This is a genomic window from Streptomyces sp. URMC 127 (genome assembly GCF_051386535.1).
In the GTDB taxonomy this organism is placed as follows: Bacteria; Actinomycetota; Actinomycetes; order Streptomycetales; family Streptomycetaceae; genus Streptomyces.
On record NZ_JBPQTW010000005.1, the window covers coordinates 1 to 110,599 of the forward strand.

96 protein-coding genes, 1 tRNA gene and 2 pseudogenes are annotated in these 110,599 nt (G+C 72.9%); 70 read left to right on the forward strand and 29 right to left on the reverse strand.

From position 1 onward, the window contains the following. Nucleotides 1-240: 240 nt before the first annotated feature. Nucleotides 241-852 (forward strand): hypothetical protein, encoded by a 612-nt coding sequence (locus tag ACSNOH_RS02555; RefSeq protein WP_436719497.1) that lies wholly within the window; start codon nt 241-243, stop codon nt 850-852. A 117-nt stretch (nt 853-969) separates the two neighbouring features. Continuing rightward, nucleotides 970-2,412, forward strand: coding sequence for an amidase (locus tag ACSNOH_RS02560; RefSeq protein ID WP_436719579.1), 1,443 nt, complete (start codon nt 970-972; stop codon nt 2,410-2,412). A 28-nt stretch (nt 2,413-2,440) separates the two neighbouring features. Here the strand turns inward: ACSNOH_RS02560 and soxR are convergent, their stop codons facing one another. Then, the gene (soxR, locus tag ACSNOH_RS02565) at nt 2,441-2,896 is read right to left on the reverse strand and encodes a redox-sensitive transcriptional activator SoxR (protein WP_436719498.1); all 456 of its coding nucleotides are present in this window, start codon (nt 2,894-2,896) and stop codon (nt 2,441-2,443) included. Nucleotides 2,897-3,124: 228 nt separating this feature from the next. Here soxR and ACSNOH_RS02570 point away from each other — a divergent pair, with 228 nt between their 5' ends. Both ACSNOH_RS02570 and ACSNOH_RS02575 read left to right on the forward strand, forming a co-directional pair. Then, complete coding sequence (locus tag ACSNOH_RS02570; protein WP_436719499.1) at nt 3,125-4,543, forward strand: aldehyde dehydrogenase family protein; 1,419 nt, start codon at nt 3,125-3,127, stop codon at nt 4,541-4,543. Nucleotides 4,544-4,622: 79 nt separating this feature from the next. Further along, the gene (locus ACSNOH_RS02575) at nt 4,623-5,720 is read left to right on the forward strand and encodes a zinc-binding dehydrogenase (protein WP_436719500.1); all 1,098 of its coding nucleotides are present in this window, start codon (nt 4,623-4,625) and stop codon (nt 5,718-5,720) included. A gap of 113 nt (nt 5,721-5,833) precedes the next feature. Here ACSNOH_RS02575 and ACSNOH_RS02580 read toward each other — a convergent pair whose 3' ends face one another. The 5 genes from ACSNOH_RS02580 to ACSNOH_RS02600 all read right to left on the reverse strand — a co-directional run bounded on the left by ACSNOH_RS02580 (nt 5,834) and on the right by ACSNOH_RS02600 (nt 10,345). Beyond that, nucleotides 5,834-6,382 (reverse strand): DUF2165 domain-containing protein, encoded by a 549-nt coding sequence (locus ACSNOH_RS02580; protein ID WP_436719501.1) that lies wholly within the window; start codon nt 6,380-6,382, stop codon nt 5,834-5,836. 143 nt (nt 6,383-6,525) lie between these two features. Then, nucleotides 6,526-7,737 carry an acyl-CoA dehydrogenase family protein gene (locus ACSNOH_RS02585; protein ID WP_436719502.1) on the reverse strand — a complete coding sequence of 404 codons (1,212 nt, stop codon included), beginning with the start codon at nt 7,735-7,737 and terminating at the stop codon, nt 6,526-6,528. Nucleotides 7,738-7,741: 4 nt separating this feature from the next. Then, nucleotides 7,742-8,764, reverse strand: coding sequence for a phosphotransferase family protein (locus ACSNOH_RS02590; RefSeq protein WP_436719503.1), 1,023 nt, complete (start codon nt 8,762-8,764; stop codon nt 7,742-7,744). A gap of 111 nt (nt 8,765-8,875) precedes the next feature. Further along, nucleotides 8,876-9,817, reverse strand: coding sequence for an MBL fold metallo-hydrolase (locus ACSNOH_RS02595; protein ID WP_436719504.1), 942 nt, complete (start codon nt 9,815-9,817; stop codon nt 8,876-8,878). Nucleotides 9,818-9,904: 87 nt separating this feature from the next. Next, complete coding sequence (locus ACSNOH_RS02600) at nt 9,905-10,345, reverse strand: MarR family winged helix-turn-helix transcriptional regulator (RefSeq protein WP_436719505.1); 441 nt, start codon at nt 10,343-10,345, stop codon at nt 9,905-9,907. 137 nt (nt 10,346-10,482) lie between these two features. Here ACSNOH_RS02600 and ACSNOH_RS02605 point away from each other — a divergent pair, with 137 nt between their 5' ends. Next, a complete protein-coding gene (locus ACSNOH_RS02605; RefSeq protein WP_436719506.1) occupies nt 10,483-11,964 on the forward strand; it encodes an MFS transporter in 1,482 nt (493 codons plus the stop codon). A 34-nt stretch (nt 11,965-11,998) separates the two neighbouring features. Further along, a complete protein-coding gene (locus ACSNOH_RS02610; RefSeq protein ID WP_436719507.1) occupies nt 11,999-12,925 on the forward strand; it encodes an NADP-dependent oxidoreductase in 927 nt (308 codons plus the stop codon). Between the two features lie 543 nt (nt 12,926-13,468). Here the strand turns inward: ACSNOH_RS02610 and ACSNOH_RS02615 are convergent. Both ACSNOH_RS02615 and ACSNOH_RS02620 read right to left on the reverse strand, forming a co-directional pair. Beyond that, on the reverse strand, nt 13,469-13,996 hold the full coding sequence (locus tag ACSNOH_RS02615) for an NUDIX domain-containing protein (RefSeq protein ID WP_436719508.1): 528 nt from the start codon (nt 13,994-13,996) through the stop codon (nt 13,469-13,471). A 34-nt stretch (nt 13,997-14,030) separates the two neighbouring features. Next, nucleotides 14,031-14,915 carry a DMT family transporter gene (locus ACSNOH_RS02620; protein WP_436719580.1) on the reverse strand — a complete coding sequence of 295 codons (885 nt, stop codon included), beginning with the start codon at nt 14,913-14,915 and terminating at the stop codon, nt 14,031-14,033. A 387-nt stretch (nt 14,916-15,302) separates the two neighbouring features. On the opposite strand from ACSNOH_RS02620, the gene ACSNOH_RS02625 reads away from it, so the two are divergent. Both ACSNOH_RS02625 and ACSNOH_RS02630 read left to right on the forward strand, forming a co-directional pair. Next, a complete protein-coding gene (locus ACSNOH_RS02625; RefSeq protein ID WP_436719509.1) occupies nt 15,303-16,322 on the forward strand; it encodes a hypothetical protein in 1,020 nt (339 codons plus the stop codon). A gap of 85 nt (nt 16,323-16,407) precedes the next feature. Then, nucleotides 16,408-17,961: an APC family permease gene (locus tag ACSNOH_RS02630; protein ID WP_436719510.1), complete on the forward strand. Its 1,554-nt coding sequence runs from the start codon at nt 16,408-16,410 to the stop codon at nt 17,959-17,961. Here the strand turns inward: ACSNOH_RS02630 and ACSNOH_RS02635 are convergent. Next, entirely contained in the window at nt 17,958-18,368 is a 411-nt protein-coding gene (locus tag ACSNOH_RS02635; protein WP_436719511.1) for a (2Fe-2S) ferredoxin domain-containing protein, read from the reverse strand. The two genes, ACSNOH_RS02630 and ACSNOH_RS02635, sit on opposite strands and share 4 nt — an antisense overlap. A gap of 112 nt (nt 18,369-18,480) precedes the next feature. Next, nucleotides 18,481-18,565: transfer RNA gene (locus ACSNOH_RS02640), tRNA-Leu, on the reverse strand. 233 nt (nt 18,566-18,798) lie between these two features. On the opposite strand from ACSNOH_RS02640, the gene ACSNOH_RS02645 reads away from it, so the two are divergent. The 3 genes from ACSNOH_RS02645 to ACSNOH_RS02655 all read left to right on the forward strand — a co-directional run bounded on the left by ACSNOH_RS02645 (nt 18,799) and on the right by ACSNOH_RS02655 (nt 21,609). Further along, nucleotides 18,799-20,142, forward strand: coding sequence for a M20/M25/M40 family metallo-hydrolase (locus tag ACSNOH_RS02645; protein ID WP_436719512.1), 1,344 nt, complete (start codon nt 18,799-18,801; stop codon nt 20,140-20,142). Between the two features lie 141 nt (nt 20,143-20,283). After that, a complete protein-coding gene (locus tag ACSNOH_RS02650; RefSeq protein ID WP_436719513.1) occupies nt 20,284-20,517 on the forward strand; it encodes a chaplin in 234 nt (77 codons plus the stop codon). A gap of 156 nt (nt 20,518-20,673) precedes the next feature. Beyond that, entirely contained in the window at nt 20,674-21,609 is a 936-nt protein-coding gene (locus ACSNOH_RS02655; protein ID WP_436719514.1) for a chaplin, read from the forward strand. 72 nt (nt 21,610-21,681) lie between these two features. Here the strand turns inward: ACSNOH_RS02655 and ACSNOH_RS02660 are convergent, their stop codons facing one another. Continuing rightward, nucleotides 21,682-21,870 (reverse strand): DUF5703 family protein, encoded by a 189-nt coding sequence (locus ACSNOH_RS02660; protein ID WP_106678739.1) that lies wholly within the window; start codon nt 21,868-21,870, stop codon nt 21,682-21,684. A gap of 47 nt (nt 21,871-21,917) precedes the next feature. Here ACSNOH_RS02660 and ACSNOH_RS02665 point away from each other — a divergent pair, with 47 nt between their 5' ends. Continuing rightward, a complete protein-coding gene (locus ACSNOH_RS02665; RefSeq protein ID WP_436719515.1) occupies nt 21,918-22,733 on the forward strand; it encodes a hypothetical protein in 816 nt (271 codons plus the stop codon). 40 nt (nt 22,734-22,773) lie between these two features. On the opposite strand, the gene ACSNOH_RS02670 is transcribed toward ACSNOH_RS02665, so the two are convergent. Both ACSNOH_RS02670 and ACSNOH_RS02675 read right to left on the reverse strand, forming a co-directional pair. Further along, nucleotides 22,774-25,026: a helix-hairpin-helix domain-containing protein gene (locus ACSNOH_RS02670; RefSeq protein ID WP_436719516.1), complete on the reverse strand. Its 2,253-nt coding sequence runs from the start codon at nt 25,024-25,026 to the stop codon at nt 22,774-22,776. Next, on the reverse strand, nt 25,023-26,006 hold the full coding sequence (locus ACSNOH_RS02675; RefSeq protein ID WP_436719517.1) for an aldo/keto reductase: 984 nt from the start codon (nt 26,004-26,006) through the stop codon (nt 25,023-25,025). The genes ACSNOH_RS02670 and ACSNOH_RS02675 overlap by 4 nt, the downstream gene beginning before the upstream one ends. Nucleotides 26,007-26,163: 157 nt before the next feature. Here ACSNOH_RS02675 and ACSNOH_RS02680 point away from each other — a divergent pair, with 157 nt between their 5' ends. Then, a complete protein-coding gene (locus ACSNOH_RS02680; protein ID WP_436719581.1) occupies nt 26,164-27,213 on the forward strand; it encodes an LLM class F420-dependent oxidoreductase in 1,050 nt (349 codons plus the stop codon). A gap of 241 nt (nt 27,214-27,454) precedes the next feature. Continuing rightward, nucleotides 27,455-28,243, forward strand: a complete 789-nt coding sequence (locus ACSNOH_RS02685; RefSeq protein ID WP_436719518.1) for a ferritin-like domain-containing protein — start codon at nt 27,455-27,457, stop codon at nt 28,241-28,243. A 27-nt stretch (nt 28,244-28,270) separates the two neighbouring features. Here ACSNOH_RS02685 and ACSNOH_RS02690 read toward each other — a convergent pair whose 3' ends face one another. Continuing rightward, entirely contained in the window at nt 28,271-29,263 is a 993-nt protein-coding gene (locus ACSNOH_RS02690) for a magnesium and cobalt transport protein CorA (RefSeq protein WP_436719519.1), read from the reverse strand. A gap of 142 nt (nt 29,264-29,405) precedes the next feature. On the opposite strand from ACSNOH_RS02690, the gene ACSNOH_RS02695 reads away from it, so the two are divergent. The 4 genes from ACSNOH_RS02695 (at nt 29,406) to mshC (ending at nt 33,134) form a co-directional block, all read left to right on the forward strand. Next, a complete protein-coding gene (locus ACSNOH_RS02695; protein WP_436719520.1) occupies nt 29,406-30,110 on the forward strand; it encodes a histidine phosphatase family protein in 705 nt (234 codons plus the stop codon). Nucleotides 30,111-30,240: 130 nt separating this feature from the next. After that, nucleotides 30,241-30,831: a DUF3090 domain-containing protein gene (locus ACSNOH_RS02700; protein WP_436719521.1), complete on the forward strand. Its 591-nt coding sequence runs from the start codon at nt 30,241-30,243 to the stop codon at nt 30,829-30,831. After that, nucleotides 30,795-31,616 carry an SCO1664 family protein gene (locus ACSNOH_RS02705; RefSeq protein WP_436719522.1) on the forward strand — a complete coding sequence of 274 codons (822 nt, stop codon included), beginning with the start codon at nt 30,795-30,797 and terminating at the stop codon, nt 31,614-31,616. The genes ACSNOH_RS02700 and ACSNOH_RS02705 overlap by 37 nt, the downstream gene beginning before the upstream one ends. Before the next feature lie 288 nt (nt 31,617-31,904). Beyond that, nucleotides 31,905-33,134 carry a cysteine--1-D-myo-inosityl 2-amino-2-deoxy-alpha-D-glucopyranoside ligase gene (gene mshC, locus ACSNOH_RS02710; RefSeq protein ID WP_436719523.1) on the forward strand — a complete coding sequence of 410 codons (1,230 nt, stop codon included), beginning with the start codon at nt 31,905-31,907 and terminating at the stop codon, nt 33,132-33,134. A 79-nt stretch (nt 33,135-33,213) separates the two neighbouring features. Here mshC and metH read toward each other — a convergent pair whose 3' ends face one another. Further along, entirely contained in the window at nt 33,214-36,723 is a 3,510-nt protein-coding gene (gene metH / locus ACSNOH_RS02715) for a methionine synthase (RefSeq protein ID WP_436719524.1), read from the reverse strand. A 296-nt stretch (nt 36,724-37,019) separates the two neighbouring features. On the opposite strand from metH, the gene ACSNOH_RS02720 reads away from it, so the two are divergent. The 9 genes and pseudogenes from ACSNOH_RS02720 (at nt 37,020) to ACSNOH_RS02760 (ending at nt 48,802) form a co-directional block, all read left to right on the forward strand. Beyond that, entirely contained in the window at nt 37,020-37,784 is a 765-nt protein-coding gene (locus ACSNOH_RS02720) for an IclR family transcriptional regulator (protein WP_436719525.1), read from the forward strand. 301 nt (nt 37,785-38,085) lie between these two features. Then, complete coding sequence (locus ACSNOH_RS02725) at nt 38,086-38,868, forward strand: MIP/aquaporin family protein (RefSeq protein WP_436719526.1); 783 nt, start codon at nt 38,086-38,088, stop codon at nt 38,866-38,868. A 43-nt stretch (nt 38,869-38,911) separates the two neighbouring features. After that, on the forward strand, nt 38,912-40,438 hold the full coding sequence (glpK, locus tag ACSNOH_RS02730; protein WP_436719527.1) for a glycerol kinase GlpK: 1,527 nt from the start codon (nt 38,912-38,914) through the stop codon (nt 40,436-40,438). A gap of 2 nt (nt 40,439-40,440) precedes the next feature. After that, nucleotides 40,441-42,048: an FAD-dependent oxidoreductase gene (locus ACSNOH_RS02735; RefSeq protein WP_436719528.1), complete on the forward strand. Its 1,608-nt coding sequence runs from the start codon at nt 40,441-40,443 to the stop codon at nt 42,046-42,048. A 134-nt stretch (nt 42,049-42,182) separates the two neighbouring features. Further along, entirely contained in the window at nt 42,183-43,247 is a 1,065-nt protein-coding gene (locus ACSNOH_RS02740; protein ID WP_436719529.1) for a hypothetical protein, read from the forward strand. A 137-nt stretch (nt 43,248-43,384) separates the two neighbouring features. After that, nucleotides 43,385-44,326: pseudogene (locus ACSNOH_RS02745) on the forward strand (PAC2 family protein); the annotation flags it as partial. Between the two features lie 147 nt (nt 44,327-44,473). Beyond that, nucleotides 44,474-45,115 carry an HAD family hydrolase gene (locus ACSNOH_RS02750; protein ID WP_436719582.1) on the forward strand — a complete coding sequence of 214 codons (642 nt, stop codon included), beginning with the start codon at nt 44,474-44,476 and terminating at the stop codon, nt 45,113-45,115. Between the two features lie 413 nt (nt 45,116-45,528). Continuing rightward, entirely contained in the window at nt 45,529-47,127 is a 1,599-nt protein-coding gene (locus tag ACSNOH_RS02755) for an ABC transporter substrate-binding protein (RefSeq protein WP_436719530.1), read from the forward strand. Nucleotides 47,128-47,212: 85 nt separating this feature from the next. Further along, nucleotides 47,213-48,802: an ABC transporter substrate-binding protein gene (locus ACSNOH_RS02760; RefSeq protein WP_436719531.1), complete on the forward strand. Its 1,590-nt coding sequence runs from the start codon at nt 47,213-47,215 to the stop codon at nt 48,800-48,802. A 97-nt stretch (nt 48,803-48,899) separates the two neighbouring features. Here ACSNOH_RS02760 and ACSNOH_RS02765 read toward each other — a convergent pair whose 3' ends face one another. Together ACSNOH_RS02765 and ACSNOH_RS02770 are read right to left on the reverse strand one after the other, a co-directional pair. Further along, nucleotides 48,900-49,571 carry a response regulator gene (locus ACSNOH_RS02765; protein ID WP_391835365.1) on the reverse strand — a complete coding sequence of 224 codons (672 nt, stop codon included), beginning with the start codon at nt 49,569-49,571 and terminating at the stop codon, nt 48,900-48,902. Between the two features lie 13 nt (nt 49,572-49,584). After that, a complete protein-coding gene (locus tag ACSNOH_RS02770; RefSeq protein ID WP_436719532.1) occupies nt 49,585-50,532 on the reverse strand; it encodes a RecB family exonuclease in 948 nt (315 codons plus the stop codon). Here ACSNOH_RS02770 and ACSNOH_RS02775 point away from each other — a divergent pair. The 3 genes from ACSNOH_RS02775 to ACSNOH_RS02785 all read left to right on the forward strand — a co-directional run bounded on the left by ACSNOH_RS02775 (nt 50,414) and on the right by ACSNOH_RS02785 (nt 53,744). Beyond that, on the forward strand, nt 50,414-51,901 hold the full coding sequence (locus tag ACSNOH_RS02775) for a site-2 protease family protein (RefSeq protein WP_436719533.1): 1,488 nt from the start codon (nt 50,414-50,416) through the stop codon (nt 51,899-51,901). The two genes, ACSNOH_RS02770 and ACSNOH_RS02775, sit on opposite strands and share 119 nt — an antisense overlap. An 83-nt stretch (nt 51,902-51,984) precedes the next feature. Then, a complete protein-coding gene (locus tag ACSNOH_RS02780) occupies nt 51,985-52,872 on the forward strand; it encodes a tRNA (adenine-N1)-methyltransferase (protein WP_106677765.1) in 888 nt (295 codons plus the stop codon). A 347-nt stretch (nt 52,873-53,219) separates the two neighbouring features. Then, a complete protein-coding gene (locus tag ACSNOH_RS02785) occupies nt 53,220-53,744 on the forward strand; it encodes a hypothetical protein (protein ID WP_436719534.1) in 525 nt (174 codons plus the stop codon). 4 nt (nt 53,745-53,748) lie between these two features. Here the strand turns inward: ACSNOH_RS02785 and ACSNOH_RS02790 are convergent, their stop codons facing one another. Beyond that, nucleotides 53,749-54,105, reverse strand: coding sequence for a ferredoxin (locus ACSNOH_RS02790; protein ID WP_436719535.1), 357 nt, complete (start codon nt 54,103-54,105; stop codon nt 53,749-53,751). Between the two features lie 243 nt (nt 54,106-54,348). On the opposite strand from ACSNOH_RS02790, the gene arc reads away from it, so the two are divergent. The 5 genes from arc (at nt 54,349) to prcA (ending at nt 60,241) form a co-directional block, all read left to right on the forward strand. Then, a complete protein-coding gene (arc, locus tag ACSNOH_RS02795; RefSeq protein WP_436719536.1) occupies nt 54,349-56,115 on the forward strand; it encodes a proteasome ATPase in 1,767 nt (588 codons plus the stop codon). 406 nt (nt 56,116-56,521) lie between these two features. Continuing rightward, a complete protein-coding gene (gene dop / locus ACSNOH_RS02800; RefSeq protein WP_436719537.1) occupies nt 56,522-58,033 on the forward strand; it encodes a depupylase/deamidase Dop in 1,512 nt (503 codons plus the stop codon). Between the two features lie 174 nt (nt 58,034-58,207). Next, on the forward strand, nt 58,208-58,426 hold the full coding sequence (locus ACSNOH_RS02805) for a ubiquitin-like protein Pup (RefSeq protein ID WP_058045164.1): 219 nt from the start codon (nt 58,208-58,210) through the stop codon (nt 58,424-58,426). 141 nt (nt 58,427-58,567) lie between these two features. Next, on the forward strand, nt 58,568-59,413 hold the full coding sequence (gene prcB / locus ACSNOH_RS02810) for a proteasome subunit beta (protein WP_436719538.1): 846 nt from the start codon (nt 58,568-58,570) through the stop codon (nt 59,411-59,413). 48 nt (nt 59,414-59,461) lie between these two features. Next, complete coding sequence (gene prcA / locus ACSNOH_RS02815) at nt 59,462-60,241, forward strand: proteasome subunit alpha (RefSeq protein WP_436719539.1); 780 nt, start codon at nt 59,462-59,464, stop codon at nt 60,239-60,241. Between the two features lie 104 nt (nt 60,242-60,345). Here prcA and ACSNOH_RS02820 read toward each other — a convergent pair whose 3' ends face one another. Continuing rightward, complete coding sequence (locus tag ACSNOH_RS02820) at nt 60,346-61,416, reverse strand: LacI family DNA-binding transcriptional regulator (protein WP_436719540.1); 1,071 nt, start codon at nt 61,414-61,416, stop codon at nt 60,346-60,348. A gap of 122 nt (nt 61,417-61,538) precedes the next feature. Here ACSNOH_RS02820 and ACSNOH_RS02825 point away from each other — a divergent pair, with 122 nt between their 5' ends. The 12 genes from ACSNOH_RS02825 to ACSNOH_RS02880 all read left to right on the forward strand — a co-directional run bounded on the left by ACSNOH_RS02825 (nt 61,539) and on the right by ACSNOH_RS02880 (nt 73,943). Continuing rightward, nucleotides 61,539-62,852, forward strand: coding sequence for an MFS transporter (locus ACSNOH_RS02825; RefSeq protein WP_436719541.1), 1,314 nt, complete (start codon nt 61,539-61,541; stop codon nt 62,850-62,852). A 9-nt stretch (nt 62,853-62,861) separates the two neighbouring features. Continuing rightward, complete coding sequence (gene pafA, locus ACSNOH_RS02830) at nt 62,862-64,223, forward strand: Pup--protein ligase (protein WP_436719542.1); 1,362 nt, start codon at nt 62,862-62,864, stop codon at nt 64,221-64,223. A 137-nt stretch (nt 64,224-64,360) separates the two neighbouring features. Continuing rightward, nucleotides 64,361-65,344 (forward strand): FKBP-type peptidyl-prolyl cis-trans isomerase, encoded by a 984-nt coding sequence (locus tag ACSNOH_RS02835; protein WP_436719543.1) that lies wholly within the window; start codon nt 64,361-64,363, stop codon nt 65,342-65,344. A 64-nt stretch (nt 65,345-65,408) separates the two neighbouring features. Beyond that, on the forward strand, nt 65,409-65,783 hold the full coding sequence (locus ACSNOH_RS02840; protein WP_436719544.1) for an FKBP-type peptidyl-prolyl cis-trans isomerase: 375 nt from the start codon (nt 65,409-65,411) through the stop codon (nt 65,781-65,783). A gap of 118 nt (nt 65,784-65,901) precedes the next feature. Next, complete coding sequence (locus ACSNOH_RS02845; protein ID WP_436719545.1) at nt 65,902-66,915, forward strand: helix-turn-helix transcriptional regulator; 1,014 nt, start codon at nt 65,902-65,904, stop codon at nt 66,913-66,915. 121 nt (nt 66,916-67,036) lie between these two features. Next, a complete protein-coding gene (locus ACSNOH_RS02850) occupies nt 67,037-67,999 on the forward strand; it encodes a helix-turn-helix transcriptional regulator (RefSeq protein ID WP_436719546.1) in 963 nt (320 codons plus the stop codon). 11 nt (nt 68,000-68,010) lie between these two features. Next, nucleotides 68,011-68,250: a hypothetical protein gene (locus tag ACSNOH_RS02855; RefSeq protein WP_436719547.1), complete on the forward strand. Its 240-nt coding sequence runs from the start codon at nt 68,011-68,013 to the stop codon at nt 68,248-68,250. Between the two features lie 74 nt (nt 68,251-68,324). Then, nucleotides 68,325-68,540 carry a hypothetical protein gene (locus ACSNOH_RS02860; protein ID WP_436719548.1) on the forward strand — a complete coding sequence of 72 codons (216 nt, stop codon included), beginning with the start codon at nt 68,325-68,327 and terminating at the stop codon, nt 68,538-68,540. A gap of 230 nt (nt 68,541-68,770) precedes the next feature. Next, nucleotides 68,771-69,052 (forward strand): Sec-independent protein translocase subunit TatA, encoded by a 282-nt coding sequence (gene tatA / locus ACSNOH_RS02865; RefSeq protein WP_436719549.1) that lies wholly within the window; start codon nt 68,771-68,773, stop codon nt 69,050-69,052. Between the two features lie 155 nt (nt 69,053-69,207). Beyond that, a complete protein-coding gene (gene tatC / locus ACSNOH_RS02870) occupies nt 69,208-70,098 on the forward strand; it encodes a twin-arginine translocase subunit TatC (RefSeq protein ID WP_436719583.1) in 891 nt (296 codons plus the stop codon). An 81-nt stretch (nt 70,099-70,179) separates the two neighbouring features. Next, nucleotides 70,180-71,070: a diacylglycerol kinase gene (locus ACSNOH_RS02875; protein WP_436719550.1), complete on the forward strand. Its 891-nt coding sequence runs from the start codon at nt 70,180-70,182 to the stop codon at nt 71,068-71,070. Between the two features lie 44 nt (nt 71,071-71,114). Next, nucleotides 71,115-73,943 (forward strand): DEAD/DEAH box helicase, encoded by a 2,829-nt coding sequence (locus ACSNOH_RS02880; RefSeq protein WP_436719551.1) that lies wholly within the window; start codon nt 71,115-71,117, stop codon nt 73,941-73,943. 99 nt (nt 73,944-74,042) lie between these two features. Here the strand turns inward: ACSNOH_RS02880 and ACSNOH_RS02885 are convergent, their stop codons facing one another. Both ACSNOH_RS02885 and ACSNOH_RS02890 read right to left on the reverse strand, forming a co-directional pair. Beyond that, the gene (locus tag ACSNOH_RS02885; protein WP_436719552.1) at nt 74,043-74,891 is read right to left on the reverse strand and encodes a siderophore-interacting protein; all 849 of its coding nucleotides are present in this window, start codon (nt 74,889-74,891) and stop codon (nt 74,043-74,045) included. A gap of 80 nt (nt 74,892-74,971) precedes the next feature. Beyond that, entirely contained in the window at nt 74,972-75,877 is a 906-nt protein-coding gene (locus tag ACSNOH_RS02890; RefSeq protein ID WP_436719584.1) for a 5'-3' exonuclease, read from the reverse strand. 249 nt (nt 75,878-76,126) lie between these two features. On the opposite strand from ACSNOH_RS02890, the gene ACSNOH_RS02895 reads away from it, so the two are divergent. The 3 genes and pseudogenes from ACSNOH_RS02895 to ACSNOH_RS02905 all read left to right on the forward strand — a co-directional run bounded on the left by ACSNOH_RS02895 (nt 76,127) and on the right by ACSNOH_RS02905 (nt 79,872). Next, complete coding sequence (locus tag ACSNOH_RS02895; RefSeq protein ID WP_436719553.1) at nt 76,127-77,299, forward strand: quaternary amine ABC transporter ATP-binding protein; 1,173 nt, start codon at nt 76,127-76,129, stop codon at nt 77,297-77,299. Then, nucleotides 77,292-79,088 (forward strand): annotated as a pseudogene (locus ACSNOH_RS02900) (ABC transporter permease/substrate binding protein); the annotation flags it as partial. The gene ACSNOH_RS02895 and the pseudogene ACSNOH_RS02900, both read left to right, overlap by 8 nt. A 31-nt stretch (nt 79,089-79,119) precedes the next feature. Next, nucleotides 79,120-79,872, forward strand: coding sequence for a helical backbone metal receptor (locus tag ACSNOH_RS02905; RefSeq protein WP_436719554.1), 753 nt, complete (start codon nt 79,120-79,122; stop codon nt 79,870-79,872). On the opposite strand, the gene ACSNOH_RS02910 is transcribed toward ACSNOH_RS02905, so the two are convergent. After that, nucleotides 79,799-80,923: a TDT family transporter gene (locus ACSNOH_RS02910; RefSeq protein ID WP_436719555.1), complete on the reverse strand. Its 1,125-nt coding sequence runs from the start codon at nt 80,921-80,923 to the stop codon at nt 79,799-79,801. The two genes, ACSNOH_RS02905 and ACSNOH_RS02910, sit on opposite strands and share 74 nt — an antisense overlap. A 71-nt stretch (nt 80,924-80,994) precedes the next feature. Between ACSNOH_RS02910 and ACSNOH_RS02915 the strand changes: the two genes are divergently transcribed. Continuing rightward, complete coding sequence (locus ACSNOH_RS02915; RefSeq protein WP_436719556.1) at nt 80,995-81,906, forward strand: LysR family transcriptional regulator; 912 nt, start codon at nt 80,995-80,997, stop codon at nt 81,904-81,906. A 466-nt stretch (nt 81,907-82,372) separates the two neighbouring features. Here ACSNOH_RS02915 and ACSNOH_RS02920 read toward each other — a convergent pair whose 3' ends face one another. The 3 genes from ACSNOH_RS02920 to ACSNOH_RS02930 all read right to left on the reverse strand — a co-directional run bounded on the left by ACSNOH_RS02920 (nt 82,373) and on the right by ACSNOH_RS02930 (nt 85,513). After that, nucleotides 82,373-83,083, reverse strand: a complete 711-nt coding sequence (locus ACSNOH_RS02920) for a gamma-glutamyl-gamma-aminobutyrate hydrolase family protein (protein ID WP_436719557.1) — start codon at nt 83,081-83,083, stop codon at nt 82,373-82,375. Between the two features lie 79 nt (nt 83,084-83,162). After that, the gene (gene eat, locus ACSNOH_RS02925; protein ID WP_436719558.1) at nt 83,163-84,638 is read right to left on the reverse strand and encodes an ethanolamine permease; all 1,476 of its coding nucleotides are present in this window, start codon (nt 84,636-84,638) and stop codon (nt 83,163-83,165) included. Between the two features lie 143 nt (nt 84,639-84,781). Continuing rightward, nucleotides 84,782-85,513, reverse strand: a complete 732-nt coding sequence (locus ACSNOH_RS02930; protein ID WP_436719559.1) for a FadR/GntR family transcriptional regulator — start codon at nt 85,511-85,513, stop codon at nt 84,782-84,784. 71 nt (nt 85,514-85,584) lie between these two features. Here ACSNOH_RS02930 and ACSNOH_RS02935 point away from each other — a divergent pair, with 71 nt between their 5' ends. From ACSNOH_RS02935 to ACSNOH_RS02950, 4 genes are all read left to right on the forward strand, one after another. Then, a complete protein-coding gene (locus ACSNOH_RS02935) occupies nt 85,585-86,952 on the forward strand; it encodes a glutamine synthetase family protein (RefSeq protein WP_436719560.1) in 1,368 nt (455 codons plus the stop codon). A 108-nt stretch (nt 86,953-87,060) separates the two neighbouring features. Beyond that, the gene (locus ACSNOH_RS02940; protein ID WP_436719561.1) at nt 87,061-88,437 is read left to right on the forward strand and encodes an aldehyde dehydrogenase family protein; all 1,377 of its coding nucleotides are present in this window, start codon (nt 87,061-87,063) and stop codon (nt 88,435-88,437) included. Nucleotides 88,438-88,506: 69 nt separating this feature from the next. Further along, a complete protein-coding gene (locus ACSNOH_RS02945; protein ID WP_436719562.1) occupies nt 88,507-89,292 on the forward strand; it encodes a 3-oxoacyl-ACP reductase in 786 nt (261 codons plus the stop codon). A gap of 128 nt (nt 89,293-89,420) precedes the next feature. Continuing rightward, nucleotides 89,421-90,689, forward strand: coding sequence for a haloacid dehalogenase-like hydrolase (locus ACSNOH_RS02950; protein ID WP_436719563.1), 1,269 nt, complete (start codon nt 89,421-89,423; stop codon nt 90,687-90,689). Between the two features lie 38 nt (nt 90,690-90,727). Here ACSNOH_RS02950 and ACSNOH_RS02955 read toward each other — a convergent pair whose 3' ends face one another. Next, nucleotides 90,728-91,933 carry an amino acid deaminase/aldolase gene (locus tag ACSNOH_RS02955; RefSeq protein WP_436719585.1) on the reverse strand — a complete coding sequence of 402 codons (1,206 nt, stop codon included), beginning with the start codon at nt 91,931-91,933 and terminating at the stop codon, nt 90,728-90,730. A 231-nt stretch (nt 91,934-92,164) separates the two neighbouring features. On the opposite strand from ACSNOH_RS02955, the gene ACSNOH_RS02960 reads away from it, so the two are divergent. From ACSNOH_RS02960 to ACSNOH_RS02975, 4 genes are all read left to right on the forward strand, one after another. Beyond that, nucleotides 92,165-92,971: a hypothetical protein gene (locus tag ACSNOH_RS02960; RefSeq protein ID WP_436719564.1), complete on the forward strand. Its 807-nt coding sequence runs from the start codon at nt 92,165-92,167 to the stop codon at nt 92,969-92,971. Further along, nucleotides 92,968-94,155 carry a type VII secretion-associated serine protease mycosin gene (gene mycP, locus ACSNOH_RS02965; RefSeq protein ID WP_436719565.1) on the forward strand — a complete coding sequence of 396 codons (1,188 nt, stop codon included), beginning with the start codon at nt 92,968-92,970 and terminating at the stop codon, nt 94,153-94,155. The genes ACSNOH_RS02960 and mycP overlap by 4 nt, the downstream gene beginning before the upstream one ends. A gap of 106 nt (nt 94,156-94,261) precedes the next feature. Next, nucleotides 94,262-95,020, forward strand: a complete 759-nt coding sequence (locus ACSNOH_RS02970) for an SseB family protein (RefSeq protein WP_436719566.1) — start codon at nt 94,262-94,264, stop codon at nt 95,018-95,020. 129 nt (nt 95,021-95,149) lie between these two features. Further along, nucleotides 95,150-95,992, forward strand: coding sequence for an MIP family channel protein (locus ACSNOH_RS02975; RefSeq protein WP_436719586.1), 843 nt, complete (start codon nt 95,150-95,152; stop codon nt 95,990-95,992). Between the two features lie 71 nt (nt 95,993-96,063). Here the strand turns inward: ACSNOH_RS02975 and ACSNOH_RS02980 are convergent, their stop codons facing one another. Further along, nucleotides 96,064-96,429, reverse strand: coding sequence for a DUF1844 domain-containing protein (locus ACSNOH_RS02980; protein WP_436719567.1), 366 nt, complete (start codon nt 96,427-96,429; stop codon nt 96,064-96,066). 366 nt (nt 96,430-96,795) lie between these two features. On the opposite strand from ACSNOH_RS02980, the gene infC reads away from it, so the two are divergent. The 10 genes from infC to ACSNOH_RS03030 all read left to right on the forward strand — a co-directional run bounded on the left by infC (nt 96,796) and on the right by ACSNOH_RS03030 (nt 107,691). Continuing rightward, entirely contained in the window at nt 96,796-97,410 is a 615-nt protein-coding gene (infC, locus tag ACSNOH_RS02985) for a translation initiation factor IF-3 (RefSeq protein WP_436719587.1), read from the forward strand. A gap of 125 nt (nt 97,411-97,535) precedes the next feature. Then, on the forward strand, nt 97,536-97,730 hold the full coding sequence (gene rpmI / locus ACSNOH_RS02990; protein ID WP_099202169.1) for a 50S ribosomal protein L35: 195 nt from the start codon (nt 97,536-97,538) through the stop codon (nt 97,728-97,730). Between the two features lie 92 nt (nt 97,731-97,822). Continuing rightward, nucleotides 97,823-98,209, forward strand: a complete 387-nt coding sequence (gene rplT / locus ACSNOH_RS02995; RefSeq protein ID WP_030369869.1) for a 50S ribosomal protein L20 — start codon at nt 97,823-97,825, stop codon at nt 98,207-98,209. A 152-nt stretch (nt 98,210-98,361) separates the two neighbouring features. After that, nucleotides 98,362-99,195, forward strand: a complete 834-nt coding sequence (locus ACSNOH_RS03000; protein ID WP_436719568.1) for a TrmH family RNA methyltransferase — start codon at nt 98,362-98,364, stop codon at nt 99,193-99,195. Between the two features lie 36 nt (nt 99,196-99,231). Continuing rightward, nucleotides 99,232-100,416: an ATP-binding protein gene (locus tag ACSNOH_RS03005; RefSeq protein ID WP_436719569.1), complete on the forward strand. Its 1,185-nt coding sequence runs from the start codon at nt 99,232-99,234 to the stop codon at nt 100,414-100,416. 141 nt (nt 100,417-100,557) lie between these two features. Beyond that, complete coding sequence (gene pheS, locus ACSNOH_RS03010; RefSeq protein WP_436719570.1) at nt 100,558-101,685, forward strand: phenylalanine--tRNA ligase subunit alpha; 1,128 nt, start codon at nt 100,558-100,560, stop codon at nt 101,683-101,685. Next, on the forward strand, nt 101,685-104,195 hold the full coding sequence (gene pheT / locus ACSNOH_RS03015; protein ID WP_436719572.1) for a phenylalanine--tRNA ligase subunit beta: 2,511 nt from the start codon (nt 101,685-101,687) through the stop codon (nt 104,193-104,195). Before pheS ends, pheT begins: the two co-directional genes overlap by 1 nt. Nucleotides 104,196-104,462: 267 nt before the next feature. Then, nucleotides 104,463-105,665, forward strand: coding sequence for a PP2C family protein-serine/threonine phosphatase (locus ACSNOH_RS03020; RefSeq protein WP_436719573.1), 1,203 nt, complete (start codon nt 104,463-104,465; stop codon nt 105,663-105,665). A 111-nt stretch (nt 105,666-105,776) separates the two neighbouring features. Beyond that, on the forward strand, nt 105,777-107,114 hold the full coding sequence (locus tag ACSNOH_RS03025; RefSeq protein ID WP_436719574.1) for a tetratricopeptide repeat protein: 1,338 nt from the start codon (nt 105,777-105,779) through the stop codon (nt 107,112-107,114). 46 nt (nt 107,115-107,160) lie between these two features. Beyond that, nucleotides 107,161-107,691 carry an NUDIX domain-containing protein gene (locus ACSNOH_RS03030; protein WP_436719575.1) on the forward strand — a complete coding sequence of 177 codons (531 nt, stop codon included), beginning with the start codon at nt 107,161-107,163 and terminating at the stop codon, nt 107,689-107,691. Nucleotides 107,692-107,743: 52 nt separating this feature from the next. Here the strand turns inward: ACSNOH_RS03030 and ACSNOH_RS03035 are convergent, their stop codons facing one another. Then, the gene (locus ACSNOH_RS03035; RefSeq protein ID WP_436719576.1) at nt 107,744-108,001 is read right to left on the reverse strand and encodes a hypothetical protein; all 258 of its coding nucleotides are present in this window, start codon (nt 107,999-108,001) and stop codon (nt 107,744-107,746) included. A gap of 194 nt (nt 108,002-108,195) precedes the next feature. Then, nucleotides 108,196-109,053, reverse strand: a complete 858-nt coding sequence (locus ACSNOH_RS03040; protein WP_436719577.1) for a 3-hydroxybutyryl-CoA dehydrogenase — start codon at nt 109,051-109,053, stop codon at nt 108,196-108,198. Between the two features lie 185 nt (nt 109,054-109,238). Between ACSNOH_RS03040 and ACSNOH_RS03045 the strand changes: the two genes are divergently transcribed. Beyond that, a complete protein-coding gene (locus tag ACSNOH_RS03045; RefSeq protein ID WP_436719578.1) occupies nt 109,239-110,516 on the forward strand; it encodes a glycoside hydrolase family 10 protein in 1,278 nt (425 codons plus the stop codon). Nucleotides 110,517-110,599: the final 83 nt, after the last annotated feature.

The following is a 110,599-nucleotide window of genomic DNA, read 5'->3' on the forward strand; positions in this document are numbered from 1 at the left end:
CTGCGGCGGCCCGCCCCGCCCCCGGCCCGGCCGCGCCTCCCGCGAACAGCGGCGCATCCCGGCCGGTCGCGCGCCCGCGCGCCGAACGAACCGCGCCGAATGAACCGGGTTCCACATCCCGGCGCGACTTCGGGGTAGCAGAGCGGAGTCGGCCGCACACCGCGGCCGATGGATCCGAATGGCGATGAGTTACGTCCCTTCCATGTCGATCCGAGTCCGCGCTGTCGGAGGTGGGATGCAGTGGCAGGTTTCAGAGCACTCGCACGAGAGGTGCGCAATCCACGGAACACCATCGCCTTGCGGCGGACCTCCCTGCGCAAGTGTCTTGAGCGCTTCGCCCCGTACGGGCACCGGGCGACCTGGCACCACCTGTGCGACCTGGCGGGCATCGCCCCGGCCGACCGGGCCCCCGACCCGGCCGGGCTGCTCGTCGCGCTCGCCGAGCTGGAGGAGGCCCGCGCGGTCTGGCTGGCCTACGAGGCGTCCTTCGCCGACCGCCGCAAGCGCGAGAAGCACGACGGCATCCGGCAGCCCGCCGCCGTCGACGCCTGGCACCGCAACACCTGGGGCGGCTGCGACATCGTGCCCTGCGTGAGCCCCGGCGTCTACCCGGCCGCGCGCCTCTCCGACGTGCTGCGCCGGGTGATCACCGCGATGGAGTCCGAGCCCGGGGACGTCTGCCCCGTCTGCGCCCAGGACCGCCTGGAGTGGCGCCCCGACCTGGACCGCTGCCCCGCGCAGGGCCCCGTCTGCGCGGACTGCGGCATCGTGGTGCCCGCGCCCGTGCTCACCCCGGGGGCGCTGGCCGCGGCCCGCCGCCGGGTGCTGGAGGACCGTTACGCGGCGGTGTGAGGGAGGCCGCGGTGCGGGGAGGAGATGCCGAGGAGGCCGGGAAGGGGGTGTCCGCCGTCCGCCGGTGGTGCGAGGATGCAGCACGGACCCACCGGTGCGCGAGAAGAGGCGGACGGCATGGCGCAGTTGCACGACCTGACCGCGTTGGAACAGGGGGCGGCGGTGCGGGCGGGCGAGGTCTCGCCCGTCGAGCTGACCGAGCACTACCTGGAGCGCATCGGACGGCTGGACGCCACCGTCGGGGCGTTCGTCACCGTCACCCCCGAGACGGCGCGCAAGCAGGCGGCCGACGCCGAGAGCGCGGCCGCGGCGGCCCGGCGCGAGGGCCGCGCGCTGCCCCCGCTGCACGGCGTGCCCGTGCCGGTCAAGGACCTCACCCAGGTCGCCGGCGTGCGCTGGACGATGGGCTCGGCCGCGTACGCCGGCAACGTGGCGACGGCGGACGATCACGTCGTGACGCGGCTGCGCGCAGCCGGAACGATCCTGCTGGGCAAGACCAACACCCCCGAGTTCGGCCTGCCCGCGCACACCGAGAACGACCTCGTGCCGCCCGCGCGCACCCCCTGGGACCTTAGCCGCTCGGCCGGCGGATCGAGCGGCGGGGCGGCGGCCGCGGTCGCCGCCGGGCTCGCGCCCCTCGCGCACGCCAGCGACGGCGGCGGCTCCATCCGCATCCCGGCCTCGGCGTGCGGCCTGTTCGGCATCAAGCCCAGCCGCGGCCGGGTCAGCCCCGGCCCCGTCCTGCACGACGTGACGGGCCTGATGACGCACGGGCCCCTCGCCCGTACGGTCGCCGACGCCGCCGCGCTCCTCGACGTGCTCGCGGGGCCGATGCCCGGCGACCCGTACACCGCGCCCGCGCTGCCGCCCGGCGAGACCTTCGCCGGGCACGCGCGCCGCGCCCCGGGCCGCCTGCGCGTCGCCCACCTCACGGAGGCGCCCGTTCCCGGCGTGGAACTCGACCCCGAGTGCCGGCGCGCCGCGCAGGAGACGGCGGACCTGCTGCGCGAGCTCGGCCACGAGGTGGAGGAGCTGACGCTCCCGCAGGACAAGAGCCTGGCCCGCGCCTTCACCACCGTCTGGGACGTGGTGGCGGCGGTGCTGCCCGTGCCGCCGGAGGGCGAGAAGCTGCTGCTGCCCCTCACCCGCCACCTGCGCGAGCGCGGCGCGCGCGTCACCGGCACGGAGTTCGCCGGGGCCCTGCAGCGGATGCGCGGTATCGCCCAGCTCGTCGAGGACACTCTTCAGGCCCCCGGCACCGGCTACGACGTGCTGCTGTCGCCCACCCTCGCCCGGCTCCCGGTGCCCGTCGGCGCGCTGCGCAACGACGACGACCCGGAGCGGGAGTTCGCGGACATCGCCGCCTTCACGCCCTTCTGCCCGCTGTACAACGCGACCGGCCGGCCCGCCGTGAGCGTGCCGCTGCACTGGACCGCGGAAGGCCTGCCCGTAGGGATCATGCTCGGCGGCCGCTACGGCGACGAGGCCGGGCTCATCTCGCTCGCCGCCCAGCTGGAGGAGGCCCGCCCGTGGGCCGGGCGGAGGCCCGCCCTGTGGTGAGGCCCCGGGGGCCGGGGAGCGGCCCGCCTCAGCGCTCGACCAGCAGGCGCGAACCCGCTCCCCGCAGGCCGCTGCGGTCATCCGGGTTGGACAGCGCGCAGGTCTCCAGCGACAGGCAGCCGCAGCCGATGCAGTCGTCCAGGTGATCCCGCAGCCGCGTCAGCTGCTTGATGCGCTGCTCCAGCTCGCCCCGCCAGGCCTCGGACAGCCGGGCCCAGTCCTCCCGGTTCGGGGTGCGCTCGTCGGGCAGCTCCGAGAGCGCCTCGCGGATCGTGGCCAGCGGGATGCCGACCCGCTGCGCGGCCCGGATGAAGGCCACGCGGCGCAGGGCGTCACGGTCGTAGCGGCGCTGGTTGCCGGAGGTCCGGCGGCTGCTGATCAGGCCCTTGGTCTCGTAGAAGTGCAGCGCCGAGACCGCCGCGCCGCTGCGCGCGGACAGCTGGCCGACGGTCAGTTCCTGGAGCGTGTACGAAATCTGCGGCACGGCTAGACCTTACGTGACCGGCGGCTGCGGGCATTGAGACGACGGCCACACCGGCACGGGGGGCGCGCTCTGGCAGGGCCGGTGGGGGCGGCGCTAGCGTGGGCCTTTCCGCAGCTGCCCGAGTCATTCGAGCTGTACGAGTGGTACGAGATGTTCGAGTGGTACGAGCTGTTCCGAGCTGTTCGCAGCTCTTCCGATCCGGTTCCGCTTTTGGCGAGGAGAAGACCCGTGAGCGCGCACGACGGCATGTACATCGACGGAGCCTGGCGACCCGCCGCGGGCACCGGCACGATCGAGGTCGTGAACCCGGCCGACGAGCAGGTCATCGCCACCGTCCCGGCCGGGGACGCCCGGGACGTGGACGCGGCCGTCCGGGCGGCACGCGCGGCCCTGCCGGGCTGGGCCGCCACCCCGCCCGCGCGGCGCGGCGAACACCTCGCCGCCCTGCGCGACGCGCTCGCCGCACGGCAGGAGGAGATCGCCGCCACGGTCACGGCCGAGCTCGGTTCGCCGAAGGGCTTCGCCCAGCGGGTGCACACCGGGCTGCCGATCGCCGTCGCCGGTTCGTACGCCGAGCTCGCCGCGAGCCACCCCTTCGAGGAGCGGATCGGCAATTCGACCGTGCTCCACGAGCCCGTGGGCGTCGTCGCTGCGATCACGCCCTGGAACTACCCCCTCCACCAGGTCGTGTCCAAGGTCGCCCCGGCGCTGGCCGCCGGGTGCACGATCGTCCTCAAGCCCGCCGAGGACACTCCGCTGACCGCGCAGCTCTTCGCCGAGTGCGTGGACGCGGCCGGGATTCCCGCGGGCGTCTTCAACCTCGTGACCGGGCTCGGGCCGGTGGCCGGGCAGGCGCTCGCCGAGCACCCCGGCGTCGACCTCGTCTCCTTCACCGGCTCCACGGCCGTGGGCAAGCGGATCGGCGCGGTGGCCGGCGCGGCCGTCAAGCGGGTCGCCCTGGAGCTGGGCGGCAAGTCCGCCAACGTCATCCTGCCCGGCGCCGACCTCGCCAAGGCGATCGCCGCGAACGTCGCCGACGTGTGCCGCAACACCGGCCAGTCCTGCAACGCCCTCACCCGCACGCTCGTGCACGCCGACGCGTACGAGGAGGCCGTCTCCCTGGCCGCCGCCGCGGTCGCGGACTTCGTGCCCGGCGACCCCACGAAGGACGGGGTCCGCGTCGGCCCGCTCGTCAACGCCGAGCAGCACGCGCGCGTGCGCGGCTACATCGACAAGGGCGTGGAGGAGGGCGCGCGCCTCGTCGCCGGCGGCGCGACGCCCCCCGAGGGCCTCGACAAGGGCTACTTCGTCAGCCCGACCGTCTTCGCCGACGTCACGCCGGAGATGACCATCGCCCAGGAGGAGATCTTCGGGCCCGTGCTCTCCTTCATCAAGTACGAGGACGAGGACGAGGCCGTACGGATCGCCAACGGCACGGTCTACGGCCTGGCCGCCGCGGTCTGGGCCGCCGGTGCGGAGGAGGCCGCCGCCTTCGCGCGGCGCCTGGACGCCGGGCAGGTGGAGATCAACGGCGGCGGGTTCAACATCCTCGCGCCCTTCGGCGGCTACAAGGAGTCGGGCGTCGGACGCGAGCTGGGCGTCCACGGGCTGGGGGAGTACCTCCAGACCAAGTCGCTGCAGTTCTGACGCCCGGAGCCGCCGCCCCGCACCCCCCCCGCCCGCGCTCCCCTCACGCCCGCCGTCACCGCCCGTCGAGAGGAATGGCATGGTCCGCGCCGCCGTACTGCCCGCCGTGGGTGCTCCCCTGCAGATAGCCGAGATCGTCCTGCCCGCGCCCGGCCCCGGGCAGGTGCGCATCCGCCTCGCCGCCGCCGGCGTGTGCCACTCCGACCTCTCCCTGTCCAACGGGACGCTGCGCCAGCCCGTGCCCGCCGTCCTCGGGCACGAGGGCGCGGGCCGGGTCACCGCGGTCGGCGAGGGGGTGACCCACGTGGCGCCGGGCGACCTGGTCGTCCTCAACTGGGCGCCCTCCTGCGGCGGCTGCCACTTCTGCGGGATCGGCGAGCCCTGGCTGTGCGCGGGCTCCGCCGCGGCCGCCGCCGTCCCGTACGCGACCCTCGCGGCCGACGGCCGGTCGCTCTACCCGGGCCTCGGCACGGCCGTGTTCGCCGAGGAGACCGTCGTCCGGGCGGATGCGGCCATTCCGCTTCCTCTCGGGATCCCGCCGGTCGAAGCGGCCCTGCTGGGCTGCGCCGTGCTCACCGGCTACGGCGCCGTGCACCACTCCGCGAAGGTGCGCGCCGGCGAGTCCGTCGCGGTCTACGGCGTGGGCGGCGTCGGGCTCGCCACCCTGCAGTCCGCGCGGATCGCCGGCGCGGGCACGATCGTGGCCGTGGACGTCTCCCCGGCGAAGGAGGGGCTGGCCCGGGCCGCCGGCGCCACCCACTTCGTCGTCGCGGGCGCCGACACGGCCAAGACCGTCCGCAGGCTCACCGGAGGGTGGGGCGCGGACGTCGCCATCGAATGCGCGGGGCGGGCGGACGCGATCCGTACGGCCTGGTCGTCGACGCGCAAGGGCGGGCGGACGACGGTCGTCGGCATCGGCGGCATGGACCAGCAGGTGACGTTCTCCGCGCTGGAGCTCTTCCACTTCGGGCGCACGCTCTCGGGCTGCGTCTACGGCAACAGCGACCCGGCGAAGGACCTGCCGGTGATCGCCGGGCACGTGCGCGCGGGCCGCTTCGACCTCTCCGCGCTGGTGACGGCGCGGATCGGTCTCGACGGCATAGCGGGTGCGTTCGAGGCGATGCTCGCGGGGCGCGGCGGGCGGTCGCTGGTGGTGTTCTCCGGAGCGGGGGCGTAGGGGGCGGGCGTCGGGCCGGTCCGGGCGGGTCGGCCGGTCGTCCCGGCGGGTCGGCCCGTACGGGTCGGTCGGCTCGGTTGGTCGGCCCTGGGCGGTCGGTCCTGGCCGGGGTGTCAGCCTTCGGGGGAGTGCCACTGCGGAGACGGCAGGTGGATCAGCACGAGCACGAACCCCGCCAGCAGGAAGTTCCGCCCGGCGGCCTGCAGGCCGTTCCACTTCTGCGACTGCCACATGGCGAACCACTCGCCGCCGATCGCGATGAAGCCCGCGCCGAACAGCAGCAGGACCATCACCAGACCCAGCGTGCTCAGCCGCCGCGCCCGCCGGAAGCCCCCGCCGCGCGCCGTGAGGCCGCGCACCCACAGCACTGTCGCCGCCACGAGCACGACCGCCGCCAGTGACTCCCAGATGATGATCGCCACGTAGGCGATGTCCTGCAGCGTGCGGTCGGTGACGGCCCGCCACATCAGGTCGTCGTCCTGGAAGGTGGTGTCCATCGACAGGACGTGCCGGACGAACTCCCGGTTCGTGCCGAAGTCGGTGATGTTGCCGAAGGCGACGAGCGCGATGTAGAGCGCGGCGGTGGCGGTCAGGGCGGCCGCCGCGAACGGCAGCCCTCCCAGCCGCACGGCGTCTTTGCGTCCCTTCCACCCGGTGGCCATGATGACCTCCCTCCCTGCCCCGTACCGGATCTCTTCCCGCAGGGCAGGGCGGGTACGCGGCGCCTGCACGATGCTGTGCCCGCACCCGCGGCGGCGGGCGCGCGCGTCGCGCTCGTACGGCCGGGGCGTACGGCCGGGTCGTACTAGTACCGTCGCAGCTCGCGCCGCGCCAGCGACCGCTGGTGCACCTCGTCCGGCCCGTCGGCCAGGCGCAGGGTCCGTGCCGCGGCCCACAGCTCCGCCAGCGGGAAGTCCTGGCTCACACCCGCCGCCCCGTGCAGCTGGACGGCCTTGTCGAGGATGTCCACGACCGTCCGCGGAGTGGCGATCTTGATGGCCTGGATCTCGGTGTGCGCGCCCCGGTTGCCCACGGTGTCCATCAGCCACGCCGTCTTCAGCACCAGCAGCCTCAGCTGCTCCACCGCCACCCGCGAGTCGGCGATCCACTGCTGGACCACGCCCTGCCCGGCCAGCGGCTTGCCGAAGGCCGTGCGGTCCAGGGCGCGCCGGCACATGAGCTCGATCGCCCGCTCGGCCATCCCGATCAGCCGCATGCAGTGGTGGATGCGGCCGGGGCCGAGGCGCGCCTGGGCGATCGCGAAGCCGCCGCCCTCCTCGCCGACGAGGTTCGCCACCGGCACCCGTACGCGGTCGAGGACGATCTCCGCGTGGCCGCCGTGGTAGTGGTCCTCGTAGCCGTAGACCCTCATCGCACGCCGGACCTCCAGGCCGGGCGTGTCGCGCGGGACGAGCACCATGGACTGCTGGCGCCGCGGGTCGGCCCCGTCCGGGTCGGTCTTCCCCATCACGACGAAGATCTCGCAAGCGGGGTTCATGGCACCGGAGATGTACCACTTGCGGCCGGTGATGACGTAGGCGTCGCCGTCGCGCTCGATGCGGGTCCCGATGTTCGTCGCGTCGGAGGAGGCGGCGTCGGGCTCCGTCATCGCGAACGCCGACCGGATCCGGCCGTCGAGCAGCGGCTCGAGCCAGCGCTTGCGCTGCTCCTTCGTGCCGAACTGGGCGAGCAGTTCCATGTTCCCGGTGTCGGGGGCGGCGCAGTTGAGGGCGGTGGGGGCCAGCTGCGGGCTGCGGCCGGTGATCTCGGCGAGCGGGGCGTACTGCAGGTTGGTCAGCCCGGCGCCGTACTCGCGGTCCGGCAGGAAGAGGTTCCACAGCCCCCGGCGCCGCGCTTCCGCCTGGAGCTCGGCGACGACCGGGGGCGCGGTCCACGGGTCGGCCAGGGCGGCCCGCTGCTCCTCGGCGACGGCCTCCGCCGGGTGGACGTGCTCGTCCATGAAGGCGAGCAGCCGGCCGCGCAGTTCCTCGGTGCGGGCGTCGAAGGCGAAGTCCATGGCGTCAGCCCTTCCGCAGGGTGGTGAGTCCGTTGTCGATGAAGCGCGGGACGAGCTGCCCGATGCGGTCGAAGCCCGCGCCGACGGTCTGCCCGAGGGTGTAGCGGTAGTGGATGCCTTCCAGGATCACGGCGAGCTTGAAGTACGCGAAGGCCGTGTACCAGGGCAGTGCGGAGACGTCGCGCCCGGACGCGGCGGCGTAGCGCTCGACGAGCTCGGCGGGCTCCGGGTGCCCGGGGGCTTCGCGCGTCGTGCTGATGGGGGAGCCGGGGACGGGCTCCTGCTCGCTGTACATCACCAGCAGGCCGAGGTCGGTGAGCGGGTCGCCGAGCGTGGACATCTCCCAGTCGAGGACGGCGGCGACCGTGTCGTCCGCGCCGATGAGGACGTTGTCGAGCCGGTAGTCGCCGTGCACGACCGTGGCGGCGGGGGAGGCGGGCAGCGCCGCGGCCAGGCCGGAGTGCAGGGCGTCGATGCCGGGCAGCTCGCGGTTGCGCGACGCCTCCAGCTGCTTGCCCCAGCGCCGCAGCTGCCGCTCCAGGAAGCCGTCCGGCCGCCCGAAACCGGCCAGGCCGACGGCGACCGGGTCCACGGCGTGCAGGCCGACCAGCGTGTCGGCCAGCCCGAGCACCACGTTGCGCGTGCGCTCGGGCCCGATCGCGGCGAGCTGCCGGGCCGTCCGGTACGGCGTGCCGTCCACGAACTCCATCACGTAGAACGGCGCCCCGAGCACGCTCTCGTCCTCGCACAGCAGCACCGCCCCGGGCACGGGCACCGGCGTCCGGTGCAGCGCGCTGATCACCCGGTGCTCGCGCCGCATGTCGTGCGCGGTGGCCAGCACGTGCCCGAGCGGCGGACGGCGCACCACCCACCGGCCCACGCCGTCGGTCACGGCGTACGTGAGGTTGGACCGTCCCCCCTCGATCAGCTCGGCCGCCAGCGGCCCCCGCACGAGCCCGGGCCGCTCCCGCTCCAGATGCTCCCGCAGCCGCTCCGGATCGAGTCCGGGAGGATTACCGTTGCTCATCGCACGCTCCTCGTCAGGGCAGTAGCCCACCAAGTCCGCGGGCCATCATGCCGACCGGTCGGTATGCCGTCCAGAGGGCACCGCCGCCTCGTTCCCGTGCGCGCTGCGTCCCTACGCGTGACAGGTCATCAGGCGGCCGCCGTTCATCGTCATCATGTCGGCGACGACGGCCGCCAGGTCGAGCGGTTCCCCCAGCGGGCGTCCCTCCAGTTCGGCGTAGGCGCGGTGCAGGTTGGCGACCAGGCGTTCGCTCTCGCGGAGGCCGGCGAACTCGCCGAGGTCGGCGGCGCGGGCGGCCTCCAGAGGGGTGCGGCCGGCGGCGTGTTCGGTGCGGGCCAGGTCCTGGAGCCAGCGGAAGTAGCGTTCGAGGACGTCGTACGCGCCGGGGTCGGTGACGGGGCCGTGGCCGGGTACGACGGTCTCGGCGTCCAGTTCGCGCAGGACCTCCAGGGAGCGCAGCGAGCCCGCGAGGGAGCCCATCAGGAGGAAGGGCGTGCCGCCGTTGAAGACGAGGTCGCCGGTGAAGACGACGCGCTGCTCCGGCAGCCAGGCGATGGTGTCGCCGGTGGTGTGCGCCGGGCCCGGGTGGATCAGCCGGACCTCGGTGTCGCCCACGTGCAGGGAGAGCGTGTCGGTGTAGGTGACCTCGGCGGGCGTGATCCGCACGTCGCCGTACTCGACCCCGGGCCAGATGCCGTGCAGTTGCAGACCCGCGGCGAGGGTCTGGCGGCGGCACTCCTCGTGGCCCACGACGGTCGCCTCGGGGAAGACGCAGTTGCCGTAGGTGTGGTCGCCGTGGTGGTGGGTGTTGACGATCGTGGTGGGCAGGGGCGCGCCGGCGTCCGTCACGGCGTCGCGCAGCAGCTGCGCCCGGCGGACGGTGGCCGTGGTGTCGATCAGCGCCGTCCGGCCGCCGCCGGTCACGATCCCCGCGTTGTTCAGGCACCAGCCGCCGTCGGGCTGGACGAAGGCCGTGACCCCGGGGGCGAGGCGGACGGTGTAGGGCTCGGCCGGCTCCGTACCGACGGACGCGACCGGGCTCGTGCTGCACATGGAAGACCTCCCCTTGCCTCCGCGCGGGCCGCGCGGAACGGACTGCCCGTCAGAATACGGGCGCGGGGGCCGGTGGCGGGCAGGGCGTCAGCCGCGGTGCTCCATGCCCGGGCGCAGCCGCTCCAGCAGGCCGTACAGCGTGGTGCGCTCCTGCTCGTCGAGGGTGTCGAGCGCGCTGTGGGTGGCCTGCATCTCGGCGCGGACGCGGCGGATGGTCTCGTGGCCCTCGTCGGTGGCGACGACGTTCTTCACGCGGCGGTCGGCGGGGTCGGGCTCGCGGCGCACCAGGCCGCGGGCCTCCAGGCGGTCCACGATGCCCGTGACGTTGGAGGCGTCGCACACCAGCAGCGTGGCGAGCTTGCGCATGGGCACGGGGCCCTTGAGCTGGGCGAGGAGCTTGGCCTGGACGGACGTGAGGCCGTGCCGGGCAGCGGCGGCGGCGAAGTCCTGCCACTGGGCGGTGCCGAGCGCCGCGACGAGCTCCAGGAGCTGGGCCTTGGTCGGGGCCGGGGATGCGGTGGCGGTCATGGCTCGAGTGTACTCAAGAGGTTGAGGTAATAAAACATTAACTTGACTACCTGAAGTATCCCGGCCTACGGTGGGCCGAGTTGCTTGACGATCTCAAGCATCAACGTCGTGAAGTAACCAGAAGGATCCGATTCCCCTTGAGCTCGTCACAGGCTTCTCCGCGCAACGAGACAGTCATCGTCTTCGCCCTGAGCCTCGCCGCCATGGTCGTGTCGATGATGCAGACCCTGGTCGTCCCGATCCTCGGCCTGATCCAGAACGACCTGGAGACCACCCCCGCCAACGTCAGCTGGGTCACCACCGCGACCCTGCTCTCCGCCGCCGTCTTCACCCCGCTCCTCGGCCGCTTCGGCGACCAGCACGGCAAGAAGAAGACCCTGGTCGGCGTGCTGGTCGTGATGGTCGCCGGCTCCGTGCTCGCCGCCGTCACGCACTCCCTGCTCTGGCTGATCGTCGGCCGCGTGCTCCAGGGCGCCGCCACCGCGATCTTCCCGCTCGCGCTCTCCGTGCTGCGCGAGGAGATCCGCCCCGCGAAGCTGCCCGGCGCCATGGCCATGGTCAGCGGCACGCTCGCCTTCGGCAGCGGCCTCGCCCTCGTCGCCACCGGCCTGCTCACCTCCGGCGACGACCCCGACTACCGCAGCGCGTTCTGGCTGGCCACCGGCCTCGCCGCGCTCGCGCTCCTCGCCGTCGTCCTCCTCGTCCCCGCCACCCGCGAGACCACCGGCGGCCGCACCGACGTCCTCGGCGCGCTCAGCCTGGCCGCCACCCTCGTCCTGCTCCTGCTGCCCATCACCCAGGGCCACGAGTGGGGCTGGTCCTCCGGCCGCACCCTCGGCTGCTTCGCCGGCGCCGTCGTGATGGCCGCCGTCTGGACGCTGGTCGAGCGCACGGTGCGCGAGCCGCTGGTCGACATGAAGATGTTCGCCCACCGCCCGGTGCTCTTCGCCAACATCGCGGGCCTCCTCGTCGGCTTCGGCTCCTTCGCCCTCTTCATCGGCGTGTCCTACCTCGTCCAGATGCCGGAGAAGATCGCCGGCTACGGGTTCTCCGCCGGCGTCCTGCGCGCCTCCGTCGAGTACCTGCTGCCCAGCACCATCGTGTCGCTGCTCGCCGCCCCCGTCGGCGGCCAGCTCGTCCGCCACAAGGGCCCCCGCCTCGTCCTGCTGCTCGCCTCCCTCATCGGCACCGCCGGCTTCGTGTGGATCGCGCTCGACCACGAGCACACGGTCTCCGTCGTCGCCGCCGGCATGTTCGTCGGCGCCGCCATCAGCTTCGGCTACGCGGCCATGCCCGCCGTGATCGTCGCCAGCGTCCCGCCCCGGCAGACCGGCATCGCCAACGGCATCAACTCCATCTCCCGCTCCACGGGCAGCGCCATCGGCAGCGCCATGATCACCACGGTGCTCGCCTCCAAGAGCCTTGAGCACCTGCCGCCGGGCGCGCCGAAGCTGCCCGCCGAGAGCCAGTTCACACTCACGTTCGTGATCGCCGGCGCGGCGTTCCTGCTGGTCGCCTTCGTCGCCGGGCTCGGCCTGCGGAAGATCCACGCCCGGCGCGCCGAAGTGGCGGCCCACGCCGCCGCGGCGGACGCTGAGACCGCACCCGCCGGCGCCTGACGCGCCCCACCCGTCCTCGCGAGGAGCACCACCCATGAAGGCCATCAGCTACCGGACCTACGGAGGGCCCGAGGTCCTCGAATACGGCGAGCGGCCGAACCCCAAGGTCGGCCCCGACTCCGTCCTGGTCAAGGTCCGGGCCGCCGCGGTCAACCCCGTCGACTGGAAGGCCCGCGCCGGCTACCTCGACCCCGCCCTCGACGCGGTCTTCCCCGTCATCCCCGGCTGGGACGTCTCGGGCGTCGTGGTCCGGTCCGGCGCCGACGCCACCGAGTTCGCCGAGGGCGACGAGGTCATCGGCTACGTCCGCGAGGACTTCCTCTCCCGCGGCACGTTCGCCGAATACGTCGCGGCCCCCGTACGGACGCTCGCGCACAAGCCGAAGACCCTCACCTTCGAGCAGGCCGCGGGCCTGCCGCTGGCCGGGCTCACCGCGTACCAGGCCCTGGTCAAGGCGCTCCGGCTGTGGGAGGGCGAGACCGTGCTGATCCACGCCGCGTCCGGCGGCGTCGGCACCATGGCCGTCCAGATTGCCCGCCACTTCGGCGCGCGCGTCATCGGCACGGCCAGCGAGCGCAACCACGACTACCTGCGCTCCCTCGGCGCGGAGCCCGTCCCGTACGGGGAGGGGCTCGCCGAACGGGTGCGGGCGCTCGCCCCGGAGGGCGCCGACTGCGTGCTCGACCTCGTCGGCGGGGAGGCGCTGCGGGTCTCGCCCGGGCTGCTCCGCCACGGCGGCCGGCTCGCCTCCGTCGCCGACCCGGCCGTCACCGGCCTCGGCGGGCGCTACGTCTTCGTCCGCCCGGACCGGTCCGACCTCACGGCCCTCGCCGACCTGGCCGACAACGGCAAGCTCACGGTCGAGGTGGCGAAGGTCTTCCCCCTGGAACGCACGGCGGACGCGCACCGCCTCAGCGAGGAGGGCCACACGCGCGGCAAGATCGTAGTAACGGTGGACTGACCAGAGCGGGGGGCCACGTTTCTACTTCTGCCGAGCGCACTTTCCCTCCCGCCGCGGCGGTGATCGACCACGACGGTGGTGTCCGGCGGTGCCGTGCCGGGCCGCGGCTGGGTTCGGCACCGCCGGTCCGGTCGCGTGGTGGTTGCTCGCCGCGGCGGCGGAGCGAATGTGCCGGCCGGCGGCCGATGCCTGTGGTCGGTGGTGCGGGTTCCGCACTCTTTCTCCGCCGCGGTGGTGATCGACCACGACGGTGGTGTCCGGCGGTGCCGTCCCGGGCGGGGGCTGGTTTCGGCACCGCCGGTCCGGTCGCGTAGTGGTTGCTCGCCGCGGCGGCGGGGTGAATGTGCCGGCGGTGCGGGCTCCGCACTCTTTCTCCGCCGCGGCGGTGATCGACCACGACGGTGGTGTCCGGCGGTGCCGTCCCGGGCCGCGGCTGGTTCCGGCACCGCCGGTCCGGTCGCGTGGTGGTTGCTCGCCGCGGCGGCGGGGCGAATGTGCCGGCCCCGTCAGGGGCCCCTCCGCCCGGTAGGGCACCCCGTCCCCTCAGCGGGAGCGGAGCCGGCGGTACGCCTCTCGGCCGTCCGGGACCCAGTCCCAGTCGCCGAGCCGTTCCTCCAGTTCCTCCTCGGAGAGGAACCCGTGCCAGGCGACCTCCGACACCTGCGGGCTGACCGCCAGGTCACACCGCACCTCGTACACCGCCGACCACCACGATCCCCCCGGCCCCTCGTAGAGGAACCGGAACAGCGGCGTCGGCGCGGGCAGCCCCGAGACGCCCAGCTCCTCCTCCGCCTCCCGCAGCGCGGCCTCGTCGTACGACTCGCCCGCCCCGACGACCCCGCCCACGAACATGTCGTGGCACGAGGGGAAGACCAGCTTCCCGGGGGTGCGCCGGTGGACGAAGATCTTCCCCTCGCCGTCCCGGGCGAGAACGAAGACGCAGCGGTGCCGCAGCCCGCGGGCGTACGCCTCCCCGCGCGGGGCCTGCCCCACCACCCGGTCCTGCTCGTCGACGATGTCCAGCACTTCGTCCTCGGGCCGCGGCGCCCTCCGCGGTGTCTGATCGCTCATGCGCCCATCCAAGCAGCGCGGGCGGCGCAACCGCTCAGTGCGGCTGCAGATCGCGCACCCGGTCCACCTCCGCCGTCCCCGACGGCATCGCCGGATGCCGCCCGATCAGGACGATGCCGATCACGATGGCCACCAGACCGGCCGCCTCCCAGGCCAGCGCCCCGGGCGAGGTGTCCAGCCGGTCGCCGAGGAAGCCCACCCCGCAGGCGATCCCGGCCAGCGGCTGCGCCGCGGTCAGGGCGGGCAGGGACATCCGCAGCGGGGCCGTCTCGAAGGCGCTCTGCACGAAGACCAGCGCCGTCAGACCGAGCACGAGCACCCCGTACGGCTGCCAGCTCAGGAAGAAGGCCGTCCAGCCGTCCTCGGACAGCCGTTTGCCGCTGACGCGCGTCAGGGCGTCCTGCACGCCGTAGAGCAGCCCGGCGGCCACCGCGAGCAGCGGCGCCTCGACGCTCATCCGCGCCCGCTTGGACGCCGCAGCCAGCGCGAGCGCGCCGCCCACCATGACGCCGATGAGCAGCCAGTGCCGCAGCGGGTCGGTGACGGTGGCGCCGCCGTGCGGGCGGCCCGCGACGATGAAGGCCGCGACGCCGCAGGCCAGCAGCCACAGCCCGCCCCAGCCCGAACGGCCCAGCGGCTGGCGGGTCTGCCAGCGGGAGAGGGCCATCGCGAACAGCAGGTTCGTCGCGAGCAGGGGCTCGACCAGCGACACCTCGCCCTGCCCCAGCGCGATCGCGCCGAGCACCATGCCGCACACCATCATCCCGATGCCGGCCAGCCAGCGCGGCATCCGGACGAGGTCGAGCAGCAGCCGGACGGAGAGAAAGTCGCTCATCGGTGCCCGCTGTGCGGCGTTCTGCTGGAGGACGAAGCCGATGCCCAGGCAGCACGCCGCGCTCACGGCGAAGGCGAAGACCATCACGTCGCGCACCTCAAGACCACTAGGTCGTCAGGGGACTTGACAGAAAAACGATAGCCGCCTTGTGGACGGTGTGACGGGCGAGTACCCCTCTTTCGGGCGGCCATCCCCTCCAACGGTCGACAGCGTCCGCGAGTGCCCCGCCGCACATCGAACTGTTGTCCGTAGGGCGGGCGTGCGAGTGACGTGCACAGGTCCGGCGGTGCGGGGGAGTGAACCACGGTAACCCGGAACTGACTCCTGGTGAGTTGATGAGCTGTCAGCCCCAAGATCGGGTCTTGACTCGGAGTAGTGACTACCGCTTTGCTGTGCGTGACTGACGTGGATGCATGCGGACGCCCCGACCAGGCGGCCGGAGGGGACGTACGCCGTGGAGGAAGCCCGCAGATGACGCCCCCGCGCCCCCTGGGGAAGGCTGCCCGGGCCTCCCGCTCCCGCACCAAGGACGGAGTGACCTTCGACCCCGCCCTCGACGACCACGCGCTGGCCACCGTCCGTGACGCCCTCGCCCGCGGCCGCTGGACCGAGGCCCGCCAGCTGCTCGCCCGGACGGGTGACGACTGGGACCGCCGCGGCCACCGCCTCGTCGTCCTCGCCGAAGGCCCCTCCAGCCTCGCCTGGGCCCGCGAGTGGCAGCTCGCCGAGCCCGACAGCCCCGACGCCGCGGCCCTCCTCGCCTGCGCCACCGTCTTCCGCGCCGTGGGCGGCAAGGAGAGCCCCGACGCCGCCCGCGCCGCGTGCCTGGTGGCCGCCAGGATGGCCCCCACGGACCCCTCCCCCTGGCTCGCCGTCCTCATCCTCGCCCGCCGCACGGGCACCGACGACGAGCGCGTGCGCGCCTTCGACCAGGTCCGCGCCCGGCACCGCGACCACCACCACGCCCACCACCTCATGGCCGCCTGCCTCGCCGAGCACCAGGACGGCGACCGCGACGACCCCCTGCACGAGGTCTACGACTTCGCCTCCTGGGCCGCCGAACAGGCCCCCGCCGACTCGCCGTTGGCCGTCCTGCCCGTCGTCGCCCACGCCGAGCGCTACCGCGTCCTCGCCCGCGCCGGCCTCGAACCCCGCGACCCCGCCCGCTCCGGCCACTGGACCAGCCGCCGCGCCCGCCAGGTGATGAAGGCCGCCTTCGACTGGTGGCTCGAATGGGACACCGACGAGAGCGGCGAGAGCGGCGAGCCCGGCGAGAGCGGCGACGCCGCCCCCGGCAGCGCCCACCCCCGGCGCAAGGTCGACCTCAACTACCTCGCCCACGCCAAGCTCCACGAGGGCCGGCTCGCCGAGGCGGCGGCCCTCCTCACACGCATAGGACCGCACGCCACCCGCGAGCCCTGGTCCTACCCCGACCGGGACGCCGGCCCCGCCTTCCAGGACGCGCGCCGCGCTGCCCTCGGCTCCGCCTGACCCGCCGGCGGCCCGCCCCCGCCCGGCATCCGCCGGTCCCCGCACCCACTGTCCCCGCTCTCCCCACGGGAAGGACCACCCCGCCATGACGACGGGCACGACGAGCGAGATCAGCACGTTCAAGGGCCAGGAGAGACGCCTGCGCGCCGACCGCATAGGACTCGCCGGCCTGCTCCTGTCGGTGGTCGCCGCCAGCGCGCCGCTCATGGTGACGGCCGGCGTCATGCCCACCACGTACGGCACGATGGCCATCGTCGGACAGCCCCTGCTCTTCGTCATCCTCGGCGTGGTGCTGACCCTCTTCAGCTTCGGCTACGCCGAGATGAGCCGTCACGTCCACAACGCCGGCGCCTTCTACGCCTACATCGCCCGCGGCCTCGGCGGCACCGCCGGAGCGGCCGCCTCCGTCGTCGCCCTCGCCGCCTACAGCCCCATGCAGTTCGGCATCTACGGCATCTTCGGCTACGAGCTCTCCGGCCTGCTCGGCAAGCACCTCGGCATCGCCGTCGGCTGGTGGGTCCCCGCCCTGGCCGCCGTCCTCGTCGTCGGCGTCCTCGGCTGGCTGAAGATAGACCTCAGCGCCAAGGTCCTCGGCGTGCTGCTGCTCATCGAGTGCGTGATGGTCGTCGCGTTCGACGTCGCGGGCATCGCGAGCCCCGGCCCCGAGGGCGTCTCCTTCCACGCCTTCGACCCCGCCACCCTCGCCGGCGGCGGCCTCGGCACCGCCCTCTGCTTCACCATCGCCGCCTTCGTCGGCTTCGAGCAGGCCGCCGTCTACGCCGAGGAGACCAGCCGCCCCCACGTCGTCGTCGCCCGCGTCACCTTCCTCGCCGTCGGCTTCGTCGCCCTCTTCTTCGCCCTCAGCTCGTGGGCGCTCAGCGTCGCCGCCGGGCCCGGGCACATCGTCGGCCTCGCCCAGGAACAGGGCCCGGACCTCCTCTTCGGCCTCACCGAGGACCGGCTCGGCGGCACCTTCACCGACGTCATGCACCTCTTCTACGTGACCGGCATGTTCGCCGCCATGCTCAGCTTCCACAACGTCGTCGCCCGCTACGCCTTCGCCATGGGCCGCGAGGGCCTGCTGCCCGCCGCCGTCGGCCGCACCGCCCGCGCCAGCGGCGCCCCCGCCTACGGATCCCTGCTGCAGAGCGGCGTCTCGCTCCTCGCGGTGCTCGTCTTCGCGGTGACCGACGGCCGCCCGCAGGGCGATCCCACCGCGCCGGTCCTGCGCCTGTTCACCTGGAGCGGGAACGTCGGCGCCCTCGGCGTCATCCTGCTGATGGCCGCCGCCTCCGCCGCCGTCATCGCCTTCTTCGTACGGCGCGGGGCCGCGCGGGCCCAGGCGCCCCGCCTCGTCGCGTCCGGCGTCGCCGGCGCCGCCCTCCTCGTCATCGCCGCGTACGCGGTGAAGGACTTCGACGTCCTCCTCGGCGCCGACCCCGGCTCGCCCCTGCGCTGGATCCTGCCCGGCACCATCGGCGCGGCCGTCGTCGCCGGCATCGGCTACGGCCTCGTCCTCAAGCACCTGCGCCCCGCGGTGCACGGCAGCATCGGCCTGGGGAACGAGGCGTTCCAGCTGGAGAAGGCGGCCGCGGCGGCCGAGCGCGGACAGCCGGGGACCCGGAAGGCCGCGGACTAGCCCTCCACGGCCTTCCCCACCCGCCGCGAGACCGTGAACGCGTACAGGTCCAGCACGCCCGGCGGCTCCGCCAGCCCCGGCCCGCCGGCCCGGATCCAGGCGGCTATGTCCGCGAGCGCGTCGTCGTCGTTGACCAGCCCCAGCCACACGGGACGGCCCCCGGCGGCGCGCCCCGCCGCCGACGGCTGGACGACGACCACGTTCGCCTGGTCGCACACGTCCAGGCACTCGGAGGCCCGCACCTGCGCGGCACCGCCCAACGCCGCCCGCAGCCGCGGGATCTGCCCGGCGTGATCGACCCCCGGCACCTTCCGGGCGTCGCCGCAGCAGCATCCGCGGCAGACGGTGACGCGGCAGGGGGCGGAGGAGGCCGCCGGCGCCGCGCGCCGGGACTGGTTGGTGATCATCCGCCAGATGATACGCACGGGCTGCCGGGGGCCGGCCGCGCACGGAGCGGGAAAAACAGGGGTAATAGGGGCAAAACAAAGGAGCCCCAGCATCGCTGGGGCTCCTCGCCGGTGTCCGAGGGGGGACTTGAACCCCCACGCCCGATAAAGGGCACTAGCACCTCAAGCTAGCGCGTCTGCCATTCCGCCACCCGGACCAGGTGTGTTTCGCCTTCCGGGCCGTGGCCCTTCCGACGAGGAAAACAATACCAAAGATCCGGGGGTGCTCGATCACCTGCCCGGTGGGGCCGCCCGGCGGCCTGTGACGGGCGGATGTCGGCGGTATTGCGGCCTTGGGCTGCGGCGGGCGGAGAGAGAGGATGGCCGAGGACCCACGCCGCGGACGGCCGCCCAGCCGGCAGCCCGCGGCAGCGAACCACGAGGAGGCAGCGTGAGCGAGTCGAAGCCGGCCGGGACCGGGGCGGGCAGCGTCGGCAGGGGCGGCGAGGACGAGGTCGTCGACCTCTGCCGCGATCTGATCCGGATCGACACCAGCAACTACGGCGACCACTCCGGGCCCGGCGAGCGCGCCGCCGCCGAGTACGTGGCGGAGAAGCTCGCCGAGGTCGGGCTCGAACCGCAGATCTTCGAGTCCCACAAGGGGCGCGCGTCGACCGTGGCGCGGATCGAGGGCGAGGACCCCTCCCGGCCCGCCCTGCTCATCCACGGCCACACCGACGTCGTGCCGGCCAACGCCGCCGACTGGACCCACCACCCCTTCGCGGGCGAGATCGCGGACGGGTGCCTGTGGGGCCGCGGCGCCGTGGACATGAAGGACATGGACGCGATGACCCTCGCGGTCGTCCGCGACCGCATGCGCACCGGCCGCAAGCCCCCGCGCGACGTGGTGCTCGCCTTCCTCGCGGACGAGGAGGCCGGCGGCGTCTACGGCGCGCGGCACCTGGTCGACAAGCACCCCGGGCTCTTCGAGGGCGTGACGGAGGCGATCGGCGAGGTCGGCGGCTTCTCCTTCACGGTCAACGAGAACCTGCGGCTCTATCTGATCGAGACCGCCCAGAAGGGCATGCACTGGATGCGGCTCACGGTCGACGGCACCGCGGGCCACGGCTCGATGACCAACAAGGACAACGCGATCACCGAGCTGTGCGAGGCGGTCGGCCGGCTCGGGCGGCACGAGTTCCCGGTCCGGATGACCAAGACCGTGCGGTCCTTCCTCGACGAGCTCTCGGACGCGCTCGGCACCCCGCTCGACCCCGAGGACATGGAGACGACGCTCGCCAAGCTCGGCGGCATCGCCAAGATGATCGGCACCACGCTGCGCAACACCGCGGCCCCGACGATGCTCGGCGCCGGGTACAAGGTCAACGTGATCCCGGGGCAGGCCACGGCGCACGTGGACGGAAGGTTCCTGCCGGGGTACGAGGAGGAGTTCCTCGCCGACCTCGACCGCATCCTGGGGCCGCGGGTCCGGCGCGAGGACGTGCACGCGGACAAGGCGCTGGAGACGAGCTTCGACGGCAAGCTGGTCGACGCCATGCAGTCGGCGCTGAAGGCGGAGGACCCGATCGCGCGCGCCGTCCCGTACATGCTCTCGGGCGGTACGGACGCGAAGTCGTTCGACGACCTGGGGATCCGGTGCTTCGGGTTCGCGCCGCTGCAGCTGCCGCCGGAGCTGGACTTCGCGGGCATGTTCCACGGCGTTGACGAACGAGTGCCCCTGGAGGGGCTGAAGTTCGGCGCACGGGTTCTCGACCGTTTCCTCGATCAGTGCTGAATCGGCGGCTAAACTCCGTATTTTTGTGCCGAGTTAACCGTAACGAGTGAATGATCTGAGGGTTGCGTAGCCCGATTACCTCCTCGTCGTTACAGGTGTGCGGTCCGCGGCTGGGACCGCATTGCCAACAAGGAGGAATCCATGATCAAGAAGGTCGTCGCTTCCGCGGCCGTTACCGGTGGTCTCGTGCTCGCGGGTGCTGGCCTTGCCGCTGCGGACGGAGAGGCCCAGGGGGCCGCCGTGAACTCGCCCGGCGTGGTCTCCGGCAACGTCATCCAGGTCCCGGTGCACATCCCGGTCAACGCCTGCGGCAACTCGATCAACATCGTGGGCCTGCTGAACCCCACCTTCGGCAACGTCTGCGTCAACGACTGACGTCGTGCCTCAACCCGTAAGGGGCTGACATGGGCGGCTCCGGAGTGACATTCGAGCACTCCGGAGCCGCCCGGGCTTTCGATGCGCGAGCAGTGGGCACTTTTGTCCCTGTTGCTGGCGCATATCCGTATAGCGCAAGCAGAGAGGCAGGACTTCATGCGACAGGTCACCAAGAAGGGCCTGATCACAGCAGCGGCGGCGAGCGGCGTGCTCGCGGCCGTGACCGGCAGCTACGCCCAGGCGTCCTCGGGCGCCTCGGGCCACTCGGTCAACTCGCCCGGTGTGGCCTCCGGCAACACCGTCCAGGTGCCGGTGCACGTGCCGGTCAACGCCTGCGGCAACACCGTGAATGTCATCGGGGCGCTCAACCCGGCCTCGGGCAACACGTGCGTCAACGGCGGCGGCCACCACGGCGGCGGTCACCACGGTGGTCAGGGCCACGGCGGCCAGGGTCACGGCGGCGGCCACCACGGGCACGGCGGATCCGGCGCCCACGGCGTCGCCTCCGACTCGCCCGGCGTGGCCTCGGGCAACACCGTCCAGGTGCCGGTCGACGTGCCGGTCAACGCCTGCGGCAACAGCGTCAACGTCGTCGGCGTGGGCAACCACACCACCGGCAACGAGTGCGTCAACGCGGGCGGCGGCCACCACGAGTGGCCGGGTCACCCCGGGCACAAGCCCCCGCACAAGCCCGGTGACCACGACGGGGCCCACAAGCCGCCGTCCCGCCCGGGCCACCCCGGCGGGCACGACTGCGACCACAAGCCGCCGGCCAAGGACCACGACAAGCCGGCCGGTCACAAGCCGGGCCACGAGACCCCGGGCAAGGACAAGCCGGCCGAGCACGCCCCCGCCGGGCACAAGCCCGCGCAGGCCGACGCCGCGCACATCCCCGCCGCCCAGGTGAAGGACGCCCACAAGGGCGCCCCGATGGCGGCCCCGGCCAAGGCCGCGCCCGCGGGCCCGGCCGCCAAGGCCGTCGAGCTCGCGCACACCGGCGCGGGCCAGCTGGGCATGGCCGGCGCCGCCAGCGCCGGTCTGCTGCTCGGTGGCGCGGTCATCTACCGCCGCGCGCGTGCCGGCCAGAACTGACCGGACCGCTCGCAGCAGCGCCTGACAGCACGGAGCGGGTCCCGCCGCGCGGGGCCCGCTCCGTCTGTGCGGTCACCAGGTGGCGCGCACCTGGCGGATGATCCTTCGGCGCAGCCGCACCCTGCGGCTGCCGTCGGGGTAGAGGCGCAGTCGGTCCAACTCCCAGTGTCCGTACTCGGCGTGATCGGTCAGCAGGCGTGTGGCGGCACCCCGGGAGACCCCCCGTGGCACATACACATCACAGAATTCGTATTCCGGCATCGCATCTATTGTGCGGGAACGGGCCCGGTGCGGATAGCGTCTGCACTATGTCTGATGCTGCGCAGCCATCCGCTGCCGAGGTACGCGCCGCCGCCGAGGCGGTCAAAGCCGCTCTGGACCGCCACCTCGACGCCGTCGAACGCCGGTCGGGCGAGGACGACCCGGCCGTCTACGCCGCGTTCAACGAGCTGGCCGCGACAGCCGAGGCCTACGACGAGCTGCTCTACGACACCTACGACGAGGTCACGCCCTTCGAGATCCCCGGCGACGACACCCTGCCCGCCTACGCCGGGCCGGAGGAGCCGAGCGCGCTCAGCGTCCTGATCCGCAGGGACTACGCCGTGGTCGAGCCGCAGCGGCTGCTCGCCCAGGCCCAGCGCGTCGCCGACCTCGACCCCGACGTCGACACGCCGCCGGGGACGGCCGCGGCCGCCGTGGGCAATGTGGGTGGCAGCGTGCACGCCGCGCTCGGGGTGATCTTCGGCGAGTACGAGCCGGACGAGATCGCCTCGCGGCACAAGGAGTTCGGCCTGGAGGAGGGCGACTCCACGCTCTGGGTCACCGCGGCGGAGGACCCCGCCGAGCCGGGGGAGTGGCTGCCGGCCCCCTTCGACCAGGCCGATCCGCAGCGGGTGATCTGCCGTTTCGACGTCAGCGCGGTCTTCGACGAGGAGCAGGACCTGGACGACGACGGTGACGACGAGGTCGATGACATCGACGACGCGGATGACGCGGACGACGGGGACGACCTCCTGGACGTCGATGTCGATGCCGATGTCGATGCGGACGACGATGCGGACGACGAGGTGGGCGGCGCCCCGGAGAGAGGCGGCGGCGCGCCGGCTTCGCGCCCGAAGCGCTGACCGGCCCCGGGCCCGGGCTCCCGCCCGGGCCCGGACGCACTCATCCCGCCGTGTGCTCCTGGGCCCGCAGCAGGGCCCGCAGCCGCGTCGTCCGCTCCTTGGCCGGGACCTCCGCGACCGCGCGGGGCAGGGCCTGGTCCACGCCGTGCACGACGGACAGGTGCCGCTCGGCCCGGCCGAAGGCGGTGTAGACCCACGCACGCGTGAGCGTGCGGGCCGCGTCGCCGGGCAGGACCACCACGGCGGCCGGCCAGCGGTTGCCGGCCGCCTGGTGGGCGGTGACGGCCCAGCCGTGGCGGACCGTGGCGGCCACGCGCTCCCGTGGCACGAGCACGGAGGAGCCGCCGCAGTCCAGCCGCAGGCCGTCCGGCTCCGCGGCGGCCACGGTGCCCGGGATCATGCGGCCCGGCGCCGGCACGTACGCCACGCGGTCGCCCGGGTCGAAGCCGCCGAAGCGGCCGGGGCCGGGGTTCAGCCGCTCCTTCAGCGCCGCGTTCAGCGCGCGGGTGCCGGCGGGGCCGCCGTGGCCCGGGGTGATCACCTGGGTCTCCGCGGCGGGCACGCCGATGGCCCGCGGGATGGAATCGGCGACCAGCTGCACCGTCCGGTGCACGGCCTCGCCCGGATCCCGCACGGGGACGATCACGACCTCCTTGCCGGGGGCCTCCGGCTGCGTCAGCTCGCCGACGCCGATCCCGGAGACCAGCTCGCCCACCGGCCCCTCGTCCGGCGTGCGCGAGACCACCGCCGGGCAGACGCGGGCCGCCACCACGTCCGCGAACACCCGGCCCGGGCCGGCGGACCACAGCACGGCCGGGTCGCCGCTGAGCACCAGGCGGGTGCCGTCGGCAAGTGACTCCACCAGCACGGCGGCCGTTTCGACATCGAGCTGCGGGGCGTCCAGGACGGCCAGCAGGTCGAGGGCGAGGGCGCCGTCCTCGTCCCGGCCGGGGCCCTCGGCGCCGGACAGCAGGCCCGCCACCGTGACCGCTTCCGGGTCACCCGAGGCCGCCAGGCGCCGGCGGCCGTCCTCGGTGTGCGCGGCGGCGCAGGCGCGCAGGCCCAGGGAGCGGGCCGCCGCGACGAGGGCGGCCGGCTCGGCGCGGGCCGCCTCGCCGCCGCTGTGCGTGACGAGGCCCGCGCCCGCCGCGGCGCGGATCAGCTCCGCCGCGGAGGGCGTGGGTGCGGCGGCGGCCGCCTCCTCCCACTCGCCGGACCCGGCCGTGAACGTGCTGACCAGCCGGGCCAGGCCGTCGGCGAGGCTCTCCTCGGCCATGGCATAGCGGTCGAGGCCCAGGAGCAGGCGCACCGGGACCTCCTCGTCCTCGCCCGCGGGCGCGGTGGAGCCCGGCGCGGGCTCCACGGCCTCCTGGAACACCAGGACCGTGCCCTCGGCGATGGCGGACTGCAGCGCCTCGTCCGGATCCGGGACGGAGTGCCGGGCGAGGGCCGCGGTCAGGGCGGACGCCTCCAGGACCGTGTGCCCTTCGAGCGCGGCGCGCTCCAGGAGCCACCCGGTCAGGGCCAGGGCCCGGCGCTCGTCCCCGGGGCCGGCCTCCGGGCCCAGCAGGGCCCGCGCGAAGCCGTCCGCCTGCTCGGGCCGTACGCCCGGGACGGCCAGCAGCCGCCAGGGATCCTCGCGAAGGGCCTCGGCGGCCTGCTCGCCCAGCGCTTCGGCGGCGGGGCCCGCGAGCTGTTCGGGCGCGCCGCCCGCGGCGAGGACCTGCCGGATGCCGGCGAGGCCTTCGGCATCGATGCGGTGGGCCGCGGCGGGCGCGGGCGCGGGGGCCGCCTGGCGGGGCGGCCGTGCGGGCGCGGCCTTGCGCGCGGGCGCGGGCCGCGGTGCCTCCGTGAAGAACGACGCCGCGGACCGCTCACCGCTCTCCACGGCCCGCACGGCCGCGGCGAGCGCCTCGGCGACGGCGCTCCTGCCGCGGCCCTCCGGGCCCGGCTCACCGGGGCCGCCCGGTGCGTGGTGCGCGGCCTGCGGCCCGTCGGTGCGCTCGGCGCTGCCGTGCGAGGCCGGCCCCTCGCCGGGAGACTGCGTGCCGCCCGGTACAGGGCCGGCACCCTGCGCTTGTGCTGCGCCGGGCTCCCCGGCGCTGCCGCGCGGGACGGCGGCGGGCTCGCCGCCGGGAGCGGAGCCCGCGGCCGGCCCGGCGCCCGGCTCGGGCGCGGACGCCGGCTCACCGTCGCGCCCGGGGGAGCCCGGCTCCTGCCCGGGAGCGGAGTCCGGCTCCGGAGAGCCGTCCGTGGGGGCGGGGGCGTCGCCGGCGCGGCGATCGGTGTTCACAGGGTGCTCCAGTCCTGATCGGGATAGCGGTGCACGGGCGCCGAGACATCGTCCAGCGCCCGGCAGATCTCGTCGGGAAGCGTAAGGCTCTCCACTGACAGCGTGGTCCGCAGCTGCTGCGCCGTGCGCGCGCCGACGATCGGGGCGACGACGCCGGGGCGGTCGCGGACCCAGGCGAGGGCGACCTTCAGGGCCGTCGTGGCGAGGCCGTCCGCGGCGGTGGCGACGGCGTCGACCACGCGGCTCGCCGTCTCGTCCAGATACGGGGCGACGAAGGGCGCCAGGTGCTCGGAGGCGCCGCGGGAGTCGGCGGGCGTCGCGTGGCGGTACTTGCCGGTGAGGACGCCGCGGCCGAGCGGGGAGGAGGGCAGCACCCCGATCCCGAGGTCCAGCGCGGCCGGCAGCACCTCGCGCTCGATGCCGCGCTGCAGCAGCGAATACTCCATCTGGGTGCTTGCCAGCCGGGTGCGCACGCCGGGCGCGGCGAGCTGCCACGTGGCGGCGCGGGCGAGCTGCCAGCCGCAGAAGTTGGAGACGCCGGCGTAGCGGGCGCGGCCGCTGGTGACGGCGATGTCGATCGCCTGGAGGGTCTCCTCGACGGGCGTGTGCGGATCGAAGGCGTGGATCTGCCACAGGTCCACGTAATCGGTGCCGAGCCGCTCCAGGGAGGCGTCGAGCGCGGTGAGCAGGTGGCCGCGCGAGCCGTCGAAGCGCCGGTCGGGGTCGGGGACGCTGCCGGACTTGGTCGCGATGACCAGGTCGCGGCGCGGCACGAGATCCTCCATCAGCCGTCCGAGGAGGTGCTCGGCGGCGCCGTCCGCGTACACGTCCGCCGTGTCGACCAGCGTGCCGCCGGCCTCCCAGAACGTCTTCAACTGCTCCGCGGCGTCGCCCCCGTCGGTGTCCCGGCCCCAGGTGAGCGTGCCGAGCCCGAGCCGGGACACTCGCAGGCCCGTACGGCCGAGATGCCTCAGTTCCATGAGCGCTGAGGTTACTGGCCGCGGCCCGCCCCGTGGCCGCCTGTGGACAACGCCCCACCGGCCGACCGGTGACGTACCCCGCGACGGCGCGCTACAGTCCCCGGAACAACGACGTTACTGATCAGTAAGGGGAGCCCGCATGAGTCGCGTGAGCCGCATGAAGCTCGGGATCAACCTCGGCTACTGGGGCGCGGGGATGGACGCCGACAACCTCGCCGTCGCCCGCGAGGCGGACCGGCTGGGCTACGCGGTCTGCTGGGCCGCCGAGGCCTACGGCTCCGACGCGGCCACCGTCCTGTCCTGGGTCGCCGCGCAGACCGAGCGCATCGACGTCGGCTCGGGCATCTTCCAGATCCCCGCCCGGACGCCCAGCATGACGGCGATGACCGCGGCCACCCTCGACTCGCTCTCCGGCGGCCGCTTCCGGCTCGGCCTCGGCGTGTCCGGCCCGCAGGTGTCCGAGGGCTGGTACGGCGTGCGGTTCGACAAGCCCCTGGCGCGCACCCGCGAGTACGTGGAGATCATCCGCAAGGCCATGTCGCGCGAGCGCCTCACGCACGAGGGCGCGCACTGGACCCTGCCGCTCCCCGACGGCCCGGGCAAGCCGATCAAGCTCACCGTCCACCCCGTCCGCGAGCACATCCCGCTGTACATCGCCGCCATCGGCCCGAAGAACCTGGAGCAGACCGGCGAGATCGCCGACGGCGCGCTGCTCGTCTTCTTCGCCCCCGAGCACGCCGAGGAGACCACGCTCGGCGCGCTCCGCGCCGGCCGCGCGAAGGCCGGCAAGGAACTCGACGGCTTCGACATCGTCCCGACCGTCCCGATGGCCGTCGGCGACGACATCGACGGCCTGGCCGACCTCTTCCGCCCGTACACCGCCCTCTACGTCGGCGGCATGGGCAGCGCCAAGCAGAACTTCTACAACAAGCTGGCGCAGCGCATGGGCTACGGGAAGGCCGCCGCCGAGATCCAGGAGAAGTACCTGGCCGGGGACAAGGCGGGCGCTGCCGCGGCCGTGCCGCGGGAACTGATCGACGCAACCACGCTCATCGGCTCCGTGGACCGCATCGCCGACCGCATGCAGGCCTACGCCGAGGCCGGCGTGACCACCCTCTCCCTCGCCCCGGCCGGCTTCACGCTGGACGAGCGGATCGCGAGCCTGCGGGCGGGCGTCGAGGCCCTGGAGCGCGCGGGCCTGGCGTAACGGGAGAGAGGCAGGAGAGCGGACCAGCGGCCGTGGTGGGGGCTCGGGGGCCTTCCCCGCCACGGCCGGTACAGAAGACAACGCCCGTACGGGCGCCTGGTTACGCGCCTCGCACCGCCTCCGGCATCGCGCATTCGGCCGAGCGGACACCGCCCCCGATTGCCGCTGCACGCGCAGGGCACTTGACTCGGGTTCCACGGGACGTACGCCCAGTGCGCCGCGAACGGAGGTGGGCCCCGTCATGCTCTCGGCCAGAAGCCTGTTCCAGGAGATCCTCGGCAACGACGAGGCGTACCGGCTCTTCTGTTCCCTCGCCGCCAGCGGCGAGGCGCAGGGCGGCTGGGAGAACGGCCGCATCGCCGCCCTGGTCCCGGCCGGACAGAGCGCGCTCGCACCGAAGATCGCCCGGCACGGCGCCGACGAGGACAAGCACGGGCGCATCTTCCGGGCGCTGCTGCGCAAGCGCGGCCTCGACCCCGTCCCGGTGCCGCCCGGCACCGACTACACGATGCTCCTGGAGCGCCGCGGCATCGGCCTGCCCCACACGCTCCTGCGCGGCGAGCAGCCGCTGACCGAGGAGGACATCGTCACCTACCTCGCGCACAGCCGCGTCACCGAGCAGCGCGCCGCCGACCAGATGGAGATGCTCACCACGCACTTCGGCGACCACCCCGAGGTCGGCAGGGCGATCCGGATGATCGCCCACGACGAGACCAACCACCTCTCGTACTGCCACGAGGAGCTGCTGCGCCTGGCGCGCCTGGGCCACGGCCGGACCATCCGCGCTGCCCTGCGGGAGTGCGCCCGCGCCGAGGTGCGCATCTACCGGGACGTGAGCCTGGCCGTCATGGAGCACATGGGCGCGATCCTGCGCTGGCCCCGGCCCAAGGCGCTCGCGCTGTCCCTCGGTATCCGGGCCCTGTACGCCTACGAGCGGCTCGTCGGCTGGCGGCGGATGGTCACCCTGCGCATGCCGGAACGCCGCGACGCACTGGGCGGAACCCCGGCCACCGAGCCGGAGTTCGCCTGACGGCGGGCCTCGCCGCCGGCCGCGGCCTCACAGCCACCCGCGCCGCTTGAACAGCCGGTACAGCCAGAACACCAGCCCCGCCATCACCAGCACGGCCGCCGGATAGCCCCACGGCTGCCGCAGCTCCCACATGTGCGTGAAGTTCATGCCGTAGACCCCGGCGATCATCGTCGGGACGGCCGCCATCGCCGCCCACGCCGAGATCTTGCGCATGTCGTCGTTCTGCTGGACGCCCATCTGCGCGAGGTGGGCGGACAGTATGTCCGACAGCAGCCGGTCCAGGCCCTCGACGGACTCGTTCGCCCGCGTCAGGTGGTCGCCGACGTCCCGGAAGAACGGCTGCGACCGCTCCGGCACGAACGGCACGCCCACGCCCGCCAGCCGCGTCACCGGCTCGGCCAGCGGCGCCGAGGCCCGCCGGAACTCCAGCACCTGGCGCTTGAAGGAGTAGATCCGCGACGCGATGGTCCGGTTGTCGCCGCCCAGCGGGGCGAACACCTCCGCCTCCAGCTCCTCCAGGTCCAGCTGGAGCTCCGCCGCGACCTCGGTGTAGTGGTCGACGACGGCGTCGCACACCGCGTACAGCACCGACGCCGGGCCGTGCCGCAGCACCTCCGGCTCGTGCTCCAGCCGCTGCCGCACCTGCGCGAGCGGGCTGCCCTCGCCGTGCCGCACGGTCACGACGAACGAGTCGCCGACGAACAGCATCAGCTCGCCCGTCGCCACCGTGTCCGCGTCGTCGTCGTACGTGACCGGCTTGAGCACGACGAACAGCGAGCCGTTGTAGACCTCCAGCTTCGGCCGCTGGTGCGCCTTGAGCGCGTCCTCAACCGCCAGTGGGTGCAGGTTGAACTCGCTCGTGACGAGGTCGAACTCCTCCTCCGTCGGCTCGTGCAGTCCGACCCACAGGAAGGAGTCCCCCGCCGCCCGCGCCTCGTCCAGGGCGTCGGAGAAGTCGGCGGGGCCCTCGGTGCGGCGTCCGTTGCGGTAGATGGCGCAGTCCACGATCACGCAGGGCATTTTGCCGCCGATCGGCCGCGTACACATGACACCGGGCGCGGGCGGCGCGGAAATATCCCGTGCCGGGGGCCCGCCGGGATCCGCGGGCTGCGGCGCCCCCGCGCACGCCACGCTCCGCCGGACAGGCAATACGCTGGCGGCCATGCCCACGCTGATCCTGGTCCGGCACGGCCGGTCCACCGCCAACACCGGGGGAGTGCTCGCGGGGCGGACCCCCGGCATCGCCCTGGACGAGCGCGGCGCCGCCCAGGCCGCCGCCCTCCCGGCCCGGCTCGCGCAGGTGCCGCTCGCGGCGGCCGTCACGAGCCCCCTCCAGCGCTGCCGCGAGACCCTGGCGCCCCTCCTCGCCGCCCGCCCCGGCCTGCCCCTGCACACCGACGAGCGCGTCGGCGAGTGCGACTACGGGGACTGGTCCGGCCGCAAGATCTCCGAGCTCACGGGCGAACCGCTCTGGGAGGTCGTCCAGCGCCACCCGTCCTCCGCCGCCTTCCCGGGCGGCGAGTCCGTACGGGCCATGCAGGCCCGCGCCGTCGACGCCGTACGGGACTGGAACGCCCGCGTGGAGGCCGGGCACGGACACGACGCCTGCTACGTGGTGTGCTCGCACGGCGACATCATCAAGGCCCTCGTCGCCGACGCCCTGGGCCTGCACCTCGACCTCTTCCAGCGCATCGCCGTCGACCCCTGCTCCGTCACCGCCATCCGCTACACCCGGCTCCGTCCCTTCCTGGTGCGCCTCGGCGACACCGGCGACCTGCGCGGCCTCGCGCCGCACGAGGAGACGCCGGGGCAGGGGCGGCGCCCGGAGGAGGACGGCGTCGTGGGGGGCGGGGCGGGGGCACCGTGATCGTGGCGCGCAGTAGGGTGGTGACGCGGCAGGGTCCGCCCGTCACGCCGTGACCGGCGCCGGGCCCGCCCGAGCACGACAAGCCCGCACCACGTTGGCCCGAACCGCCCGAACCCAATGGAGCAGGACGTTGTCCCGTCAGGTGTTCCTCTACGACCCGCCGGACCGTTTCGTCGCCGGTACGGTCGGGCTGCCTGGCCGCCGCACCTTCTTCCTGCAGGCCACCGCGGCCGGCCGCACCACCACCGTCGCCCTGGAGAAGGCCCAGGTCGAGGCGCTCGCCGAGCGCATCGACGAGCTGCTGGACGAGGTCGTCCGGCGCACCGGCGGCAGTGCCCCCGTGCCCGCCGTCGCCCCGGCCGAGCTCGCCGACACGGCCCCGCTGGAGACCCCCATCGAGGAGGAGTTCCGCGTCGGCACCATGGCGCTGGCCTGGGACGGCGAGCACCAGCGCATGATCGTCGAGGCCCAGGCCCTCGTCGAGCTGGACGCCGACACCGACGAGGACCTCGCCGAGGCCGAGGAGCGGCTCCTGCAGGACGAGGCGAACGGCCCGCCGATGCTGCGCGTCCGCATCACCGGCACCATGGCCCGCGCCTTCGCCAAGCGCGCCCTGGAGGTCGTGAACGCCGGCCGCCCGCCGTGCCCGCTGTGCAGTCTGCCGCTCGACCCGGAAGGACACGTATGTCCGCGCCAGAACGGATACCGCCGCGGCGCGTGAGCCCGCAGGAACTGCTGGCCAAGGGTGAGCTGACGGTCCGTGGCCGGATCTCCGGCGCGTCCAACGCGGTGCTGTACTGCACGGTCGAGTACGAGGGCGTGAGCGCCGCCTGCGTCTACAAGCCCGTCGCGGGCGAGCGCCCGCTGTGGGACTTCCCCGACGGCACCCTCGCCCAGCGCGAGGTCGCCGCCTACGAGCTCTCCGAGGCCATGGGATGGGGCCTCGTCCCGCCCACGGTGCTGCGCGACGGGCCGTACGGCCGGGGCATGTGCCAGCTGTGGATCGAGGTCTCTGCCGAGGACTCCGCGCTGCTCGCGCTCGTCGAGGGCGAGGAGCCCGAGCCGGGCTGGAAGGCCGTCGGCCTCGCGGAGGTGGGCGAGGAGCGCACGGCGCTGCTCGTGCACGCCGACGACGAGCGGCTGCGCCGGCTGGCGGTGCTGGACGCCGTGATCAACAACGGTGACCGCAAGGGCGGCCACCTCCTCCCGGCCGCGGACGGCCGGCTCTATGCGATCGATCACGGAGTGACCTTCAACGCGGACGACAAGCTGCGCACGCTGCTGTGGGGCTGGGCGGGCGAGCCGCTCACGGAGGAGGCCGTGGAGGCGCTGCGGCGTCTTTCGGCCAATCTGGCCGACGGGGGCCCCTTGGTGGAGCGGCTCGCCGAGCTGATCACGGCGGAGGAGATCGCGGCACGGCGGGCGCGGGTGGCGGAGCTGCTCCGCACGGGGCGGCACCGTGAGCCGTCCGGGCAGTGGCCCGCGATTCCGTGGCCGCCGGTGTGAGCCGCCGGTCACTGCCACCGGCCCTGGCGGGCCTCGTCCTCAAGCGCCGGACGGGCTCGACATGAGTGCGGCCCCCGAGCGGCGAGCTGTCCGGACGGCGATGCGGCCCCGAGCAGTGAGCCGTCCGACAAGCGGCGCGGGGGTCCGTAGCCGTGAGCTGTCCGGGCGCCGCGCCGCGCCGAGCGGGCATGTGCATGCACAGCGCAGCGCCCCCGCGCAAGAGGGCCTGTTCGGCCAAGAGCCGGATCCGGTTCGTATCCGGAACATGCGTCCGGTTACGCTCGTGACATGCATGCCTGGCCCGCTTCTGAGGTTCCCGCCCTGCCCGGCAGTGGCCGCGACCTCCGGATCCACGACACCGCGACCGGCGGACGGGTGACCCTCGTCCCCGGCCCCGTCGCCCGTATCTACGTCTGCGGCATCACGCCGTACGACGCGACCCACATGGGACACGCGGCGACCTACAACGCGTTCGACCTCGTTCAGCGCGTGTGGCTCGACACCAAGCGGCAGGTTCACTACGTCCAGAACGTCACCGACATCGACGACCCGCTGCTGGAGCGGGCCGTCGCCAACGGTGACGACTGGGCCGAGCTCGCCGAGCGGGAGACCGCCCTCTTCCGCGAGGACATGACCGCCCTGCGGATGCTCCCGCCGCGGCACTACATCGGTGCCGTCGAATCCATACCCAAGATCGTCCCGCTGGTGGAGCGCCTGCGCGAGGCCGGCGCCGCCTACGAGCTCGACGGCGACATCTACTTCTCCGTCGGGTCCGACACCCGCTTCGGCGAGGTCTCCGGCCTCGACGCCGAGGCCATGCGCCTGCTCTCCGCCGAGCGCGGCGGCGACCCGGACCGCCCGGGCAAGAAGAACCCGCTCGACCCCATGCTGTGGATGGCCGCCCGCCCGGGCGAGCCCAGCTGGGACGGCGCCTCGCTCGGCCCCGGCCGCCCCGGCTGGCACATCGAGTGCGTGGCCATCGCCCTGGAGCACCTCGGCATGGGCTTCGACGTCCAGGGCGGCGGCTCCGACCTGGTCTTCCCGCACCACGAGATGGGCGCCTCGCACGCCCAGGTCCTCACCGGCGAGCACCCCTACGCCAGGACCTACGTCCACGCCGGCATGGTCGCGCTCCACGGCGAGAAGATGTCCAAGTCCAAGGGCAACCTCGTCTTCGTCTCGGCCCTGCGCCGCGACGGCGTCGACCCCGCCGCGATCCGCCTCGCGCTCCTCGCGCACCACTACCGCGCCGACTGGGAGTGGACCGACGCCGTCCTGCACGAGGCCGTCGAGCGCCTCGGCCGCTGGCGCGCCGCGGTCTCGCGCCCCGACGGCCCGTCCGCGGACGCGCTGGTGGAGGAGGTCCGCGAGGCCCTCGCGGACGACCTCGACTCGCCCCGCGCCCTCGCGGCCATCGACCGCTGGGCGGCCGCCCAGGCCGCCGGCGGCGGCACGGACGAGGGCGCGCCCGGCCTCGTCTCCCGCGTCGCCGACGCACTCCTCGGCGTGGCGCTGTGACGCGCTGAACCGCAACGACGGCCAAGAGGGCCGGGTGCGCACCGCGGAGCGGTGCGCACCCGGCCCTCGGGCGTTTCGCTCAGCGCGCGTTGAAGTACTTCGCCTCGGGGTGGTGGATGACGATCGCGTCGGTGGACTGCTCCGGGTGCAGCTGGAACTCCTCGGAGAGGTGCACCCCGATCCGCTCCGGCTGCAGCAGCTCCGCGATCTTGGCGCGGTCCTCCAGGTCCGGGCACGCGCCGTAGCCCAGGGAGAAGCGCGCCCCGCGGTACTTCAGGGCGAACATGTCTTCGACGTCCTTCGGGTCCTCCCCGCCGAAGCCGAGCTCGGCGCGCACCCGGGCGTGCCAGTACTCGGCCAGGGCCTCGGCCAGCTGGACGGACAGGCCGTGCAGTTCGAGGTAGTCGCGGTAGGCGTCGGAGGCGAACAGCTCGGCCGTGGCCTCCCCGATCCGCGAGCCGACCGTGACCACCTGCAGGCCCACCACGTCCTTCTCGCCGGACTCCTCCGGGCGGAAGTAGTCGGCGAGGCACAGCCGGCGCCCGCGCCGCTGCCGCGGGAAGGTGAAGCGGGTGCGCTCGGTGCCGTCCTCACCCAGCAGGATGAGGTCGTCGCCCTTGGAGTAGCAGGGGAAGTAGCCGTAGACGACGGCCGCTTCGAGCAGGTTCTCGGTGTGGAGCTTGTCCAGCCAGCCGCGCAGCCGCGGCCGGCCCTCGCTCTCCACGAGCTCCTCGTAGGTGGGGCCGCCGGCGCGGGCCTGCTTCAGGCCCCACTGGCCCTTGAACAGCGCGCCCTCGTCCAGCCAGGACGCGTAGTCCTTCAGCGGGATGCCCTTGACGACGCGGGTGCCCCAGAACGGCGGCTCGGGCACGCGGTTGTCGACGGCGACGTCGGAGCGGACGGAGCCCTTCGGCTCCTCCGCCTCGGGGACGGCGGCCACCGCCTTCTTCGCCACCCGCCGCTGCTTGAGCTCCGGCAGGGTGGCGCCCGGCACGCCGCGCTTGACGGCGATCAGCGCGTCCATCAGCCGCAGGCCCTCGAAGGCGTCGCGGGCGTAGCGCACCTCGCCGTCGTAGATCTCGTGCAGGTCCTGCTCGACGTAGGCGCGGGTCAGGGCCGCCCCGCCGAGGATCACCGGGTAGGTGGCCGCCAGCTTGCGCTGGTTGAGCTCCTCCAGGTTCTCCTTCATGATCACGGTGGACTTCACCAGCAGCCCGGACATGCCGATGACGTCGGCCCGGTGCTCCTCGGCGGCCTCCAGGATCGCCGAGACCGGCTGCTTGATGCCCAGGTTGACGACGTTGTAGCCGTTGTTGGACAGGATGATGTCGACCAGGTTCTTGCCGATGTCGTGGACGTCGCCGCGGACCGTGGCCAGCACGATGGTGCCCTTGCCCTCGGCGTCGGACTTCTCCATGTGCGGTTCCAGATAGGCCACCGCCGACTTCATCACCTCGGCCGACTGCAGCACGAACGGCAGCTGCATCTGGCCCGAGCCGAACAGCTCGCCGACGACCTTCATGCCCTCCAGCAGCGTGTCGTTGACGATGTCCAGCGCCGGGCGCTCGGCCAGCGCCGCGTCGAGATCCGCCTCCAGGCCGTTCTTCTCGCCGTCGATGATCCGGCGGCGCAGCCGCTCCTCCAGGGGGAGCGCCGCCAGCTCCTCGGCCTTGCCCGCCTTCATGGACTTGGTGTCCACGCCCTCGAAGAGCTCCAGCAGGCGCTGCAGCGGGTCGTAGCCCTCGCTGCGGCGGTCGTAGATGAGGTCGGAGGCGACCTTGACCTGCTCCTCGTCCAGGCGGGCGATGGGCAGGATCTTCGAGGCGTGGACGATGGCCGAGTCCAGGCCGGCCTTGACGCACTCGTCCAGGAAGACGGAGTTGAGGACCATCCGGGCGGCCGGGTTGAGGCCGAAGGAGATGTTCGACAGGCCCAGCGTGGTCTGCACGTCGGGGTGGCGGCGCTTGAGCTCGCGGATCGCCTCGATGGTGGCGATGCCGTCCTTGCGGGACTCCTCCTGCCCGGTGCAGATGGTGAAGGTGAGGCAGTCGATGAGGATGTCCGACTCCTGGACCCCCCAGTTGCCCGTGAGGTCGGCGATCAGCCGCTCCGCGATCTCGACCTTCTTCTCGACGGTGCGGGCCTGGCCCTCCTCGTCGATGGTGAGCGCGATGAGCGCGGCGCCGTGCTCGACCGCCAGCCGGGTGATCCGGGCGAAGCGGGAGTCGGGGCCGTCGCCGTCCTCGTAGTTGACGGAGTTGATGACGGCGCGGCCGCCCAGCTTCTCCAGGCCGGCCTGGATGACGGCCGGTTCGGTGGAGTCCAGCACGATGGGCAGCGTCGAGGCGGTGGCGAAGCGGCCGGCGATCTCGGCCATGTCCGCCACGCCGTCGCGGCCCACGTAGTCCACGCACAGGTCGAGCAGGTGGGCGCCCTCGCGGATCTGGTCGCGGGCCATTTCCACGCAGTCGTCCCAGCGGCCGTCCAGCATGGCCTCGCGGAACTTCTTCGAGCCGTTGGCGTTCGTCCGCTCGCCGATGGCCAGGTACGAGGTGTCCTGGCGGAAGGGGACGGTCTGGTAGAGCGAGGCGGCGCCCGGCTCGGGACGCGGCTGCCGCTCGGTCGGCGCGAGCCCGCGGACGCGCTCGACCACCTGGCGCAGGTGCTCCGGGGTCGTGCCGCAGCAGCCGCCGACGAGGGAGAGGCCGTACTCCCGCACGAAGGTCTCGTGGGCGTCCGCGAGCTCGGCCGGGGTGAGCGGGTAGTGCGCGCCGTCCTTGCCCAGGACCGGCAGGCCGGCGTTGGGCATGGCCGAGACGCGGGTGCGTGCGTGGCGCGAGAGGTAGCGCAGGTGTTCGCTCATCTCGGCGGGGCCGGTGGCGCAGTTGAGGCCGATCATGTCGATGCCCAGCGGCTCCAGGGCGGTCAGCGCCGCGCCGATCTCGGAGCCCAGGAGCATCGTGCCGGTGGTCTCGACGGTCACCTGGACGAGCAGTGGAAGGTCCGCGCCCAGGGCCGTCATCGCGCGGCGGGCGCCGATCACCGAGGCCTTGGTCTGCAGCAGGTCCTGGGTGGTCTCCACGAGGATCGCGTCGACGCCGCCGGTGACCAGGCCCTCGACGTTCTGCTGGTAGGCGTCGCGCAGGCGGGTGTAGGGGGCGTGACCGAGCGTCGGCAGCTTGGTGCCGGGGCCCACCGAGCCCAGCACCCAGCGGGTGCGCCCGTCGCGGGCGGTGAAGTCGTCGGCGGTCTCGCGGGCGACGCGGGCGCCCGCCTCGGAGAGCTCGAAGATGCGGTGCGCGACGTCGTACTCGCCGAGGGCGGCGAAGTTGGCACCGAAGGTGTTGGTCTCCACGCAGTCCACGCCCACCGCGAAGTACGCCTCGTGGACGGAGCGGACGATGTCGGGGCGGGTGACGTTCAGGATCTCGTTGCAGCCTTCGAGCTGCTGGAAGTCCTCCATGCTCGGGTCCTGAGCCTGGAGCATCGTGCCCATGGCCCCGTCGGCCACGACGACCCGGGAGGCGAGCGCCTCCCGCAGTTCGGAGGCTCGGGCGGTGCTTGCGGACGATGGCGTGAACGAGGCCATGGAAGTGCTCCCGGGGTTGCGACGGCTGTCGGCTTTGCGCCCTCCGGAAGAAGGCGCACGCCGTCAGCGTAACCGCAGAAACCGGAATCCGGGGCGGGTGTTTCACCCCTCGGATACGCGATGGATACGCCGGAAAGCGCCGACGGCTGCACGATGCACGCGTCCCGGTGGGGCCGGGCGGAGCGGCCCGCCACCACTCGGCGATCATGGTCCAGCCGCCGGTCAGCTATCTCCTGGTCGGCATGGGCCGATAGTGTTCAGCAATGCCGAACGGGCATTTCGGAGGAGGTTGAGCGATGGCACGGACCATCCAGTCGCTCGAACGGGCGGCAGCGATGCTACGGCTGCTCGCGGGGGGCGAACGACGGCTGGGACTGTCCGATGTGGCCTCCGCGCTCGGGCTGGCCAAGGGCACCGCCCACGGCATCCTGCGCACGCTGCAGCAGGAGGGCTTCGTCGAACAGGACCCCGCCTCGGGGCGCTACCAGCTCGGCGCCGAGCTGCTGCGCCTGGGCAACAGCTACCTGGACGTGCACGAGCTGCGCGCCCGGGCCCTGCTGTGGGCGGACGACCTGGCCCGCTCCAGCGGCGAGAGCGTCTATCTGGGTGTCCTGCACCAGCAGGGCGTCCTCATCGTCCACCACGTCTTCCGGCCGGACGACAGCCGTCAGGTGCTGGAGGTCGGCGCCATGCAGCCGCTGCACAGCACGGCCCTCGGCAAGGTGCTGTGCGCCTACGACCCGGTGGCGCACAGCCAGCTGCTGGAGGCCGAGCGCGAGGCGTTCACCGCCTCGACCGTCACGTCGCTGCCCGATCTGGAGGGCGTGCTGGACCTGACCCGCGCCCGCGGCTGGGCCGCGGACGTCGAGGAGACCTGGGAGGGCGTGGCCTCGGTGGCCGCCCCCATCCACGACCGGCACCGGATGCCCGTGGGGGCCGTCGGCATCACGGGCGCGGTGGAGCGGGTGTGCGAGGACGGCGAGCTGCGCGCGCAGCTGGTCGCCGCCGTCCGCGACTGTGCCCGCGCCGTCTCCCGCGACCTGGGCGCGGGCCGCTTCTGACGCCGGGGACTTTGTTGTGCCCGGAAGTGACTACTGGGTACTACTGGTCGGTAACCGCGTGTGTCCGATACGGCAGTTTTCAGCCACTCCTGCCGAGAGTTTTCGGTCACAGGACTCTTGACGGGCCCTTAACCGTGCAGAAAACTGCCGTGCATCGGTCGGCATTGTCGAACACCTAACGACAATATTCGCTATGGTGGACACTGCCGCGGGCCGATCGAAGCTCTCCATCGGAGAGCTGCGGACCACCGGAGGGACCCGGGGTCCGCCTTCCCCTGGACGAAGGACAAAGGAGTCGCGGGTGTCCAGCTCCGACATCTTCACCGGTGAGCTCATCGGTACCGCAGTGTTGATCCTGCTCGGCGGCGGCGTCTGCGCCGCCGTCACCCTGAAGCGTTCGAAGGCGCAGAACGCGGGCTGGCTCGCCATCACGTTCGGCTGGGGCTTCGCCGTGCTGACCGGTGCCTACATCGGCGCCAAGTCCGGTGCGCACCTCAACCCCGCCGTCACCCTCGGCCTCGCCATCGACGGCGCGACCGAGTGGAAGGACGTGCCGCTCTACATCGGCTCCCAGCTGCTCGGCGCGATGATCGGCGCCGCCCTGGTGTGGCTCGCCTACTACGGTCAGTTCAAGGCCCACCTGACGGACCCGGAGCTCGTCGCCACCCTCAACCCCGCCGAGGGCATGGTCGACCAGACCGCGACCCCGCAGGCCGGCCCGGTGCTGGGCATCTTCTCCACCGGCCCCGAGATCCGCAACGCGGTGCAGAACCTCGTCACCGAGATCATCGGCACCGCCGCCCTGGTGCTGTTCATCCTCACCATGGGTCTGACCAAGGGCCTGGCCACCAGCGGCACGGGCACCCTGATGGTCGCCTTCGTCGTCGTCGGCATCGGCCTCTCGCTCGGCGGCCCGACCGGTTACGCCATCAACCCGGCCCGCGACCTCGGCCCGCGCATCGTGCACGCGCTGCTGCCGCTGCCGAACAAGGGCGGCTCCGACTGGGGCTACGCCTGGATCCCGGTGGCCGGCCCGCTCATCGGCGCCGCCCTGGCCGCAGGCATCCACAAGATCGCGTTCTGATCACCCGCCGAGACCCTTCCGACCCTTCAGGAGCAGACACACCATGACCGACGCGCACAACCAGGGCCCGTTCATCGCGGCGATCGACCAGGGCACCACCTCCTCCCGCTGCATCGTCTTCGACCGCGACGGCCGCATCGTCTCCGTCGACCAGAAGGAGCACGAGCAGATCTTCCCGAAGCCGGGCTGGGTCGAGCACGACGCCAAGGAGATCTGGACCAACGTCCAGGAGGTCGTCGCCGGCGCCGTCGAGAAGGCCGGCATCACCGCCGCCGACGTCAAGGCCATCGGCATCACCAACCAGCGCGAGACCACGCTGCTGTGGGACAAGAACACGGGCGAGCCGGTCTACAACGCCATCGTCTGGCAGGACACCCGCACCGACGCCCTGTGCAAGGAGCTCGGCCGCAACGTCGGCCAGGACCGCTTCCGCCGCGAGACGGGCCTGCCGCTGGCCTCCTACTTCTCCGGCCCGAAGGTCCGCTGGCTGCTGGACAACGTCGAGGGCCTGCGCGAGCGCGCCGAGCGCGGCGAGATCCTCTTCGGCACCATGGACTCCTGGGTCATCTGGAACCTCACCGGCGGCGCCGACGGCGGCGTGCACGTCACGGACGTCACCAACGCCTCCCGCACCATGCTGATGAACCTCCGCTCCCTGGAGTGGGACGAGCGCATCCTCTCCTCCATGGAGATCCCGGCCGCCGTGCTGCCGGAGATCCGCTCCTCCGCCGAGGTCTACGGCACGGCCAAGGGCGGCGCCCTCGCCGGCGTGCCCGTCGCCTCCGCCCTCGGCGACCAGCAGGCGGCCCTCTTCGGCCAGACCTGCTACGACAAGGGCGAGGCCAAGTCCACCTACGGCACCGGCACCTTCATGCTGATGAACACCGGTGACGAGCCCGTCCAGTCCTACAACGGCCTGCTGACCACCGTCGGCTACCGCATCGGCGACCAGAAGCCCGTCTACGCCCTCGAGGGCTCCATCGCCGTCACCGGCTCCCTCGTGCAGTGGATGCGCGACCAGATGGGCCTCATCAAGAGCGCCGCCGAGATCGAGACGCTCGCCAGCTCCGTCGAGGACAACGGCGGCGCCTACTTCGTGCCGGCCTTCTCCGGCCTGTTCGCCCCCTACTGGCGCTCCGACGCGCGCGGTGTGATCGCGGGCCTGACCCGCTACGTCACCAAGGCGCACATCGCCCGCGCCGTGCTCGAGGCCACCGCCTGGCAGACCCGCGAGATCACCGACGCCATGACCAAGGACTCCGGCGTCGAGCTGACCGCACTCAAGGTCGACGGCGGCATGACCTCCAACAACTTGCTGATGCAGACCCTCTCGGACTTCCTGGACGCACCCGTCGTGCGCCCGATGGTCGCCGAGACGACCTGCCTCGGCGCTGCCTACGCCGCCGGCCTGGCCGTCGGCTTCTGGCCGGACACCGACGCGCTGCGCGCCAACTGGCGCCGGGCCGCCGAGTGGACCCCCCGCATGGACGCGGACACGCGTGACCGCGAGTACAAGAACTGGCTCAAGGCCGTCGAGCGGACCATGGGCTGGATCGAGGACGAGGAGTAATCATGACAACCCCGCAGAGCGTTCCGACCCTGGGAACGCACCCGGCTGCCGGCGCCAACCCGGGCCGCGCCGAGACCCGGGAACGGCTGTCCAAGGCGACGTACGACCTCCTGGTGATCGGTGGCGGCATCCTGGGCACCTCGGTGGCCTGGCACGCCGCGCAGTCCGGTCTGCGGGTCGCGATGGTGGACGCCGGCGACTTCGCCGGCGCCACCTCCTCCGCCTCCTCCAAGCTCGTCCACGGCGGTCTGCGCTACCTGCAGACCGGCGCGGTCAAGCTGGTGGCGGAGAACCACCACGAGCGGCGGGTGCTGGCCAAGGACGTGGCCCCGCACCTGGTCAACCCGCTCACCTTCTACCTGCCCGTGTACAAGGGCGGCCCGGTCGGCGCGGCCAAGCTCGGCGCCGGTGTCTTCGCCTACTCGGCGCTGTCCGCCTTCGGCGACGGCGTCGGCAAGGTGATCTCCCCGGCCAAGGCCAAGGCCGACAACCCCGGTCTGCGCACGGACAACCTGAAGGCCGTCGCGGTCTACTACGACCACCAGATGAACGACTCCCGCGTGGCCGTCATGACGGTCCGCGCGGCGGTCGAGTCCGGTGCCGTGGTGCTCAACCACGCCGAGGTGACCGGCCTGCGCTTTACGCACGGCAAGGTCACCGGCGCCGAGCTCAAGGACCGCCTGGACGGCACCGAGTTCGGCATCGACGCGCGCGTCGTCCTCAACGCCACCGGCCCGTGGGTGGACCACCTGCGCAAGCTGGAAGACAAGGGCGCCGCGCCGTCGATCCGTCTCTCCAAGGGCGCGCACATCGTGATGAAGCGCAAGTCGCCCTGGAAGGCCGCCATGGCCACCCCGATCGACAAGTACCGCATCACCTTCGCCCTGCCGTGGGAGGACCAGCTGCTGCTGGGCACCACCGACACCCAGTACGAGGGCGACCCGGCGGACGTGCGCGCCACCGAGGAGGACATCCAGCAGATCCTCGACGAGGCGGCGTTCTCCATCCAGGACGCGGACCTCGACCGCGACCTCATGACGTACGCCTTCGCCGGCCTGCGCGTGCTGCCCGGCGGCCCGGGCGACGTCGCCCAGGCCAAGCGCGAGACGGTCGTCACCGAGGGCAAGGGCGGCATGCTCTCCGTCGCCGGCGGCAAGTGGACGACCTACCGTCACATCGGCCGTACGGTCATGAAGAAGCTGGCCCAGGTGCCCGGCAGCCCGCTGACCGAGGACATGGAGCCCATCTCCAGCCTCGTGCGCCGCACCCCGCTGCCCGGCGTCGCCAACCCCAACGCGGTCGCGCACCGCCTGCTCGTCGACCGCGAGCCCGGCGCCCGCATGGACCCGCTGACGGCCCGCCACCTCGCCTCGCACTACGGCTCGCTGTCCTTCGACATCGCGCGCCTGGTCAACGAGAACCCCGAGCTCGGCGAGCGCATCCACCCCGACGGCCCGGAGATCTGGGCCCAGGTCGTCTACGCCCGCGACCACGAGTGGGCCGAGACCGTCGACGACGTCCTGCGCCGCCGCACGACCCTGACCATCCGCGGCCTGGACGACGAGAACGTCCGCGCCCGGGTCAAGGACATGCTGGCCGACAAGGGCTGATCTTCGCGGCCCGCCGGCAGCCGCCGCGGGCCCCGGGGGCGGGACACGCTCGGTGTCCCGCCCCCGGGCGTTTTCCGCCACAGGGCAACTGACCTGGTCTTCTTCTCGTCCCTACAGAAAACGAGGGGGACGAGATGACGAAGCAGGCCGGCCGCTCCCTGGCGGCCAGGGTGCGCGCGTGGCGCCCCGGGAAGAAGACGGCGATACGGGTCGCGGTGGCGCTCGTCCTGGTGGTGCTGGTGCCCGTCGTCGCCGCGGGCAGCGCCCTGCGGGCCTCGTACGCCGGGACGCCCGCGGCCGACGCCGTCACCCGCGGCCGGGACGCCGTCTGGCTCGGCCACGCGTGGCTCGACGGCCGGCGCGGGCCCGCGGACATCGCCGAGCTCAAGCGCAACGTCGCCGGCACCGGCATGCGCGACCTGTACATTCACGCCGGGCCGCTGGAGCACGACGGCACCCTGCCCGCCACCGCCTATCCGGACGCCCGCCGGATGATCGGCGTCCTGCACCGCGAACTGCCCGGCGTGCGCATCCAGGCCTGGCTGGGCGACAAGCTGGTGCGCCCCGGCGAGGGCCGCAACGGCCTGCGCCTGGACGACCCGCGCGCCCGCGCCGCGGTCGTCACAAGCGCGCGGCAGGTCATGCGGGCGGGCTTCGAAGGCGTCCACCTCGACGTCGAGCCGGTCCGCACCGGCGACCGCGACTTCCTCGCCCTGCTGGACGCCCTGCACCCGGCGGTGCGTGACGCCGGGGGAGTGCTCTCGGTCGCCGCCCAGCAGATCGACCCGGTGCCCGCGATGCACGCCGCCGCGCGCCTGGCCGGCAGTCCCAAGTGGTGGACACAGCGCTACTTCGCCCAAGTCGCGCGCCGCACCGACCAGATCGCGGTCATGTCGTACGACACGGCGCTGCCGGTCGAGAGCCTCTACGGCGGCTACGTCGCCCGGCAGACCGAGCTCGCCCTGCAGGTCACGCCCGCCGGCACCGACCTGCTGATGGGCCTGCCCTTCTACCACACCGACGACTTGGGCCACCACGGTCACGCCGAGACGGCCGCGGCGGCCGTCCGCGGCGCCCGGCTCGGCCTGTCCCGGGAGGACCGGGGCCGGCAGCGGTTCGGGCTGGCGCTCTACGTGGACTTCGCCGCCACCGAGGACGACTGGCGTGCCTACCGGAACGGCTGGGGGGCAAGGGGCTGAGGAAGAGCCCGTACAGGGGCTGCGACCGGGCAGCAGGGAAGTCGTAGTCTTGGGGTCGCACAACAGAGCAGCAGAAAAATCCGCAAGGAACAGCAACCGGAGCCGCCGCAGGGGGCCCGGTCGGAAGGAGGCGCTGGGTGATCGAGCTTGAGGGGGTACCCGAGCTGATCGACCCGGTCATGATCTGTGCCTTCGAGGGCTGGAACGACGCGGGGGACGCCGCCTCCAGCGCGGTCGCGCACCTGGACCGGGAGTGGAAGGGCGAGGTCTTCGGCGCGCTCGACGCCGAGGACTACTACGACTTCCAGGTCAACCGCCCCACGGTCTGGCTCGACGGCGGGGTCCGCAAGGTCACGTGGCCGACGACCAGGCTGTCCGTCGTGCGCACCGGCGGCGACGGCAAGGGCGCGTCCCGCGACCTCGTGCTGGTGCGCGGCATCGAGCCGAGCATGCGCTGGCGCTCGTTCTGCAACGAGATCCTGGGCTTCGCCCACGAGCTCGGCGTGGAGCTGGTGGTCGTCCTGGGCTCGCTGCTGGGGGACACCCCGCACACCCGGCCCGTTCCGGTCAGCGGCGTCACCTCCGACCCCGACCTCGCGCGGACCATGGATCTGGAGGAGTCCCGCTACGAGGGCCCGACCGGGATCGTCGGCATCCTCCAGGAGGCCTGCACCCACGCGGGCGTCCCGGCGGTGAGCCTGTGGGCCGCCGTCCCGCACTACGTCTCCCAGCCGCCGAACCCGAAGGCCACCCTGGCGCTCCTGAACCGCCTGGAGGACCTGATCGACCTGCGCATCCCGCTCGGCGAGCTGCCGGAGGACGCGCGGGCCTGGCAGCTGGGCGTCGACCAGCTGGCGGCCGAGGACAGCGAGGTCGCCGAGTACGTGCAGTCCCTGGAGGAGGCGCGCGACACCGCCGACCTGCCGGAGGCCTCCGGCGAGGCCATCGCCCGCGAGTTCGAGCGCTATCTGCGCCGCCGCGACCCGCAGCCCGGCGACGGCTCGTACCTGCGCGACACCACCAGCGGGCGCACCCGCCCGCAGCGCCCGGCGAAGGACGAGGCGGCGCCGTCCGAGGAGGAGCCCGAGGGGCCCGAGGACGAGGCCCGGGGCCGCGCGAACCGGCCTTCTCGTCCCCTCAGGAGGTGTGCCCGGATGACCAGCAGCATCCCCGTTGCCCCGCCCCGTGCGGCCGCCGGCTCCGCCCTGCAGGCGGTCCTGCTCGACATGGACGGCACCCTCGTCGACACGGAGGGGTTCTGGTGGGAGGTGGAGGTCGCCGTCTTCGCCGAGCTGGGTCACCAGCTGCTGGAGGAGTACCGCGAGGTCGTGGTGGGCGGCCCGATGGCGCGCAGCGCCTCCTTCCTCATCCGGGCCACGGGCGCGAAGATCGCCCTGACCGAGCTCACCGTCCTGCTCAACACGCGCTTCTCCGAGATGATCGGGCGCGGGGTGCCGCTGATGCCGGGCGCCCGCAGACTGCTCGCCGAGCTCGCCGCCCACAAGATCCCCACCGCCCTGGTCTCGGCCTCGCACCGCGAGATCATCGACCGCGTCCTGGTCTCCCTGGGCCCGGAGAACTTCGCGCTGACCGTCGCGGGCGACGAGATCGAGCGCACCAAGCCGCACCCCGACCCGTATCTGCTGGCTGCCGCGCGGCTCGGCGCGGAGCCGGGCCGGTGCGCGGTCATCGAGGACACCCTGACCGGGGTGCGGGCCGCGGAGGCGGCCGGCTGCCGGGTGGTGGCGGTGCCGTCGGTCGGGGAGATCCCGCCGGCCGCCGGGCGGACCGTCGTGAGCTCCCTCGAGGAAGTGGATCTCGGTTTTCTCCGGGGCCTGATCACGGGAATGCACTCTCCCGTTCACTGAGCGTGCCCCGCGGAAAGTTCAAGGAACTCTGGGCGCCGGAACGAGTGTTTTCCGTGACGAATGCGGTGACTTAATTCCCGCGGCCGCGGGAAAGTCGCCCGAGTGACCTTCGTCACCGCCCGCGGCGGCGTTGCGTGCGGAAATGATCACCGGACGGCACGTCCTCGCGGGTTGAAGCGCACCCTTGTGTCCCGATTGATGATCGAGTGCGGGATTCGTTCCGGTGTCCGCATATCGGGGAAACCCGCCGCTGTTATCGCCGCGTGATATCGCGTCAACTTCTCCGTGTTCCGGTGGCACCGGCACCCGGCACTAATCTTTTCGCGAGAACTTCACGGCTTGCCCGTGGGCCCGCGCACCGCTCGCCGGTAGGGTCCCGGGGACCGATCGCATCACAGGGAGAACCCCGCACAATGAACCGCAAGACGTTGGTGCTGCCGACCGTGGCAGCCCTGCTGGCCCCCGTGCTCGTCGCCTGCGGCGGGAGCGACGGAGCCGGCAAGGGCGGCGGCGCCATCGTCATCGGCACGACCGACCGGTTCGAGGAGACGACGGACGCCCCCGCGCCGTTCGACCCCGCCGCCGCGTACGACATCGGCGCCTGGAACGTCCTGCACAGCACCTTCCAGACGCTGCTGCGGCTGCCGCGCTCCGGCACCACGCCCGTGCCCGACGCCGCCTCCAAGTGCACCTGGGGCGACCGCAAGAACGAGCAGTTCCGCTGCACCCTGCGCAGCGGCCTGAAGTTCTCCAACGGCCACGCGCTGACCGCCGAGGACGTCAAGTTCTCCGTCGAGCGCGCCCGCGCCATCAACTTCGAGAACGGCCCGGTCTCGCTGCTCAGCAACATCGACCGGGTGGAGACGCCCGGCGAGCTGGAGGTCGTCTTCCAGCTGAAGACGCCCGACGCGACCTTCCCGCAGAAGATCGCCACCCCGGCCGCCGCGATCGTCGACGCCGAGTCCTACGACAAGAACAAGCTCGGCAACGGCTTCAACGTCGTCGGCTCCGGCCCGTACACGCTGCAGACCGAGGAGAAGGACGGCCGCGTCGTCAAGGCCGTGCTCAACCGCAACAAGAGCTACCAGGGCGCCGTCCAGCCGCAGAACGACAAGGTCGAGATGCGCTTCTACGACGACTCCCCGTCGATGGAGAAGGCCCTGAAGTCGGGCGACATCGACATCATGAACCGCACCCTGTCCCCGGAGCAGATCGGCCGGCTGCGCGGGGAGGCGGGCAAGGACATCAAGCTGCTCGAGGCCCCCGGCCAGGAGATCAGCTACCTCGCCTTCAACACCGACGACCCGACGGTGAAGAACAAGGCCGTCCGCCAGGCCATGGCCCAGGTCGTCGACCGCGCGGCGCTGGCCCGCGACTCCTACGACCGCACCAACGACCCGCTGTACTCGCTGGTGCCCATGGGCATCACCGGTCACCAGAACTCGTTCTCCAACAAGTACGGCGACCCCAGCGCGGAGAAGGCCCGCTCCATCCTCCGCGCCGGCAACGTCAGCACCCCCGTGCCGCTCACCCTCACCTACACCACCGACCACTACGGTGAGGCGACCGAGAAGTCCTTCAAGACCCTGCAGAAGCAGCTGAACGACAGCGGCCTGTTCAGCGTCAAGCTCCAGGGCAAGGAGTGGTCCGAGTTCCGGCCCGAGGCCGCCGCGGGCAAGTACGCCGTCTACGGCATGGGCTGGTTCCCCGACTTCCCGGACCCCGACAACTTCGTCGCCCCGTTCGTCGGCAAGGACAACTTCCTCCGCTCGCCGTACCGCAACAACAAGATCAGCAACGAGCTGATCCCCGACTCCCGCGAGGCCGCGCAGCGCGAGGCGGCGGCCAAGTACTTCCAGCAGGCCCAGGACATCGTCGCCGACGAGGTGCCGGTGCTGCCGCTGTGGCAGGGCAAGCAGTACGTGGCGGCCCGGGAGAACATCACCGGTGCCGAGTGGGCGCTCAACTCCGCCTCCGAGATGCAGCCGTGGGAACTCGCCCGCGGCGTGTGAGGCCGGCGAACCCGTCGGACCGGCCCGCCGGCGACGTGTTCGCGATGTGTTCAGAGACGAACAAGAAACTGTGAGGAACGTGCACGTGAGGAAACGTGACCAGTGGCTTGCCGCCCCGCTCGGTGCGGGGCTCGCCGCCGCCCTGCTCACCGGGTGCGGTTCGGAAGACGGCGACGCGGGCGGCACCGGTGAGTCCGTGGTCATGGGGATGTCCGACGAGGTCGTGTCCACCGACCCGGCATCCGGCTACGACCCGGGCTCCTGGATCCTGTTCAACAACGTCTTCCAGTCGCTGATGAGCTTCCCCAAGGGGAGCACCATCCCTCAGCCGGACGCCGCCGACAAGTGCAGCTTCAAGGACGAGAGCAGCACCGTCTACCAGTGCACCCTCAAGGAGGGGCTGAAGTTCAGCAACGGCCACGACCTCACCTCCGAGGACGTCGCCCACTCCTTCAACCGCACCCTGAAGATCAACGACAAGAAGGGTCCCGCATCGGCCCTGCTGTCCACGATCAAGAACATCAGGACGCCGGACAAGCTGAACGTCGTCTTCGAGCTCAAGCGCTCCGACGCCACCTTCCCGCAGAAGATCGCCTCGGGCGCCGGCTCGATCGTGGACCACCAGGAGTACCCCGCGGACAAGCTCCGCACCGACGGCAAGGCCATCGGCTCCGGTGTCTACAAGCTGGACTCGTACGACGAGAAGCAGGCCAAGTTCTCCGTCAACAAGGACTACAAGGGCGCGGCGGTCGTCCAGAACCGCGGCGTCACCATGAAGTTCTTCCACGGCGAGCAGGCCGCGCTGAAGGACGCCCTCCAGAAGGGCGACGTCGACCTCGCCTACCGTGGCCTCGCCATGAAGGACATCGCCGACTTCGACTCCGCGGCCGGCAAGCACAACCTCAAGGTCGTCGAGGGCACCAGCGCCGAGGTCCAGCACCTGGTGTTCAACACCAAGGACCCGGTCGTCGGCAAGGTCGGCGTCCGCAAGGCCATCGCCTACCTGATCGACCGCAGCGCCCTCGTCCGCGACGTCTACAAGCGCACCGCCGAACCGCTGTACTCGATCGTCCCCAGCGGCATCACCGGGCACAAGACCTCGTTCTACGACACCTACGGCGACCGGCCGCAGCCCGACAAGGCCGCCGCCGCCCTGAACTCCGCCGGCATCAAGGACAAGGTCAAGCTCACCCTGTGGGCCACCCCCGTCCGCTACGGCCCCGGCACCGTCCCGGAGTTCCAGGAGATCGCCAAGCAGCTCAACAAGAGCGGCCTCTTCGAGGCGGACGTGAAGTCCGTCCCGCTCAACGAGTACGAGCAGGGCATCGCCGCCGGCAAGTACGGCGTCTACGTGAAGGGCTGGGTCCCCGACTACCCGGACCCGGACAACTTCACCGCGCCCTTCTTCGGCGACGACAACGTGGTCTCCAACAACTACGAGTCCAAGGAGATCGCCGGCCGGCTCCTGGCCACCGCCGCCAACGGCAGCCGCCCCTCCACCGTCGGCGACTACGCCAAGGTGCAGAACACCGTCGCCCAGGACGTGCCGCTGCTCCCGCTCTGGCAGGGCAAGCAGTACGCCGTGGCCAACGAGCGCGTCTCCGGCCTGCAGTGGACCCTCGACGCCTCCACCGTCTTCCGCTTCTGGGAGATCAGCAAGAGCGCCAAGGGCTGACCGGCCCACCACGCGCAAGTGCCCTCCCCCGGGACTCCGGGGGAGGGCACCGTGCTTCCGGCTCTTGGTGCTCGCCGCACCCGCGAGCCGGGTGCGGCTACTGCGCGCCCGGCCGCACCAGCCCGCTCTCGTACGCGTAGACCGCCGCCTGGACGCGGTCCCGCAGCCCGAGCTTCGTCAGGACGTGCCCCACGTGCGTCTTCACCGTCGTCTCGCTGACGAACAGGTCCGCCGCGATCTCCGCGTTCGACAGCCCGCGCGCCACCAGCTTCAGCACCTCGACCTCGCGGTCGGTCAGCGTGTGCAGGGTGTCCGGCAGGGGCTCCTCGCCCGACGGCAGGTGGCCCGCGTACTTGTCCAGCAGGCGGCGCGTGATGCTCGGCGCGAGCATCGCCTCGCCGCCCGCGACCACCCGGATCGCCTGCACCAGCTCATGGGCCGGCGCGTCCTTCAGCAGGAAGCCGCTCGCACCCGCGCGCAGCGCCTCCACCACGTACTCGTCGAGGTCGAAGGTGGTCAGCACCAGCACCTTCGCCGGGCCGTTCCGGTCCGGGCCGGTGATCTGGCGCGTCGCCTCCACACCGTCCATCCGGGGCATCCGGATGTCCATCAGGACCACATCCGGCTGCAGGGCCCGCACCTGATCCAGCGCCTGCAGGCCGTCCCCCGCCTCGCCCACCACCGCGAGGTCCTGTTCCGCTTCGAGAATCATCCGGAAGCCGGTGCGCAGCAGCGGCTGGTCGTCGACCAGTAGGACGCGGATCGCCACAGGAACTCCTTCGTTAGACCGCGTCCATTCTGCCCTGAGCCGTCCCTCCGGCGGCCACCCGGCCGTCGCGCTGCGCCACGATCGGCAGCGGATACGGCGGGGGAGTGCCCCCGAACTCCGGACACACCGCCTGGTGATCGCACCAGCCGCACAGCTTCGTCGGCCGCGGCCGCCACTCGCCGGTCTCCGTGGCCAGCACGATCGCGTCCCACAGCGCCCGCAGCTTGCGCTCGACCGCCCGCAGCTCATCCTCCACCGGGTCGTACGTCAGCACGTCCCCGCTGCCCAGGTAGACCAGCTGGAGGCGGCGCGGCACCCTGCCCTTCAGCTTCCACAGCACCAGGGCGTAGAACGTCATCTGGAACAGCGCCTCGGAGCGGAACCGCGGGGCCGGGGCCTTGCCCGTCTTGTAGTCCACGATGCGCACGTCGCCCGACGGCGCCACGTCCACCCGGTCGATGAAGCCGCGCAGCAGCGGGCCCGACTCCAGCTCCGTCTCCACGTACAGCTCGCGCTCCGCGGGCTCCAGGCGCGTGGGGTCCTCCAGCGTGAACCAGCGCTCGACCAGCCGCTCCGCCTCGCCCAGCCACTTCGCCAGCAGCGCCGGGTCGTGCGCGCCGTCCTCGTCGTGGAACAGCTCGGCCAGCTCCGGGCGGGCGGCCAGCAGCCGCTCCCACTCGCCGGGCACCAGACCCGTGGCCCGCTGCGCCGTCCGCTCGGCCGCCGGAGCGTCGAAGAGCCGCTCCAGCACCGCGTGCACCACCGTGCCGCGGGTGGCCGCCGCGCTCGGCTTCTCCGGCAGCCGGTCGATCACCCGGAACCGGTACAGCAGCGGGCACTGCATGAAATCGCCCGCCCGCGACGGCGAGAGCGCCTTCGGCCGCCCCGGCCCCGTACCCGTCTCCGCAGGCCCGCGCCGCACGCCGGCCCCGGCCCGCCCCGCGGGGGCCCCACTGTCCATACCCATGACAGAAAACCCTAAGGCCCGCCACCGACAGCCGGCGTCATACCATCGACCACAGACCCCTTCGCACTGCGTGACCGGAGGACCACCGGGCACCTGCGAGGGCCGCATCCGACGAGGGGACACCGTGGAGAACAGCGGGCAGAGCAGGTCCGGCGACGGGGGCGCCGGAGACCGGCACGAGCCCGGGAAGCGGCCGCCCGGACGCCCCCGCGAGAGCGGCGGCGGCATCCTCATGGGCCGCCCCTTCGGCGTACCCGTCTACGTCGCCCCCAGCTGGTTCCTCGTCGCCGCCCTCATCACCTGGGTCTTCGGCGCCCAGCTCGACCGCGTGCTCCCCGAGCTCGGCCGCGCCCGCTACCTCGTCTCCCTCTTCTTCGCCGTCGCCTTCTACGCCTCCGTCCTCGTCCACGAGCTCGCCCACACTGTGGCCGCGCTCCGCTTCAAGCTCCCCGTGCGCCGCATCCAGCTCCAGTTCTTCGGCGGCGTCTCCGAGATCGAGAAGGAGACCGAGGCCCCCGGCCGCGAATTCGTCCTCGCCTTCGTCGGCCCCCTGCTCTCCCTCGTCCTCGCCGGCGTGTTCTACCTGGGCGTGCTCGCCGTCGAGCCCGGCACCGTGCCGGGCGTCCTGCTCGCCGGGCTGATGGTCTCCAACCTGCTCGTCGCCGCCTTCAACCTGCTCCCCGGCCTCCCGCTGGACGGCGGGCGCATGCTCCGCGCCGTCGTCTGGAAGATCAGCGGCAACCCCATGACCGGCACCGTCGTCGCCGCCTGGATCGGCCGCGCCCTCGCCGTCGCCGTCCTCGTCGGCCTGCCCCTGCTCACCCGCGGCCTCGGCGGCGGCTCCGGCGCGGACCTCGGCGGCTTCGACTCCCTCACCGACGCCCTGCTCGCGGCCATCCTCGCCGCCATCATCTGGACCGGCGCCGGCAACAGCCTGCGCATGGCCCGCCTCCGCGAACGCCTCCCCGGCCTGCGGGCCCGCACCCTCACCCGGCGCGCCGTCCCCGTCGAGGCGGCCACGCCGCTCTCCGAGGCCCTGCGCCGCGCCGCCGAGGCGGGCGCCCGCGCCCTGGTCGTCGTCGACGGCCAGGGCGCGCCCACCGGGCTCGTCCGCGAGGCGGCCGTCGTCGGCGTCCCCGAGCACCGCCGCCCCTGGGTCGCCGTGAGCACCCTCGCCCAGGACCTCAAGGACGGCATGCGGGTCTCCGCCGACCTCGCCGGAGAAGAGCTGCTGGACGTGCTGCGGGCCACACCGGCGACGGAATACCTCGTGGTCGAGGACGGCGGGGCGGTCTACGGCGTGCTGTCCGCGGCGGACGTGGAGCGCGCCTTCGTCGCGGCGATGGCCCGGACGGCGCCCTGACGCGGCGCACGGCGGCGCGGCAGCCCGCGGGACCCGCCCCACAGGTGGTCGGCGGCCCGCAGGGCACCCGGTAGGCTGGTCACATGTCCGAACCGACCGGTGCCGCCCGCCGTCGCGGGCCCTTCCAGGTCGGGGACCAGGTCCAGCTCACCGACCCCAAGGGACGCCACTACACGTTCACGCTCGAAGCCGGGAAGCAGTTCCACACCCACAAGGGTGCCTTCCCCCACGACGAGCTGATCGGCGCCCCCGAAGGCAGTGTTGTCCGTACCACGGGAAACGTCGCCTACCTCGCGCTGCGCCCCCTGCTCCCCGACTACGTCCTGTCCATGCCCCGCGGCGCCGCCGTGGTCTACCCCAAGGACGCGGGGCAGATCCTCGCCTTCGCCGACATCTTCCCCGGCGCGCGCGTCGTGGAGGCGGGCGTGGGCTCCGGCTCCCTGAGCAGCTTCCTGCTGCGCGCCATCGGTGACCAGGGCATGCTGCACTCCTACGAGCGCCGCGCGGACTTCGCCGAGATCGCCCAGGCCAACGTGGAGCGCTACTTCGGCGGCCCGCACCCCGCCTGGCAGCTCACCGTCGGCGACCTGCAGGACAACCTGTCCGACACCGACGTCGACCGCGTCATCCTCGACATGCTCGCCCCGTGGGAGTGCCTGGAGGCCGTCTCCAAGGCGCTCGTCCCCGGCGGCATCCTCTGCTGCTACGTGGCGACCACGACCCAGCTCGCCCGGACCGTCGAGTCCATCCGCGAGATCGGCTGCTTCGCCGAGCCGCAGCCGTGGGAGTCGATGATCCGCAACTGGCACGTCGAGGGCCTGGCCGTCCGGCCGGACCACCGCATGATCGGCCACACCGGCTTCCTGGTCACCGCCCGCCGCCTGGCGGACGGCGTCGAGCCGCCCATGCGCCGCCGCCGCCCCGCCAAGGGCGCCTACGGCGAGGACTACGAAGGCCCCAACAAGGGCTGACCCGGCTCATCGCGTGCCCGGCACGTGCACGCACGGCGCCGCCTCCGGCACCCCGCACCGCGGGGAACTCGGGGGCGGCGCCTCTTCGTTCGGCTCACCCGCTCGGCTCCGGTCCGCGGATTCCGGCGGCCCTCCACCGGCGTGCCCGCTGTTCACCGGTACGCGGTGGTGTGGCACGATGCTGATCAATTCAGCATCTCCCGCACCTCCCGCGTCCCCCGCCGTCACCGCCACAGGAGTCAGCGCGCGTGCAGCCACCGGCCGGCAGTCCTCGTCCAGAGCGTGCCCAGTCCGCCACTGAACCTGCTGGGGCCGCCGAGCCCCTCCCGCACGCCCTTCCCGGGCCCGTGCACTGGCTGGTCACGGCCGTGGCCCTGGCCGCCGTGATCGCCGCGGTCTGCCTCACCGGCCCCCGCGAGGACCCGGCTCCCGCCCCGGCCGTCGCCCCCGCCGCCGCCACGCGGGCCCCCGACCCGCTCGCCGCCCGCTACCCGCTGGACTGCGGCCCCGGCGGCGGGCCCGACGTCGTCCAGCAGATCACCTCGGACCTCGACCACGACGGCAGGCCGGAGACCGTGGCGGTCGTGCGCTGCCGCGCCGGCGGCGGCACCCCGCCCAGCGGCGTCTACCTCCTCGCCGAGCCCGCCGCGTACGGCGAGCCGCCGCGCGTCCTCGCGACGCTCGTCGACCCCGGGGAGAAGATGACCGTCACCGGCCTCGCCGTCACACAGGGCATCGTTTCGGCCACTCTGGTCGGCTACTCCTCCCCGAGCGTGCCGCGTTGCTGCCCGGACATGCAGCGGACCGTCGAATGGCACTGGAAGAACGGGAAGTTCGTCGTCCGGCCGCGGCCGGCGGCGGGGAGTGTGTGAACCGTCACTCGGCGTCAGGGCCGTAGATCTCCACCTTGTCCGAAATGCGCCGCACATGAATGCAGTCGCCCGGGCACTCCTTCGCGGAGTCCCGGACATCGGCGAGCAGGGGCAGCGGCACCGGCGTCGTCGCGCCCGGCTCCTGCAGCAGCTCGTCGTCGGCGCTCTTCACATAGGCCAGGCCGTCGATGTCCAGCTCGAAGACCTCAGGGGCGTACTGGGCGCAGATCCCGTCACCCGTGCACAGGTCCTGGTCGATCCAGACCTCCAGGGCCGCCTCCGCGGCGTCCGCGGGGCTCGTCGCCTCCGCGGTCACCTGAGCCCCGGCCGTGCCTGCGCGGTCCTCGTTCTGCACGGTCATCTCGCCCTGCCGTTCCCTACGTCCGTGAATCAATTGGAGCCAGCCCTGACGGGTGTTGACCGACTCGACGATACAACCGCCCGCTTTCCGATGTTGATGGGTGGGTATTCCCCTGCTGTGGGGACGTGCGCAAGGGTGAAGATCGGACACACTCCGACCGGGTTTGTGATCTAGGGGTTTCAACCTGCACCGGCCCAGGTAGGGTCAGGAAGCGTCCAGCTCCCCTTGGAGGAGGTGAGGACCGTGGCAGCCCACGACGACGACATGAACCGCGGCATCCGGCCGGGACGAGCGTCCGACGACCTCGCGAGCCAGGTTGCCTATTACGAGCAGGAGATCGCCGTCCTGCGACGCAAGCTCGCCGACTCTCCGCGTCACACGAGGATTCTCGAAGAGCGGATCGTCGAGCTCCAGACCAACCTGGCCGGGGTGTCCGCTCAGAACGAGCGGCTCGCCAACACCCTCCGCGAGGCGCGCGACCAGATCGTCGCGCTCAAGGAGGAGGTCGACCGGCTCGCACAGCCCCCCGCCGGCTTCGGGGTCTTCCTCAAGGCCAACGACGACGGCACGGCCGACATCTTCACCGGGGGCCGCAAGCTCCGGGTGAACGTCAGCCCCAGCGTCGAGCTCGACGACCTCAGGCGCGGCCAGGAGGTCATGCTCAACGAGGCGCTCAACGTGGTCGAGGCCATGGAGTTCGAACGGGCCGGGGACATCGTCACCCTCAAGGAGATCCTCGAGGACGGCGAGCGCGCCCTGGTCATCGGGCACACCGACGAGGAGCGGGTGGTGAGGCTCGCCGAGCCGCTGCTGGACACCACCATCCGCCCCGGAGACGCCCTGCTCCTGGAACCCCGTTCCGGCTACGTCTACGAGATCATCCCGAAGAGCGAGGTCGAGGAGCTCGTCCTCGAAGAGGTCCCGGACATCGACTACACCAAGATCGGCGGCCTGGGAAACCAGATCGAGCTGATCCGCGACGCGGTCGAGCTCCCCTACCTCTACCCCGACCTCTTCAAGGAGCACGAACTGCGGCCGCCGAAGGGCGTGCTGCTCTACGGCCCGCCCGGCTGCGGCAAGACGCTCATCGCCAAGGCCGTCGCCAACTCCCTTGCCAAGAAGGTCGCCGAGGTCACCGGCAAGCCCGCGGGGAAGAGCTTCTTCCTCAACATCAAGGGCCCCGAGCTCCTCAACAAGTACGTCGGGGAGACCGAGCGGCACATCCGGCTGATCTTCCAGCGCGCCCGGGAGAAGGCGAGCGAGGGCACCCCGGTCATCGTCTTCTTCGACGAGATGGACTCGCTCTTCCGCACCCGCGGCTCCGGCGTAAGCTCGGACGTCGAGAACACCATCGTCCCCCAGCTCCTCTCCGAGATCGATGGCGTGGAGGGCCTGGAGAACGTGATCGTGATCGGTGCCTCCAACCGGGAGGACATGATCGATCCGGCCATCCTGCGCCCCGGCCGCCTCGATGTGAAGATCAAAATCGAGCGCCCGGACGCGGAGGCCGCCAAGGACATCTTCTCGAAGTACCTGACCGAGACCCTGCCCATCCACGCGGACGACCTCGCCGAGCACGGCGGGGACTCCAAGGCCGCCGTGGCCGGCATGATCCAGTCGGTCGTCGAGCAGATGTACGCCGAGTCCGAGGAGAACCGCTTCCTCGAGGTCACCTACGCCAACGGCGACAAGGAAGTCCTCTACTTCAAGGACTTCAACTCCGGCGCCATGATCCAGAACATCGTGGACCGGGCGAAGAAGATGGCCATCAAGGCCTTCCTCGACCACAACCAGAAGGGCCTGCGCGTCTCCCACCTGCTCGCCGCCTGCGTCGACGAGTTCAAGGAGAACGAGGACCTGCCCAACACCACCAACCCGGACGACTGGGCCCGGATCTCCGGCAAGAAGGGCGAGCGGATCGTCTTCATCCGCACCCTGGTCACCGGGAAGCAGGGTGCCGACACCGGTCGCTCCATCGACACGGTGGCCAATACCGGCCAGTACCTCTAGCACCGTCGTCCGGCTGCGGATGTCCCGCCCCCGCTCAGGCGGGGGCACACCCCGGGACAACCGCGGCCGGACGCGTTTTTCCCGCCGCTTTCCTGTCGCTTTTCCGCCGCATATACGCCGCCTATCTGCCGCTTATCCGCCGCTTATCCGCCGTCCCGAGCGCTCTTCCGAAGGTTTCCCACCCGTTTTCCCGCCCGGATCGCGCCACGGGGAGCGTCCATGGCCCGGGTACGCCACGAAGCGGAGCAATGACTGTAATGATCTCCCCACCGCCGCAAAGCCGTTCTAGGCTCTTCGATACCGCCGCAGCGCGCGCCGGGGGACCAAGGGCCGGACACGGACCGGATGCGCAGCGGTACTTGAGCGCCGACCCCACCAGGGGGCGCCGCCGGGCAAGGAGGGCCGCATGACCGTACGGCGAGTAATGGGCATCGAGACGGAGTACGGGATCTCCGTCCCCGGTCACCCGAACGCCAATGCCATGCTCACCTCGTCCCAGATCGTCAACGCCTACGCCGCGGCGATGCACCGGGCGCGACGCGCCCGCTGGGACTTCGAGGAGGAGAACCCGCTGCGGGACGCCCGGGGCTTCGACCTCGCCCGCGAAGCCGCGGACTCCAGCCAGCTCACCGACGAGGACATCGGCCTCGCCAACGTCATCCTGACCAACGGCGCGCGACTCTACGTCGACCACGCCCACCCCGAGTACAGCTCCCCGGAGATCACCAATCCCCGCGACGCCGTCCTGTGGGACAAGGCCGGGGAGCGGATCATGGCCGAGGCCGCCGAGCGCGCCGCCCAGCTGCCCGGAGCCCAGCCGATCCACCTCTACAAGAACAACACCGACAACAAGGGCGCCTCCTACGGCACGCACGAGAACTACCTGATGAAGCGGGAGACCCCCTTCTCGGACATCGTGCGCCACCTGACGCCCTTCTTCGTCTCCCGCCAGGTCGTCACCGGCGCCGGCCGGGTCGGCATCGGGCAGGACGGTCACGAGCACGGCTTCCAGCTCAGCCAGCGCGCCGACTACTTCGAGGTCGAGGTGGGCCTGGAGACCACCCTCAAGCGGCCGATCATCAACACCCGCGACGAGCCGCACGCCGACGCCGAGAAGTACCGCCGGCTCCATGTGATCATCGGCGACGCCAACCTCTCGGAGATCTCCACCTACCTCAAGCTGGGCACCACCGCGCTGGTCCTGTCCATGATCGAGGACCGCTTCATCGTCTCCGACCTGGCCGTCGACCAGCCCGTCCGCACGCTCCACCAGATCAGCCACGACCCCGGGCTGCAGCGCCTCGTCACGCTGCGCAGCGGCCGCACGCTCACCGCCGTGCAGCTGCAGATGGAGTACTGCGAGCTGGCCCGCAAGTACGTCGAGAACCGCTTCGGCGCGGATGCGGACGAGCAGACCAAGGACGTCCTGGACCGCTGGGAGGACGTGCTGAACCGGCTGGAGCACGACCCGATGAGCCTGGCCGGCGAGCTGGACTGGGTGGCCAAGCGGGAGCTCCTGGAGGGCTACCGCCGCCGCGACGGCCTCGGCTGGGACGCGGCCCGCCTGCACCTGGTGGACCTGCAGTACGCGGACGTGCGGCCCGAGAAGGGGCTGTACAACCGTCTGGCGGCCCGCGGCCGGATGAAGCGGCTGCTGGCCGAGACCGAGGTCGAGCGCGCCCGCACGGTCCCGCCCGAGGACACCCGGGCCTACTTCCGCGGCCGCTGCCTGGAGCAGTACGCGGACGACGTCGCCGCGGCCTCCTGGGACTCGGTGATCTTCGACCTCCCGGGCCGTGACTCCCTGCAGCGGGTGCCCACCCTGGAGCCGCTGCGCGGCACGCGCAACCACGTCAAGGAGCTCCTGGACCGCTGCCGCACCGCGGAGGAGCTGGTCCGGGTGCTCTCCGGGGGCTGAGCAGGTCTGAGAGGAGGGCGTTCAGGGAATCATCACGGTGGTTCCGGGACGTTGTAGCAAGTGCGGGTCCGAGGCCGGACCCGGGTTATAGGGTCTGATCATGCAGGGCCGGCTACGGCCGAGTACGACTGTGCACGTCCGATCTTGTACGTCGAACCGAGCGGGGTGAGGGATATGGCGACCAAGGACACCGGCGGCGGTCAGCAGAAGGCCACGCGATCCACCGAGGACGTCGAGGAGCAGGCGCAGGACGCGCAGGTCTCGGAGGACCTCAAGGAACGGCAGGAGAAGCTGTCGGACGACGTCGACTCCGTGCTGGATGAGATCGACGACGTGCTCGAGGAGAACGCCGAGGACTTCGTTCGATCGTTTGTCCAAAAGGGCGGGGAGTAGGCGTCCGCCGCCTGTGGGTCACGATCATGGGACCGGTAAGGTCCCTGGCGTACTGCGCCCCGGTTCCGACGCGGCCCCGGGGTGGTTCAAGGATCGAGCGGACGTCATGGGGCGCGCCGCTGCATACGTGGAAGGAAACGTGTGGAAGCCAACACTCGTAGCACCGGGCGTCTGCCGGCTGCCTTCCTGACACCCGGTTCCTCGTCGTTCATGGACTTCCTCGCCGCGCACTCGCCGGAGCTGCTCCCGGGCAACCGGGCGCTGCCGCCGGTGCAGGGCGCGATCGAGATCCCCCATGGGACGACCATCGTCGCGGCCTCGTTCCCCGGCGGTGTGGTGCTGGCCGGTGACCGCCGGGCGACGATGGGCAACGTCATCGCCCAGCGGGACATCGAGAAGGTCTTCCCGGCCGACGAGTACTCGGCGGTCGGCATCGCCGGCACGGCCGGCCTGGCCGTGGAGATGGTCAAGCTCTTCCAGCTCGAGCTGGAGCACTTCGAGAAGGTCGAGGGGGTCCAGCTCTCGCTGGAGGGCAAGGCGAACCGGCTGTCGACGATGATCCGCAGCAACCTCGGCATGGCCATGCAGGGCCTGGCCGTGGTGCCGCTGTTCGCCGGCTGGGACGTGGACCGCCAGAAGGGGCGGATCTTCTCCTACGACGTGACCGGCGGGCGTTCCGAGGAGCACGGCTTCGCGGCCACGGGGTCGGGCTCGCTCTTCGCCCGGGGCTCGCTGAAGAAGCTCTACCGCGAGGATTTGACGGAGAGTCAGGCCGCCACGCTGGTCGTCCAGGCGCTCTACGACGCCGCCGACGACGACTCCGCGACCGGCGGGCCGGACCTCGCGCGGCGCATCTATCCGATCGTCACCGTCATCACCGACGAGGGATTCCGCAAGCTCACCGAGGCGCAGTGCTCCGAGATCGTCCGGGCGATCCACGAGCGGCGGCTCGAGGAGCCGGACGGCCCGCGGGCCGCCCTTCTCTAAAGGGCCCCGGCCATGAACCCCTCCATGACAGAAAGGGACGGATAACCGGTGTCGACGCCGTTCTACGTATCACCTCAGCAGGCCATGGCCGACCGCGCCGAGTACGCCCGCAAGGGCATCGCGCGCGGCCGCAGTGTCGTGGTGCTCCAGTACACCGATGGCGTTGTCTTCGTTGCCGAGAACCCGTCCCGGGCCCTGCACAAGGTCAGCGAAATCTATGACCGGATCGCGTTCGCCGCGGTCGGGAAGTACAACGAATTCGAAAATCTGCGGATCGGTGGCGTGCGCTACGCCGATCTGCGGGGTTACACCTATGACCGGGACGATGTCACGGCCCGTGGCCTGGCCAATGTCTATGCCCAGACGCTGGGCACGATCTTCTCCAGCGCCGGCGAGAAGCCGTACGAGGTGGAGCTGATCGTCGCCGAGGTCGGCGCCGGCCCCGAGGACGACCAGATTTACCGGCTGCCCCATGACGGCTCGATCGTGGATGAGCACGGTTCGGTCGCGGTCGGTGGCAATGCCGATCAGATCAGCAATTACCTCGACCAGCGGCACCGCGACGGCATGACGCTCTCCGAGGCGCTGAAGCTCGCCGTGGAGTCCCTCACCCGGGACAACAACGGCGGCGAGCGGACGCTGACCGCGGAGCAGCTGGAGGTCGCGGTCCTGGACCGTACGCGGCCGCAGCAGCGGAAGTTCAAGCGGCTGCTCGGCCGGCAGCTGTCGCGGCTGCTGGAGGAGGGCACGCCCGGCACCGCCGGCGAGCCGGCCGCCGAGCCGGAGGCCGCTGCGGAGGAGGGCGGAGAGGCTCCTTCCGAGAGCTGACCGCCCTGGTCTTCGCCGCCGCCGCGCGCCCCGCCGGGTTCTCCCGCCGGGGCGCGCGGCGTTCGCGTCCCTGCGTCCCCGGCGGTGCCGCCCCGGCGTGCCCGCTAGTCGCGGGCGTACGCCGTGGTGCCGCGGGTGACGAGCCGGACCGGGAGGGCCTCGGGGACGGGGGCCCGGCCGTCGAGGACGGCCACGAGGGCGCGCATCCCGGCCTCGCCGACCGCCTCGGCCGGCAGCTGGACGGTGGTGAGCTCGGGCTCGACGGCCGTGGCGAGGGCCAGGTCGGTGAAGCCGGTGACGGAGAGGTCGGCGGGCACGTGCAGGCCCAGCCTGCGGGCGGCCTTGCAGGCGCCCGCGGCGAGCACGTCGTCGTCGCAGATGATCGCGGTGGGGCGGTGGCCGGGCTCGGCGAGCGCCTTCTCGGTGGCGCGCAGCCCGTCGGCGACGGTGAGGGGCGCCCGCTCCGTACGCACCGAGACCCCGGCCGTCCCGCACAGGGCGTCGGTGAGGGCGCGGTCGCGGACCCGGAAGGTCCAGGTGTCGATCTCCGAGGCCAGGTGGAGGAAGCGCCGGTGGCCGAGGCCCAGCAGGTGCCCGGCGACCTGGCGCATGCCGTCGGCGATGTCGGGGTTGACGGTGGCGGAGGCGCCCTCGTGACCGGGGTCGCTGTCGAGCATGACGAGCGGGAGACCGCCGCCCCGGATGGTGCCGAGGGCCTCGGCGGCCATCGAGGAGGCCAGGACGCCGTCCAGGGTGGCGCTGGCGGAGGCGAACGGGTTGCGGGCGGGGCCGGTGCCCCCGGGGGAGAGGTAGAGGACGACGCCGAGGCCGTGCTCGCGGGCCACGCGGACGACGCCGGTGTGCACCCGGGCGAAGAACTCGTTGGTCAGCGCGGGCACGACCAGCAGGACCGTACGGGTGCGGCCGAGGCGCAGGTCGCGGGCGGCGAGGTTGGGGCGGTAGCCCAGGCTGCGGGCGGCGGAGCGGACGGCCTCGGCGGTGCGCTCGGAGACCCGACCGCGCCACTTCTCGCCCATGACGAGGGAGACCGTGGCCTGGGAGACGCCCGCGGCGCGGGCGACGTCGCGGCTGGTGGCGCGGGCCCCGGCGCGCGGGCCGCGGGCCGTCGGCCACCGCTCGGCGCGCCCCGGTGCGGTCTCTTCGCCGCTGGTCACTGTCGGTGCCTCCCCTGACTGCCGCAGCCTGCGGCGTTGGACCCGCGGGCTGCGGCCATGATACGTATGACGCTTCTAGTTATACGTAAAACCCGAGGCTCGGGGAAGAGAGGAAGTCACCGATGGCGGCCGGCTACGGCGAGATGCTCCGAACGCGGTACGCCGCGCGCCTGCTCACGGGCACGCTGGTGGGTCGCCTGCCGAACGCCACGGCCGCGCTCGCGATCCCGCTCTTCGTCCTCGCGGAGGGCGGCAGCTTCGCGTTCGCCGGAGCGCTGTCGGCCGTCTACGGCGTGGCGAACGCCGTCGGCCAGCCCCTGCTGGGCCGGGCCGTCGACCTGTACGGCCAGCCGCGCGTCATGCTGCCGTCGGCCCTGGTGGCCGCGCTCGGCATGGCGGTCTTCGCCGTCACCGGCCCCGAGCCGGCCTTCCTAGCGTACGCGGCCATGGTGGTGTCCGGGTTCTTCACCCCGCCGCTGGAGGGCGGCCTGCGGGCGCTGTGGCCCGCGGTCCTCAAGAGCGAGGAGCGCATCCACGCCGCGTACTCCCTGGACGCCGTCGCCCAGGAGCTGATGTACGTCGTCGGTCCGCTGATCATCTCGGGCATGGTCGCCCTGTGGTCCCCGGCCGCCGCACTGTTCGTGATCAACGGCCTCGGCGCCCTCGGCGCGCTCGCCGTCGTCACCTCCCGGCCCTCGCGGGAGTGGCGCAGCGCGCCGCGCGAGGCGCACTGGCTGGGCGCGCTGCGCTCGCCCGGGCTGCGCGTCGTCCTCGGCACCTTCTTCTTCATCGGCACCGCGCTGGGCTCGATCGCCGTGGCGGCGATCGCCTACGGCAAGGACGCCGGCAACGACGGCATCTCCGGGTACATCCTCTCGGCGATCGGCGTGGGCGCCCTCATCGGCGGCACGGTCTACGGTCACCGCCAGTGGCCGGGCACGCCGGAGCAGCGCCTGCGGCTCCTCGTGGCCGGGCTCGCGGTCTGCTACCTGCCGCTGCTGGCGGTCCCGGGCACCGTGATGATGACGGTGCTCGCCGGTGTGGCCGGCCTCTTCCTCGCGCCCTGTCTGGCCTGTGCCTTCGTCGTCGTGGACCGGCACGCGCCGCGCGGTACCGTCACGGAGGCCTTCTCCTGGCTCGTGACCTCCTTCGGCGTGGGCGCCGCCATCGGCTCCGGCGTGGTCGGCCCGGCGGTCCAGAACGGCGGTGCGCGGGCGGGGTACCTGGTCGCCGTGGGCGGCGGTGCCGCGGCGCTGGTCGTCATGCTGGCGGCCCGCCGGTGGCTGCGGGCTCCCGCGACCCCGTCGACCGTCGTGGCCCGGTCTGAGGACGAGCCCGCCGCGGCCCGGTCGGAGGACGAGCTCCTCGTCGCGCGGTCGGAAAATGATCGGAACGGTGCGGTCGAACCCGGTTTCAGCGCAGGGCATCAGGCGTAATGTTCAGGCATGGACCGCCGCATTTTCGGGCTGGAGAACGAGTACGGCGTCACGTGCACCTTCAGGGGACAGCGCCGGCTGTCGCCTGACGAAGTGGCGCGCTACCTCTTCCGCCGTGTCGTTTCCTGGGGCCGCAGCAGCAATGTCTTCCTGCGCAACGGAGCGCGTCTCTACCTGGACGTGGGCTCGCACCCGGAATACGCAACGCCGGAGTGCGACAGCGTGATCGAGCTGGTCACCCACGACAAGGCGGGCGAGCGCATTCTCGAAGGCCTGCTCGTCGATGCCGAACGGCGCCTGCACGAGGAGGGGATCGCGGGCGACGTCTACCTCTTCAAGAACAACACCGACTCCGCCGGGAACTCCTACGGCTGCCACGAGAACTACCTCGTCGCGCGGCACGGGGAGTTCTCGCGTCTTGCGGACATCCTCATCCCGTTCCTGGTGACGCGGCAGCTGCTGTGCGGGGCCGGCAAGGTCCTGCAGACCCCGCGGGGCGCGGTGTACTGCGTCAGCCAGCGCGCGGAGCACATCTGGGAGGGCGTCAGCTCGGCGACCACCCGTTCCCGCCCGATCATCAACACCCGGGACGAGCCGCACGCCGACGCCGAGCGCTACCGCCGGCTGCACGTCATCGTCGGGGACTCCAACATGTCCGAGACGACGATGCTGCTGAAGGTCGGCGCGACGGACCTGGTGCTGCGCATGATCGAGGCGGGCACGGTCATGCGCGACCTGACCCTGGAGAATCCGATCCGGGCGATCCGCGAGGTGAGCCACGACATCACGGGCCGGCGGAAGGTCCGGCTCGCGAGCGGGCGCGAGGCCTCCGCCCTGGAGGTCCAGCAGGAGTACTACGAGAAGGCCGTGGACTTCTGCGAGCGCCGCGGCATCCGCACGGGCACGGTGGACCGGGTCCTGGAGCTGTGGGGCCGCACCCTGGAGGCCGTCCGGGACGAGGACCTGGACCGCATCTCCACGGAGATCGACTGGGTGATGAAGTACCAGCTCATCGAGCAGTACCGCGCGAAGAACAACATCACGATGTCCCACCCGAGGGTGGCGCAGATAGACCTCGCGTACCACGACATCCACCGCCGCCGCGGGCTGTACTACCTGCTGGAGAAGCGCGGCAAGGCGGCCCGCGTGTGCAACGACATCAAGATCTTCGAGGGCAAGTCCGTGCCGCCGCAGACCACCCGCGCCCGGCTCCGGGGCGACTTCATCCGGCGCGCGCAGGAACAGCGGCGCGACTTCACGGTCGACTGGGTGCACCTGAAGCTCAATGACCAGGCGCAGCGGACGGTGCTGTGCAAGGACCCGTTCCGGTCGGTGGACGACCGGGTGGAGAAGCTGATCGCCGGGATGTGAGCCGGCGGGACGGGCGGCGGGGTGCACCGGGCGGCGCGGGCCCGGTGCACCGTCGTGTCGGGCGGGGTTGATCGCACAGGTTCAGGCCGTAGAGTGGCGGGCACTGCTCAGCCGCCCCCCTAGCCCGAGTTGGACTGATGAACCTCACGAAGAACACGCGTCGCCTGGCCGCGGCGCTTGCCGTGCCTGCCCTGCTGTTCTCCGCCGCCGCGTGCGGCGGTGACGACAAGGGCTCGTCCGAGGCGAAGGTCTCGGTGAAGGGCGACTTCGGACAGAAGCCCGAGATCTCCGTGGAGAAGGGCTCGAAGGCGGGTGACGAGCTCAGCGTCAAGACGCTGTCGGAGGGCAAGGGCGACAAGGTCGAGAAGGGCACGTTCGTGCGGCTCGACTTCGCCGTGCAGAGCATGAAGGACGACAAGCCGCTGGGCGGTTCCTGGTCGAGCCAGGGGCAGATCCCGGGCAACAAGGACGTGCGCCGCCAGGACGTCTTCGCGGCCGGCCAGCCGGGCCAGCAGGTGCCCGCGAAGGTGGCGGACGCCGTGATCGGCCAGCGGGCCGGCAGCCGCGTCGAGGTCGTGGGCACGGTCAAGGACACCATCGGCGAGCAGGTCAACCCGCAGCTCGGCCTGGCCCCGGAGGACGGCCTGGTGTGGGTCGTGGACGTGGCCGGCGGTCAGAAGGTGGACCCGAAGAGCGAGGTCAAGGGCGACCAGGCGAAGCCGGACGAGGGCATGCCCGAGGTGAAGGTGGTGCCGCAGAAGGCCGCGGAGATCACCATTCCCAAGGACGCGAAGGCGCCGTCGGAGCTCAAGGAGCAGGTGCTGATCAAGGGCTCCGGTCCGGAGATCAAGGCCGGTGAGGGGCTGATCGCCCAGTACACCGGCGTGAAGTGGGAGGACGGCAAGAAGTTCGACTCCTCCTGGGACCACTCGGGTGCGACGAGCTTCCAGATCGGCACCGGCTCGGTCGTCCAGGGCTGGGACAAGGGCCTGGTCGGCAAGCACGTCGGCGACCGCGTCGAGCTGGTGATCCCGCCGAAGCTGGGCTACGAGGGCCAGGCCGGCAGCGGCCTGGACAAGAACACCCTGGTATTCGTCGTGGACATCGTGGGCAAGGTCTGACCTGCGACCGGTATCTGCCAGACTTGCACGGTTGTCTACAAGATTCGTTCGTAGGAGCACTTTCGTGAGCATCGACAAGCCCGAGATCGACTTCCCCGAGGGCCCGGCGCCCACCGACCTGGAGATCACCGAGATCTGGGAGGGCGACGGTGCGGTCGCCAAGGCCGGCGACTTCGTCAAGGTCCACTACGTGGGCGTGGCGTTCTCCACCGGCGAGGAGTTCGACGCGAGCTGGAACCGCGGCAAGCCGCTGGAGTTCAAGCTGGGCGCCGGCCAGGTCATCGAGGGCTGGGACAAGGGCATCCAGGGCATGAAGGTCGGTGGCCGCCGCAAGCTGGTCATCCCCGCCCACCTCGCCTACGGCGAGCGCGGCGCCGGTGGCGGCGTGATCGCCCCGGGCGAGACGCTGATCTTCGTCTGCGACCTGATCGCGGTCTGACGCCACCCGGGCGCGAGCCGAGGGTCCATGTCCTCCAGGGGCATGGACCCTCGGCTTTTGCGCAGGAAGACCGGGGCGGTACGGTCAGCGGTTGAGAGCACAAGTAGAGAGGGCGTCGATGGCGATTGCCAAGGCCGAGCGGCTGATGAACCTGGCGCTGTGCCTGCTGGGGACCCGCCGCCCGCTGAGCAAGCGGGAGCTTCGCGGGTCCATCGAGGCCTACCTTGAGGCGTTCGGGCCGGGGAACGGCGCGGCCTCGGGCGACGGCGCCGGGGGACCGGACAACGCCACGGGCAGTGATGACGCCTTCAACCGCATGTTCGAGCGCGACAAGGACGACCTGCGCGAGCTCGGCCTGATCATCGAGACGGTGGAGAGCGTCGACGGCGAGACCGGCTATCTGGCCCGCCGCGACAGCAACCGCCTGCCCCCCATCACGCTGGACGTCGAGGAGGCCGCCGCCCTGGGCCTGGCGGCCAGCGTCTGGCAGCAGGCCCGCCTGGCCGCCGCGGCGAGCGGGGCGCTGCAGAAGCTGCGGGCCGCCGGGATGCCCCTCGCCGAGGAGCTCTACGGCAGCCACAGCGCGCTGGAGACGCGCATCCCGGCCCACGAGGCGGCCTTCGAGCCGCTGATGCTCGCGGCGCGCGACCGGCGCCCGGTGGTCTTCGACTACCGCAAGGCGAACTCGGCCCGCCCCGAGCAGCGGCACGTCGAGCCGTGGCAGCTGGAGTGCTGGCGCGGCCACTGGTATCTGGCGGGCTGGGACCGCGAGCGCAAGGCGGAGCGCGTCTTCCGGCTGTCCCGGATCACCGGCAAGGTGCGCTCGCGGGGCATTCCCTTCACGGCGCCGGTGCCCGACCACGTCACGGTCCGCGAGACCGTCGAGCGGTGGGCGGGCGAGACGGCGACGGGCACGGCCCGGATCAAGGTGCGGGCGGACCACGGCTATCCGCTGCGGGCCCGGGCCGCGAGCACGCGCGAGCTCGGCGACGGCTGGGACGAGCTGGAGATCCCCTACGGGCACGGGCTGGACGCGTGGCTGGTGGAGTTCGGCCCGGACGTGGTCGTGCTGGAGCCGGCCGAGCTGCGGGACGCGGTCCTGGACCGGCTGCGCGCCGTGGCCAAGGGCTGACACAGGCCGAGCTGACACAGACCGAGCTGACAAGGCCGGGCTGACAAGGCCGATACGGGGACAGGCGGACGACGGGCCCTTACGGGTCCGGCGAGGGCTGAGAGGAACGGACCGACTTCTGATGGCCGGAAACGCCATTGACCAGACGCGGCGCATGTTGTCGCTGGTCACCTATCTGCGGGAGCGCCCCGGCGCCCGGGTCACGGACGTGGCGCGGGCCTTCGGGATCACCGAGGACGAGCTCATCGGCGACCTCGACGTGCTGCCCATGTGCGGCACCAGCTTCCGCGGCGGCGACCTGCTCGACATCGACACCGACGGCGACCGCATCTGGTGGCACAACCCGGACGCCTCGGGCAGCAGCACCGGCGAGCCGCTGCGGCTCGCCGCCGACGAGGCCACGGCCCTGCTGGTGGCCGCGCGCGCCGTGGCCACGCTGCCGGGCCTGCGCGAGAGCGACCGGCAGGCGCTGGTGCGGGCCACCGCGAAGATCGAGGCCGCCGCGGGCGAGGCGGCCGGGGCGAGCTCCCGGCTGTCGGTGACCTTCGAGTCCGAGGGCGGCGTCTTCGCGGACGTCGACCGGGCGATCGCCGAGCGCCGCCGCGTGTGGATCACGTACTACTCGCCCGCGCGCGACGAGCTCACCGAGCGCGAGGTCGACCCGATCCGGCTGTTCGTCGTCGGCCACACGTACATGGAGGCGTGGTGCCGGCTGTCGGAGGCCCGCCGCACCTTCCGCCTGGACCGGGTGGCCGAAATCAGGCTGCTCGACGAGCCGTCCGATCCGCCGCCGGTCGAGCTGCGGGACCTCTCCGAGGGGCTGGTGCAGCCGGCCGCCGAGGACCCGGAGGTCGTGATCGAGACCGGCCCGGGCGGCCGCTGGGTCGCCGAGTACTACCCCCACGACAGCGCCGAGGAGCTGCCCGGCGGGGGGCTGCGGATCACGCTGCGCACCCCGGACCCGGCCTCGCTGCGCCGGCTCGCGCTGCGGCTCGGCGGCGACGGGCGGATCGTCTCGCCGGCCGCGCTGGCGGACAGCGCCCGGGAGGCCGCCCGCGAGGCCCTTGCGGCGTACGGGGAGTGAGGGTGGAGGCGATGGACGGGAGGGTGCCCGGCGCCGCGATGTTCAAGGCGGCCTGCCCGGACTGCCGGGGCCGCTTCGAGCTGGCCGCGAGCGCGCTGCGGCTGGCGATCGGCGGCAGCCGGCGCACCACCTTCTACTCCTTCACCTGCCCGGACTGCGGTGCCGCGGTCCGCAAGCCGGCGGGGGAGCGGATCGTGGAGCTGCTGACCGGCGGCGGGGTGCGGACGCTGCGGCTGCACTCGACGGTCTGAGCGAGACGCTCCGGCTAACAGTTGTTTTGAGTCATTTGTTTTGAGTCGTTCCGACGTCCCGATAGGTTCGCCCCATGTTCTGGCCCATGCTCGCCGTCGCCCTCGCCTTCCTGGGCATCGCCGTCCTCGGGGTGCTGGCCGCCCGGGTGCTGGCCGAGGTGCGGCGGCTGGCCGGACAGGTCGCGGAGAGCTCGGCGCGCATCAGCCGCGCGGCGGACGACCTGGAGCGCGCCGCGGGGCCGCTCGCCGCCGCCGGCGCGCAGGCGGTGCAGACTTTGCGCCAGGAATGAGCGGTTCTGACAACGTCGCTCCCGCTCTCTCCTGGGGCCGATGACCGGACGGTACGCTGTTTCGGTGGCCCCGGCGACGAGGCGGGGGGCCGCTTTTCGGGAGTACGCACGGGGATTGCCCGGCGTTCACCCCTGCGCGTTACGATCGCTGCCGTACGTCTGATGGACAAATGTCCGATCAGTCGGGCAGTACCCCACCCCATGCCGCCTCGGTGAGAAGGTAAACGCAAATGTTCGGTAGGCTCGGCGCCCCCGAGATCATCCTCATTCTCGTCGTCATCGTCCTGCTGTTCGGTGCGAAGAAGCTCCCGGACATGGCGCGTTCCCTCGGCAAGTCCGCCCGCATCCTCAAGAGCGAGGCCAAGGCCATGAAGTCGGAGGGCCAGGACAACGCCTCCGCCCCGGCCGACCCGCCCGCCGCCCAGACCCCCCGTACGATCAAGGCGGCTCCCGGCGACGTCGCCGGTGCGCGTCCGGTCACCGAGCCGAGCGACCGCACGACGCAGCACTGAGCACCGCTCTTCCAGCCTTTCCGGCTTTACCGGCTTTACCGGCTTTTTCAGGGACGATCGAGGCGGCCGCCCCCGCGGTGTCCGTCTGCCGCACGAGATAGGGACGTGGGTTGCCCAAGTCTGCCCGCAAGAAGGAGAAGGACCCCGAGGGGCGGATGCCGCTCGCGGAGCACCTCCGTGAGCTGCGCAACCGGCTGGCCAAGGCGGTCCTCGCGATCGTCGTGGTCGCGATCGTCGCGGCCTTCTACCAGAAGCAGCTCACGGACTTCCTCTCGAGCCCCGTGCCCAAGTGTCCCGGGCGCGACCTCGCCCAGAGCCACGGCGGCAACTGCGCCGTCGTCGTCTTCAACAGCCTGTCGTCGCCGTTCACCACGATCGTCAAGATCTGCCTCCTGGCCGGTGTGACGATCTCCTCGCCGATCTGGCTCTACCAGCTGTGGGCGTTCCTCGCCCCCGGCCTGCACAAGAACGAGAAGAAGTACACGATCGCCTTCGTGGCGACGGCGGCCCCGCTCTTCGTCGCGGGCGCCTGGCTGGCCTACGAGATCATGCCGATGAGCATGCGGGTGCTGCTGAAGATCACACCCGACTCCGCGGCCAACACCCTCAACCTCGACGACATCCTCGACTTCACGGTCCGGATGATCCTCGTCTTCGGCCTCGCCTTCGAGCTGCCCCTGCTCCTGGTGATGATGAACATCGCCGGCATGGTCACGGGAAAGACCATGATCAAGTGGTGGCGCGGCGTCGTCATGGGCACCTTCGTCTTCGGTGCCGTGGCCACCCCCAGCACCGACCCGTTCGGCATGTGCATCCTGGCCGTGCCGATCATCATCCTGTACTTCGGCGCGATCGGGTTCTCGCTGCTCAACGACAAGCGCCGCGAGCGCAGCAACCCCGACCGTCTGCTGGCGGACGACGAGGCCGCACCGCTCGACCTCACGCCGCAGTCCCTCGGTGACTCCGAGCCGATGCCGGCCCTGCGCGAGCGGTCCGAGGAGACCCGCGAGCACGCCGCCCGGGGCGGCTACGACGACGTGACCTGACCGGGGACGGAGCGCCCGCACCGGGGCGCCGCATCCTGACGACCGCCCCGCGGCACGTTCCCACCCGATAGGGTCCGGCGGGTGACCAGCGACATCACGCTCTTCGTCAACCCGGCCGCGGGCCGCGGGCGCGGGGCGAGCGCCGCCCAGCCGGCCGCCCGGGCGCTGCGCGCCGCCGGGTTCTCCGTCCGCACCGTCCTCGGCACGGACGCCGCCGACGCCCTGCGCCGGGCCCGCGAGGCCGTGGCCGGCGGCACCGGCGCCCTGATCGCCGTCGGCGGCGACGGCATGACCTCGCTCGCCCTCCAGGCCGTCGCCGGCACTCCCGTCCCGCTCGGCGTGGTCGCCGTCGGCACCGGGAACGACTTCGCCCGTGCCGCGGGCCTGCCCGTGCGGGACCCCGCCGCGGCCGGCCGGGTCATCGCCGCGGCCCTCAAGGGCGACGGCGGCCGCCCGGTGGACGCCGGCCGGGCCGGCGGGACGTACTTCGCGACGGTCCTCGCCTCCGGCTTCGACTCGCGCGTCAACGACCGCGGCAACCGGATGCGCTTCCCCGCGGGCCGGCTCCGTTACGACCTGGCGATGCTCGCCGAGCTCGCGGCGCTGCGGCCCGTCCCGTACCGGATCCGGCTGGACGACGGGCCGGAGCTGGAGACCGAGGCCACCCTCGTCGCCATCGGCAACAGCTCCTCCTACGGCGGCGGCATGCGGATATGCGCGGACGCCCGCATGGACGACGGGCTCTTCGACGTCACGGTCGTCGGCCCCTGCAGCCGCGCGACCCTCCTGAAGGTCTTCCCGAAGGTCTACCGCGGCACCCACCTCGGCCACCCCGCCGTCACCGTGCACCGCGCCGCGAAGATCACCCTGAGCGCCCCGGGGACCACCGGCTACGCCGACGGCGAGCCGCTCGGCTCGCTGCCGCTGACCGCCGAGACCGTGCCGGGGGCCGTGCGGCTGCTGGCACCATAAAGATCAGGTGACTGTCACAGCTCACCGGTAGGCTCGTACACAAGATGACCGACGACATGTCCCCTGCTGAGCGCTACGCCCTTTCGCGGGTCCGCGCCGCCGAGCAGGCCACCGCGCTCGCACCGTTCCGCGAGATGTACGACTTCGAGCTGGACCCCTTCCAGATAGAGGCCTGCAAGGCCCTGGAAGCCGGAAAGGGCGTCCTGGTCGCCGCGCCGACCGGTTCGGGCAAGACCATCGTGGGCGAGTTCGCCGTCCACCTGGCCCTCACCCAGGGCCGCAAGTGCTTCTACACGACACCGATCAAGGCCCTGTCGAACCAGAAGTACAGCGATCTCGTCCGCCGCTACGGCGCCGCCAAGGTCGGCCTGCTGACCGGCGACAACAGCGTCAACGCCGACGCCCCGGTGCTCGTGATGACCACCGAGGTCCTGCGCAACATGCTCTACGCGGGCTCGCAGGCGCTCTCCGGCCTGGGCTACGTGGTCATGGACGAGGTGCACTACCTCTCCGACCGCTTCCGCGGCGCCGTCTGGGAGGAGGTCATCATCCACCTCCCGGACTCGGTGACCCTCGTCTCCCTCTCCGCCACCGTCTCCAACGCCGAGGAGTTCGGCGACTGGCTGGACACCGTCCGCGGGGACACCGAGGTGATCGTCTCCGAGGAGCGGCCCGTCCCGCTCTGGCAGCACGTGCTGGCCGGCCGGCGGATCTACGACCTCTTCGAGGAGGAGACCGACCACGGCGGCCGCGGCGCCGCGCGCCGCGAGGTCAACCCCGACCTCCTGCGCATGGCCCGCATGGAGAACAGCCGCACGTACAACCCGCGCGAGCGCCGCCGCGGCAAGATGGTGCGCGAGGCCGACCGCGAGCGCGAGCGCCGCCAGCGCAGCCGGATCTGGACGCCCGGCCGCCCCGAGGTCATCGAGCGCCTGGACGCCGAGGGCCTGCTGCCCGCCATCACCTTCATCTTCAGCCGCGCCGGCTGCGAGGCCGCCGTCCAGCAGTGCCTCTACGCCGGCCTCCGGCTCAACGACGACGCGGCCCGCGCCAAGGTCCGGGAGATCGTCGAGGAGCGCTGCGCCCCCATCCCCGACGAGGACCTGCACGTCCTCGGCTACTTCGAGTGGCTGGAGGGCCTGGAGCGCGGCATCGCCGCCCACCACGCCGGCATGCTGCCGACATTCAAGGAGGTCGTCGAGGAGCTCTTCGTCAAGGGCCTGGTCAAGGCGGTCTTCGCGACCGAGACCCTGGCGCTCGGCATCAACATGCCCGCCCGCTCGGTGGTCCTGGAGAAGCTCGTCAAGTGGAACGGCGAGACCCACGCCGACATCACGCCCGGCGAGTACACCCAGCTCACGGGCCGCGCCGGCCGCCGCGGCATCGACGTCGAGGGCCACGCGGTCGTGCTGTGGCAGCGCGGCATGGACCCGGCCGCGCTCGCCGGCCTCGCCGGCACCCGCACCTACCCCTTGCGCTCCAGCTTCAAGCCCTCGTACAACATGGCGGTCAACCTCGTCTCGCAGTTCGGGCGGCACCGCTCCCGCGAGCTGCTGGAGACGTCGTTCGCCCAGTTCCAGGCGGACAAGTCGGTCGTCGGCATCTCCCGGCAGGTGCAGAAGAACGAGGAGGGCCTGGCGGGCTACCGCGAGGCCATCACCTGCCACCTGGGCGACTTCGAGGAGTACGCCCGGCTCCGCCGCGAGCTGAAGGACCGCGAGAACGAGCTCGCCAAGCAGGGCGCGGTGCAGCGCCGCGCCGCGGCGGCCACGGCCCTGGAGCGGCTCAAGCCCGGTGACGTCATCCACGTCCCCACCGGGAAGTACGCGGGCCTGGCCCTCGTCCTCGACCCCGGGCTGCCGCCCGCCCGCGCCGACCGGCACCGCGGCTTCGACCACTACGACGGCCCCCGCCCGCTGGTGCTCACCGCGGAGCGGCAGGTCAAGCGGCTGGCCCCGATCGACTTCCCGGTGCCGGTGGAGCCCCTGGAGCGGATGCGGATCCCCAAGTCCTTCAACCCGCGCTCCCCGCAGTCCCGCCGCGACCTGGCCTCCGCGCTGCGCACCAAGGCCGGGCACATCGTGCCCGACCGGCACCGCAAGTCCCGCTCCGCCGCCACGGACGACACCGAGATCAGCCGGCTGCGCGCGGCCATCCGCGCGCACCCCTGCCACGGCTGCGCCGATCGCGAGGACCACGCCCGCTGGGCCGAGCGCTACCACCGGCTGCTGCGCGACACCCGGCAGCTGGAGCGGCGCATCGAGGGCCGGACGAACACCATCGCCCGCACCTTCGACCGGATCTGCGCGCTCCTGACCGACCTGGACTACCTCCACCGCAACGAGGTCACCGAGCACGGCAAGCGGCTCGCCCGGCTCTACGGCGAGCTCGACCTGCTGGCCTCGGAGTGCCTGCGCGACGGCGTGTGGGAGGGCCTGAAGCCGGCCGAGCTGGCGGCGTGCGCCTCCGCGCTGGTCTTCGAGGCGCGCACGGCCGACGACGCCGCGCCGCCGAAGCTGCCCACGGGCCCCGCGAAGGAGGCCCTCGGCGAGATGGTCCGCATCTGGGGCCGGCTGGACGCCCTGGAGGAGCAGCACAAGATCAACCAGACGGAGGGCGTCGGCCAGCGCGAGCCGGACCTGGGCTTCGCCTGGGCCGCGTACCGCTGGGCGTCCGGGCACGGCCTGGACGAGGTGCTGCGGGAGATCGAGATGCCGGCGGGCGACTTCGTACGGTGGTGCAAGCAGCTGATCGACGTGCTCGGTCAGATCGCTGCGGCGGCGCCGCAGGAGGGCAGCACGGTGGCGCGCAATGCGCGGCGTGCGGTGGACGGCTTGCTGCGGGGTGTTGTGGCGTACTCGTCGGTGGGCTGAGGTCCGGCTAGGCACCGCCGGTCACGTCCGGTGGGGGTTGCTCGCCGCGGCGGCCCCCCACCGGGGTGTCCGGCGGTGCCGGACCGGCCCGCGCGGACGCTACGCCGCCGCCGCGCCCTCCTGCTCGGCCTCCACCTGGCGGTTCCAGTCCCGCTTCGACGCCTGCCAGCCGTCCTCGTCGTGGCCGCGCCGCCAGTAGCCGGACACGGACAGCCGCTCGCGCGGCACCTCCCGCTCCACGCGCAGGTAGCGCCGCAGCTCCTTCACGAAGCCCGCCTCGCCGTGCACGAAGGCCTGGACGTCACCGGCGGGGAAGTCGAGCGCGCGGACGGCGGCGACCAGGGCCTCGCCGACGGGCGCGGCGCCGCGGTGCAGCCACGTGACCTCGACGCCCTCGGCCAGCTCCAGCTTCTGCTCCTCCTCCGGGCCCGCGATCTCGACGAAGGCGTGGACGCGCGCACCCGCCGGGATCCGCTCCAGGGACGCGGCGATCGCCGGCAGCGCGCTCTCGTCGCCCGCCAGCAGGTGCCAGTCGGCGGCCGGGTCGGGGGAGTAGGCGCCGCCGGGCCCGCGGAAGAGCACCTCGGCGCCGGGCTGCACGGAGGCCGCCCACGGGCCGGCGAGGCCCTCGTCGCCGTGGACGACGAAGTCGATGGCGAGCTCGCGCGCCTCGCGGTCGAAGGAGCGCACCGTGTACGTACGGGTCTTCGGCCAGTGCTCGTGGGGCAGCTCGCGGCGGATGACCTCCATGTCGAACGACTCGGGGTAGGTCACGCCGGGTACGGGGAAGAGCAGCTTCACATAGTGGTCGGTGTGCTCACCGGCCCCGAAGTCCGCGAGCCCCTCGCCGCCGAGGACCACGCGCACCATGTGCGGCGTCAGCCGCTCGGTGCGGAGCACGCGGGCGCGGTTGAGCTTGGGCTGCTTCCGGACGGGACGGTCTGCCATGGCTGTCTCCCCTGATCCCCTGATCCTGAAAAGTTAGGTCCGCCTAACTTAACAAAGTTAGGCGGACCCGGCCCAGCGACTCAGCCGCCGAGCGCGCCCAGCAGCCGCTGCAGCGACCCGCCCAGCCCCCACCGCTCCGCCAGCGCCTCCAGCACCTCCGGGTCCCGCGGCTCCGCCGGCAGCGCCGCGTCGAACGACGGCAGCGGAACGTCGGACGCGACCCGTACGACCTTCGGCGCCACCGCCAGATACGGCTTGGCCTCCGCCAGCCGCTTGCGCTGCGCCGGGGTCAGCTTCGCCGCCGGGTCGTCCACGGCCGCGAGGATGCCCGCCAGGTCACCGAAGGAGGCCAGCAGCTTCGCGGCGGTCTTCTCGCCGATGCCCGGCACGCCCGGCAGGCCGTCGCTGGGGTCGCCGCGCAGCAGCGCCAGGTCCGCGTACCCGGCGCCGTCCACTCCGTACTTCTCGCGCAGCAGCGCCTCGTCGACCGCCTGCAGCGTGCCGACGCCCTTGACCGGGTACAGCACGCGCACCCCGCGCCGGTCGTCCACCAGCTGGTACAGGTCGCGGTCGCCGGTGACGATGTCGACCGGGCCCGCGGCGCGGCCCGCGAGGGTGCCGATCACGTCGTCCGCCTCGTAGCCCACGGCGCCCACGCGGGCGATGCCGATCGCGTCGAGCACCGCCTCGATGACCGGGACCTGCGGGGAGAGGGTGTCCGGCACCTCCTCCTCGTCCGGCCCGGCCTCCGTCTCCTCCACCACGCGGTGCGCCTTGTACGAGGGGATGAGCTCGACCCGCCAGTGCGGCCGCCAGTCGAAGTCCATGCAGGCCACCAGGTCGTCGGGGTGGTGGTCCTGGACGAGGCGGGCGATGAAGTCGAGCAGGCCGCGCACGGCGTTCACCGGGGTGCCGTCGGGGGCGCGCACGGAGTCCGGCACGCCGAAATAGGCGCGGAAGTACAGGGAAGCGGTGTCGAGGAGCATCAGGCGTCGGGTCACGCTCCGATCATGCCGCAGACCACTGTCACGCCCCCGGCAGCCCCACCCCGCCGATGTGAACCGGATCACTGTTCCGTTTGCCCGGATTGATCGGGGGCAGGCGCGGCACCGGAGCGGACCCGGTCCTCGGCACGTGTGCCGGGAAGCGGGGTGCGCGGACCGATGCCGCACCGCTCCACGGCCCTGCCACCCGGGGGAGGCAGGGCCGTCGCGAGTTCGACCCGAGAGGTGTATGTGTCCAGGCTCCAGGCCGAGCATCTGTACAAGGTGTTCGGCAGACGACCCGAAGCCGCCGTCCAACGGCTCGAAGGCGGCGCCGACCGCGACGAGCTGCGTGCCGACGGCACCACCGCAGCGGTCATCGACGCCTCGTTCGAGGTGGAGGCCGGCCAGATCTTCGTGGTGATGGGTCTGTCCGGATCCGGCAAGTCCACCCTCCTGCGCATGCTCAACGGCCTGCTGGAGCCGACCGCCGGACGCGTCCTCTTCGACGGCCAGGACCTGACCGCACTGGCCCCGCGCGAGCTGCGGGAGGTGCGCTCCCGGAAGATCAGCATGGTCTTCCAGCACTTCGCGCTCTTCCCGCACCGCAGCGTGCTGGAGAACGCGGCCTACGGCCTGGAGGTGCAGGGCGTGCCGCGCGCGGAGCGCCAGGAGCGCGCCGCCGAGGCGCTGGAGCTCGCGGGCCTGAAGGGGTGGGAGACCTCCTGGCCCGACGAGCTCTCGGGCGGCATGCAGCAGCGCGTCGGCCTCGCCCGCGCGCTGGCCACCGACGCGGACCTGCTGCTGATGGACGAGTCCTTCAGCGCCCTCGACCCGCTGATCCGCCGCGACATGCAGGACCAGCTGCTGGACCTGCAGACGCGGCTGAAGAAGACCATCGTCTTCATCACCCACGACCTCAACGAGGCCATGCGCCTCGGCGACCGGATCGCCGTCATGCGCGACGGCCGGATCGTGCAGAACGGCACCGCGGAGGACATCCTCGTGCGCCCGGCCAACGACTACGTGGCCTCGTTCATCCAGGACGTCGACCGCAGCCGGGTGCTGACCGCCGGTTCGATCATGAACACGGCGGCCGGGGCCGGGGACGGTGCCGCCACCGTCCCCGCCGCGACGCCGGTCGCCGAGCTGTTCACCCCGCTCGCCCGCAGCGCGGAGCCCGTCACCGTCACCGACGAGCGGGGCGAGCCGGCCGGTGTCGTCACCCGCGACCTGCTGCTCGCCGCGCTCGGCGAGGAGCCGGAGGCGGTGCCCGCCCCGCGGACCCCCGAAGACGCGGCAGACGAGGCGAAAGCGGCGGACGCGGCGAAGGCCGAAGCCGTACAGCCCGTGCGGCCCGCTGAGGACGCGGAGGCCGCCACGCCTGCCCGCGCCGGCGAGGCGGAGGTGAGCGCCCGTGCCTAGGATCCACCTCGGAAGCTGGGCGGAGAGCGCCGTCAGCTGGCTGCAGACCCACCTGAGCTGGCTCTTCGACGCCGTCAACACCGTCCTGACCGGCATGTACGACGGCGTGAACGCCGTCCTCGGCGGCCCCGAGCCGCTGCTCATGGCCGGCATCCTGGCCGTCGTCGCCTGGTGGCTGCGCGGCCTCCTGCCCGCCGTGCTCACCTTCGCCGGCTTCGCCCTGGTCGACTCCTTCGGCCTGTGGGAAGCCGCGATGTCGACCCTCTCGCTCGTCCTCGTCGCGAGCCTGATCACCCTGCTCGTCGCCGTGCCGCTCGGCATCTGGGCGGCGCGCAGCAGCAAGGTCAGCGGGGCGCTGCGCCCCGCGCTGGACGTCATGCAGACGATGCCGGCGTTCGTCTACCTCATCCCGGGCGTCATGTTCTTCTCGATCGGGCCGATCCCCGGCCTGATCGCGACCGTGGTGTTCTCGATGCCGCCCGGCGTCCGCATGACCGAGCTGGGCATCCGGCAGGTCGACGGCGAGCTCGTCGAGGCCGCGACGGCCTTCGGCACCACGCCGCGCGACACCCTCACGCGGGTGCAGCTGCCGCTCGCCCTGCCCACGATCATGGCGGGCGTCAACCAGGTGATCATGCTGGCCCTGTCCATGGTCGTCATCGCGGGCATGGCGGGCGCGGGCGGCCTCGGCGAGGCCGTGTACGCGGCCGTCACCAAGGTCGACATCGGCGGCGGCGTCGAGAGCGGCCTGGCCGTCGTCGTCCTCGCCATCTACCTGGACCGGATGACCGGCGCCCTCAACCAGCGGGTCTCCCCGCTCGGCCGGCGCGCCGCCGCCAAGGCCGCGGCCGCCGCCCGCGGGCTCGCCGTCCTGCGCTACCGGCCCGGCACGGCCGTCGCCACCGTCGGCGTCGTCGTCCTCGCGCTGGTCGCCGGCGGCATGAACCTCGCCCGCAGCGGCGACGACCGGCAGAGCGTGGCGGCCGGCGCGAACGTCGGCGGGGGCCGGGGCATCAAGCTCGGCTACTTCCCCTGGGACGAGGCCGTCGCCACCACGTACCTGTGGCAGAACATCCTGGAGGACCGCGGCTACAAGCCGGACGTCAAGCAGCTCGACCCGGGCCCGCTCTACACCGCCCTGGCCCAGGGCCAGATGGACGTCCAGTTCGACTCCTGGCTGCCCACGACCCACAAGCAGTACATGGACCGCTACGGCGACAAGCTCACCGACCTGGGCGCCTGGTACGGGCCCACGTCGCTGGAGCTGTCCGTGCCCGACTACGTCCAGGGCGTGGACTCGCTGGAGGACCTCAAGGGCAAGGGCTCCCTGTTCGGCGGGAAGATCACCGGCATCGAGTCCAGCGCGGGCATGATGGCCACGCTCAACGACAAGGTGCTGGGGGAGTACGGGCTGGACGGCGAGTACAAGGTCGTCTCCTCGTCCACCTCCTCGATGCTCGCCGACCTCGACCGGGCCATCAAGAAGAAGGAGCCCATCGTCACCACCCTGTGGTCGCCGCACTGGGCCTACGGCAAGCACCGGCTGAAGAAGCTCAAGGACCCCAAGGGCGCCTGGGGCAAGGGCGAGGAGATCCACGCCGTCGGCAAGAAGGACTTCGGCAAGGACTTCCCCGAAGTCACCGCCTGGCTGAAGGACTTCAAGATGTCCGAGAAGGACCTCGCCTCCCTGGAGGCCCGGATCCAGGACGGCGGCAAGGGCAAGGAGAAGGAGTCCGCCCGCAGCTGGCTGGACGCCCACCCGGGCCTGGTGGACAAGCTCGCACCTGTCCGCCACTGACGAACGGGCGTACGGTGGGGCGGTGGTCCAGCACAGGAGCGGCCGCCCCGCCGTACGCCGCGTCGTCTCCCTCGTCCCGTCCCTGACCGAGGCCGTCGCCGCGACGGAGCCCGGCCTGCTCGTCGGCGCCACCGACTGGTGCGACCACCCCGCGGAGCTCGGCGTCGTACGGATCGGCGGGACGAAGAACCCCGACACGGCGCGGATCGCCGCCCTCGCGCCCGACCTCGTCCTCGCCAACGAGGAGGAGAACCGCGCCCCCGACCTCGGCGCGCTGCGCGCCGCCGGGCTGGACGTGCTGGTCACCGAAGTCCGCACGCTGCCCCAGGCGTTCACGGAGCTGGAACGGGTCCTGGTGCGCGGCTGCGGGCTGGCCCGGCCCGCGTGGCTGGCCGACGCGGAGGACGCCTGGCGGGACGTACGGGCCGCGGGGCCCGCCGTACCGGCCGTGGTGCCGGTGTGGCGGCGGCCCTGGATGGTCCTCGGCCGGGACACCTTCGCCGGCGACCTCCTCGCCCGGCTCGGCGTCGCCAACGTGCACGCCGGCCACCCCGAGCGCTACCCGCGCATCCCGCTCGACGAGCTCAACTCCTGCGGCGCGGAGCTGGCCGTGCTGCCCGACGAGCCGTACCGCTTCACGCGCGACGACGGCCCGGAGTCCTTCCCCGGGCTGCCGTGCGCGCTCGTCAGCGGGCGTCACCTCACGTGGTACGGACCCTCACTGACGGAAGCTGCTGCGGTACTGGGCGCGGCGCTGCGAGCAGCCGGCCGCTGACCAGGCCGTGCGCGGTGCGGGCCGCCGCGACCGCCCAGGCCGCCACCAGCAGTGCGTACAGACCGCAGGACAGCCAGGCCAGGGCCTGCAGGCCCGTGTGGCGGGCGAGGGCGGCGGCGCCGGTGACGCAGGTGCCGACGGGGAAGGTGAACGCCCACCAGGTCATCGCGAAGCCCATGCCCCGCCGGAACGCCCGCACCACCATGGCCGCGGCCAGCGCGAGCCACAGCAGCGCGAATCCCGTCACCGGGACGCCGTACAGCACGGCGAACGGCACCGCGGCGTGCGCGTACGCGGCGGGCAGCGCGCCCTGCGCGGCGTCGGCGAGGTTGCCGACCGCGGTGGTCGACTGGCCCAGCGGGCCGAGCACGAGGAAGAGGGCCGGGGTCAGCGCGAGCGGCAGCGGGCCGTGGTGGACCAGCCGCGCGAAGACCGCGGGCAGGATCAGCAGGGTCGCCAGCAGGCTCATCCCGAACAGCGCGTAGCAGGCCAGCACCATGGCCGCCCGCCACTGCCCGGCGGGGAGGTGCGGCACGAGGGCCGGGCCCAGGGCCGCGGAGACCATGGGCGCCACGACGGGCAGCAGCCAGACCGGGGAGGCCTGGCCGGGCTCTATCCGGTGCCGGGTCACCATCAGGTACGGGACGCCGGCCGCGGCCACCAGGCCGGTCAGGGTGCCGGCCGGCCACAGGACGGCGTCGGTGGCCGTCGCGGCGCCCGTGCCGATCAGCCCGGAGCCGACGGAAAGGGTGGCGCCGCCCACCGCCAGGAGGGCCATCGCGGCACAGCCGTAGAACGGCGCCACGGCCGGGTCACCCAGGTGCCGCCTGGCCTGGTCCGCGTGGCGGGCCCAGTGCACGGCCCGCGCCCCGAGCAGCACGGCCAGCGCCACCGCCGACAGCACCCACACCGCCTCGCACGCGCCGACCAGGCCCGGTGGCCGCACGGGCAGCGCCTTGCCGGCGCTCGCGACGATCGCGGTGCCCATGACGGCGGCGTACCAGTTCGGGCCGAGATGGCGGAGGGGAGAGGCGGTGCGGGAGGTGCTCATGCCTCAAGGATCGGCGGGCGCCCGGACCGCCCACCAGCACCCTTGTCTCTATGAGGACATAAGCTGGAGTTATGACTGATGGGCGGCTGGCGGACCGCGTACCCGACCTCGCCGCGCTGGAGCTGCTGCTGGCCGTGGCCCGGCTGGGCAGCCTGGGGCGGGCCGCGCGCGAGACCGGCATCACCCAGCCCGCCGCGAGCGGGCGGATCCGCAGCATGGAGCGCATGCTGGGCGTCGCCCTGGTCGAGCGCTCGCCGCGCGGCTCGACGCTCACCGACGCGGGCGTCCTCGTCACCGACTGGGCCCGGCGCATCGTCGAGGCCGCCGAGGCCTTCGACGCCGGCGCGGAGGCGCTGCGCGGGCGGCGGGACTCGCGCCTGCGGGTGGCGGCGAGCATGACCATCGCGGAGTACCTGCTGCCCGGCTGGCTGGTCGCCCTGCGCGCGCGGCTGCCCGGGACCGCGGTGTCCCTGCTCGCCGGGAACTCGGCCGCCGTCGCCGAGCGGCTGCGGGCCGGCGAGGCCGACCTGGGGTTCGTGGAGGGGCTCGCGCTGCCCGCCGGGCTCTCCGGCGCGGTCGTCGGCGGCGACCGGCTGGTCGTCGTCACGGCCCCGGCCCACCCGTGGGCCCGGCGCCGCGCGCCCCTCGGCGCGGGGGAGCTGGCCGCGACCCCGCTCATCCTCCGCGAGCGGGGCTCGGGCACCCGGCAGGTCCTGGACGCGGCCCTCGCCGCGCACGGGGGGCTCGCCGAGCCCCTGCTCGAACTCGCCTCCACGACGGCGGTGAAGGCCGCGGTGGTGGGCGGCGCGGGGCCGTCCGTGCTCAGCGAGCTGGCGATCGGGGAGGAGCTGGCGGCGGGGCGGCTGGCGGAGATCCCCGTCGAGGACCTGGACCTGCACCGCGCCCTGCGCGCCGTCTGGCCCGCCGGCCACCGCCCCACGGGCCCGGCCCGCGAACTGCTGTCCCTGACCCGGTCTTCGTAACGGCCCCGTCGCTGCCCCCTCCTTCCGCCGCGACGGCGAGCGACCACCGTCAAGCTGTCCGGCGGTGCCGAGCGCACCTGAGGTGTGTACGGCGCCGCCGGTGCCCGCCGTGGTGGCTGAGCGCCGCCGCGGCGGTTTCACGGGTGCGGGCCCCGTGGCCCGGGGGCGGGGGCCCGTGTGGCGCCGGGGCCGGCCGTCTTCCCTCCGCCGCGGCGGCGAGCAACCACGGTCAAGGTGTCCGGCGGTGCCGAGCCGGCCTGAGGTGTGTACGGCACCGCCGGTGCCCGCCGTGGTGGCTGAGCGCCGTCGCGGCGGTTTCACGGGTGCGGGCGCCCGTGGCCCGTGTGGCGCCGGGGCCGGCCATCTTCCTCCGCCGCGACGGCGAGCAACCACCGTCAAGGTGTCCGGCGGTGCCGAGCGGGTCCGAGGTGCGTACGTGGGAGGGCCGGGCGGCGGCCCCCCGCGCTCAGGCGGCCGCTGACGCCTCTACCAGGGCGCGCGTCAGGCGCAAGTCGTCCCGCGCTTCCGGGTGCCACTGGACGCCCACCGCGAACACCCCGTCACCCGGCCGCTCCAGCGCCTCGATCGTGCCGTCCTCCGCGTACGCGGTCGCGACGAGGCCGTCGCCCAAGCGGGAGACGGACTGGTGGTGGTGCGTGGCGACGTCGCAGGGCTCGGGCAGGAGGCGGCCCAGCCGGGTGTCCGGCACGGGCTTGACCAGGTGGTCGGTGAAGGCCCCCACGACGGGGTTGTGGTCCTCGTGACCCACCTCGTCCGGCAGGTGCTGGCACAGCGCGCCGCCCGCGTGCACGTTCATGAGCTGCATCCCCCGGCAGATCCCGAGCACCGGAACCCCCCGCTCCAGCGCCGCGTCCAGCAGCGCCAGCTCCCACGCGTCGCGCTCGGGCACCGGCGCGCCCGCGCGCGGGTGCGGACGCTCGCCGTAGAGGCCGGGGTCGAGGTCCTCGCCGCCGGCGAGGACGAGGCCGTCCAGGCGCCGCACTATGTCGCCGGCGGCGGCCGGGTCGTCCGGCGGCAGCTGCACGGCCAGGCCGCCGGCCCGCTGCACGTGCTGGGCGTAGGAGGCGGGCAGGAGCGCGGCCGGCAGGTCCCACGCGACGCCCCAGCGGGCCCGGGTGAGGTAGGTGGTGACGCCGATCAGCGGCTGGCGGGGCATGGAGCGGGTCCTTTCCGTACGTACGTTACGTGCGTTACGTGCGTCGCGCAGTACGTACCTCCGTACGCTACGACGGGGATCACGAGCGGGCGTCGCGGTTCAGTTCCGCCTCCGCGGCCGCGAGCGCCGCGAACTCCTCCTCGGGCGCCCCGGCGACGAGCCGGTGCCGGCTCCAGCAGGCGAAGTACACGGCGGCGACGGCGTAGACGCCGAGGGCGACGAGCGCGGCGGTGACGTCCACGAGGAAGGTCGCCACGAGCGCCGCGCAGGCCAGCAGGAACGCCAGCGCCGAGGTGGCGACGCCGCCGGGCGTGCGGTACGGCCGGGCCAGCCCCGGCTCGCGGCGGCGCAGCACGATGTGGGAGAGCGACATCAGCGCGTACGAGATGGTGGCGCCGAACACGGCCACGTTCAGCATCCGCGCGCCGTCTCCGCTGGCGGCGGCCAGCGCGAAGCCGGTCGCGCCGGGCACGACCAGGCCGAGCCAGGGCGCCTTGCGGCGGCTGGTGAGGGAGAGGAAGCGGGGGAGGTACCCGGCCCGGGAGAGGGCGAAGAGCTGGCGCGATCCGGCGTAGATGAGGGAGAAGAAGGAGGCCACCAGGCCCGCGAGCCCCGCGTAGTTGACGATGCGGCCGAGCACGGTGGGGCGCCCGTCCGGCTGCACGGCGGCCACGAGCGGGTTCCCGGCGTCCTTGAGGGCGTCCGCGCCGCCCGCGCCCGTCGAGGCGAGGAAGGTGAGGAGGGCGAGGACCAGCAGGATGCCCATGGCGGCGGCCATGGCCCGGGGCAGGGACCGCACGGGGTCCTTGGTCTCCTCGGCGGCGAGCGGCACGCCCTCGACGCCGAGGAAGAACCACATGCCGAAGGGGAAGGACGCCCAGATCCCGAGCAGTCCGAACGGCAGCCAGGAGGAGGAGCCGAAGGCCCCCGCGTCGGCGGGGATGTCGTGCAGTCGCGCCGCGTCGAAGTCGGTCAGCGCCCCCGCCGCGAAGATCAGCAGCGCGGCGACGGCGACCCCGGTGACGACGAAGCTGAACCGCAGGGCCTCGCCCACGCCCCACAGGTGGATGCCGATGAAGATCACGAAGCAGGCGAGGTGGACAGGCCAGGAGGAGGTGAGCCCGAACAGCCCGAGCGACTCGACGTAGTCGCCGATGAAGAGGGAGATCGCCGCGGGCGCGAGGACGTACTCGATGAGGATGGCCGTGCCGGTGAGGAACCCGCCCCACGGGCCGAGCGCGCGCCGGGCGAAGCCGTAACCCCCGCCCGCCGTCGGCAGGATCGCGGCGAGCTCGGCGAGGGCGAAGACCATGCAGGTGTACATCAGGCCCATGAGGGCGGCGGCGACGGCGAGCCCGCCGAAACCGCCGTGCGCGAGGCCGAAGTTCCAGCCGGAGAAGTCGCCGGAGACGACGTAGGCGACGCCGAGGCCGGTGAGGAGCAGGGGGCCGGCGCTGCCGCGGCGCAGGGTCCGCTTCTCCAGGTAGTCCGGGCTGCCCGCCGCCCGGCCGGGGGAGCGTGGCGGTGCCGTGGGGGTCTCCGTGCGTTCGGGCATGCTGCCGCTCCTGCCTCGGGGAGGTAAAGGTTTTGCGCCATACCTTTGCCCCGGCGCGGCCGCTCCGGCAAGCCCCTTGCGTAAAAGACCGGTTACGAGAGGGAGTCCCGGGGGTTACCGGGGCGGCAGGTGCGCCTCGCGGCTCACGACAGGAAGCCCCGCAGCAGCGCCGCCGTTCCGCAGCAGTGCTCGCGCATCACCTCGCGCGCCCCCTCCGCGTCGCCGTCGAGGACCGCCTCCACCAGTGCCGTGTGCTGCTGCTGCGAGTGCTCCAGGTTCCGGACCAGCAGCGGGATGCAGTCCAGCAGGTCGTTGACGGTCGCCCGGACCGCGGCGTACTGCTCGGCGAGCGAGGGGGATCCCGACAGCTCGGCCAGTGTCAGGTGGAACAGCGTGTCCGCGCGGCGGTATCCGGCCAGCGGCGCGTCGTGCGTGGCGGCCAGCGCGGCGCGCAGCCGCCCGGCCCCGCCCTCGGGCAGCCCGTGCGCCGCGGACAGCCCGGCCGCGCCCACCTCCAGCACCTCGCGGAAGCGCAGCGTGTCCTCGACGTCGACGCCGGCGACCCGGCGCCGCAGCTCGTCCTCGCCCGCCGTCGCCGGCCGCGCCAGCACGAACGTCCCCCCGTAGCGGCCGCGCCGGCTCTCGACCAGCCCCTGCTCCTGAAGGACCTTCAGCACCTCGCGCAGCGTCACCCGGCTCACGTGCAGCCGGTCGGCCAACTCCCGCTCGGCGGGCAGCCGTTCCCCCTCCGCCACCAGGCCCAGCCGCATGATCCGCAGGATCTGCTCCAGCGCCTCCTCGAAGCCGTTGCCCGCGCGGACCGGCCGCAGCACCGGGGCGAGCCGGTCCGCCCGGTCCGCCGCATGATCGTTCATCTGACCCCTTCCCTTTAATGGTCTGCAGCCCTACCTTAAGACCTCCGGTCGCACCGACAGGAGGCATCACCGTGGCAGACCGCACGCCCCCGCTCGCCGTCGAGGAGCTGCGCAGGCTGGTCGACACCGGGGAGATCGACACCGTCGTCCTCGCCTTCACCGACATGCAGGGACGACTCCAGGGCAAGCGGTTCGCCGCCCGGTTCTTCCTCGACGACGTCCTCGACCACGGCACCGAGGGCTGCAACTACCTCCTCGCCGTGGACGTCGACCTCAACACCGTCGACGGCTACGCCATGTCGTCCTGGGAGCGCGGCTACGGGGACTTCGCCATGCGCGGCGACCTCTCCACCCTGCGCCGCACCCCCTGGAACCCCGGCACGGCCCTCCTCACCGCCGACCTCGCCTGGCACGACGGCTCGCCCGTCCTCGCCTCGCCCCGGCAGATCCTGCGCCGCCAGCTCGACCGGCTGGCCGAGCGCGGCTGGAGCGCGTACGCGGGCACCGAGCTGGAGTTCATCGTCTTCAAGGACACCTACGAGGAGGCCTGGAACCGCGGCTACCGCGGCATGACCCCGGCCAACCAGTACAACTGCGACTACTCCGTCCTCGGCACCGGCCGCGTCGAACCCCTCCTGCGCCGCATCCGCAACGAGATGGGCGCCGCCGGGATGACCGTCGAGTCCGCCAAGGGCGAGTGCAACCTCGGCCAGCACGAGATCGCCTTCCGCTACGACGAGGCCCTCACCACCTGCGACCAGCACGCCGTCTACAAGACCGGCGCCAAGGAGATCGCCGCCCAGGAGGGCATGGCGCTCACCTTCATGGCCAAGTACGACGAGCGCGAGGGCAACTCCTGCCACATCCACCTCTCGCTGCGCGACGAGGCCGGGCAGCCCGTCCTCGCCGACGACGAGGGCCCGTACGGCATGTCGAAGACGATGCGGCACTTCCTCGCCGGACAGCTCGCCGCCCTGCGCGACTTCACCCTCCTCTACGCGCCCAACATCAACTCCTACAAGCGGTTCCGGCCCGGCTCCTTCGCCCCCACTGCCGTCGCCTGGGGCCCCGACAACCGCACCTGCGCCCTGCGCGTCGTCGGCCACGGCCGCTCCCACCGCTTCGAGAACCGCCTGCCGGGCGGGGACGTCAACCCCTACCTCGCCGTCGCGGGCATGGTCGCCGCCGGCCTGTACGGCGTCGAGCACGAGCTGGAGCTGCCCGAGGCCTGCACCGGCAACGCCTACGCGGGCGACGCCGCGCACGTCCCCGCCACGCTGCGCGAGGCCGCCGCGCTGTGGGAGGCGAGCCCGATAGCGCGCGAGGCCTTCGGCGACGAAGTCGTCGAGCACTACCTGCACATGGCGCGCGTCGAGCAGGAGGCCTACGACACGGCCGTCACGGACTGGGAACGGTTCCGCTCCTTCGAGCGGATGTAGCGACCACGTTGTGGGCAGTCGTTCCGCAGGGCGGAACGGGTGGGCACAACGCGACCACCGGCGTGCAGCCGGACACGAAACGCGGCGCAGCGAGCCACAGGAGAGGACTTGCACGAGCTACACGTACTCAACCCGGCGACCGAGGAACTCGTCGCCACCGTCCCCGCGGCAACGCCGCAAGACGTTGACGCGGCCGTCCGCCGCGCCGCCGAAGCCCAGCGCAGCTGGTCCCGGCTCGCCCCCGCCGCCCGCGCCCGCCACCTCCGCCGCTTCGCCGACGCAGTCGACACGCACCTGGAGGAGCTCGCACAACTGGAGGTCCGCGAGGCCGGCCACCCGGTCGGCAACGCCCGCTGGGAGGCCGGCAACGCCCGCGACCTGCTGGAGTACGCGGCCGGGGGAGCGGAGCGGCTCACCGGCGCCCAGATCCCCGTCGCCGGCGGCCTGGACGTCACCTTCCACGAGCCCCTCGGCGTCGTCGCCGTCATCGCCCCGTGGAACTTCCCGATGCCCATCGCGGCCTGGGGCCTCGCCCCCGCCCTCGCCGCGGGCAACGCCGTCCTCCTCAAGCCGGCCGAGACCACCCCGCTGACCGCCCTGCGGCTGGCCGAGCTCGCCCTGGAGGCGGGGCTGCCCGAGGGCCTCTTCCAGGTCCTGCCCGGGGCCGGTCCCGTCGCCGGCAACGCGCTCGTGGAGCACCCCGGCGTCGCCAAGGTCGTCTTCACCGGCTCCACCGCCGTCGGCAAGCAGATCATGGCCAAGTGCGCGGCCGGCGTGAAGCGCGTGACCCTCGAACTCGGCGGCAAGAGCCCCAACATCGTCTTCGCCGACGCCGACGTCGAGCTGGCCGCCGCGACCGCCCCCGGCTCCTTCCTCGACAACACCGGCCAGGACTGCTGCGCCCGCAGCCGCATCCTCGTCCAGCGCCCGGTGTACGACCGCTTCATGGAGCTCCTGGAGCCGGCCGTGCGGTCCTTCGCCGTCGGGGACCCGGCGGATCCGGCCACGCAGATGGGCCCGCTGATCTCGGCCGCGCAGCGCGAGCGCGTACGGTCCTACGTCCCTGAATCCGCCCCCGCCGCCATCCGCGGCGAGGCCCCCGCGGGCAAGGGCTTCTGGTATCCGGCGACCGTCCTGGAGGGCCGCCCGGAGGACCGCGCCGCCGTCGAGGAGATCTTCGGCCCGGTCGCCGTCGTCATCCCCTTCGAGGACGAGGCCGAAGCGGTGCGGATCGCCAACGCCACCGACTACGGCCTCTCCGGCTCGATCTGGACCCGCGACGTCTCCCGGGCCCTGCGCGTCTCCCGGGCCGTCGCCGCCGGCAACCTCTCCGTCAACTCCCACAGCAGCGTCCGCTACGCGACCCCGTTCGGCGGCTTCAAGGGGTCCGGGCTCGGCCGCGAGCTGGGGCCGGACGCGCTGGCCGCGTTCACGGAGACCAAGAACGTCTTCGTCGCCGTCGACCCCGGGCCCGCCGAGGGCTAGCCGTCGGCCCCGCCCGGCCTCGGGCCGCCCCGCCCTCGTACGCACCGCACTCACAGAAAGGCCACTGCCTTGACCGAAGAAACCCCCGTCTGCCGCCGCCTCACCGGCCGGACCGCCGTCGTGACCGGAGCCGGCAGCGGCATCGGCCTGGCCACCGCCCGCCGGCTCGCCTCCGAGGGCGCCCGCGTCGTCTGCGCCGACATCGACGAGCAGGCGGGAAAGGCCGCTGCCGACGAGACCGGCGGGCTCTTCGTCAAGGTCGACGTCACCAGCCCCGAGGAGGTCGAGGCGCTCTTCAAGACCGCCTATGACACCTACGGCTCGGTGGACGTGGCCTTCAACAACGCCGGGATCTCGCCCCCGGACGACGACTCGATCCTGACCACCGGCCTGGAGGCCTGGAAGCGCGTCCAGGAGGTCAACCTGACCTCCGTCTACCTCTGCTGCAAGGCCGCCCTGCCCTACATGCAGCGCCAGGGCAAGGGCTCCATCATCAACACCGCCTCCTTCGTCGCCGTCATGGGCGCCGCGACCTCGCAGATCAGCTACACCGCCTCCAAGGGCGGGGTGCTGGCGATGTCCCGCGAGCTCGGCGTGCAGTTCGCCCGCGAGGGCATCCGTGTCAACGCGCTGTGCCCGGGGCCGGTGAACACGCCGCTGCTCAAGGAGCTCTTCGCCAAGGACCCCGAGCGGGCCGCCCGCCGCCTGGTGCACGTGCCCGCCGGCCGGTTCGCCGAGCCCGAGGAGATCGCCGCCGCGGTCGCCTTCCTCGCCAGCGACGACTCGTCCTTCGTCAACGCCGCCGAGTTCCTCGTCGACGGCGGCATCGCGGGCGCGTACGTGACCCCGCTGTAGGGTCCATGATCAAACGGCCGGTCCGGCCGCGGGAGCAGACACCGCGGCCGGGCCGGCCGTGGATCCCCCGGTGCCGGGCCGGCGCCGGGGACCACCTGCCACCGCACGCACCACCGCAAAGAGAGCACATGCGCACCAAGTCCGCCATCGTCGCCGGCCTCGCTGCCGCCGCGGCCCTCGCCGGCGCGGTCCCCGCGACCGCGGCCCCCGCCCACGACGTGCCCCGCCGCGCCTGCCCCCAGCTCGACAAGAAGCTCCCCTGGGCCGGTGACAACCGCGCCCGGCTCCAGAAGATGATCGACGAGCGCGGCACCTGCTCCGGCAAGAGCGGCCCCCGCCCCGTCGCCGCCTTCGACTGGGACAACACCGTCGTCAAGAACGACATCACCGACGCCACGCTCGCCTGGGCCCTCAAGCACGACAAGATCCTGCAGCCGCGCAGCTGGAAGGACACCAGCGCCTGGCTCACCCCGGCCGCCGACAAGGCCCTGACCAAGGCCTGCGGCACCGCCGTGCGCCCCGGCCGGCCGCTGCCCACCTCGAAGAACACCGCCTGCGCCGACGAGATCTTCGAGATCCGCGAGAAGTCGAAGACCATGGCGGGCGAGGACGCCTTCGCCGGCGACTGGAACCACCGCCGCACCGTGCCCGCGTACGCCTGGATCCCCCAGCTGTTCGCCGGTCACACGCCCGCCGCCCTGACCTCCTTCGCCAAGCAGGCGCGCGCCGAGCAGCTGGCCGCGCCCGTAGGCGCCAAGCAGACGGTCGGCACGCACACCCTCGCCGGCTACGTCCGCTACTACGACCAGCAGAAGGACCTCATCCGCACGCTCAAGGCGGCCGGCTTCGACGTCTACATCGTCTCCGCCTCCTCCGAGCCGATCGCCGAGGCCTGGTCGGGCGGCGTCGGCCTCGACCGCGAGCACACCATCGGCATCCGCAGCATCACCAAGCACGGCCGCCTCACCACGGCCATCAAGGGCTGCGGCGGCGTCGAGACCGGCCGCGGCGACGCCCTGCCGTACATGGACGGCAAGCGCTGCATGATCAACCAGGAGATCTTCAAGATCAAGGGCGCCAAGGCCTGGCAGCAGCAGGACTTCAAGCACCGCATCGCCCTCGGCGCGGGCGACGCCGACACCGACGTGACGTTCGTGAACGACGCCACCGGCGCGCACGTGGCCATCAACCGGAACAAGTCCGAGCTGATGTGCCGCGCCTACGACGACGCGGACGGCCGCTGGGTGGCCAACCCGATGTTCATCGACCCGATGCCGCGCAAGTCCGGCACGTACCCGTGCGCGACGACCGGCGCCACCGCGGAGGACGGCTCGAAGATCCCGGTCCGCCGCGCGGACGGCTCGGTCATCCCGGACCAGGTGGACAAGGCGTTCTGACGCGGCGTTCTCTCCTGACGCGCTGACGCGCTGACGCGTCACAGAAACGTTTGACCCTCACCCCGGTAGGTGGCGGCCGTATCCACGATGCGGTCGCCGTCGACCAGCCGCAGGGCGGAGAACCGCTCGCACAGCTCGCCCGCCTTCGCGTGCCGGAACCACACCTTGTCCCCGACGAGGAGGTCGTCCGCGGGGGCGCCGAGCAGCGGCGTCTGCACCTCGCCCGTCCCCTCCCGCGCGTCCAGCCGCAGGCCCGCCGGGAGGTACGGCTGCGGAAGCCGGTCGGCTCCGGCCGCGCCCGACGCGGGGTACCCGCCGCCCAGGACGGTCACCACGCCCACCCCCGGCCGCCGCACCACCGGCAGCGCGAACAGCGCCGCCGGGCGGCCGCGGAACGACCGGTAGTGGTCGAACAGCCGGGGCACGAACAGCCCCGACCCCGCGGCGACCTCCGTCACCGCCTCCTCCGCGGCCGTGTGCTGCACGCTCCCCGTGCCGCCGCCGTTCACGAATTCGAGCTCCGCCACCGCTCGCACAGCCCGTACGGCCTCCGCCCGGCGCACCGCCAGCTCCCGGCGCGCCGCGGCCTGCATCAGCCGGACCGACCGCGAGTACAGCGGCCGGCCCTCCACCGCGTCACCCACACCCGCCACATGGGCCTCGTAGGCCAGCAGGCCCACCAGCCGGAAACCCGGCCTGCGCGCGACCGACCGCGCCAGGTCCGCCAGCCGCCCCGGGTCGCGCAGCGGCGAGCGCAGCGCCCCGATCCGCACCCTGCCGCCCAGCAGCCGCAGCGACGTGTCCAACTCCAGGCACACCCGCACCTCCTCACGCCCCGTCCGGGCCGCGTCGATCAGCGCCAGCTGCGCGGGGTCGTCCACCGTCACCGTGACGGCCCGGGCCAGCTTCGGATCCGCCGTCAGCTCCGCCAGGCCCGCCCGGTCGGCCGTCGGATACGCCAGCAGCACGTCCTGCACGCCCGAGCGCGCCAGCCACAGGGACTCGGCCAGCGAGAAGCTCATCACGCCCGCGAAGCCGTCCCGGGCGAGCACCCGCTCCAACAGCGCCCGGCAGCGCACCGACTTGCTCGCCACCCGCACCGGCTTGCCCTGGGCCCGGCGCACCAGGTCGGCGGCGTTGGCGTCGAAGGCCTGCAGGTCGACCACGGCCAGCGGCGCGTCCAAGGACGCGGTCGCCCGGTCCAGACGGCTCCGCTCGGCGCTCGCGTGCACGGCGGGATGCATGGCAGGACGTGCGGCGGGAAGACGCATGGGGCGCAGCTTGCCAGAGCGGCCCGGTGGTGGACAGGGGCCCTGCAGGGGCGAGATGGCCGCGTCTGCCGCCCGCCCCGTAAAGTGGCGCACACACCGCGGGCCGCAACGTGCCGCGGCCTGACGTCCGGACACGGACCGGCCCGTCCCGTACGAGGACCGGGTGCCGGTACGGGGGAGCCAGCTCACGAGGGGGAGCGCAGGGTGAGCACCGAGGCGGACCGCGCTCCCGCACTGCCCGTCCGCCCCCTGCCGGCCGCCGCCTGCTTCCCGCCGCCGCCCCCGGCGCTGCCGCCTCCGGGCGCCGTCCCCCGCCGCTCCGGCGCCCGCACCCTGTCCGCCGCCGTCTGCCTCGTCCTCGGCCTCGGGCTCGTCGGCGGCGCCCTCGCCGGAAGCTGGCTCGCGGACCGCACCGACGGCGGCACCGCGGCCGAACGCGCCTTCGCCCGCGGCGGCACGCTCTGGCGCACCGTCCCCGTCGACGACCTCTTCCCGCCCGTCCTGCGCGCCGACGCGGCCGGGCCCGGCGGTGCCCGGCGCGTCTGGACCCGCATCGGCGTCGCCCCCGACAGCGGCTGCGACGAAGCCTTCGACCCGCTCCTGGAGAAGGCCCTCGCCCCCGCCGGCTGCACGCGGCTGCTCCGCGCCACCTACACCGACGCCACGTCCACCACCGTCACCACCGTCGGGCTCCTCGTCACCGCCACCGGCAGCCAGGGCATGCGCGACCTGCGCCGGCGCTTCGCCGACGAACGGCTCGACGAGCGCACCGATCTGATGCCCCGCCCGTACGCGCCGCGCGGCACCGTCGCCGAGCACTTCGGCGACGCCCAGCGCGCCAGCTGGGCCGTCAGCGTCCTCACCGACGCCCCCGCCGTCGTCTACGCCGTCACCGGCTTCGCCGACGGCCGCACGGGAACGCCCCCGCAGCCCGCCGCCCTCGCCGGCCGCATCGAGGGCGGCTTCCGGCAGGCCGTCCGCCGGGCCGGCACCGCGGAGGGCTCCCCGTGACCGCCGCCGCGCCCCCGCGCCGCAGGCGCCTGCTCACGGCCGTCCTCGCCGCCGCGCTCGCCGTGCTCCCCGCCGCCGGGAGCGCGCACGCCGACTCCATACGCGTCCAGGAGTGGGCGCTCGACGCCCTCCACGCGGAGGAGGCCTGGCAGACCACCAAGGGCGCCGGCATCACCGTCGCCGTCCTCGACACCGGCGTCGACGACGGCCATCCCGACCTCGCCGGGCAGGTGCTCCCCGGCAAGGACCTGATCGGCTTCGGGGCCGGGCCCGGCGACCGCGCCTGGGCCCGGCACGGCACCGCCATGGCCGGCATCATCGCCGGGCGGGGGCACGGGCCGGACGGCACGGACGGCGTGCTGGGCGTCGCCCCCGAAGCGAAGATCCTCCCCGTGCGGGTGATCCTCGAGGACGGCGACCCCTCCCGCGCCCGGGCCCGCAGCGGGCGCGGGAACGCCCTCGCCGAAGGCATCCGCTGGGCCGCCGACCACGGCGCCGACGTCATCAACCTCTCCCTCGGCGACGACAGCGACACCGCCCACCCCGAGCCCCAGGAGGACGCCGCCGTCCAGTACGCCCTCGGCAAGGGCGCCGTCGTCGTCGCCTCCGCCGGCAACGGCGGCGAACAGGGCGACCACGTCTCCTACCCCGCCGCCTACCCCGGCGTCATCGCCGTGACCGCCGTCGACCGCTACGGCAGCCGGGCCGCGTTCTCCACCCGCCGGTGGTACGCGGCCGTCAGCGCGCCCGGCGTCGACGTCGTCATCGCCGACCCCGACCGGCAGTACTACGAGGGCTGGGGCACGAGCGCGGCGGCCGCCTTCGTCTCCGGCGCGGTCGCGCTCGTCCGCTCCGCGCACCCGCGGCTCAGCCCCGCCCAGATCCGCAAGCTGCTGGTCGACACCGCCCGGGACGCGCCGCCCGGCGGGCGCAGCGACGCCCTCGGGGCGGGGGTGGTGGATCCCGCCGCGGCGATCGCCCGCGGCGCGGACCTGACGCCGGAGGCGCTCGCCCCGCGGGCCACGCGTGAGTACGGCAGCCCGTACTTCGGCGCGTCCGGCCCCGCCGGCCGTCCCCCCGAGCCCCCGTCCGCGCCGGACTACACGGCCCCGGCCGCGGGCGCGCTCGGCACGCTCCTCCTGGCCACAGCCGCCACCCTCTGGCGAAGCCGCCGCCGGACGTAGGGGGCGGGGCCCCTGCTTTTCCGCCGCGGCGGATGGGAGAGGGCCGGGCCCTGGGAAGGCCAGGGGCGCCCCGGGCGTCGTGGGGGCGGCCCCATAGACTCTCCGCGTGGCGCTGAAGAATATTCCTGACCCCGGGTTCTCCGACGACGACGGTTCCGCCGATGCGGAGCTGACCGCCGCCCTCGCGGCGTGGGCCGCGGAGCGGGGGGACGGGGCCGCCGAGGCCCGCGTGCTGGCCGCGCTCCGCGGCGCCCGCCTGCTCGTGCCCGTCGTGGCCGTGCTCGGCGAGGCCGAGACCGGCCCGGACGGGCTGAAGCGCGAGAAGACCAGCGACATGGCCGTGCCCACCCTCCAGGCCCCGGACGGCCGCAAGGCGCTCCCGGCGTTCACCTCGACCGAGTCGCTGGCGCGCTGGCGCGCCGACGCCCGCCCCGTGGCCGTACCGCTGCACCAGGCGCTGCAGGCGGCCGCGCACGAGAAGGCCGACACGATCGTCCTGGACATGGCCGGCCCCGTGCCGTACCAGCTGACGGGCCCCGCCCTGCTGGCCCTCGCGGAGGGCCGCGAGAGCACCGACCCGCTCACCGATCCGGCCGTGGCGCAGGCCCTCCGCGCCGTGCTCACCGCCGAGCCGGCGGTGCACCGCGCCCATCTGGCCCCCTCGCGGGAGGCGGACGGCACGCTGGCCCTGGCCCTGGCCCCGGAGGCGGGAGCCGGCGGCGCGGAGACCTCCGCCGCCGTGCGCCGCATCGCGCAGGCCCTGGCCTCGGACGACATCCTGCGGGCCCGCCTCGTACGCGGCCTCGACCTGGCCCTGCTGCCGCCCGGCGCCGCCGTCCCGGGGGAGCCCCTCTTCAGCCGCTGATCTTCACCCCCTGAGCCGGCCGCAGGCCGACAGGCGCCCAGCCGTGGATCGACCGACAATGCGAAGAGGTCCACGAGATCCCTGGAGGACGCCATGGACGTGAAGCTGGGGGCCGCAAGTCTCGACTCCGTGGAGACGAGAACCGTCGCCGCCGAGTTCCTCGGCACTCTGCTGCTGGTCTTCTTCGCCGTCGGCTCCGCGGTCCTCGCGGCCGACTACATCGGAGTCCTCGGCATCGCCCTGGCCTTCGGCTTCGTCCTGCTGGCCCTCTGCTACGCGCTGGGTCCGGTGTCGGGCTGCCACGTCAATCCGGCGGTGACGCTCGGCATGCTGATGGAGGGCAGGATCGCGCTGCGCACGGCGATCGAGTACTGGGTGGCGCAGCTGCTCGGCGGCATCGTGGGCGCGGCGCTGCTGTTCCTGCTGGCCAAGCAGGTGCCGGGGCTCAGGACGGACGGCGCGTTCGGCAGCAACGGCTGGGGCAAGCGCTCGGCGGTGCACCTGAACACCGGCGGCGCGTTCCTCGCGGAGGTCGTCCTGACCTTCCTGCTGGTCTTCGTCGTGCTCGCGGTGACGCACAAGATCGCGCTGGTGGGCTTCGACGGCCTGCCGATCGGCCTGGCCCTGGCGGTGATCCACCTGGTGGGCATCCCGCTGACGGGCACCTCGGTCAACCCGGCGCGGAGCCTGGGCCCGGCGCTGTTCGCGGGCGGGGGCGCGCTGTCGCAGCTGTGGCTGTTCATCGTCGCGCCGTTGATCGGCGGAGCCCTGGCGGCCTGTGCGCACCGGGTCACGCATCCGCCGTTCAGCCCGGCCAACCTCGCGGACGATCTGGCGGTGCCGCACTTCCCGAAGGGGCCCACGACGGCCGCGCACCCGACGGAGGAGCGCCCCGAGCCGCGGACGGACCGCGACGCCGGGGACGAGGGCGGGGAGCGCCCCGATCAGCAGGGCCCGACGGGCCTGGCCTGACCGGGGCGCCACAAGCCCCGCAGGGACTCGTAAGAACCGAACTCGTAAGAACCCGTAAGAAGGGGAAGTGCTCAGCCGAAGACGGGGCCCGTGAACTTCTCACCGGGCCCCTGACCCGGCTCGTCCGGCACGACCGACGCCTCGCGGAAGGCCAGCTGCAGGGACTTCAGCCCGTCGCGCAGCGGTCCGGCGTGGAAGTTGCTGATCTCGGTCGCACTGGCGGTCACGAGCCCGGCGAGGGCGGTGATCAGCTTGCGGGCCTCGTCCAGGTCCTTGTGCTGTTCGCCCTCCTCGGCCAGGCCGAGGTTGACCGCGGCCGAGCTCATCAGGTGCACCGCGACCGTGGTGATCACCTCGACCGCGGGAACGTCCGCGATGTCACGGGTCATGGTGTCGAAGTCCGGCTTCTCGCCGGCGGGGGTCGCGTCGTCGCTCATGGCGGACACGATACGTGCCGGTGACGAATCGGTTCGCCGCGGGTTGGCGCACCCCCTGGCGTCACTGCTAGAGTTGTGCACACGACCGGCTGGACACTCATGTGCCCGGCCCACAAGTGGAGCTCCGTTCTCCCACCTCGCCCGACCACGGGTCGGCAGGTCTCCGGTCAGGCGGCGCCCATCGTTCCGTACGGACGATGGAGCTGCCCGATGCGCCCCGCGGCACGCCGTGGCGGTGTTCCGGTCCCATGGAGCCCCGCCTGTGTCCCGTCGGGGCATTTTTTGTGTGCCGGCGCGGTTGGTCTTACGAAAAGACGTTACGCGGCCGCCCGCCAGGCCGTCGCGTGGTGCTACCGAGGAGGATCCATCAGCGCCGAGCCCCGCATCAACGACCGGATTCGAGTCCCCGAGGTGCGACTTGTCGGTCCCAGTGGCGAGCAGGTCGGCATCGTGCCGCTTGCCAAGGCACTGGAGCTTGCGCAGGAGTACGACCTCGACCTCGTCGAGGTGGCGGCGAACGCCCGTCCGCCGGTCTGCAAGCTCATGGACTACGGGAAGTTCAAGTACGAGTCGGCCATGAAGGCCCGTGAGGCGCGCAAGAACCAGGCGCACACGGTCATCAAGGAGATGAAGCTCCGGCCGAAGATCGACCCGCACGACTATGACACCAAGAAGGGTCACGTCGTCCGGTTCCTCAAGCAGGGCGACAAGGTCAAGATCACGATCATGTTCCGTGGTCGCGAGCAGTCCCGGCCGGAGCTCGGCTACCGACTGCTGCAGCGCCTCGCGGAAGACGTCCAGGACCTCGGTTTCGTCGAGTCGAACCCGAAGCAGGACGGCCGCAACATGATCATGGTCCTCGGTCCGCACAAGAAGAAGACCGAGGCGATGGCCGAAGCCCGCGAGGCGCAGGCCGCCCGCAAGGCGGAGCGCTCCGGCGCCTCGTCCGCGGACGCCGCCGAGGAGCCCGCAGAGGCGTGATCCGGGGGCGCCCCGCGCCCCGGATGACCCCCGGGGCATCCGCCCCGGACACCAACCGAAACAGATGACACTCCCGTACGCCCTGATCCGGCCGGGGAGTGCCACGACGAGGAGAGAACGGCGCTATGCCGAAGAACAAGACGCACAGCGGTGCCAAGAAGCGCTTCAAGGTCACCGGCTCCGGCAAGGTCCTGCGCGAGCGCGCCGGCAAGCGCCACCTGCTCGAGCACAAGTCGTCCCGCCTGACGCGTCGCCTCACCGGCAACGCCGAGATGGCCCCGGCCGACGCCGCGAAGATCAAGAAGCTTCTCGGCAAGTGACGTTCCGGCTCCGGCCGCACGTCCACACCGGGACCCAATCGATTTCGGGTCGTGTGAGAATCCACCACGACCCCGCTACAAGGAGTTAACAAGTGGCACGCGTCAAGCGCGCAGTCAACGCGCACAAGAAGCGCCGGGCGATCCTCGAGGCGGCCAGCGGTTACCGCGGCCAGCGGTCGCGCCTGTACCGCAAGGCCAAGGAGCAGGTCACCCACTCGCTGGTCTACAACTACAACGACCGCAAGAAGCGCAAGGGCGACTTCCGTCAGCTGTGGATCCAGCGCATCAACGCCGCTGCCCGCCAGAACGGCATGACCTACAACCGCCTGATCCAGGGTCTGAAGGCCGCCAACATCGAGGTGGACCGCAAGATCCTCGCCGACCTGGCCGTCAACGACATGAACGCGTTCGCCGCGCTCGTCGAGGTCGCCCAGAAGGCCCTGCCGGCCGACGTCAACGCCCCGAAGGCCGCTGCCTGACCGGCACCCCGAGGCTGACTCGACGCGGACCCGCAGGCCCCACGGCCTGCGGGTCCGCTCGCGTCCGGCCCCGGCCCGCGCCGGACGGCCGGGCCGGCGGCACCGCACAGCGCCGCGCACACCGGCGCACACCAGCAACCGAAAGTGAGCCCATGGCGGCCCCCGAGCTGACCTCCCTGCGATCGCCCCGTGTCATCGCGGCCCGCCGACTTGCCAAGCGCAGCTTCCGCGCCAAGGAACGCCGCTTCATCGCCGAGGGACCCCAGTCCGTCCGCGAGGCCGTGGACCACCTCGTCGAGGTCTACGTGACACCGGACGCCGCCGGGCGCCACGCGGACATCGTCGCCGCCGCCCTGGCCGCCGGGGTGCCCGTCCTGACCGCGACGGACGAGGTCATCGCCGAGATGTCCGACACCGTCACCCCGCAGGGCATCGTCGGCCTCTGCCGCTTCCTGGACACGCCCTTCGAGGAGATCCTGGCCGGCCGCCCCCGCCTGGTCGCCGTCCTCGCCCACGTGCGCGACCCCGGCAACGCCGGCACCGTCCTGCGCTGCGCCGACGCCGCCGGCGCCGATGCCGTCGTGCTCACCGACGCCTCCGTGGACCTCTACAACCCCAAGGCCGTACGGGCCTCCGTCGGCTCCCTCTTCCACCTGCCGGTCGCCGTGGGCGTCCCCGTCGACCAGGTCGTCAGCGGCCTGCAGGGCGTCGGCGCGCGCATCCTCGCCGCCGACGGCGCGGGCGACCGCGACCTGGACGCCGAGCTGGACCGGGGCACCATGGGCGGGCCCACGGCCTGGGTCTTCGGCAACGAGGCCTGGGGCCTGCCGGAGGAGACCCGCGCCCTCGCCGACGCCGTGGTGCGCGTCCCCATCCACGGCAAGGCCGAGAGTCTGAACCTCGCGACGGCCGCCGCCGTGTGCCTCTACGCCTCCGCCCGTGCGCAGCGCGCACCCGGAGGGTGCCGCTCCGTGACCTTCAGCTAGTAGGGTTGCCCCCCGGGGGATCGGGAGGGGGTGCGGATGACGAACGTCAGGACTTCCGGGGGCGCGGCCGGCGCCGCCCCGGCGGCGGGCGCTGCGCCGCACGGGCCCCCCGGGCAGGACGGCCCCCGCGAAGGCGCCGCCCAGGAGCCCGCCGGCCTCGGCGTGCACCCCGACGAGCTCCCCGACGGCCTCGTCGTCGCCGACGAGAACGGCCGCGTCACCTGCTTCAACGCCGCCGCGGCCCGGATCACCGCGGTCCCCTCCGAGGAGGCGCTCGGCCGCCCCCTGGAGAGCGCCCTCCCCCTGGAGGACCTGGACGGCCGCCGCTGGTGGCCGCTCACCGACCCCTACGGCGGCCCGGCCACCCGGGTCGGCCAGCCCGAACGCAATCTGCTCCTGCCCGGCGGCCGGGAGGTCCTCGTCTCCGCGCGCTTCGTGCGCGAGCGGCCGGCGGGCCCCGTGCGCCGCCTCGTCGTGCAGCTGCGCGGCACCGACGCCCGCCGCCGCACCGAGCGCAGCCACGCCGAGCTCATCGCCACCGTCGCCCACGAGCTGCGCTCGCCGCTCACCTCCGTCAAGGGCTTCACGGCCACGCTCCTCGCCAAGTGGGAGCGGTTCACCGACGACCAGAAGCGGCTGATGCTGGAGACCGTCGACGCCGACGCCGACCGCGTCACCCGGCTGATCGCCGAGCTGCTCGACATCTCCCGGATCGACTCCGGCCGCCTGGAGCTGCGCCGCCAGCCGGTCGACGTCGTCGCGGCCGTCCGCCGGCACGTCCAGGCGTACACCACGGCGGGCCACCGCCCCGACCGCTTCGAGGTCAAGGTCACCGGCCCGCTCCCCGAGCTGTGGGCCGACCCCGACAAGGTCGACCAGGTTCTCGGCAACCTCCTGGAAAACGCGGTGCGCCACGGCGAGGGACGCGTCACGATAGAGGTGGCGCCGGCGCTGCTGACGGCACGGCCGGAGGGCACGGAAGGTACGGCGGTCACGGTGAGCGATGAGGGGCCCGGCATCCCCGAGGAGTCGATGAGCCGCGTCTTCACCCGCTTCTGGCGGGGCAGCAAGCGCGGCGGCACCGGCCTGGGCCTGTACATCGTCAAGGGCATCGTCGAGGCCCACGGCGGGACGATCACCGTCGAGCGGGCCGCCTGCGGCGGCGCCCGGTTCCGATTTACCTTGCCCGTGGGCGCCCCGGCCTTCCTCTCCCAGGCCTGACCGGGCGGCCCGCGGGCCCACCGACCCCCATGCGCCCCTTAGACTCGACCTTTGGCACCTTTGGCACGACCTTGGCACCCATCTGTCGGGCAAAGCCGCGCAGCGAAGCGAAGCCATCCGAAACCGGAAGCACGGGAAGAGATGTCCGCACCCAATAAGTCGTACGACCCTGTCGAGGTCGAGGCACTGAAACCGGAAGAGATCGAGCGCATGCGGGACGAGGCGCTCGCCGCCGTCGCCGCCGCCGCCGACCTCGACGCCCTGCGCGAGGTCAAGACCGCGCACGCCGGTGACCGCTCGCCCCTCGCCCTCGCCAACCGCGAGATCGGCGCCCTGCCGCCGCACGCCAAGGCCGAGGCCGGCAAGCGCATGGGCATGGCCCGCGGTGCCGTGAACAAGGCCCTCGCCGCCCGCCAGAGCGAGCTGGAGGCCGAGCGCGACGCCCGGGTGCTGGTCGAGGAGGCGGTGGACGTCACGCTGCCGTACGACCGCACCCCGGCCGGCGCCCGCCACCCGCTGACCACGCTCAGCGAGCGCATCGAGGACGTCTTCGTGGCCATGGGCTACGAGGTCGCCGAGGGCCCCGAGGTCGAGGCGGAGTGGTTCAACTTCGACGCCCTCAACCTCGGTCCGGACCACCCGGCCCGGTCCATGCAGGACACCTTCTTCGTCCAGGCCCCGGGCAAGGGGAAGGACGCCGACTCCGGCGTCGTGCTGCGCACCCACACCTCCCCGGTGCAGGTCCGCTCGCTGCTCGACCGCGAGCCCCCGGTCTACGTCATCTGCCCGGGCCGCGTCTACCGCACCGACGAGCTGGACGCCACCCACACCCCCGTCTTCCACCAGGTCGAACTCCTCGCCATCGACGAGGGCCTGACCATGGCGGACCTCAAGGGCACCCTGGACCACATGGTGCGGGTGCTCTTCGGCGAGGGCATGCGCACCCGTCTGCGCCCGTCGTACTTCCCGTTCACCGAGCCGTCCGCCGAGATGGACATGGTGTGCTTCGCCTGCCGCGGCGAGTCGGCCGGCAACCCCGACCGCCCCTGCCGCACCTGCTCCAGCGAGGGCTGGATCGAGCTGGGCGGCTGCGGCATGGTCAACCCCCGCGTGCTGACCGCCGCGGGCATCGACCCGGAGAAGTACAGCGGCTTCGCCTTCGGGTTCGGCATCGAGCGAATGCTGATGTTCCGCCACAACGTCGAGGACATGCGAGACATGGTCGAAGGTGACGTGCGCTTCACCCGGCCGTTCGGGATGGAGATCTGATGCGCGCCCCGCTTTCCTGGCTGCGGGAATACGTCGACCTGCCGACCGGTGAGACCGGTCGCGACGTGCAGGCCAAGCTGATCGCCGCGGGCCTCGAGGTCGAGCGCGTCGAGAGCCTCGGCGCCGACCTGAAGGGCCCCCTGGTCGTCGGCCAGGTCCTGACCATCGAGGAGCTGGAGGGCTTCCGCAAGCCGATCCGCTTCTGCACCGTCGACGTCGGCACCGCCAACGGCACGGGCGAGCCGCAGGAGATCGTCTGCGGCGCCCGCAACTTCTCCGTCGGCGACAAGGTCGTCGTCGTGCTGCCCGGCGCCGTCCTGCCCGGCGACTTCGCCATCGCCGCCCGCAAGACCTACGGCAAGGTCTCGCACGGCATGATCTGCTCCGGCGAGGAGCTGGGCATGGGCGACGACGGCACGCACGGCATCATCGTGCTCCCGCAGGAGTGCGAGCCCGGCACCGACGCCATCGAGCTGCTCCAGCTCGTCGACGAGGTCCTGGACATCGCCGTCACCCCCGACCGCGGCTACTGCCTGTCGATGCGCGGCATCGCCCGCGAGGCCGCCACCGCCTACGGCCTGCCGCTGCGCGACCCGGCCCTGCTGGACGTGCCCGCGCCCAACAGCTTCGGCTACCCCGTCAAGGTCGCCGACCCGGCCGGCTGCGACCGCTTCACGGCCCGCACGGTCACCGGCATCGACCCCGAGGCCCGCTCCCCGATCTGGCTGCAGCGCCGCCTGCAGAAGGCCGGCATGCGCCCGGTCTCGCTGACCGTCGACATCACCAACTACGTGATGCTGGAGCTCGGTCAGCCGCTGCACGCCTACGACCGCTCGCGCCTCGACGGCCCGATCGGCGTCCGCCGCGCCGAGCGCGGCGAGAAGCTGACCACCCTCGACGGCACCAAGCGCGTCCTGGACGCCGAGGACCTGGTCATCACCGACAACCGCGGCCCGATCGGGCTCGCGGGCGTCATGGGCGGCGCCGACACCGAGATCGCCGACCACGCGGCCGGCCAGGGCACCACCGAGGTCGTCATCGAGGCGGCCCACTTCGACCCGACGGCCATCGCCCGCGCCGTCCGCCGCCACAAGCTGCCCTCCGAGGCGGCCAAGCGCTTCGAGCGCGGCGTCGACCCGCAGGCGGCCTCCGCGGCCGCCCAGCGCACCGTCGACCTGCTGGTGCTGCTCGCGGGCGGCACCGCCGAGGCCGGCGTCACCGAGTTCGAGGCCCCCAGCGGGCCGCGCACCATCGCGATCCGCGCCGACCACCCGGACCGCGTCGCCGGTGTCGACTACGGCCGGGAGACCGTCGTGCGCCGCCTCCAGCAGGTCGGCTGCGACGTCTACGGCCAGGACGAGCTGATCGTCACCGTGCCGAGCTGGCGCCCCGACCTCACCGACCCGAACGACCTCGCCGAAGAGGTCATCCGGCTCGAGGGCTACGAGAACCTGCCCGCCACCCTGCCGGCGCCCCCCGCCGGCCGCGGCCTGACCCACCGCCAGCGGCTGCACCGCCGCGTCGGCCGGGCGCTGGCCGGCGCGGGCTACACCGAGGCGCTCAACTACCCCTTCGTCGGGGACTGGGCGCTCGACCACCTCGGCCTGGAGGCCGGTGACCCGCGCCGCACCACGGTGCGCCTGATCAACCCGCTCTCCGAGGCCGAGCCGGCGCTGCGCACCACGCTGCTGCCGGGCCTGTTCACGGCCCTGCGCCGCAACGACAGCCGCGGCGAGCACGACCTGGCCCTCTTCGAGACCGGCCTCGTCTTCCTGCCCACGGGCGAGGAGACCGCCCCGGTCCGGCTGCCCGTCGACCGCCGTCCCACCGACGAGGAGATCGCCGGCCTGAACGCCGCGCTGCCCCGGCAGCCGCGCCGCGCCGCCGTCGTCCTCGCCGGGGCCCGCGAGCTCCCCGGCTACTGGGGCAAGGGCCGCCCGGCCGGCTGGGCCGACGCCGTCGAGGCCGCCCGCACGGTCGCCCGCGAGGCGGGCGCCGAGCTGATCATCCGCCAGGACCAGAGCGCGCCGTTCCACCCGGGCCGCTGCGCCGCGCTGTATGCCGTGGCCGACGGCGCCGAGGTGTTCGCCGGCTCCGCCGGCGAGCTGCACCCGCGCGTCATCAAGGCGTTCGGCCTGCCGGAGCGCACCTGCGCCATGGAGATCGACCTCGATGTCCTGGAGCGGGCCGGCACCGGTCCCGTCGAGGGCCCGCACGTGTCCACCTTCCCGGTGGCCACGCAGGACGTCGCGCTCGTCGTGGACTCCTCGGTCCCCGCCGCCGACGTGGAGGCCGCGCTGCGCTCCGGCGCCGGCGAGCTGCTGGAGTCGCTGCGCCTGTTCGACGTCTTCACGGGCGAGCAGCTCGGCGCGGGCAAGAAGTCGCTCGCCTACGCGCTGCGCTTCCGCGCCGCCGACCGCACGCTGACCGCGGAGGAGGCGTCCGCCGCGCGCGACGCCGCCGTCGCGGTGGCCGTCGAGCGCACGGGCGCGGTGCTGCGCGGCGCCTGATGCCGTGACGCCGTGTGACGGCCGCCGCGCCCCGGTGCGGCGGCCGAAAACAGTCGGCCGAGACTGAGGGCCGTGGCGTAAACCGCAGAACAAAGCGGTCAGAACGAGGGGCGCACCCGGGTGAACCGGGTGCGCCCCTCGTGCGTTCCCTCGCTCAGGAGTGTCCGAATATCACTCAATAGGGTGGAAACGAAGCTCCAGGTCGTTACTCAGCGCTGAACGCTCGCGAGAATCGAGGGCGTCATTGCTGCTAGGGGGGCCAACGGCATGATCCGGACAAGAGCGGTGCGCTGGCGGCGGGGGGTGGTCTTCGCTCTCCCCGGGCTATGGGTACTGGGAGTGGTCGTGTGGGAGCTCGTGAGCCCCCACGGCCAGGCCGTGCAACTGCTCGCCGCCGCGCCCGCCATCGCCTGCGCGGGCACCGGCCGCCGCCAGTGCGTGGCCGCCGCGGCGATCTGCGCGGTGCTCGCCCTGATGCCCCTGACCGGGCCCGCCGACGCCCGCATCCGCATCGGCACCTGCTGCGCGATCGTCGCCGTCGCCGCCGCGGCCTGCGCGGTGACCGTGCGCCGCCGCCGGCTCCTGCGCGAGCTGGCGCGCGCCCGCGAAGTCGCCGCCACCGCCCAGAGCGTGGTGCTCCGCCCCCTGCCGCCCCGGCTCGACGGCCTCACCCTGGCGGGCGGCCACCTTTCGGTCAGCGAGGGCGCCCTCGTCGGCGGCGATCTGTACGAGGCCCTGGCCACCCCGCACGGCGTCCGCATCGTCATAGGGGACGTCCGCGGCCACGGCCTCACCGCCATCGGCACCGTCGCCGCCGTCCTCGGCAGCTTCCGCGAGGCCGCCCACGACGAGCCCCTCCTCGCGGATGTGCTCCGCCGCCTCGACCGCGCCCTCCAGCGGCATCTGTGCGAGCGGGCCCGCGCCGAGGGGCGGGCCGGACCGGGGGCCGATCCGGAGCGCGGCCTGGGCGAGGAGTTCGTGACCCTGCTGCTCCTGGAGATCTGCCCCGACGGCGTGGTCACCGCGCTCAACTGCGGCCACCCCTGGCCCTACCGCCTCGCCTGCCCCGCCGGCGACGGCGACGCCGTCGGCGCGCGGGCCGCCGCCGTGGGCCGGGGCGATCCGCTGCCGCCCCTCGGCCTCTTCCCGCTGCCGCCCGAGCTGCCCGTCGCCCGCCTCACCCGGCTGCTGCCCGGGGACGCCCTGGTCCTCCACACCGACGGCGCCGAGGACGCACGCGATGCGGCCGGCGCCTTCTTCCCGCTGGCCAGGGTCCTCGGCGAGGTCGCCGGCGGGGCGCCCATCGCCCCCTCCCGCGTCGTCGACCGCGTCCAGGCCGCCCTGCTGCGGCACACCGGCGGCCGGCTCTCCGACGACATCGCCCTGCTGGTGCTGAGCAACGACCGCCGCCGTGCCGCGGGGCACGGGCCGCGCCCCTGCCTGGCCCGCTCGGGCCGTCCGCCCCGCTGAGCCCGCCGGCCCGCTGACCCCGCCGGACTGACGCTGCGCCACGGCCGGTTCACACCCCGTGCGAAGGGATCTCCACTACGCTGGCCCCACCGAGCGCATGCGGAGGGCAGGATGGAGCCCAACACTCTCCTAGACGCCATCCTCGACGAAGCGGGCATATCCCACGCCGGCCTGGCCGCCCACATCAATGCGGCGGGCCGGGCCCGGGGGCTTGCCCTGCGGTACGAGCACACCGCCGTGGCCCGCTGGCTGAAGGGCCAGCGGCCGCGCGGCCAGGTGCCGGATCTGATCTGCGAGGTGCTCGGCGAGCGGCTGCACCGCCCGCTGACCCTAGACGACATCGGCCTGGGCACCCCGGGCAGCCCTCGCCTGCCCAACACCCCGCTCTCCGGCTTCGTCGAACGGGCCACCGCCCTGTGGCGCTCCGACGAGCAGCAGCGCGAGCACGTCGTCACCGCCCCCGCCGTCACCGGGACCCCCGCCGTCATCCCGGTCTGGGAGTGGGAGAACCCGCCCGAGGACGCCGACGTCTCCCGGCGCGGCCTCACCCGGGTCTCCATGGACGACATCGAGATGCTGCGCGCGGCCCGCACCCACTACGAGCAGATGTACCGCAAGGCCGGCGGGATCGCGACGCGCGCCAGGGTCGTCGGCTTCCTCAACGCCGAGGCGGCCCCCCTGCTGCGCGGCAGCTACCCCGACGAGACGGGCCGTCAGCTGCACCGGGCCACCGGCGGGCTGGTCGCCGTCGCCGGCATCTGCGCGTACGACTCCGACGCGCACGGCCTGGCCCAGCGCTACTTCCACCAGGCGCTGCGGCTGGCCAAGGCCAGCGGCGACCGCGGCCTCGGCGGCTACGTCATCGCCCTGCTCGTCAACCAGTCCCTCTTCATGCGCGAGTACCGGCAGGCCGTGGCCTTCGCCGAGTCCGCGCTGCGGGCCGCGGGCGCGGAGCTGACCCCGGCCCTCGCGGCCGACCTCTACGCGATGCAGGCCAAGGCCTACGCCCGGCTCGGCGACGGGGCCGGAGCGCTCGCCTGCATCCGCCGCGCCGAGACCGCCGCCGAGCGCATCCGCCGCGGCCAGGAGCCCGCCGAGACCGGCTATGTGCAGCCCGGCCTGGTGAACGTGCAGGTGGCGGAGGCGCTCCTCAGCCTCGGCGACCTCGGACCCGCCCGTGAGCACGCGGACCGGGCCGTCGACACCCCCGCCCACGACCGGGGACGTGTCCACCGGCTCGCCATGCTCACGCACATCGAGCTGCGTCAAGGAGACGCGGACAAGGCGGTGGCCACCGCGCGGGAGATGACCGAGCAGGCGAGAGGCATGGAATCGCAGCGCTTACGGGACCGGCTCCGGGCGGTGCGCGAGCACCTGATCGAAAGTGGGTGTGCGGCCACTGCGGAGGCCGCCGAGATGATCGACGGGGCGTTGCGCGTGCCCCTGTGAGGACAGCGCCCGGGGAGGTGGCCACCTCGGCGGAAGGTGGCAACACGTGCGTTGGAAGAATCTCAGGGAGCGGACGGTTTATGCGAACCGCTGGTTCCGGGTCAATCTCGCAGACGTTCAACTCCCCGACGGCCGCCACCTCGACCACTTCCTCATCAGGCTGCGGCCCGTCGCCGTGGCCACGGTGGTCAACGAGGCCAACGAGGTCCTGCTGCTGTGGCGGCATCGCTTCATCACCGACAACTGGGGCTGGGAGCTGGCCGCCGGCGTGGTCGAGGACGGCGAGGACCTCGCCGAGGCGGCGGCCCGCGAGATGGAGGAGGAGACCGGGTGGCGGCCGGGCCCGCTGCGGCACCTGATGTCCGTCGAGCCGTCCAACGGCCTCACCGACGCCCGGCACCACATCTACTGGTCCGACGAGGCCGAGTACATCGGCGACCCGGAGGACGCCTTCGAGTCCGACCGGCGCGAGTGGGTGCCGCTGAAGCTGGTGCCCGACATGATCGGCCGCGGTGAGGTGCCGGCCGCCAACATGGCGGCGGCGCTGCTCCTGCTCCACCACATCAGGCTCGGCTAGCGCTCGGCCGGCGGATCCGGAGTACGTCGTGGTCCGCCGGACGGGCCGGCGCTCACCGGCCCGTCGCCTGCCAGACGGCGAGCGCCAGCGCGGCGACCCCGGTGAGCGCGGCCAGCGAGGGCAGGGGCCACCTGCCGTGCTCCAGTGCCCGCACCCGCTCCGCCATGTCGGAGAGGTCGCGTTCCGACTGGTCGCTGCGCTGGGTGAGGAGGGCGAGGTGGCCGTCGATGCGGACGACGCCGACATCGAGGCTACGACGGAGCTCCGCGAGCTCAGCCGATCTGGTGGCCTGCTCGGGATGGATGGTCACGGTCCGTACCCCTTCCGGAATGACTCCTGTGTGTCCGACGAGCCGAGTCAATCGCGTGGCGGGACGGAGCGGGAGCGTGTGTGGGGTACAGGTACGGGTCACCGCCGCACACCCCGTGCGAACACGGGTGTGCGGCGGTGACGATGCGTGACCGCCGGGCGGCCGGTGCGTGCCTCGGTACTGGTACGCGTGCCTCAGTACTGGTAGAAGCCCGAGCCGGTCTTGCGGCCGAGGCGGCCCGCGTCGACCATGCGCTGCAGCAGCGGGGGAGCGGCGTAGAGCGGCTCCTTGTACTCCTGGTACATGCTGTCGGCGACCGAGGCCACGGTGTCCAGGCCGATGAGGTCGGAGAGCTTGAGCGGGCCCATCGGGTGGGCGCAGCCGAGCTCCATGCCGTTGTCGATGTCCTCGCGGCTGGCGATGCCCGACTCGAACATCCGGATCGCGGAGAGCAGGTACGGGATGAGCAGGGCGTTCACCACGAAGCCCGAGCGGTCCTGGGCCCGGATCGCGTGCTTGCCCAGCACATTGGCGACCAGCGCGTCGGCGCGCTTGATCGTTTCCTCGCTGGTGGTGAGCGCCGGGATGAGCTCGACGAGCTTCTGCACCGGGGCCGGGTTGAAGAAGTGGATGCCGATGACGCGGTCCGGCCGCGAGGTGGCCACGGCCAGCTTCACCAGCGGGATCGAGGAGGTGTTGGAGGCCAGGATCGCGTCGGGGCGGGTGACCACCTGGTCGAGCACCTGGAAGATCTCGGTCTTGACCTGCTCGTTCTCGACGACGGCCTCGATGACCAGGTCACGGTCGGCGAACTCGCCGAGGTCGGTGGTGAAGCTCAGCCGGCCGAGCGTCGCGTCGCGCTCCTCCTCGGTGATCTTGCCGCGCTCGGCGGCCTTGCCGAGGGAGTTGGTCAGGCGGGTGCGGCCGATCTCCAGGGCCTCCCCGGTGGTCTCGGCGACCATGACGTCCAGGCCGGCACGGGCACACACCTCCGCGATCCCCGCGCCCATCTGGCCGCAGCCCACCACCCCGACACGCGCTACGTCTGCCACAGTGTCCGTCACATCGTGCCTTTCGCTGATCTTGGTCGTCCGGCGGGGCGCCGCGTTCCCCGCCGCGCTCTCCGCCTCGTTCCAGACGTTACTCCGCGCCGTGCGGTCCCGTCCGTGCCGGGGCGGGCATGCTGGCTCCGAACGGTGTGACCGATCCGACGAGACGGCGAAGAGAGGTCCCGCATATGGGGCGTATGACCCGAAGAGGGTTCACGGTGGCCGCCGCGGGGATGATGTCCTCCGCGATGCCGGCACCCGGCACGGCGGGAGCGGCGCAGCCGAGCGGGCCGGAGCCGGCCCCCGCGCCCGCGGGCGGCGGGGCGGACCGCCGCCGCAAGCGCGAGTTCCGGGGGATGTGGACCGCGACCGTCGTCAACATCGACTGGCCGTCGAAGCCGGGCCTCACGCCCGGCCGGCAGCAGGACGAGCTGACCGCCCTCTTCGACACGGCCGTCGACCGCCGGCTCAACGCCGTCATGCTGCAGATCCGCCCCACCGCGGACGCCTTCTGGCCCTCCCCGTTCGAGCCCTGGTCGGAGTACCTGACGGGCACTCAAGGGCGCTACCCCGGCTGGGACCCGCTCTCCTTCGCCGTCCGCGAGGCCCACCGGCGAAGACTCGAACTGCACGGCTGGTTCAACCCCTACCGCATCGCCAACCACACCGACCCCGGCCGGCTCGTCCCCACGCACCCCGCCCGTATCCACCCCGAGTGGGTCGTCCCCTACGGCGGGAAGCTCCTGTACAACCCCGGCCTGCCCGAGGTGCGCCGCTTCGTCCAGGACGCCATGCTCGACGCCGTCTCCCGCTACGACCTGGACGGCGTGCACTTCGACGACTACTTCTACCCGTACCCGGTGGCCGGGCAGCGCTTCGACGACGCCGCCGCCTATGCCCGCTACGGCTCCCGCTTCCCCGACCGGGCCGCCTGGCGGCGCGACAACATCGACCGGCTGGTGCGGGAGATGGGGGAGCGCATCAAGCGGCGCAAGCGGCACGTGCGGTTCGGGATCAGCCCGTTCGCGGTCTGGCGCAACCGCTCCACCGACCGGCGCGGCTCCGACACCCGGGCGGGCGTCCAGACCTACGACGACCTGGGCGCGGACACGCGCAAGTGGGTGCGCGAGCGGTGGATCGACTACATCGTGCCGCAGGTGTACTGGCACATCGGCTTCCCCGCGGCGGACTACGCGAAGCTCGTGCCGTGGTGGGCGGAGACCGTGCGGGGCACGGGCGTACGGCTGTACGTCGGCGAGGCGCTCTACCGGGCGGGCGACCCCGCGCAGCCCGCGCCCTGGCAGGACCCGGCGGAGCTCTCGCGGCACGTGGCCCTCGGGCGGGCCCGCCCGGAGGTGCAAGGCAACGTCTACTTCTCGGCGAAGCAGGTGGTGGCGGACCCGATCGGGGCGATGGCGCGCGTGGTAGCGGACCACTACCCGACCCGGGTACGGCCTCCGGGCTGAGGGGGTCAGCTCCCACGGTGGCGGAGGCCGGGGGGGGGGGGGGGGGGGGGGGGGGGGGGGGGGGGGGGGGGGGGGGGGGGGGG

Bases quoted from the DNA above. Each gene is read 5' to 3' on its own strand.
- rpmI (WP_099202169.1), top strand. From the start codon at position 97,536: ATGCCGAAGAACAAGACGCACAGCGGTGCCAAGAAGCGCTTCAAGGTC.
- ACSNOH_RS02665 (WP_436719515.1), top strand. From the start codon at position 21,918: ATGTCTGATGCTGCGCAGCCATCCGCTGCCGAGGTACGCGCCGCCGCC.
- ACSNOH_RS02610 (WP_436719507.1), top strand. From the start codon at position 11,999: ATGAAGGCCATCAGCTACCGGACCTACGGAGGGCCCGAGGTCCTCGAA.
- ACSNOH_RS02585 (WP_436719502.1), bottom strand. From the start codon at position 7,737: ATGGACTTCGCCTTCGACGCCCGCACCGAGGAACTGCGCGGCCGGCTG.
- ACSNOH_RS02620 (WP_436719580.1), bottom strand. From the start codon at position 14,915: ATGGTCTTCGCCTTCGCCGTGAGCGCGGCGTGCTGCCTGGGCATCGGC.
- ACSNOH_RS02890 (WP_436719584.1), bottom strand. From the start codon at position 75,877: ATGCTCCTCGACACCGCTTCCCTGTACTTCCGCGCCTATTTCGGCGTG.
- ACSNOH_RS02690 (WP_436719519.1), bottom strand. From the start codon at position 29,263: ATGCCCTGCGTGATCGTGGACTGCGCCATCTACCGCAACGGACGCCGC.
- ACSNOH_RS02590 (WP_436719503.1), bottom strand. From the start codon at position 8,764: ATGAGCAACGGTAATCCTCCCGGACTCGATCCGGAGCGGCTGCGGGAG.
- ACSNOH_RS02855 (WP_436719547.1), top strand. From the start codon at position 68,011: ATGGACGGGAGGGTGCCCGGCGCCGCGATGTTCAAGGCGGCCTGCCCG.
- ACSNOH_RS02635 (WP_436719511.1), bottom strand. From the start codon at position 18,368: ATGATCACCAACCAGTCCCGGCGCGCGGCGCCGGCGGCCTCCTCCGCC.
- ACSNOH_RS02660 (WP_106678739.1), bottom strand. From the start codon at position 21,870: ATGCCGGAATACGAATTCTGTGATGTGTATGTGCCACGGGGGGTCTCC.
- ACSNOH_RS02825 (WP_436719541.1), top strand. From the start codon at position 61,539: ATGGCGGCCGGCTACGGCGAGATGCTCCGAACGCGGTACGCCGCGCGC.
- ACSNOH_RS02880 (WP_436719551.1), top strand. From the start codon at position 71,115: ATGACCGACGACATGTCCCCTGCTGAGCGCTACGCCCTTTCGCGGGTC.
- ACSNOH_RS02770 (WP_436719532.1), bottom strand. From the start codon at position 50,532: ATGGACAGTGGGGCCCCCGCGGGGCGGGCCGGGGCCGGCGTGCGGCGC.
- ACSNOH_RS02850 (WP_436719546.1), top strand. From the start codon at position 67,037: ATGGCCGGAAACGCCATTGACCAGACGCGGCGCATGTTGTCGCTGGTC.
- ACSNOH_RS02630 (WP_436719510.1), top strand. From the start codon at position 16,408: ATGACGACGGGCACGACGAGCGAGATCAGCACGTTCAAGGGCCAGGAG.
- ACSNOH_RS02915 (WP_436719556.1), top strand. From the start codon at position 80,995: ATGACTGATGGGCGGCTGGCGGACCGCGTACCCGACCTCGCCGCGCTG.
- ACSNOH_RS03025 (WP_436719574.1), top strand. From the start codon at position 105,777: ATGGAGCCCAACACTCTCCTAGACGCCATCCTCGACGAAGCGGGCATA.
- ACSNOH_RS03020 (WP_436719573.1), top strand. From the start codon at position 104,463: ATGATCCGGACAAGAGCGGTGCGCTGGCGGCGGGGGGTGGTCTTCGCT.
- ACSNOH_RS02750 (WP_436719582.1), top strand. From the start codon at position 44,474: ATGGACGGCACCCTCGTCGACACGGAGGGGTTCTGGTGGGAGGTGGAG.
- ACSNOH_RS02740 (WP_436719529.1), top strand. From the start codon at position 42,183: ATGACGAAGCAGGCCGGCCGCTCCCTGGCGGCCAGGGTGCGCGCGTGG.
- eat (WP_436719558.1), bottom strand. From the start codon at position 84,638: ATGCCCGAACGCACGGAGACCCCCACGGCACCGCCACGCTCCCCCGGC.
- ACSNOH_RS02930 (WP_436719559.1), bottom strand. From the start codon at position 85,513: ATGAACGATCATGCGGCGGACCGGGCGGACCGGCTCGCCCCGGTGCTG.
- ACSNOH_RS02625 (WP_436719509.1), top strand. From the start codon at position 15,303: ATGACGCCCCCGCGCCCCCTGGGGAAGGCTGCCCGGGCCTCCCGCTCC.
- pheS (WP_436719570.1), top strand. From the start codon at position 100,558: ATGTCCGCACCCAATAAGTCGTACGACCCTGTCGAGGTCGAGGCACTG.
- ACSNOH_RS02910 (WP_436719555.1), bottom strand. From the start codon at position 80,923: ATGAGCACCTCCCGCACCGCCTCTCCCCTCCGCCATCTCGGCCCGAAC.
- ACSNOH_RS02615 (WP_436719508.1), bottom strand. From the start codon at position 13,996: ATGAGCGATCAGACACCGCGGAGGGCGCCGCGGCCCGAGGACGAAGTG.
- ACSNOH_RS02595 (WP_436719504.1), bottom strand. From the start codon at position 9,817: ATGTGCAGCACGAGCCCGGTCGCGTCCGTCGGTACGGAGCCGGCCGAG.
- ACSNOH_RS02580 (WP_436719501.1), bottom strand. From the start codon at position 6,382: ATGGCCACCGGGTGGAAGGGACGCAAAGACGCCGTGCGGCTGGGAGGG.
- ACSNOH_RS02775 (WP_436719533.1), top strand. From the start codon at position 50,414: ATGAAATCGCCCGCCCGCGACGGCGAGAGCGCCTTCGGCCGCCCCGGC.
- ACSNOH_RS02560 (WP_436719579.1), top strand. From the start codon at position 970: ATGGCGCAGTTGCACGACCTGACCGCGTTGGAACAGGGGGCGGCGGTG.
- ACSNOH_RS02950 (WP_436719563.1), top strand. From the start codon at position 89,421: ATGCGCACCAAGTCCGCCATCGTCGCCGGCCTCGCTGCCGCCGCGGCC.
- ACSNOH_RS02885 (WP_436719552.1), bottom strand. From the start codon at position 74,891: ATGGCAGACCGTCCCGTCCGGAAGCAGCCCAAGCTCAACCGCGCCCGC.
- glpK (WP_436719527.1), top strand. From the start codon at position 38,912: ATGACCGACGCGCACAACCAGGGCCCGTTCATCGCGGCGATCGACCAG.
- ACSNOH_RS02685 (WP_436719518.1), top strand. From the start codon at position 27,455: ATGCTCTCGGCCAGAAGCCTGTTCCAGGAGATCCTCGGCAACGACGAG.
- ACSNOH_RS02695 (WP_436719520.1), top strand. From the start codon at position 29,406: ATGCCCACGCTGATCCTGGTCCGGCACGGCCGGTCCACCGCCAACACC.
- ACSNOH_RS03045 (WP_436719578.1), top strand. From the start codon at position 109,239: ATGGGGCGTATGACCCGAAGAGGGTTCACGGTGGCCGCCGCGGGGATG.
- ACSNOH_RS02675 (WP_436719517.1), bottom strand. From the start codon at position 26,006: ATGGAACTGAGGCATCTCGGCCGTACGGGCCTGCGAGTGTCCCGGCTC.
- ACSNOH_RS02755 (WP_436719530.1), top strand. From the start codon at position 45,529: ATGAACCGCAAGACGTTGGTGCTGCCGACCGTGGCAGCCCTGCTGGCC.
- ACSNOH_RS02980 (WP_436719567.1), bottom strand. From the start codon at position 96,429: ATGAGCGACGACGCGACCCCCGCCGGCGAGAAGCCGGACTTCGACACC.
- ACSNOH_RS02735 (WP_436719528.1), top strand. From the start codon at position 40,441: ATGACAACCCCGCAGAGCGTTCCGACCCTGGGAACGCACCCGGCTGCC.
- ACSNOH_RS02845 (WP_436719545.1), top strand. From the start codon at position 65,902: ATGGCGATTGCCAAGGCCGAGCGGCTGATGAACCTGGCGCTGTGCCTG.
- dop (WP_436719537.1), top strand. From the start codon at position 56,522: ATGACCGTACGGCGAGTAATGGGCATCGAGACGGAGTACGGGATCTCC.
- mshC (WP_436719523.1), top strand. From the start codon at position 31,905: ATGCATGCCTGGCCCGCTTCTGAGGTTCCCGCCCTGCCCGGCAGTGGC.
- ACSNOH_RS02860 (WP_436719548.1), top strand. From the start codon at position 68,325: ATGTTCTGGCCCATGCTCGCCGTCGCCCTCGCCTTCCTGGGCATCGCC.
- ACSNOH_RS02720 (WP_436719525.1), top strand. From the start codon at position 37,020: ATGGCACGGACCATCCAGTCGCTCGAACGGGCGGCAGCGATGCTACGG.
- ACSNOH_RS03000 (WP_436719568.1), top strand. From the start codon at position 98,362: ATGGCGGCCCCCGAGCTGACCTCCCTGCGATCGCCCCGTGTCATCGCG.
- ACSNOH_RS02805 (WP_058045164.1), top strand. From the start codon at position 58,208: ATGGCGACCAAGGACACCGGCGGCGGTCAGCAGAAGGCCACGCGATCC.
- ACSNOH_RS02920 (WP_436719557.1), bottom strand. From the start codon at position 83,083: ATGCCCCGCCAGCCGCTGATCGGCGTCACCACCTACCTCACCCGGGCC.
- ACSNOH_RS02835 (WP_436719543.1), top strand. From the start codon at position 64,361: ATGAACCTCACGAAGAACACGCGTCGCCTGGCCGCGGCGCTTGCCGTG.
- ACSNOH_RS02650 (WP_436719513.1), top strand. From the start codon at position 20,284: ATGATCAAGAAGGTCGTCGCTTCCGCGGCCGTTACCGGTGGTCTCGTG.
- tatC (WP_436719583.1), top strand. From the start codon at position 69,208: ATGCCGCTCGCGGAGCACCTCCGTGAGCTGCGCAACCGGCTGGCCAAG.
- ACSNOH_RS02575 (WP_436719500.1), top strand. From the start codon at position 4,623: ATGGTCCGCGCCGCCGTACTGCCCGCCGTGGGTGCTCCCCTGCAGATA.
- pheT (WP_436719572.1), top strand. From the start codon at position 101,685: ATGCGCGCCCCGCTTTCCTGGCTGCGGGAATACGTCGACCTGCCGACC.
- ACSNOH_RS02600 (WP_436719505.1), bottom strand. From the start codon at position 10,345: ATGACCGCCACCGCATCCCCGGCCCCGACCAAGGCCCAGCTCCTGGAG.
- tatA (WP_436719549.1), top strand. From the start codon at position 68,771: ATGTTCGGTAGGCTCGGCGCCCCCGAGATCATCCTCATTCTCGTCGTC.
- pafA (WP_436719542.1), top strand. From the start codon at position 62,862: ATGGACCGCCGCATTTTCGGGCTGGAGAACGAGTACGGCGTCACGTGC.
- ACSNOH_RS03005 (WP_436719569.1), top strand. From the start codon at position 99,232: ATGACGAACGTCAGGACTTCCGGGGGCGCGGCCGGCGCCGCCCCGGCG.
- ACSNOH_RS02790 (WP_436719535.1), bottom strand. From the start codon at position 54,105: ATGACCGTGCAGAACGAGGACCGCGCAGGCACGGCCGGGGCTCAGGTG.
- ACSNOH_RS02705 (WP_436719522.1), top strand. From the start codon at position 30,795: ATGTCCGCGCCAGAACGGATACCGCCGCGGCGCGTGAGCCCGCAGGAA.
- ACSNOH_RS02955 (WP_436719585.1), bottom strand. From the start codon at position 91,933: ATGCATCCCGCCGTGCACGCGAGCGCCGAGCGGAGCCGTCTGGACCGG.
- ACSNOH_RS02655 (WP_436719514.1), top strand. From the start codon at position 20,674: ATGCGACAGGTCACCAAGAAGGGCCTGATCACAGCAGCGGCGGCGAGC.
- ACSNOH_RS02680 (WP_436719581.1), top strand. From the start codon at position 26,164: ATGAAGCTCGGGATCAACCTCGGCTACTGGGGCGCGGGGATGGACGCC.
- ACSNOH_RS02780 (WP_106677765.1), top strand. From the start codon at position 51,985: ATGTCCGAACCGACCGGTGCCGCCCGCCGTCGCGGGCCCTTCCAGGTC.
- metH (WP_436719524.1), bottom strand. From the start codon at position 36,723: ATGGCCTCGTTCACGCCATCGTCCGCAAGCACCGCCCGAGCCTCCGAA.